Origin of the sequence: Pseudomonas sp. BN515 (assembly GCF_029873155.1) — a bacterium.
Taxonomy (GTDB): domain Bacteria; phylum Pseudomonadota; class Gammaproteobacteria; order Pseudomonadales; family Pseudomonadaceae; genus Metapseudomonas.
In genome coordinates this window covers 10,170-119,913 of sequence record NZ_SSOH01000085.1, presented here as the reverse complement: position 1 = coordinate 119,913, position 109,744 = coordinate 10,170, and the positions used below count along the sequence as shown (strand labels likewise).

Annotated in this window: 89 protein-coding genes, 1 other RNA gene and 1 pseudogene; 55 read left to right on the top strand and 36 right to left on the bottom strand. The window is 63.5% G+C overall.

Annotated elements, in window-relative coordinates; translation table 11 throughout:
* The first annotated feature begins 68 nt into the window (after positions 1-68).
* On the top strand, positions 69-7,580 hold the full coding sequence (locus E8E91_RS24145) for a DUF5801 repeats-in-toxin domain-containing protein (RefSeq protein ID WP_280379429.1): 7,512 nt from the start codon (positions 69-71) through the stop codon (positions 7,578-7,580).
* Positions 7,581-7,642: 62 nt separating this feature from the next.
* Complete coding sequence (locus tag E8E91_RS24140; RefSeq protein WP_271471154.1) at positions 7,643-7,981, top strand: tryptophan synthase subunit beta; 339 nt, start codon at positions 7,643-7,645, stop codon at positions 7,979-7,981.
* A gap of 181 nt (positions 7,982-8,162) precedes the next feature.
* On the opposite strand, the gene lapD is transcribed toward E8E91_RS24140, so the two are convergent.
* From lapD to E8E91_RS24120, 4 genes are all read right to left on the bottom strand, one after another.
* Positions 8,163-10,109, bottom strand: a complete 1,947-nt coding sequence (gene lapD, locus E8E91_RS24135; protein WP_280379427.1) for a cyclic di-GMP receptor LapD — start codon at positions 10,107-10,109, stop codon at positions 8,163-8,165.
* A gap of 3 nt (positions 10,110-10,112) precedes the next feature.
* Entirely contained in the window at positions 10,113-10,787 is a 675-nt protein-coding gene (gene lapG / locus E8E91_RS24130; protein WP_223834768.1) for a cysteine protease LapG, read from the bottom strand.
* A gap of 87 nt (positions 10,788-10,874) precedes the next feature.
* Complete coding sequence (locus tag E8E91_RS24125) at positions 10,875-11,276, bottom strand: YbaN family protein (protein ID WP_190828795.1); 402 nt, start codon at positions 11,274-11,276, stop codon at positions 10,875-10,877.
* Between the two features lie 11 nt (positions 11,277-11,287).
* The gene (locus E8E91_RS24120; RefSeq protein ID WP_280364163.1) at positions 11,288-11,875 is read right to left on the bottom strand and encodes a YecA family protein; all 588 of its coding nucleotides are present in this window, start codon (positions 11,873-11,875) and stop codon (positions 11,288-11,290) included.
* Between the two features lie 137 nt (positions 11,876-12,012).
* Between E8E91_RS24120 and recQ the strand changes: the two genes are divergently transcribed.
* From recQ to E8E91_RS24090, 6 genes are all read left to right on the top strand, one after another.
* Positions 12,013-14,142 carry a DNA helicase RecQ gene (recQ, locus tag E8E91_RS24115; protein WP_280379424.1) on the top strand — a complete coding sequence of 710 codons (2,130 nt, stop codon included), beginning with the start codon at positions 12,013-12,015 and terminating at the stop codon, positions 14,140-14,142.
* A gap of 112 nt (positions 14,143-14,254) precedes the next feature.
* Entirely contained in the window at positions 14,255-15,427 is a 1,173-nt protein-coding gene (locus E8E91_RS24110) for a GGDEF domain-containing protein (RefSeq protein ID WP_280364159.1), read from the top strand.
* 227 nt (positions 15,428-15,654) lie between these two features.
* Positions 15,655-16,671 (top strand): DUF2804 domain-containing protein, encoded by a 1,017-nt coding sequence (locus E8E91_RS24105; protein ID WP_280379422.1) that lies wholly within the window; start codon positions 15,655-15,657, stop codon positions 16,669-16,671.
* A 77-nt stretch (positions 16,672-16,748) separates the two neighbouring features.
* Entirely contained in the window at positions 16,749-17,186 is a 438-nt protein-coding gene (locus E8E91_RS24100) for a MarR family transcriptional regulator (RefSeq protein WP_190828785.1), read from the top strand.
* Positions 17,186-18,589 (top strand): DHA2 family efflux MFS transporter permease subunit, encoded by a 1,404-nt coding sequence (locus tag E8E91_RS24095; protein WP_280379420.1) that lies wholly within the window; start codon positions 17,186-17,188, stop codon positions 18,587-18,589. The genes E8E91_RS24100 and E8E91_RS24095 overlap by 1 nt, the downstream gene beginning before the upstream one ends.
* Positions 18,590-18,952: 363 nt before the next feature.
* Complete coding sequence (locus E8E91_RS24090) at positions 18,953-20,980, top strand: FimV/HubP family polar landmark protein (RefSeq protein WP_348532232.1); 2,028 nt, start codon at positions 18,953-18,955, stop codon at positions 20,978-20,980.
* A gap of 132 nt (positions 20,981-21,112) precedes the next feature.
* On the opposite strand, the gene E8E91_RS24085 is transcribed toward E8E91_RS24090, so the two are convergent.
* From E8E91_RS24085 to gcl, 6 genes are all read right to left on the bottom strand, one after another.
* Positions 21,113-22,021: an urea transporter gene (locus tag E8E91_RS24085; RefSeq protein ID WP_280379415.1), complete on the bottom strand. Its 909-nt coding sequence runs from the start codon at positions 22,019-22,021 to the stop codon at positions 21,113-21,115.
* Positions 22,022-22,168: 147 nt separating this feature from the next.
* On the bottom strand, positions 22,169-23,584 hold the full coding sequence (gene pyk, locus E8E91_RS24080) for a pyruvate kinase (protein WP_280364147.1): 1,416 nt from the start codon (positions 23,582-23,584) through the stop codon (positions 22,169-22,171).
* Positions 23,581-24,855 (bottom strand): glycerate kinase, encoded by a 1,275-nt coding sequence (locus E8E91_RS24075; RefSeq protein WP_280379414.1) that lies wholly within the window; start codon positions 24,853-24,855, stop codon positions 23,581-23,583. Before E8E91_RS24075 ends, pyk begins: the two co-directional genes overlap by 4 nt.
* A gap of 260 nt (positions 24,856-25,115) precedes the next feature.
* A complete protein-coding gene (locus E8E91_RS24070; RefSeq protein WP_280364143.1) occupies positions 25,116-26,006 on the bottom strand; it encodes a 2-hydroxy-3-oxopropionate reductase in 891 nt (296 codons plus the stop codon).
* Between the two features lie 16 nt (positions 26,007-26,022).
* Positions 26,023-26,805: a hydroxypyruvate isomerase gene (hyi, locus tag E8E91_RS24065; protein ID WP_179057783.1), complete on the bottom strand. Its 783-nt coding sequence runs from the start codon at positions 26,803-26,805 to the stop codon at positions 26,023-26,025.
* A gap of 91 nt (positions 26,806-26,896) precedes the next feature.
* Complete coding sequence (gene gcl / locus E8E91_RS24060; protein ID WP_280379412.1) at positions 26,897-28,672, bottom strand: glyoxylate carboligase; 1,776 nt, start codon at positions 28,670-28,672, stop codon at positions 26,897-26,899.
* 361 nt (positions 28,673-29,033) lie between these two features.
* On the opposite strand from gcl, the gene E8E91_RS24055 reads away from it, so the two are divergent.
* The gene (locus E8E91_RS24055) at positions 29,034-29,471 is read left to right on the top strand and encodes a heme-binding protein (RefSeq protein ID WP_280379410.1); all 438 of its coding nucleotides are present in this window, start codon (positions 29,034-29,036) and stop codon (positions 29,469-29,471) included.
* Positions 29,472-29,753: 282 nt separating this feature from the next.
* On the opposite strand, the gene E8E91_RS24050 is transcribed toward E8E91_RS24055, so the two are convergent.
* Complete coding sequence (locus E8E91_RS24050; RefSeq protein WP_280364139.1) at positions 29,754-30,383, bottom strand: TetR/AcrR family transcriptional regulator; 630 nt, start codon at positions 30,381-30,383, stop codon at positions 29,754-29,756.
* A 201-nt stretch (positions 30,384-30,584) separates the two neighbouring features.
* Between E8E91_RS24050 and moaA the strand changes: the two genes are divergently transcribed.
* The 5 genes from moaA (at position 30,585) to E8E91_RS24025 (ending at position 35,430) form a co-directional block, all read left to right on the top strand.
* Positions 30,585-31,580, top strand: coding sequence for a GTP 3',8-cyclase MoaA (gene moaA / locus E8E91_RS24045; RefSeq protein WP_280379408.1), 996 nt, complete (start codon positions 30,585-30,587; stop codon positions 31,578-31,580).
* A gap of 119 nt (positions 31,581-31,699) precedes the next feature.
* The gene (locus E8E91_RS24040) at positions 31,700-33,058 is read left to right on the top strand and encodes an 8-oxoguanine deaminase (RefSeq protein WP_280379406.1); all 1,359 of its coding nucleotides are present in this window, start codon (positions 31,700-31,702) and stop codon (positions 33,056-33,058) included.
* Positions 33,059-33,124: 66 nt separating this feature from the next.
* Complete coding sequence (locus E8E91_RS24035; protein ID WP_280379404.1) at positions 33,125-33,943, top strand: transporter substrate-binding domain-containing protein; 819 nt, start codon at positions 33,125-33,127, stop codon at positions 33,941-33,943.
* Positions 33,944-34,309: 366 nt separating this feature from the next.
* A complete protein-coding gene (locus tag E8E91_RS24030; RefSeq protein ID WP_280379402.1) occupies positions 34,310-34,495 on the top strand; it encodes a hypothetical protein in 186 nt (61 codons plus the stop codon).
* Between the two features lie 125 nt (positions 34,496-34,620).
* Positions 34,621-35,430, top strand: a complete 810-nt coding sequence (locus E8E91_RS24025; protein ID WP_280379400.1) for an outer membrane protein OmpK — start codon at positions 34,621-34,623, stop codon at positions 35,428-35,430.
* 252 nt (positions 35,431-35,682) lie between these two features.
* On the opposite strand, the gene E8E91_RS24020 is transcribed toward E8E91_RS24025, so the two are convergent.
* The 6 genes from E8E91_RS24020 to puuE all read right to left on the bottom strand — a co-directional run bounded on the left by E8E91_RS24020 (position 35,683) and on the right by puuE (position 41,755).
* On the bottom strand, positions 35,683-36,534 hold the full coding sequence (locus tag E8E91_RS24020; RefSeq protein WP_280379399.1) for a nucleoside-binding protein: 852 nt from the start codon (positions 36,532-36,534) through the stop codon (positions 35,683-35,685).
* A 173-nt stretch (positions 36,535-36,707) separates the two neighbouring features.
* Entirely contained in the window at positions 36,708-38,054 is a 1,347-nt protein-coding gene (locus E8E91_RS24015; RefSeq protein WP_280379397.1) for a nucleobase:cation symporter-2 family protein, read from the bottom strand.
* Between the two features lie 234 nt (positions 38,055-38,288).
* Positions 38,289-39,596, bottom strand: coding sequence for a urate hydroxylase PuuD (locus tag E8E91_RS24010; RefSeq protein WP_280379395.1), 1,308 nt, complete (start codon positions 39,594-39,596; stop codon positions 38,289-38,291).
* 52 nt (positions 39,597-39,648) lie between these two features.
* Positions 39,649-40,152: an ureidoglycolate lyase gene (locus E8E91_RS24005; RefSeq protein ID WP_280379393.1), complete on the bottom strand. Its 504-nt coding sequence runs from the start codon at positions 40,150-40,152 to the stop codon at positions 39,649-39,651.
* A gap of 161 nt (positions 40,153-40,313) precedes the next feature.
* A complete protein-coding gene (gene uraD, locus E8E91_RS24000) occupies positions 40,314-40,829 on the bottom strand; it encodes a 2-oxo-4-hydroxy-4-carboxy-5-ureidoimidazoline decarboxylase (protein WP_280379391.1) in 516 nt (171 codons plus the stop codon).
* Positions 40,826-41,755 carry an allantoinase PuuE gene (puuE, locus tag E8E91_RS23995; RefSeq protein WP_280379390.1) on the bottom strand — a complete coding sequence of 310 codons (930 nt, stop codon included), beginning with the start codon at positions 41,753-41,755 and terminating at the stop codon, positions 40,826-40,828. The genes uraD and puuE overlap by 4 nt, the downstream gene beginning before the upstream one ends.
* 421 nt (positions 41,756-42,176) lie before the next feature.
* Between puuE and uraH the strand changes: the two genes are divergently transcribed.
* On the top strand, positions 42,177-42,530 hold the full coding sequence (gene uraH, locus E8E91_RS23990) for a hydroxyisourate hydrolase (RefSeq protein WP_151135306.1): 354 nt from the start codon (positions 42,177-42,179) through the stop codon (positions 42,528-42,530).
* A gap of 147 nt (positions 42,531-42,677) precedes the next feature.
* On the opposite strand, the gene dctM is transcribed toward uraH, so the two are convergent.
* From dctM to E8E91_RS23970, 4 genes are all read right to left on the bottom strand, one after another.
* On the bottom strand, positions 42,678-43,961 hold the full coding sequence (gene dctM / locus E8E91_RS23985; protein WP_280379388.1) for a C4-dicarboxylate TRAP transporter large permease protein DctM: 1,284 nt from the start codon (positions 43,959-43,961) through the stop codon (positions 42,678-42,680).
* On the bottom strand, positions 43,958-44,605 hold the full coding sequence (locus E8E91_RS23980; protein WP_280379387.1) for a TRAP transporter small permease: 648 nt from the start codon (positions 44,603-44,605) through the stop codon (positions 43,958-43,960). The genes dctM and E8E91_RS23980 overlap by 4 nt, the downstream gene beginning before the upstream one ends.
* Before the next feature lie 71 nt (positions 44,606-44,676).
* Positions 44,677-45,672 (bottom strand): C4-dicarboxylate TRAP substrate-binding protein DctP, encoded by a 996-nt coding sequence (gene dctP / locus E8E91_RS23975; protein WP_280379384.1) that lies wholly within the window; start codon positions 45,670-45,672, stop codon positions 44,677-44,679.
* Positions 45,673-46,210: 538 nt separating this feature from the next.
* Entirely contained in the window at positions 46,211-47,560 is a 1,350-nt protein-coding gene (locus E8E91_RS23970; RefSeq protein ID WP_151135304.1) for an NCS2 family permease, read from the bottom strand.
* A 617-nt stretch (positions 47,561-48,177) separates the two neighbouring features.
* Between E8E91_RS23970 and E8E91_RS23965 the strand changes: the two genes are divergently transcribed.
* Complete coding sequence (locus E8E91_RS23965) at positions 48,178-48,948, top strand: GntR family transcriptional regulator (RefSeq protein ID WP_190828741.1); 771 nt, start codon at positions 48,178-48,180, stop codon at positions 48,946-48,948.
* Positions 48,949-49,245: 297 nt separating this feature from the next.
* Here the strand turns inward: E8E91_RS23965 and guaD are convergent, their stop codons facing one another.
* From guaD to xdhA, 4 genes are all read right to left on the bottom strand, one after another.
* Positions 49,246-50,553, bottom strand: a complete 1,308-nt coding sequence (gene guaD, locus E8E91_RS23960) for a guanine deaminase (RefSeq protein WP_280379380.1) — start codon at positions 50,551-50,553, stop codon at positions 49,246-49,248.
* A 131-nt stretch (positions 50,554-50,684) separates the two neighbouring features.
* On the bottom strand, positions 50,685-51,518 hold the full coding sequence (gene xdhC / locus E8E91_RS23955; protein ID WP_280379379.1) for a xanthine dehydrogenase accessory protein XdhC: 834 nt from the start codon (positions 51,516-51,518) through the stop codon (positions 50,685-50,687).
* A gap of 242 nt (positions 51,519-51,760) precedes the next feature.
* The gene (gene xdhB / locus E8E91_RS23950) at positions 51,761-54,157 is read right to left on the bottom strand and encodes a xanthine dehydrogenase molybdopterin binding subunit (RefSeq protein WP_280379377.1); all 2,397 of its coding nucleotides are present in this window, start codon (positions 54,155-54,157) and stop codon (positions 51,761-51,763) included.
* Complete coding sequence (gene xdhA / locus E8E91_RS23945) at positions 54,150-55,589, bottom strand: xanthine dehydrogenase small subunit (RefSeq protein WP_280379374.1); 1,440 nt, start codon at positions 55,587-55,589, stop codon at positions 54,150-54,152. Before xdhA ends, xdhB begins: the two co-directional genes overlap by 8 nt.
* Positions 55,590-56,011: 422 nt before the next feature.
* Between xdhA and E8E91_RS23940 the strand changes: the two genes are divergently transcribed.
* The 4 genes from E8E91_RS23940 to ligA all read left to right on the top strand — a co-directional run bounded on the left by E8E91_RS23940 (position 56,012) and on the right by ligA (position 63,668).
* On the top strand, positions 56,012-56,671 hold the full coding sequence (locus E8E91_RS23940) for a GntR family transcriptional regulator (protein WP_280379372.1): 660 nt from the start codon (positions 56,012-56,014) through the stop codon (positions 56,669-56,671).
* 13 nt (positions 56,672-56,684) lie between these two features.
* Positions 56,685-60,173 carry a chromosome segregation protein SMC gene (smc, locus tag E8E91_RS23935; protein WP_280379370.1) on the top strand — a complete coding sequence of 1,163 codons (3,489 nt, stop codon included), beginning with the start codon at positions 56,685-56,687 and terminating at the stop codon, positions 60,171-60,173.
* Between the two features lie 235 nt (positions 60,174-60,408).
* Complete coding sequence (gene zipA, locus E8E91_RS23930; protein ID WP_280379367.1) at positions 60,409-61,224, top strand: cell division protein ZipA; 816 nt, start codon at positions 60,409-60,411, stop codon at positions 61,222-61,224.
* A gap of 68 nt (positions 61,225-61,292) precedes the next feature.
* A complete protein-coding gene (gene ligA / locus E8E91_RS23925; protein WP_280379365.1) occupies positions 61,293-63,668 on the top strand; it encodes an NAD-dependent DNA ligase LigA in 2,376 nt (791 codons plus the stop codon).
* A gap of 3 nt (positions 63,669-63,671) precedes the next feature.
* Here ligA and E8E91_RS23920 read toward each other — a convergent pair whose 3' ends face one another.
* Positions 63,672-64,529 carry a response regulator transcription factor gene (locus E8E91_RS23920; RefSeq protein WP_280379363.1) on the bottom strand — a complete coding sequence of 286 codons (858 nt, stop codon included), beginning with the start codon at positions 64,527-64,529 and terminating at the stop codon, positions 63,672-63,674.
* Between the two features lie 370 nt (positions 64,530-64,899).
* Here E8E91_RS23920 and E8E91_RS23915 point away from each other — a divergent pair, with 370 nt between their 5' ends.
* From E8E91_RS23915 to E8E91_RS23845, 15 genes are all read left to right on the top strand, one after another.
* A complete protein-coding gene (locus tag E8E91_RS23915; RefSeq protein WP_190828721.1) occupies positions 64,900-65,091 on the top strand; it encodes a Flp family type IVb pilin in 192 nt (63 codons plus the stop codon).
* Between the two features lie 144 nt (positions 65,092-65,235).
* Positions 65,236-65,427 (top strand): Flp family type IVb pilin, encoded by a 192-nt coding sequence (locus E8E91_RS23910; RefSeq protein WP_280379361.1) that lies wholly within the window; start codon positions 65,236-65,238, stop codon positions 65,425-65,427.
* A gap of 29 nt (positions 65,428-65,456) precedes the next feature.
* Positions 65,457-65,975, top strand: coding sequence for a prepilin peptidase (locus E8E91_RS23905; protein WP_280379360.1), 519 nt, complete (start codon positions 65,457-65,459; stop codon positions 65,973-65,975).
* A 15-nt stretch (positions 65,976-65,990) separates the two neighbouring features.
* Positions 65,991-67,313: an AAA family ATPase gene (locus E8E91_RS23900; protein WP_280379358.1), complete on the top strand. Its 1,323-nt coding sequence runs from the start codon at positions 65,991-65,993 to the stop codon at positions 67,311-67,313.
* Between the two features lie 12 nt (positions 67,314-67,325).
* Complete coding sequence (cpaB, locus tag E8E91_RS23895) at positions 67,326-68,132, top strand: Flp pilus assembly protein CpaB (protein ID WP_280379356.1); 807 nt, start codon at positions 67,326-67,328, stop codon at positions 68,130-68,132.
* 51 nt (positions 68,133-68,183) lie between these two features.
* Positions 68,184-69,686: a type II and III secretion system protein family protein gene (locus E8E91_RS23890; RefSeq protein ID WP_280379355.1), complete on the top strand. Its 1,503-nt coding sequence runs from the start codon at positions 68,184-68,186 to the stop codon at positions 69,684-69,686.
* 15 nt (positions 69,687-69,701) lie between these two features.
* On the top strand, positions 69,702-69,977 hold the full coding sequence (locus tag E8E91_RS23885; protein WP_280379353.1) for a hypothetical protein: 276 nt from the start codon (positions 69,702-69,704) through the stop codon (positions 69,975-69,977).
* Positions 69,978-70,048: 71 nt separating this feature from the next.
* Positions 70,049-71,368, top strand: coding sequence for a Tad domain-containing protein (locus E8E91_RS23880; RefSeq protein WP_280379351.1), 1,320 nt, complete (start codon positions 70,049-70,051; stop codon positions 71,366-71,368).
* Between the two features lie 8 nt (positions 71,369-71,376).
* Positions 71,377-71,853: a TadE/TadG family type IV pilus assembly protein gene (locus E8E91_RS23875; protein WP_280379350.1), complete on the top strand. Its 477-nt coding sequence runs from the start codon at positions 71,377-71,379 to the stop codon at positions 71,851-71,853.
* Complete coding sequence (locus tag E8E91_RS23870) at positions 71,853-72,356, top strand: TadE/TadG family type IV pilus assembly protein (protein WP_280379348.1); 504 nt, start codon at positions 71,853-71,855, stop codon at positions 72,354-72,356. Before E8E91_RS23875 ends, E8E91_RS23870 begins: the two co-directional genes overlap by 1 nt.
* Positions 72,350-73,567: an AAA family ATPase gene (locus E8E91_RS23865; protein WP_280379346.1), complete on the top strand. Its 1,218-nt coding sequence runs from the start codon at positions 72,350-72,352 to the stop codon at positions 73,565-73,567. The genes E8E91_RS23870 and E8E91_RS23865 overlap by 7 nt, the downstream gene beginning before the upstream one ends.
* Before the next feature lie 3 nt (positions 73,568-73,570).
* Complete coding sequence (locus E8E91_RS23860) at positions 73,571-75,001, top strand: CpaF family protein (RefSeq protein WP_280379345.1); 1,431 nt, start codon at positions 73,571-73,573, stop codon at positions 74,999-75,001.
* Between the two features lie 4 nt (positions 75,002-75,005).
* Entirely contained in the window at positions 75,006-75,992 is a 987-nt protein-coding gene (locus E8E91_RS23855) for a type II secretion system F family protein (protein ID WP_280379343.1), read from the top strand.
* A 28-nt stretch (positions 75,993-76,020) separates the two neighbouring features.
* On the top strand, positions 76,021-76,989 hold the full coding sequence (locus E8E91_RS23850; RefSeq protein WP_280379339.1) for a type II secretion system F family protein: 969 nt from the start codon (positions 76,021-76,023) through the stop codon (positions 76,987-76,989).
* Position 76,990: 1 nt separating this feature from the next.
* Positions 76,991-78,037, top strand: coding sequence for a tetratricopeptide repeat protein (locus tag E8E91_RS23845; protein ID WP_280379338.1), 1,047 nt, complete (start codon positions 76,991-76,993; stop codon positions 78,035-78,037).
* Between the two features lie 46 nt (positions 78,038-78,083).
* On the opposite strand, the gene E8E91_RS23840 is transcribed toward E8E91_RS23845, so the two are convergent.
* A complete protein-coding gene (locus E8E91_RS23840) occupies positions 78,084-78,425 on the bottom strand; it encodes an HU family DNA-binding protein (protein WP_280364180.1) in 342 nt (113 codons plus the stop codon).
* Between the two features lie 282 nt (positions 78,426-78,707).
* On the opposite strand from E8E91_RS23840, the gene E8E91_RS23835 reads away from it, so the two are divergent.
* The 3 genes from E8E91_RS23835 to E8E91_RS23825 all read left to right on the top strand — a co-directional run bounded on the left by E8E91_RS23835 (position 78,708) and on the right by E8E91_RS23825 (position 81,145).
* The gene (locus tag E8E91_RS23835) at positions 78,708-80,342 is read left to right on the top strand and encodes a methyl-accepting chemotaxis protein (RefSeq protein WP_280379335.1); all 1,635 of its coding nucleotides are present in this window, start codon (positions 78,708-78,710) and stop codon (positions 80,340-80,342) included.
* A gap of 104 nt (positions 80,343-80,446) precedes the next feature.
* Positions 80,447-80,543: signal recognition particle sRNA small type (ffs, locus tag E8E91_RS23830), an RNA gene on the top strand.
* A 257-nt stretch (positions 80,544-80,800) separates the two neighbouring features.
* Positions 80,801-81,145 (top strand): hypothetical protein, encoded by a 345-nt coding sequence (locus tag E8E91_RS23825; RefSeq protein WP_280379333.1) that lies wholly within the window; start codon positions 80,801-80,803, stop codon positions 81,143-81,145.
* A 30-nt stretch (positions 81,146-81,175) separates the two neighbouring features.
* On the opposite strand, the gene E8E91_RS23820 is transcribed toward E8E91_RS23825, so the two are convergent.
* Complete coding sequence (locus E8E91_RS23820; protein WP_280379330.1) at positions 81,176-81,904, bottom strand: transporter substrate-binding domain-containing protein; 729 nt, start codon at positions 81,902-81,904, stop codon at positions 81,176-81,178.
* A 143-nt stretch (positions 81,905-82,047) separates the two neighbouring features.
* Between E8E91_RS23820 and dnaX the strand changes: the two genes are divergently transcribed.
* The 5 genes from dnaX to E8E91_RS23795 all read left to right on the top strand — a co-directional run bounded on the left by dnaX (position 82,048) and on the right by E8E91_RS23795 (position 87,182).
* Positions 82,048-84,174 (top strand): DNA polymerase III subunit gamma/tau, encoded by a 2,127-nt coding sequence (dnaX, locus tag E8E91_RS23815; protein WP_280379329.1) that lies wholly within the window; start codon positions 82,048-82,050, stop codon positions 84,172-84,174.
* An 11-nt stretch (positions 84,175-84,185) separates the two neighbouring features.
* Positions 84,186-84,512 carry a YbaB/EbfC family nucleoid-associated protein gene (locus E8E91_RS23810; RefSeq protein WP_009619439.1) on the top strand — a complete coding sequence of 109 codons (327 nt, stop codon included), beginning with the start codon at positions 84,186-84,188 and terminating at the stop codon, positions 84,510-84,512.
* 184 nt (positions 84,513-84,696) lie between these two features.
* Positions 84,697-85,296, top strand: coding sequence for a recombination mediator RecR (gene recR / locus E8E91_RS23805; RefSeq protein WP_280379327.1), 600 nt, complete (start codon positions 84,697-84,699; stop codon positions 85,294-85,296).
* A gap of 106 nt (positions 85,297-85,402) precedes the next feature.
* Entirely contained in the window at positions 85,403-86,551 is a 1,149-nt protein-coding gene (locus E8E91_RS23800) for an acyl-CoA dehydrogenase family protein (RefSeq protein WP_280379325.1), read from the top strand.
* Between the two features lie 97 nt (positions 86,552-86,648).
* Entirely contained in the window at positions 86,649-87,182 is a 534-nt protein-coding gene (locus E8E91_RS23795; RefSeq protein WP_280379323.1) for a PaaI family thioesterase, read from the top strand.
* 276 nt (positions 87,183-87,458) lie between these two features.
* On the opposite strand, the gene putA is transcribed toward E8E91_RS23795, so the two are convergent.
* The 3 genes from putA to E8E91_RS23780 form a co-directional block, all read right to left on the bottom strand.
* Positions 87,459-91,436 carry a trifunctional transcriptional regulator/proline dehydrogenase/L-glutamate gamma-semialdehyde dehydrogenase gene (putA, locus tag E8E91_RS23790; RefSeq protein WP_280379320.1) on the bottom strand — a complete coding sequence of 1,326 codons (3,978 nt, stop codon included), beginning with the start codon at positions 91,434-91,436 and terminating at the stop codon, positions 87,459-87,461.
* 309 nt (positions 91,437-91,745) lie between these two features.
* On the bottom strand, positions 91,746-92,315 hold the full coding sequence (locus E8E91_RS23785; RefSeq protein WP_280379319.1) for a TetR/AcrR family transcriptional regulator: 570 nt from the start codon (positions 92,313-92,315) through the stop codon (positions 91,746-91,748).
* Positions 92,316-92,418: 103 nt separating this feature from the next.
* A complete protein-coding gene (locus tag E8E91_RS23780; RefSeq protein ID WP_280379317.1) occupies positions 92,419-93,549 on the bottom strand; it encodes a thiolase family protein in 1,131 nt (376 codons plus the stop codon).
* 515 nt (positions 93,550-94,064) lie between these two features.
* Between E8E91_RS23780 and E8E91_RS23775 the strand changes: the two genes are divergently transcribed.
* Positions 94,065-94,946, top strand: coding sequence for a DMT family transporter (locus E8E91_RS23775; RefSeq protein ID WP_280379314.1), 882 nt, complete (start codon positions 94,065-94,067; stop codon positions 94,944-94,946).
* Here E8E91_RS23775 and E8E91_RS23770 read toward each other — a convergent pair.
* Together E8E91_RS23770 and E8E91_RS23765 are read right to left on the bottom strand one after the other, a co-directional pair.
* Complete coding sequence (locus E8E91_RS23770) at positions 94,943-95,254, bottom strand: transcriptional regulator (RefSeq protein ID WP_151135230.1); 312 nt, start codon at positions 95,252-95,254, stop codon at positions 94,943-94,945. The genes E8E91_RS23775 and E8E91_RS23770 overlap by 4 nt on opposite strands.
* Before the next feature lie 20 nt (positions 95,255-95,274).
* Entirely contained in the window at positions 95,275-95,415 is a 141-nt protein-coding gene (locus E8E91_RS23765; RefSeq protein ID WP_280364043.1) for a hypothetical protein, read from the bottom strand.
* 127 nt (positions 95,416-95,542) lie between these two features.
* Here E8E91_RS23765 and E8E91_RS23760 point away from each other — a divergent pair, with 127 nt between their 5' ends.
* Positions 95,543-96,235 carry an endonuclease I family protein gene (locus E8E91_RS23760; protein ID WP_280379434.1) on the top strand — a complete coding sequence of 231 codons (693 nt, stop codon included), beginning with the start codon at positions 95,543-95,545 and terminating at the stop codon, positions 96,233-96,235.
* A gap of 73 nt (positions 96,236-96,308) precedes the next feature.
* Here the strand turns inward: E8E91_RS23760 and E8E91_RS23755 are convergent, their stop codons facing one another.
* From E8E91_RS23755 to E8E91_RS23745, 3 genes are all read right to left on the bottom strand, one after another.
* Complete coding sequence (locus E8E91_RS23755; RefSeq protein WP_280379311.1) at positions 96,309-98,558, bottom strand: ATP-dependent DNA helicase; 2,250 nt, start codon at positions 98,556-98,558, stop codon at positions 96,309-96,311.
* Positions 98,559-98,560: 2 nt separating this feature from the next.
* Positions 98,561-100,192: a VRR-NUC domain-containing protein gene (locus E8E91_RS23750; protein WP_280379310.1), complete on the bottom strand. Its 1,632-nt coding sequence runs from the start codon at positions 100,190-100,192 to the stop codon at positions 98,561-98,563.
* A gap of 87 nt (positions 100,193-100,279) precedes the next feature.
* A complete protein-coding gene (locus E8E91_RS23745) occupies positions 100,280-101,182 on the bottom strand; it encodes a LysR family transcriptional regulator (protein WP_280379308.1) in 903 nt (300 codons plus the stop codon).
* 79 nt (positions 101,183-101,261) lie between these two features.
* Here E8E91_RS23745 and E8E91_RS23740 point away from each other — a divergent pair, with 79 nt between their 5' ends.
* The 10 genes and pseudogenes from E8E91_RS23740 (at position 101,262) to E8E91_RS23695 (ending at position 109,418) form a co-directional block, all read left to right on the top strand.
* On the top strand, positions 101,262-101,756 hold the full coding sequence (locus E8E91_RS23740) for a DMT family transporter (RefSeq protein ID WP_280379305.1): 495 nt from the start codon (positions 101,262-101,264) through the stop codon (positions 101,754-101,756).
* Positions 101,757-102,013: 257 nt separating this feature from the next.
* Positions 102,014-103,333: an NAD(P)/FAD-dependent oxidoreductase gene (locus E8E91_RS23735; RefSeq protein WP_280379302.1), complete on the top strand. Its 1,320-nt coding sequence runs from the start codon at positions 102,014-102,016 to the stop codon at positions 103,331-103,333.
* Positions 103,334-103,402: 69 nt separating this feature from the next.
* Positions 103,403-103,834, top strand: a complete 432-nt coding sequence (locus E8E91_RS23730; protein ID WP_280364031.1) for a RidA family protein — start codon at positions 103,403-103,405, stop codon at positions 103,832-103,834.
* Between the two features lie 11 nt (positions 103,835-103,845).
* Positions 103,846-104,523, top strand: coding sequence for a DUF1028 domain-containing protein (locus E8E91_RS23725; protein WP_280379299.1), 678 nt, complete (start codon positions 103,846-103,848; stop codon positions 104,521-104,523).
* Complete coding sequence (gene argE / locus E8E91_RS23720) at positions 104,516-105,688, top strand: acetylornithine deacetylase (protein ID WP_280379297.1); 1,173 nt, start codon at positions 104,516-104,518, stop codon at positions 105,686-105,688. Before E8E91_RS23725 ends, argE begins: the two co-directional genes overlap by 8 nt.
* Before the next feature lie 279 nt (positions 105,689-105,967).
* Positions 105,968-107,647 (top strand): 30S ribosomal protein S1, encoded by a 1,680-nt coding sequence (gene rpsA, locus E8E91_RS23715; RefSeq protein ID WP_077525291.1) that lies wholly within the window; start codon positions 105,968-105,970, stop codon positions 107,645-107,647.
* Positions 107,648-107,796: 149 nt separating this feature from the next.
* Positions 107,797-108,075, top strand: a complete 279-nt coding sequence (gene ihfB, locus E8E91_RS23710) for an integration host factor subunit beta (protein WP_077525274.1) — start codon at positions 107,797-107,799, stop codon at positions 108,073-108,075.
* A 149-nt stretch (positions 108,076-108,224) separates the two neighbouring features.
* Complete coding sequence (locus tag E8E91_RS23705) at positions 108,225-108,548, top strand: hypothetical protein (RefSeq protein ID WP_280379295.1); 324 nt, start codon at positions 108,225-108,227, stop codon at positions 108,546-108,548.
* 222 nt (positions 108,549-108,770) lie between these two features.
* Positions 108,771-109,032: pseudogene (locus E8E91_RS23700) on the top strand (polysaccharide biosynthesis protein); the annotation flags it as partial.
* A gap of 62 nt (positions 109,033-109,094) precedes the next feature.
* A complete protein-coding gene (locus E8E91_RS23695; RefSeq protein ID WP_280379431.1) occupies positions 109,095-109,418 on the top strand; it encodes a ComEA family DNA-binding protein in 324 nt (107 codons plus the stop codon).
* The last annotated feature ends 326 nt before the right edge of the window (positions 109,419-109,744 follow it).

Below are 109,744 nucleotides of genomic sequence, written 5' to 3'. Positions count from 1 at the left end.
TCGTCGGCAGCAACGACATTCCCACCGTCGAAGTCAGCAGTCCGGGAGCCGGCGGTGGCCTGGACCAAGTGTTCGAGAAGGGCCTGGCGGATGGCAGCAGCGCCGGTGACGGCAGCAACGTGACCACCGGCAGCTTCACCGTCGCCGACTCCGATGGGCTGGCCAACCTGAAGACCCTGAGCGTCGGCAGCCTCAGCGTCGACCTCACCACCAGCGGCTTCGCCAGCCTGGTGGGGCAGAGCTTCACTACCGCCCACGGCACAGTGCAAATCACTGGTTACAGCAATGGCACCTACAGCTTCAGCTACACCCTGACCTCGGCCACGACCGATGCCACCGGCCCCGAGACGGACGGATTCCAGGTATCGGTAAGCGACGGCCTGGCCAGCGCCTCGGCCAATGTCAGCATCGAGATCATCGACGATGTGCCGCTGGCGAAAGCGGATGGTGCATCGGTCAGCGAAGGCAGCAGTGTGACCGGCAACGTGGTCACAGGCGCCGGGTTGGGCTCCGTGGCGGATGTGTTCGGTGCCGATGGCCGCCCGTCGCCGACTACCGGCGTCGTGGGTGTGCGCGTCGGTGGGGATACCTCGACCCATGTTTCCGGCGGTGTGGATGTGCCCATCGATACCGGCCTGGGCATCCTGGTGCTGCATGCCGACGGCAGCTACAGCTACACCAGCCATGCCAACAGCCTGGGCCAGGCCGGTGGGGTCGATACCTTCACCTACACCATCGTCGATGGCGACGGCGACCTCAGCACCACGACCCTGACCATCGACCTGTCCAACATCACGGTGGTGGGCAGCGTGCAGGCGGGCTCCGATAACGATGTGCGCGAAGCCGCGCTCGGCATCGGTTCCGAGCCGGCCAGCAACGACGAGTTCGCCAGCGGCACCCTGGTGGCCAACGGCGGCAACGGGCCCTACAGCTTCAGCCTGAGTGCTGGCGCGGGCGTCGGCCAATACGGCCAGCTAGTGGTCAACGGCAATGGCTCCTACACCTACACGCTGCTGTCCGCGCCCAAGGTCAATCCGGGTAACAACGGCAACAACCTGCAATTCACCGAGACCTTCACCTTCACGGTGACCGACGCCAACGGCAACACCGGCGTGGGCACCCTGACCATCGACATCATCGACGATGTGCCGGACGTCAGCGTGAAGGGCCTGCAAGGGCTCGACCTGCAGGTGGATGAAACCACCCTGGGCGCCACCGACAGCACCAGTTTCGCCGGTGCCTTCACCAAGGTGTTCGGTGCCGACGGCGCGGCTGCCAGCAATGCCACCACCTACGCCCTGGATGTGAAATTGCCAGGGGCGGACAGCGGCCTGCGGGACACCGCGACGGGCAACAGCATCCTGCTGTTCAAGGAGGGCTCGGACATCGTCGGGCGTGTGGTTGGCGGCGGACAACTGGCCTTCCGCCTGAGTGTCGCGGCTGACGGTACGGTAACCCTGGAGCAGTCGCGGGCGATCTTCCACACCCCGAACTCCGGGCCGGACCAGGCGTCCGGCCTGGCCAGCGCCGACCTCGTCACCCTGACCGCCACCATCACCGATGGTGATGGCGACAAGGACAGCGCCTCCCTCAACCTGGGCGACGCCATCAGCTTCAGGGATGACGCGCCCAGCATCGATCCTTACGTGAAAGTCGGTCTCGACGACGATGCCTTGCCCCATGGCAACCCAGGCGGCGTGGGCGATGTCACGCCCGATACCCAGAACACCAGCGGCGTCATCGGCCACAGCTTCGGCGCCGACGGTGCGGGCACGATCGAGCTGCAGAGCAGTGGCGCACCCGCCGGCTTCACCTATGTGGAAACCCAGGGTGGCCTGCTGATCAAGCAGGGCGACGTGACGGTCATCACCGTCACCCTGGACGCGCTCACCGGTGCCTACACCGTCACCCAGAATGCGCCGGTCATGCATCCCTATGGGGATGACGAAAACGACCTGAGCTTCGAGGTCGAGTACAAGATCACCGACCGCGACGGCGACTTCGCCACCGGATCGCTCTACATCAAGGTGGATGACGATTCGCCGGAAGTTCGCGTCAATGCCGCCGTGCAGCTGGACGACGACGCGCTGGCCTTCGGCAATGCCGGAGGTACGGGCGACGTGCAGCCGGATACCGCCAATCTCACCGGTACCCTGGGGCACAGCTTTGGTGCTGATGGGGCAGGCTCCATCAGCCTGCTCACCACTGGGGCGCCCAGCGGCTTCAGCTACGAGAAGGATGGCGACAACCTGCTGATCAAGCAGGGCGGACTCACGGTCATCACCCTGACGCTGAACTGGGCGACCGGCGCCTACAGCGTCGTCCAGAACGGGCCGATCCTGCATTCGGCTGGCATGGACGAAAACGATGTGAGTTTCAGCATCGCCTACAAGGTGACGGATGCCGACGGCGACACCGCCACGGGTAGCCTGACCATCAATGTCGATGACGACACCCCGGAAGCCGTCGCAGACAGCGCCAGCATCGTCGAGGGCGGTGACACTGGCAGCCTGTTCGGCAATGTGCTGACCAATGATGCGGGTGGCGCCGACCAGCCCACGGCCTTCACCAGCTGGAACGGCGTCGCCGGTGCGATTCCTGGCGACAATGGCAGCCTTTTGGTGAACACCCCCTATGGCCTGGTGACCCTGAACGCCGATGGCAGCTACAGCTTTGTCCTGGCCAATGGTTCGGCGGCCGTGGAAGCGTTGGCCCCGGGTCAACAGGTGAGCCTGAATTACGCCTATTCCATGCAGGATGCTGACGGCGATCCGAGCAGTTCGACCCTGACCCTCACCATCATTGGCAGCAACGACGCTCCTACGGTGGAAGTCAGCACACCGGATGCCCAGGGCAATCTGGCCAAGGTCTACGAGCAAGGCCTGCCGAACGGCTCCAGCTTCGGCGATGGCAGCCATGTCACGACCGGCAGTTTCACGGTGGCCGACTCGGACGGTCTGTCCAATCTGAAGACTCTCAACGTTGGCAGCCTGAGTGTGGACCTCACCACCAATGGCTTCGCCAGCCTGGTGGGGCAGAGCTTTGCCGCTGACCACGGCACGGTGAAGATCACCGGCTACAGCAACGGCACCTACAGCTTCAGTTACACCCTCACCGAAGCCACCACCGATGGCCTGGGTGTGGAAACCGATGGTTTCCTCATCACCGTCAACGATGGCGTGGCCAGTGCGTCGGACAATGTCCGCATCGAGATCGTCGACGACGAGCCCGAAGCGAAGGCCGATAGCGCTTCGGTTGGTGAGGGCGCCACGGTGAACGGCAGCGTGACCAGCGCCGACGGGCTGGGCTCGGTCGCCGATGTGTTCGGTGCCGACGGTCGCCCGTCCCTGACTACCGGCGTCGTGGGTGTGCGCACCGGCGGGGATACCACTACCCATGTTTCCGGTGGCGTGGATACGCCGATCGATACCGGCCTCGGCACCCTGGTGCTGCATGCCGATGGCAGCTACAGCTACACCAGCCATCCGAACAGCGTGGGCCAGGCAGGGGCGGTCGACACCTTCACCTACACCATCGTCGATGGCGACGGCGACCTCAGCACCACGACCCTGACCATCAACGTCTCCAACTACACCGTAGTGGGCAGCGTGCAGGCCGGCTCGGATGGGGATGTGCGTGAAGCGGCCCTGAGCTTCGGCAGCTCGCCGTCGAGCACTGACGAGTTCGCCAGCGGCACCCTGCTGGGCAGCGGTGGCAACGGGCCCTACACCTTCAGCCTGCAAGCGGGGGCGGGTAACGGCCAGTACGGCCAGCTGGTGGTCAACAGCAACGGCTCCTACACCTACACCCTGCAGTCCGCGTCCAAGGTCGACCCGGGCAACAACGGCAACAACCTGCAGTTCACCGAGACGTTCACCTTCACGGTGACCGACGCCAACGGCAACACCGGCACGGGCTCCTTGACCATCGACATCATCGACGATGTGCCCGATGTCAGCGTGAAAGGGCTTGGCGCATTGGGTGTGGAGGTGGACGAAACCACCCTGGGCGCCACCGCCAGCACCAGCTTTGCCGGTGCCTTCACTCCGGTATTCGGCGCCGATGGCGCGGCTGCCAGCAACTCCATCACCTACAGCCTGGGTGTGAAGTCGCCGGCTGTGAACAGCGGTCTGCAGGACACCGCGACGGGCAACAGCATCCTGTTGTCCAAGGAGGGCTCGGACATCGTCGGGCGTGTGAGCGGAGGCGGTCAGTTGGCCTTCCGCCTGAGTGTCGCATCCGACGGCAGCGTGACCCTGGAACAGACACGCGCCATCGTGCACTCGCCCGATATCGGTCCCGACCAGGTGGCTGGCCTGTCCGCCGCCGACCTCATCACCCTGACCGCCACCATCACCGACGGCGATGGCGACAAGGACAGCGCGACCCTAGACCTCGGCAACGCCATCAGCTTCCGCGATGACGCGCCGAACGTGACCAGCAATGCCCTGGTGCAACTGGACGACGACGCACTGCCTGGCGGTATCGCGGGTGGTTCGGGCGATGACGTGGATTCGCTGAACACCTCCGGCAATGTCGGCTTCATCTTTGGCGCGGACGGCGCCGGCAGCGTTCAGTGGCTGACCACGGGTAGCCCCAGCGGCTTTGTCTACGAGAAGTCCGGCAGCGACCTGTTGATCAAGCAGGGCACCACGTCGGTCCTCAAGGTGACCCTCGACGGTACCAGTGGCGCCTACACCGTCACCCAGCTCGCGCCCATCCAGCATGACGCGGGCGGACAGGAGAACGACCAGCAGTTCGCCCTGACCTACCAGGTCACCGACAAGGATGGCGACCGCGCAAACGGCGTGCTGAACATCAAGGTCGACGACGATACGCCGCAGGCGATGAATGACAGTGCCGACGTTGCAGAGGGCAGTGGCCAGGCCGTCAATGTGGTGTCGGGCAATGTCCTGCTGGGCAGTGACAATGCCGTGGGTGGCGGTGATGACGATGCCTTCGGTGCCGACGGAGCAGGCCGCGTCCTGTCCATCCAGCTCGGTAGCACCACCTACACCTGGGACGGTGCCACTGCTATCAGCGTGAGCGGCGGCACCACCATCACCGGCAGCCAGCTGAGCAACATTGCCACTGCCAGTGGCGGCAACCTGAGCCTCAACTTCGCCAGTGGCGCCTGGACCTACGCAGCGCCGACAAGCATTGCGGCGGATACCAGTGAGAGCTTCACCTACACCATCGTCGACAAAGATGGCGACCCATCCAGCGCGACCCTGACGGTCCGGATCGAGGATGCTTCGCCCGTGGTCGGCAAGGTGGACGAGGACGAACTTCCCGGCGGCATCACCGACGGCGACGCCCAGACCACCGTGGTCACCGGCAACCTCGGCGAACTGCTGATGGGCACGCCGGCCGGTGCGCAGTTCAGCATTGCTGCAGTGCAGCAGGCAATGCCGTCGCTGACGTCCGACGGTGTGACGATCGCCTACTCGCGGGTCGGCAACACCCTGGTCGCCAAGGCGGGTACCGATACCGTCTTCACCCTGCAGGTGGAAAGCAACGGCAACTACACCTTCACCCTGCTGGGCGCGCTGGATCATCCCAGTGGCGCTGGCGGCGACGACCAACTCCTCACCCTGAACCTGACGGGAGCGCTGCAGGCCAGCAATGGCAGCGGCAACCTGCCCCTGGCGGGCGACCTGCTGATCCAGGTGGAGGACGATGTGCCGGTGATCCTCGCGGCCTCCAACCTCGTCTACTCCAACGGCAACAATCCGGCAGGCGGGTCGGGGATCTTCGTCTACGCCACCGGGGCCGATACCCGTGGCGCCGGGCCGTTCTCGGCTTCCGATTCGGACTTTTCCGGCATTAGCCTCAGCGGCAATGTCGGTGGCACGGCCATTTCCTCGACTGCGGTGACCTGGCAGTCCGAGTCGGACACCAGTGCGACCTTCGACATCAGCTTCAAGTACGCGCCCAACCCCGCGAGCCCCAGCTCCCTGGTCGAGGCCAACGGCACCCTGGTGTTCGACAAGGCCAATGGCACCTACACGGTGTCGCTGGACGAGCCCATCCAGGGGTTCAACATCTTCAAGACCAGCACCTCGCTCAGCATCAACGGCTACGAGCTGAACAGCACGCAACTGGACAACACGCAGCCGGCGGTGTCGGTGGTCGAGTTGGCCAACAACTTCTATGTGCAGTACACCGCCTACGCCGAACCCGGTAGCGGCACTGGCAGCGACAACCTGTGGGCAGGCACCAACAATCCCACGGTCTTCTCCAATGGCGAGTTGTTCAGCCAGAACGCTTCGTGGGTCAGCGTGAGCAATGCGGCCAATGGCGTGGGTGGCGACACCCTGGGCAAGGGCGAGGTCCTGGACCTGAACTTCTACACCTCCAATCCCAAGGGCAATGTCGGCGTCGAGCCGAGCGCCCGCGCGGCCGGGATGTTCCTGAAGTTCGACGGGGTCGGTAATGAAGACATCGTTGTGGTGCTCAAGCTGATCGGCACGGGCGGGGTCAAGACCACGCGGGCGCTGGTGGTGAGCACCAACGACATCTTGACCACCAACAGCGTGGCGCTGGCCGCCTATGGCATCACGCTGGACCAGAACGACGGCGCCATCGTCATCGAGAACAACGACTTCAATGCGCCCGGGGAGAACTGGCAGATCTACGGCGCCCAGATTCTCACCAGTGTCGAAGGCATCACTACCACCACAGCCATCAACTTCAACTCGGTGATTGGCAATGGCGGCGCCACCAATGTGAACGATGTATCCGACTTCGGCTCCTCGGCGACCGACAACGACGTCCTGAAGGTTTCGGATGTCGGCTTCATCACCAGCGAGAAGAACACCCTGGATACCGACCTGGACTTCCAGGTGGGCGTGAAGGATGCCGACGGCGATACCACGGCCACCCAGAACCTGCACGTGACCATGGAGGCGAGCACCACCTTCGTTGGCACCGCGAGCGCTGATGTGATCCATGGCACCACCGGCAATGACAATCTGTCAGGCATGGGCGGGGACGATGTGCTGGTGGGCGGGCTGGGCAACGATGTGCTGAACGGCGGGGCCGGGATCGACACGGCTTCCTACGACAACGCCACCTCCGGGGTTGCGGTGAACCTCGCGCTGGTTGGCCAGCAGAACACCGGTGGCGGCGGGCTGGATACCCTGATCGACATGGAGAACCTGCTCGGCTCGCACTTCAACGACGTACTGACCGGCAACAGCGGCAACAACGTGCTGGCGGGTAACGGCGGCAATGACCAGCTCACGGGGAGCGGCGGCGCCGACACCTTCAAGTGGCTGGCCGGTGAAACCGGTACCACCACCATCACTGACTTCACTCCAGGGCAGGACAAGCTGGACCTGTCGCAACTGTTGACTGGCGAACACAGCAACGCGGGAAGCCTGGACGACTTCCTGACCATGGCTTTCGGCACCAACACCACCATCACCGTGGATTCCAATACGGCGGCCAATCCGGGTGGCACCGGACAGACTATCGTGTTGGAGGGGGTGAACCTGCAGGCAGCCTACGGTGCGGCCGACACAGCGTCGGTGATCACCCATATGCTCGATGACGGTTCATTGAAGGCCGATGCCTGACCTGCATCGCGGGCCCGCCCTCGCGGCGGGCCCGGCATTGGAACGGGAGTGAGGAAGGAACCATGGTTTATGTGCAGAGAGACGAGAAGGGCAGGGTTCTGCGGGTGGAGCACGAACCCTTCGACAACATGACCCAGAGCATGCCGGCCAGCGATCCGGAAGTCCGGACCTGGTTCGCCAGCCGCAGCCTGCATGATCACCTGATGTCCCTACAGTATTCAGACCTGGAGCTGGTGCGGGTCATCGAGGACTTGGTGCAGGTACTGGTGAGTCGGGGCGTGATGAATTACACCGACCTGCCGGCCCCCGCCCGCCACAAACTTCAGCACCGCGCCAACACCCGCTCCCAGGTGGGCGATCTGGGGGAGTTGGTTTCCGAGGATTACCGCTTGCCGTATTGAGCGGCCAGGCATTTCTTGCGAATGAATTCTCTGCCACAAGCACGTTTTTCGTAGGTTGTGGCTGAGCCACGCGAAGCCCAATGTTCGGAGTCGGTGCATGCACCGTTGGGCTTCGCTCCGCTCTGCGCCAACCTACGGTGGGGCCGCGCGGGTATCGCAGGCTCGCAAACCGCTGCCCGCTTCATCCATGCCATGGCGCCGGTGCGCCGATCAGGCGGCCCATGGCGCCCTGGATGCCCAGTTCCCGTAGCACATCCAGTTCGCCCTGGGATTCCACCATCTCCGCGATCAGCGGCAGGTCGATGCTGTTGGTGGCGCGGAACAGGGCTTCGATGAACAGGCGCTTGTCGCTTTCCAGGTCGATGGCGCGGATGTAGGTGCCGTCGATCTTCAGGTAGGCAAGGCCAAGGTGGGCGAGGTTGCCGATCAGGCTGAAGCGTCCGCCGAAGTGCTGCAGGCCGACGCCGTAACCGGTTTCACGGATCGCCTGGCAGAGCTGCCCGAGTTCGCTGGCCGGTGGCAGGTGGCGCTCGTCCAGCTCCAGGGTGAGTAGCTCCGCCTGCTGGGGATGAGACTTGAGCAATGCGAGCAGGCGCTCACGGTGTTCGCCCGGGTGCAGGCTGGCGGCGGACAGGCTGAGGGCGATGCGCGATGGTGTCTGCTGCAGGTGTGCCAGGCAGTGTTCGAGCATTGCCAGGTCGAAGCGTGCGGACCAGCCCAGGCGCTCGATCCAGGGCAGGAAACGCCCGGCGGGCACGGCTTCACCCTGGGGATCCAGCAGGCGCGCCAGCACTTTGTGGTGCAGGGTTTCGGCGGTGTTGGTGCAGAGACCCACCGGCTGGAAGTAGAGACGCAGCTTGCCCTTGCTCAGCGCGTCGTCGATCCATGCGCGCCAGTCGTGCAGGCTCTGGCCTGGCGCGGCGTCGAAGTCGTCCAGGCGCACCCAGGGGCGGTCGGTGCCTTGCGCCGCCTGGGCCAGGGCCTGGTCGGCGCGGCTCATCACCCGCTGGATGTCTTCACCCGGCCGGTAGGCGGCGATGCCGAGCAGGGCGACCGGACTGCGGTCGCTGGCACCGGTGGCATGCAGGTTTTCCAGTTGATTGGCGAGGTCGGCTGCCAGTTGTTCGGTGTCTTCCCCGGTGAGGCCGGGGCAGAGCAGGGCGAACTCGCCGCCGCGGCTGCGCGACGCCAGCCAGTCGGGATTGCCTCTTTTCTGCACCAGATTGCCGAGGATTTCCCCGATATCGCGGATCAGCGCGTCGGTGCGCTGGCCGCCGAGGCGCTGGTTGAGCCCGCCGAGGTCGTTGACCCGCAACAGCACGAGGTAGCCGGCGGCGTTCTGGTCGTTGGGCACCAGTTGGTTGGCGAGGCGGATATCGAACTGGCGGCGGTTGGCCAGGCCGGTGAGGCTGTCCTGGTATGCCTCTTCGCGCAGGCGTTCGCTACGCGCGGCTTCTTCCGCGAAGAGGTTGCGCAGCTTGTCCACCATCTGGTTCATGGCCAGCACTACGCGGCGCAGTTCTGGGGTGCGCGGTACCTTGGGCAGGGCAAGGAACTCACGGCGGCTGATGGCTTCGGCCTGCTGCACCATGTTGTCCAGCGGGCGCAGTTGCGTGCGCAGCAGCCAGGCACCGACCAGGGCGCTGACCAGGCCGCAAAGCAGCAGCCAGGCGAGGCTGCCGATGGCGCTGTCCCAGAGCTTGGCCAGGGCGAATTGCGGATGGCTGAGCACCTCCACGCGCGCGGCCTGCTGCCAGCCACGCATGATCAGCGCGTCGCCGCCCTGGGGCCGCAGGTTGACCAGATGGGCGAACCAGCTCGGCACCTGGTCGCTGGTGGTGGTCGTGCGGCGTTCGGCGATCACTCCGCCATCGGGGATGCGAACCACGCGGATGCTGGCGAAGTAGCCGCTGTCGAAGATGGAGCTGACCATCAGCTCGATCATTGCCGGGTCGTCAACGTGAGGTGTCATGGACAGGCCGAGGGCGGTGGCGGCGTCCTGGGCGTGTGAGCGCAACTGGCTGAGCAACTGCTCGCGGGAGCTCTCCACGCCCGCGAGGAAGCTGCCGGCGAAGGCCAGCGCGAGCAGCAGGCAGATGGCCAGGAACAGTTGCTTGAGTAACGACATGGGCTAACCCTCTCCAATGGCGAAGCCTTCGGCTCTCATTTTTTTCAGCAGGTCCTGCCAGCGCGACAGTTTCTTGGTATCCCCGGCACGCTTGGCGCCGGTGTAGAGGCCTTCGGCGTTGAAGGCGTACACGGGCAAGAGGTCGGTGCGCTGCGACGCCGGACGTATCTCGCCGATCAGGTTGTCCAGCACCAGGGGATCGGCGGTGGGCGTCTTGTAATAGGTGAGGACCATGTGCGCCTGGTTCTGGCGCAGGGCCTTGACGTAGGTGATGCGCAGCTTCTCGGCGGGGATGCCGAGGCGGCGCAGGGTGAAGTACTTGGCGATGGAGTAGTCCTCGCAATCGCCGGCACCCTTGATCAGGGCCTCGACGGGGGTGGCCCAGTAGTCGTTCTGGCGCCATGTGCGGATGTCGTCGGTGAAACGGAACTGGCGGTTGAAGAAGCGGTTGACTGCTGTGAGCTTCTCGCCTTCTGGCAGGTCGATGCTGGCCTGGATCAGTTCGCTCCAGGCGAGGATGCGTCCCTTGGCGGGGCCGAGGTCGCCATAGCGCTTGGTGGCGTTCTGCAGGATCAGGTCGAAATCCCAGTTGGCCAGCACGCTGGCCAGGCAGAGCAGCAGCCCGGCGAGCAGGCAGCCGCCTTGCCAAGCCAGCCACGAGGGTTTCCGCAGTCCCATTGCCGCCCATCGCCGCCGCATTCGCCATCTCTCCGCCCAGGATGCTCAGAGTCTAGGCGGGAATCGAGGTTTTGCCGCTGGCCGGTTTCAGTGGCTGCGCAGGGTCTTCTGGCGAAGGATGTAGATGCTGACCAGTACGGCGCTGGTGAGCATGAAACCACGGGCCCAGGGCAGGGGCACGAGGAAGCAGGAGAGGGTGATGCTGGCCCACATCAGTACCAGGGCGTAGACCTTGCCCTTGAGGGGAATGCCCTGGCCCTCCAGATAATCGCGAATCCAGGGGCCGAGCTTCGGGTGTTCCACCAGCCAGAGGTAGAAACGCCGCGAGCTGCGTACGAAGCAGGCCGCGGCGAGCAGCAGGAAAGGCGTGGTGGGCAGGACCGGCACGAAGATGCCGATCACGCCCAGGGCGACACTGAGCCAGCCGATGATCAGGAGAACCATGCGCAGCGCCGGGTGGCGCTGCTGCTGGATATCGCTGTGCGCCATGCGCGCCGGCCTTAGTGGTGGCGGGGCTTGAGCAGCGCGGGTTTTTCTTCTGGTGCGTTGCAGAGCAGGAAGAGGGCGGTCAGCAGTTCGGGGATCTGCTCGACCATTTCGTCCACCAGGTTGCGGTCCTTGGCGATTTCGGCGAATTCGGGCTGCTCGTCGAACAGGCCCGAGCCCACCATGATCGGCAGCAGCAGTTCGCTGACTTCCTCTTCGGCGTTCTCGAACCAGGTTTCCTCGCGCAGGAACACGCCTTCCATGAAACCGATGCACCAGCCGCGCAGGTCGGAATCGTCCGGATCCTCGCCCAGGTCCAGGTCGCAGGGCATTTCGGGGTCTTCGTCGCTGGCCAGTTGGCGGGCGATGTGGGCCTTGAGGGCCAGCAGAGTGGATTCGATCTCTTCGCGCTCGGCGTCGCTGCGATAGTGCGGCGGCTCGGAGAAGAGGGCGTCGATCCATTCGCGCTCGGGCACCTGGTCCGGGCAGATCGACAGGGCACTCAGGTAGCCATGGGTGGCCACATAGTCCAGAGCCTCTTCGTGCAGATCATCGGCGTCGAGAAAAGCTTGCAGGCGGGACAGTTGCTCAGCGAAGGACATCGTGGGACTACCTTGAGGAATAAACGACGCTGAATTCTAGTCGAGTGCGAGGTTCGCGGCAAAAGGCGCGGGCGATAGGCGTGGCCAAATTGCCGGTGCGGCTGACGTATAATGCGCGGCTTGTTCCGGAGACCCCCATGCTCGACCAGGCACTGCGCATCCTCAAAGACGTATTCGGCTACGACGCTTTCCGCGGCAACCAGGCCTCGATCATCGAACGTGTAGCCACCGGTGGCGATGCCCTGGTGCTGATGCCCACCGGTGGTGGCAAGTCGCTCTGCTACCAGGTGCCGGCGTTGCTGCGCGAGGGCCTGACGGTGGTGGTTTCGCCGCTGATCGCGCTGATGGAAGACCAGGTCGCCACCCTGGACGAACTGGGCGTGCCGGCCGTGGCGCTGAATTCCACGCTGTCCGCGGAAGCCCAGCGGGAAATTGCCGATCGTCTGCGCCAGGGCGAGATCAAGCTGCTCTATCTCGCTCCGGAACGCCTGGTGCAACCCCGCATGCTGGCCTTCCTCCAGCGGCTGCAGATCGGCCTCTTCGCCATCGATGAAGCCCACTGCGTGTCCCAATGGGGCCATGATTTCCGCCCCGAGTACCTGCAGCTGGGCCAACTGGCTGAACTCTTCCCGAACGTGCCGCGCATGGCGCTGACCGCCACCGCCGACATGCGGACCCGCGAAGAGATGGTGCAGCGCCTGCACTTGCAGAACGCCGAGCGTTTCCTCTCCAGCTTCGACCGCCCGAACATCTTCTATCGCATCGTCGCGAAGGATCAGCCGCGCAAGCAGCTGCTGGGCTTCCTCGCTGAGCGACGCGGCGATGCGGGCATCGTCTACTGCATGTCGCGCAAGAAGGTGGAGGAGGTGGCGGCCTTCCTTTCCGAGCAGGGGTTCCCGGCGCTGCCGTATCACGCGGGCCTGTCCAACGACCTGCGAGCCTTCCACCAGAAGCGTTTCCTCAATGAGGAAGGGCTGATCATGGTCGCCACCATTGCCTTCGGCATGGGCATCGACAAGCCCAACGTGCGCTTCGTGGCCCACCTGGACCTGCCCAAGTCCCTCGAAGCCTATTACCAGGAAACGGGCCGTGCCGGCCGGGACAGCCTGCCTGCGGATGCCTGGATGGCCTATGGGCTGCAGGACGTGTTGCTGCTCAAGCAGATGCTGAGCAACTCGGAGGGTGACGAGCGGCACAAGCGCATCGAACAGCACAAGCTGGACGCGATGCTGTCGCTCTGCGAGGAAACCCGCTGCCGCCGGCAAGCACTGTTGGCCTACTTCGACGAAGAACTGCCGCAGCCCTGTGGCCACTGCGATATCTGCACCGACGGCGTGCAGACCTGGGACGCCACAGAGCCCGCGCGTCTGGCGCTCTCGACCATCCACCGCAGCGGCCAGCGCTACGGCGTCGGCCATCTGGTGGATCTGTTGCTCGGACGAGACAACGAGAAGGTGCGGTCCTCCGGCCACCAGCACCTCTCGGTGTTCGGCATGGGCAAGAACCTTTCCGAAGGCGATTGGCGCACCCTGTACCGCCAGTTGGTGGCCCGCGGCCTGGCGGACGTCGACCTGGAAGGCTTCGGCGGCCTGCGCCTGACCGAGGCCTGCCGCCCGCTGCTGCGTGGCGAGGTGCAACTGGAGCTGCGTCGGGACCTGTCGACCAAGGCACCCAAACCCACCGCCAGCGCCGCCAGCCAACTGGTGCGTGGCGAAGAGCGCGAGCAGTGGGAAGCCCTGCGTACGCTGCGTCGCAAGCTGGCGGAAGAGCACAGCGTGCCGCCCTACGTCATCTTCCCTGACGCGACCCTGCTGGAAATGCTCCGCAGCAAGCCGCGCAGCCTCTCTGAAATGGCCCAGGTCAGCGGTGTGGGCGCGCGCAAGCTGGAGCGTTACGGCGAGGCCTTCCTCGAAGTGCTCAACGGCAATGGCGCCGGTGAGGCACCGCGTGCCGTCACCGACCTGCGCCATGAACTGGTGAGCCTGGCTCGTGCGGGCATGACACCGGCGCAGATTGCCCGTCAGCTCAATTGCAGCGAGAAGAACGTCTACAGCCTGCTGGCCGAGACCATCGGCAATCAGCAATTGAGTCTGGAACAGGCGCTGGACCTGCCGGAAGATCTGCTGGGCGAGATTCAGGACGCCTTCCTTGACGGCGAAGGCGAACTGCCTCCCGTGGCCGAGGTGGCCGAGCTGTTCGCTGGCCGCGTGCCCGACGGCGTGTTGCATTGCGTGCGCGCGGCCCTGCAGGCGGAGTTCGAGGCTTGATTCGACGCCGGTCATTCCGGCGTCGATAAAATGACGGGGCAAAACGACGAACTTGTGACGCAGCGCACGACCGGCTAATGTGCGTCAGAGGCCTCCGACAGAAGGGGTGGACGTGTCCTACAACAATACTGCCTGGCTTAACGACGTTCGTCCCAATCCCTATGCCGACCAACTGGCCCTGGGATTCCGGCATCTCCGCTTCACGCGCTCGCTGGAGCGCGAGTATCGCGATTATTTCCTCGAAGAGAACTTCGACCTCAAACGCATCGCCCTGAGTGCTGGCCTGCTGATCTGGCTGGCATTTGCCGTGCTCGATTTCTACCTGATCAGCAGTGAGACCCGCTGGTGGATGCTGGCCGTTCGGCTCGGCGTGCTGGGACTGCTGCTGGGCTGCGGCGTGCTGATGCTCCAACGCCGCCATCGGCACCTGCTGGCCCCCCTGAGCCTGGTCTGCATCGGTTCTCTGGGCGTGGGCGCCGGGGCGGTGGTGGCCATCGCCCATCGCAGCGATCCGTCCTTCCCCTACGAGGGTCTGTTGCTGGTCTGCATGGCCGCCTACTTCCTGGTGGGGTTGCGGCTGGTGGAGGCGCTGGGCGTTTCCCTGGTGATCCTGCTGGCCTATGTGGGGCTGGAGCTCTGGGCCGGACTGCCCTGGCCAAGGTTGATCAACAACCTGCTGTTCCTGCTGTTTGGCAACATCGCCGGTGCAGTCGGCTGCTACCTGCTGGAGTTCAAATCCCGCGAGCATTTCCTCATCAGCCGCCTGATGCGGGTACTGGCGGATCACGACAGCCTGACCGGCCTGTACAACCGCCGCAGTTTCAATCGGCAGCTGGAGCGTCTATGGCGCCAGGCCCAGCGTGAACGGCACGGCCTGGCCCTGTTGCTCTGTGACGTCGACCACTTCAAGGCCTATAACGACCGCTACGGCCATCAGGCCGGCGACCTGGTGTTGCAGCAAGTCGCCCGTGTGCTCGAAGGCACCGCGCGTCGGCCCCTGGATATGGCGGTTCGCCTGGGGGGAGAGGAGTTCGCCGTGCTGCTCTATGACATCGGGGAGCAGGAGGCGCGCCGCTGCGCCGAGAAGCTGCGGGCGACGCTGGAAGAGCAGTCTATCCGCCATGAGGCTTCACCCACGGCACCAGTGCTGACCATGTCCATTGGCGTTGCCTGCGTCCATCCGCAGCCGGGCATGCCCTTGGGCAAGCTCTATGAGCTGTATGAGCATGCGGATCGCGCCCTGTACGAAGGCAAGGCTTTCGGCCGCAATCGGGTGGTGGCTTGAGTCGGACGAAAACTGCCTGCGCTCGGCCATGCGTCGTTAAAACTTGGTTCGGAATGCTCATTAACAGTCGTTAACTCCGCTTCCTCACCAACTTTTGCCTTGCCTGGCCTTCGCTCGGCGACTTTTCGTGCAGAACTCAATTCGTCGCTCCGGATGGCGCGAGCCGTGACTGTCCGGGGCCTTGGCCGGTGATAGCATCGCCGCTCCTCCCGCATCGAGCGATCCGCATGGACAAGCTGATCCAGGCTGACGGCCAGCCGCACTACGGCATATTTCCCGCCGCCCCCGGCCTCATCAACTACCGCGACTTCGACTTCCGCTCGCCCATGGGGCGCCGCCTGGGGGCATTGGCCAAGTGGCGGCGCTTCCACCAGTTCCAGTACTTCGGCCTGCTCGGCAACGAGCTGATTGGCGGGTGCGCCCTGGCCAACCTCAGTCTGGTGGGGGTTGGTTTCGTCTACCTCTTCCATCCCGCCAGCGGGCGCATGATCGAGCGTCAATTCAAGTTGCCGTTGGGCCTGGGCACTTCGTTCTCGCAATCGCCGGACGAGGGCATTTGCGAGCTGCGCCAGGGCCGCAACCTGCTGCGCCTGGAAAACCGCTCCGAAACCGGTGAAAAGCGCCTGCTGGTAGAGCTGGATGACGGTACCCGCATCGATGCGTCGTTCAGCGAGCGGGAGCCGGCGTTCCAGCCCATGTGCATCTGCACGCCGACGGCGGTGAATGGCTGGGTGTATGCGCAGAAGGTGGCGGGGGTCGCCTGTCGTGGCCAGGTGAGCAGCGTGCTGGGGAATTTCGATCTCGCGGAAATCGGCGCCTTCGCCCATAACGACTGGTCCGCGGGCTACATGCGCCCGGAAACCAACTGGAACTGGGCCTGCCTGTCCGGCCTGGCTGACGGGTTGCGAGTCGGGTTGAACCTGTCCTGCGGGGTGAACGAGACCAGCTTCACCGAAAACTGCTTCTGGCTGGATGGGGAGCTGATCAAGGTCGATACGGTCCGTTTTGCCTTCGACCGCGACCAGCCTCTGAAGACCTGGAGCGTCGCTTCCCATGATGGTCAGGTCGAGCTGACGTTCGTTGGCGAGGGCTTGCATGAGGAGCGCCTGAACCTCGGTTTCATTGCGAGTAATTTCAAGCAGGTGTTCGGCCGATTCAGCGGCACCCTGCGACCGGCGGGGCGTGAACCGGTGCAGATCGACAGGATGTGGGGCTTTGTCGAGGACCAGTACGTCAAGTGGTAGGGCGGGGGGACTTGCTCGCGGCTTGCGGCTATGATTAGCTGGCTAATTATTAGTATAAGAAGTCCGAGTCAATTTCGATGTCCTACCCCGATCAACACCGTTTCGCCATGCAGCTCGCACAGATGTCCCGCGCGTGGCGCGCCGAACTCGACCGCCGTCTGGCCGGCATGGGGCTGTCCCAGGCCCGCTGGCTGGTATTGCTGCACCTGTCCCGTTTCGAGGACGACTTGCCCACCCAGCGCGAGCTGGCCAAGAGCGTCGGCGTCGAAGGCCCGACCCTGGCCCGTCTGCTGGATAGCCTTGAGGCACAGGGGCTGATCCAGCGCATGGCCGTAGCCGAAGATCGCCGGGCGAAGAAGATCGCCCTGTGCCCGCCGGCCCGTCCCCTCATCGAAAAGATCGAAGCCATCTCCAGCCAGCTGCGCCAGGAACTCTTCGCCGGTATCGAGGATGAAGAGCTGCGCCGCTGCCAGCAGGTTCACGCGCGGATTCTGACGAACCTGGACCGCCTCTGATGGGGCAGGACCTCGAGGCGCTTCACGAGCGCTTCGGCGCCCGCTATCCGCAATGGCTGCTAGGCCTGCTGATGCTCGGCAGCATGGCGATGATCCTCGCCTCCACCAGTATCAACGTTGCCTTGCCGGCGATCATGGCCGACTTCGGCATTGGCCGGCCGCTGGCGCAATGGCTTTCCACCGGATTCCTCGCTGCCATGACGGCTGGCCTGTTGCTGGCAGCCTGGTGCCAGGCGCGGCTGGGTGCGCGGCGCACGGTGCAGTTCGGGCTTGGCCTGTTCTGCCTGGCATCGCTCCTGGCCCTGGTGGCCACATCGGCCTGGCAGTTGATCGCCCTGCGCATCGTCATGGGGGCTTGCGCCGGCATCATCCAGCCGCTGGCGATGGTGCTGATCTTTCGCGTCTATTCCGAAGGCGGTCGTGGCATGGCCCTGGGCATCTACGGGCTGGGCATCATGGTGGCGCCGACCCTCGGGCCGACCATCGGTGGCTACCTGATCGACCATTTCGGCTGGGGTGCGGTGTTCTGGTTGCCGCTGCCGCTCTGTCTCCTCGCGCTGATCGGTGCCCAATGGCTGATGCCCAGCGTGCGCGACCGCAACACGCCAGGCGTCGACCTGCCAGCTTTCACTCTCCTGAGCGTCGCGCTGTTCGCCTTGCTTGGTTCCCTGGCCGAAGCCCAGCGTTTCGGCTGGCTGGCCCCCAGTGCATGGCTGCCGGGATTACTTGGCGTGGCATGCACCGTGGCCTTCCTGCGCCGCAGTCGCACCTGCGAACGCCCCCTGCTGCCGCTGCAACTCTGGCGCCACGCCGCGTTTCGCAAGGCGAGCTGGGTCGCCCTGGTGCTTGGCCTTGGGCTGTACGGCTCCACCTACCTGATTCCGCTCTACCTGCAGACGGTAGAGGGTTATAGCGCCGGGCGGGCCGGTCTTCTGATGTTGCCGACTGGTGTGGTGCTGGGGCTGGCGTCCTTTATTGGTGGCTGGGCGAGCGACCGCCTGTCGGCTGCCTCCATGCTGGTGTTCGGCCTCCTGGTGTTCGCGTTGTCGTCGGCGGGCCTCGGGTTGGCGGGGCACGGGGCTTCGTTTCTGGCGCTCTGCGGCTGGGCCTGCGTCGGCCGGCTGGGGCTCGGTTTGCTCCTGCCAGCGATGAGTACGGGGGCGCTGGACGTCCTCAGCTCGGAAGAGCTGGCGCTGGGAGCGGGTGCCATCACATTCGTTCGTCAGCTGGGTGGCGCCTTTGGAGTCAATCTGCTGACCTTCTTTATCGAGTGGCGCCACGCCGCAGGTGGCGGCAATGCTGCAGCCGAAGTGCTGGCATTCGAGCAGAGCTTCTGGCTGGTTGCGCTACTCTTCCTGATGGCCGTTGTGCCGGCCTGGGGCGTGCGTCCTGCAAGGCGTTGAGCGTGCAAATCGCACGATGAAATTTTTGTCAAGCCCCTAGCGAAATCTTTCCTATAGTGGAGTAAGCTACAGCCCAGGTTTGTGGCCAGCTGCCATTATTCCGGGCGAGGGAGCGGAGAGCCCGAAGCTGTAGGTCTCGAGTGGAATGGATAAGGAGCTCCACCCACTATCACTGTTGTTTTGAGGTCAACGTATTTCACGTCGCTTCGAGGATGCCCGGGTGGGATATCAGGAGCCAGTTGCGTGGTTACGGATGATCGGGGAGGACATATGGCAAGGGTTCACAAGCTCCTTTTGACGCTTGCGTCCGGCTCTGCACTGTACTCGGGTCTGGTACCTGCGTTGGGGCTAGGCGAAATTACCTTGCACTCCGCCCTCAACCAGCCGCTGGACGCCGAGATCGAGCTGCTGGAGGTCGGTGACCTCAATGACAGCGAAATCAAGATCCGCCTCGCATCCGCTGATGATTTCGAGCGTGCCGGCGTCGACCGCTTTATCTTTCTCAACGACCTGCGCTTCAGCCCGGTGATCCGTGGCTCCGGCAGCCGCATCCGCGTGGCGTCCAGCAAGCCGGTCCGCGAGCCTTACCTGAATTTCATCGTCGAAGTCGCTCGCCCCAACGGTAAGCTGCTGCGCGAATACACCCTGCTGCTGGATCCACCCGGTTCGGCATTTACCGCAAGCGCCGCGCCGGTCAGCCCGGCTCACGAGACGTCGGTCGCAACCGCGAGCATTGCACCGGTACAACCCAAGCCGGCGCCTGCTGCGACCCAGGGTAATCACTACCAGGTTGTACGAGGTGACAGCCTCTGGCTGATTGCCAAGCGCTTGAGCGCCGGGAGTGGCATGAGCCAGCAGCAGATGCTGGATGGTATCTACGCTCTCAATCCCAAGGCTTTCCCGGGTGGGGACATCAACCGCCTCCATGTTGGGCAATCCCTGTTGTTGCCCGACGCCGCCGTCCAGGCCACTGCTCCAGCGGCACCTGTGGTCGCACAAGACCCAGCGCCGACGCCGGCTCCGGTTGTCGCAACGCCCGCTGGTCCGACCCTGGATGAGCTGACCCAGGCCCAGCAGCGGGTGGATTCCAGCATCGCCCAGGGTGAAGCCGAGCGCGCGGAGCTGCGGCAGCATATCGCCGAGCTCCAGACCAAGCTGGACGCCATGCAGCAGCAATTGAGCGGCAGTGACCAGGAAGTGACTGCGTTGCGCAACCAGATCCAGCAGATGGCCACTGCGCCGGTTGTCGAACCAGCGCAGGCCCAGCCTGTAGCCGCCGTTCCTGCGGTGATCCCCGCCGCCCAGGCTGCCGAACAGCGGGCTCCGGTACAGCAGGGCAACTCCGGCATCAGCCCGTTCTGGTGGGCGATCATGGTTTCCGGCCTGGTGTTGCTGTTCCTGCTCGATTGGGTGCTGCTGCGCCGCTCCCGTCGCGATGCCCAGGAACAGGAACTCGAAGAGGCCCAGACCACCGGCAAGGCCAAGGTGGCCTTGCAGCACCGCCACGAGGAGGTACGGCCCGCTGCCCCGGTCATGCCGAAACCGGCGCCTGTCGCTGCCGTAGTCCCGCTAAAGGTCGTCGCGACTCCCTCCATCAAGATTGCGTCCGATGCGCTGGAAGGCGCCAACATCTACATTGCCTACGGCCGCTGGCGTGAGGCCCTGGCTGTGCTGCAGCCGGCCGTTGACAAGGAGCCTCAGCGCCTCGACCTGCGTTTCCGTCTGCTGGAAGTGCTGGGTGAGCTGCGTGATCCGGTTGCCTTCACCCTTGAAGAAGCCGCCCTGCGCGAACTCCACGCTGACGAAGGGCGCCTTGCCGCCATCGTCGCCCGCTATACGGATATCGGTTCGGCAGCAGCGCCGGGCGAGCCTGTGTTCGTGCTGGACGAAACGAGCCCAGCCATGGCCGAGGTGAGCAACGAACCCATCGACGATCTGCAATCCGACTTCGACGGCTATCCGCTGGACGCTGACTGGGAACAGGTCAGTCCCTTCAAGACCGCCGAGCCCAAGCGCAAGGCCGCTGTGATCCAGGCCTTCCCGACGGTGGAGGACGACCTGGGCTTCCCCACCAATCTGCAGGAACTGCCGGAAGTCTTCGAACTGACCCTGGATGCCGACACCCTGAGCCCATTTGGCGACCTGCCGGAACTGCCCCAGGCCGAGAGCCTGGACGAGCTTACCGCGGAGTTCGTGGATCCGATGGTCAGCCTGGAAGAGCTGGACAAGCTGGATGCCCGCCAGGAGAACATCACCAAGCTCAACCTGGCTCTGGCCTATATCGAGCAAGGTAATATCGAGGCGGCCTGCAGCATCCTCAACGAAGTCATCAGTGACGGTGACGATGAGCAGAAACAGGAAGCGCGTGACCTCCTGGCGAAGATCGCCTGAAGCGTATCAAGCTCCATGAAAAAGCCCGGACCTGGTCCGGGCTTTTTCTTTTTTGGGCGCATGCAGTTGAACGGGTAGGAGCGAGCTTGCTCGCGAACAGTCCATGCAAAGCCTTCGCGAGCAAGCTCGCTCCTACAGCGTCCGTGACGGTGCAGGCTGAACCAGTCCCATCATCCGCTTGGCCGCCAGCACCAGCCAGCAGGCAAGAATGAACGGTGCGGTCATGGCGGGCAGGCCGATGGCGCCAAAGCCGGGCTGTAGGACCACGCCCAGGAGGACACCTGCCAGGGCGCACCAGGGACGGCGCAGGTCCTTGCCCAGGGCCAGGGCGATCAGCGCACCGTTGAGGCTGAACAGTCCACCCAGCACCGCTTGCATCGGCATGCCGTGGAGCAGCGCCAGGATCAGCGCGGTGGCCGAACCCAACAGTGCCCAGAGCGCCACCCTCCAGCCGGCCAGGAACAGCGCGGCCAGCACCAGGCCACCGGCGAAGGGCTGGTCAAGGAAGATCACCTGGCCGATGCCGCGCACCAGCGCCAGTGGCGTGTCGACCCAGCCGGGTTGCAGCGTAGCGGCGGCAGTGGGGGAGGGCGTCAGCTCCAGTGGCCCACCCAGGGCCAGCAACAGCCAGCCGAGACCGACGAAGGGCGAGGTGTAGGCCGGCAGCCAGTTGCGCTGGCGGACGGCTTTGAGCAGGGCGTTGAGCAGCAGGCTGGAAAGCCCGGCGGCGCAGAAGATCAGCAGCGCCAGGTAGAGCGAAGGCTCGAAACGGACGCTCAGCAGCAGGCCAAGCAGGACGCCGTTGTAGCCGTAGAGGCCGGCTTCGATATCTTCGGGGGCGTAGCGGCGGCGCACGGCGGTGAGCCAGGCGGTGGCACCGCCAAGCAGGGCGCCGCCCAGCAGGCTCGGGGCCCCCACAGCGATGGCGAGCAGGATCAGCGCACCGCAACCGGGGTGGCGCTGGAGGAATATCTGGCTGAAGCCGTTCAACTGGGCGGATGCCCAGCTACGGACTTCGGGTCGTAGTGGCAGTCGGTACATGGCAGCTTGAAAAAAAGGAGGCGCCCCGGTGAGAGGGCGCCCGCATAACTGGCAATGGCCAGATGGGATTTCTGTTGCCGCCCGGCATCGAGGCCGGTGCGGGGAGCGCGGGTTCTCTTTGGACCCCGTCGCTCCGGGCGTGTCACATCAATGCAGGGTTTCGATCCGCAGGCTGTTGGTGCTACCCGGCTGGCCGAACGGCACGCCGGCGGTGATCACCACGGTATCGCCACGCTTGGCCATACCCTGGGCCTGGGCAATCTCCAGCGCGGTGCTGGTGACTTCCTCGACCTTGTGCAGGCGTTCATTGACGACCGAATAGATACCCCAGGCCACAGTCAGGCGACGCGCGGTGTTGAGGTTCGGCGTCAGGCTGAGGATCGGTGCCTTCGGGCGCTCACGGGAGGCGCGCAGGCTGGAGCTCCCCGACTCGGTGTAGTTCACCAGTGCGGCTACCGGCAGGATGCTGCTGATGCGGCGGATTGCGCAGCTGATGGCATCTGACGAGGTGGCCTCGGCCTGCGGACGGCTGACGTCGAGCTGGCTCTGGAAGTCCGGGCCGTTTTCCACCTGACGGATGATTTTGCTCATCATCTGCACGGTTTCCAGCGGATAGTCGCCGGAAGCGGTTTCAGCGGACAGCATCACGGCGTCGGTGCCCTCGGCCACGGCGTTGGCAACGTCGGTCACCTCGGCGCGGGTCGGGGCAGGGGAGAAGCGCATGGATTCCAGCATCTGCGTGGCCACCACGACCGGACGGCCCAGTTGGCGGCAGGTGCGGATGATGTCCTTCTGGATGCGCGGCACATTCTCCGCCGGCACTTCGACGCCCAGGTCGCCACGGGCAACCATGATGGCGTCGCAGAGGCGGGCGATCTCTTCCAAATGCACCACGGCCGAGGGCTTCTCTATCTTGGCCATGAGGAAGGCGCGGCCCTTGATCAGCTCGCGGGCTTCGACGATATCTTCAGGGCGCTGCACGAACGACAGGGCGACCCAGTCCACGCCCAGGTCCAGGCCGAAATCCAGGTCACGGCGGTCCTTGGCGGTCAGCGGCGAGAGTTGCAGCACCGCTTCCGGCACGTTGACGCCCTTGCGGTCGGACAGTTCGCCGCCGGCAATCACGGTGGTTTCCACTGCATCGGCGTGGCTCGCAGTTACCTGCAGGCGCAGACGACCGTCGTCCAGCAGCAGGTTCATGCCCGGTTCCAGGGCCTCGATGATTTCCGGGTGCGGCAGGTTGACCCGGCGCGCATCGCCAGGGGTGTTGTCCAGGTCCAGGCGGAAGGCCTGGCCTCGCTCCAGGTTCACCTTGCCATCGGCAAAGCGGCCCACGCGCAGCTTCGGTCCCTGCAGGTCCATGAGGATGCCGATGGGGTAGTTGAGCTGGCGCTCCACTTCGCGCACCCACTGGTAGCGCTGGGCGTGATCGGCGTGTTCGCCATGGCTGAAGTTCAGGCGGAACAGGTTGACGCCGGCTTCCACCAGTTGGCGGATGTCGTCGATGCCTTTGATCGCCGGACCGAGGGTGGCGAGGATTTTTACTTTCTTGTCAGGCGTCATTTTTCAGGGCTCTCGAGGATCAGGATGGCGCGGAAGTCGTTCACGTTGGTACGGGTCGGTTCGGTGACGATCAGGTCGCCGAGGGCGGCGAAATACCCGTATCCGTTGTTGTTGTCCAGCTCATCGCTGGAAGAAAGCCCCTGCTTGATCGCACGGCTGTAGCTGCAGGGGGTCATGATGGCGCCGGCGTTGTCTTCCGAACCGTCGATGCCGTCGGTGTCGCCGGCCAGTGCGTAAACGCCCGGCAGGCCCTTCAGGGTGTTGGTCAGGCTCAGCAGGAACTCTGCGTTACGCCCGCCACGGCCTTCGCCACGCACGGTCACGGTGGTTTCGCCGCCGGAGAGGATCACGCACGGCGCCTTGATCGGCTGGCCATGCAGGATCACCTGGCGGGCGATGCCGGCGTGGACCTTGGCCACCTCGCGGGATTCGCCTTCGAGGTCGCCGAGGATCAGCGGGGTGAGGCCGGCGGCGCGGACTTTCTCGGCGGCGGCATCGAGGGACTGCTGCGGGGTGGCGATGAGCTGGAAATGGCTGCGGGAAAGGCAGGGATCACCCGGCTTGACGGTTTCCGAACGAGGGTCCTGCAGCCAGGCACGTACATGTGCGGGCACCTCGATCTCGTAGCGGGCGAGGATGGCCAGTGCTTCGGCGGAGGTGGTCGGGTCGGCCACGGTCGGGCCGGAGGCGATCACGGTGGCCTCGTCGCCGGGCACGTCGGAGATCGCATAGGTGTAGACGGTGGCGGGCCAGCAGGCCTTGGCCAGGCGGCCGCCCTTGATCGCCGAGAGGTGCTTGCGCACGCAGTTCATCTCGGAGATGGACGCGCCGGATTTCAGCAGCGCCTTGTTGATCGCCTGCTTGTCCTTGAGGGTCAGGCCTTCGGCAGGCAGGGCGAGCAGGGAGGAGCCGCCACCGGAGAGCAGGAAGATCACCCGGTCGGATTCGTTCAGGCCGCTCACCAGCTTGAGCACGCGCTGGGCGGTTTCCAGGCCGGCGGCATCGGGCACGGGATGTGCGGCCTCGACCACTTCGATCTTCTTGCAGTCGGCGCCGTGGTCATAGCGGGTCACCACCAGGCCGGAGATCTCACCCTGCCATTCGCGTTCGATTACTTCAGCCATGGCGGCGGCAGCCTTGCCGGCGCCAATGACGATGACGCGGCCGGAGCGGTCGGCGGGCAGGTGGTCAGCCAGTACCTGGCGTGGGTGGGCGGCGGCGATGGCGGTGGCGAACAGGTCGCGCAGGAAGGCTTTGGGATCGAGGGACATGGCAGGCTCCAGGTGGCCGAATGCTTCTTGTGGGGCGGCATGCCGGCGAGTGGAATCGCCGGGCGTTCAAGGCCGATTTCAGTCCCGAACCGCCGCACGCAGCGGCTCGGGACTGGAATCGACCTTCCTGGTCGTTGGCGCCGTGTCACCTCGGACCAGGAGGGTCGAAAGGGATCGTAGGACGGGGGGAGCGGGCGCTGGCCATCGCGGGAGCTGCCGGCTCGATGGGCAGCGACTTGCTCAACCCGTCCTACGAAACATTACTCCTCGCGAATCGAGAAGTTGGCCATGTGCTCCAGGCCCTTGATCAGGCCGGAGTGGTCCCAGTTGCTGCCGCCGAGCGCCGCGCAGGTGCTGAACACTTGCTGGGCATTGGCGGTGTTCGGCAGGTTCAGGCCCAGTTCGCGGGCGCCGGACAGTGCCAGGTTCAGGTCCTTCTGGTGCAGGCTGATGCGGAAGCCCGGGTCGAAGGTGCCCTTGATCATACGCTCGCCGTGGACTTCAAGGATCTTGGAGCCGGCGAAGCCACCCATCAGGGCCTCACGTACCTTGGCCGGATCGGCGCCGTTCTTGGCGGCGAACAGCAGGGCTTCGGCAACGGCCTGGATGTTCAGGGCAACGATGATCTGGTTGGCTACCTTGGCGGTCTGGCCGTCACCGTTTGCACCCACGCGGGTGATGTTCTTGCCCATGGCCTGGAACAGCGGCAGCGCGCGTTCGAAGGCGTTCGGGCAGCCACCGACCATGATGCTCAGGGTCGCAGCCTTGGCACCTACTTCACCACCGGATACCGGGGCGTCCAGGTAGGCAGCGCCGGTCGCCTTGATCTTCTCGGCGAAGACCTTGGTGGCGGTGGGGGAGATGGAGCTCATGTCGATCACGACTTTGCCGGCACCAACGCCTTCGGCAATGCCGTCCTTGCGGAACAGGACGTCGTCGACCTGGGGGGTGTCCGGAACCATGACGATGATGAACTCGGCTTCCTGGGCAACCTCTTTCGGGTTGGCCAGGGCGACGCCGTTCTCGCCCAGCAGGTCGGCCGGAGCCTTGTCGAAGTGTTCGGAGAAGAACAGGGTGTGGCCGGCTTTCTGCAGGTTCTGAGCCATGGGCTTGCCCATGATGCCGGTGCCGATGAATCCGATCTTGGCCATGTTGAATACCTCGTTCTTAGATGGCGTTATGGGTTTTCAGCCAGCCCAGGCCGGCAGCGGTGGTGGTTGCCGGCTTGTATTCACAGCCGATCCAGCCCTGGTAGCCGATACGGTCCAGGTGCGCGAAGAGGAAGCGGTAGTTGATCTCGCCAGTGCCCGGCTCGTTGCGGCCCGGGTTGTCGGCAAGCTGCACATGGTTGATCGCGGCGAGGTTGGACTCGACGGTGCGCGCCAGGTCTCCTTCCATGATTTGCATGTGGTAGATGTCGTACTGCAGGAACAGGTTGGCGCTGCCCACTTTTTCGCGGATGGCCAGGGCCTGCTTGGTGTTGTTCAGGTAGAAGCCGGGGATGTCGCGGGTGTTGATGGCTTCCATCACCAGCTTGATGCCGGCGGCCTGGAGCTTCTCGGCGGCGAACTTGAGGTTCTCCACGAAGGTGCTCTCGATGGTCGCGCAGTCGTAACCCTGCGGGCGGATGCCGGCCAGGCAGTTGATCTGGGTATTGCCCAGTACCTTGGCGTAGGCGATGGCCTTGTCCACACCGGCGCGGAACTCTTCCACGCGGTCCGGGTGGCAGGCGATGCCACGCTCACCCTTGCCCCAGTCACCGGCCGGCAGGTTGAACAGCACCTGCTCCAGCTTGTTGGCGTCCAGGCGTGCGCGGATTTCCTCTACGGGAAAGTCGTAGGGGAAGAGGTATTCGACACCACTGAAGCCGGCTTCGGCGGCAGCGGCGAAACGGTCCAGGAAGTCCACTTCGGTGAACAGCATGGACAGGTTGGCAGCAAAACGGGGCATGAGTGTCTCCTTCTGATTCCCCTCTCCCGCGAACGGGAGAGGGGAGGTGAAAGCCCCTCTCCCACCACGAATAGGAGAGGGGAGACGGCAATCAATCCAGCAGCGAGATGGCGGTCGGAGCGTCGGCGCCAGACTGGGCCAGTTCCTCGAACTCGTTGATGGCGTTGATCTCGGTACCCATGGAGATGTTGGTGACACGCTCCAGGATGACCTCGACCACAACCGGTACGCGGAACTCTTCCATCAGCTGCTTGGCCTTGGCGAAGGCGGCTTGCAGGTCGTTGGCGTCATGCACGCGGATCGCCTTGCAGCCCAGGCCCTCGACCACTGCGACGTGGTCCACGCCGTAGCCGTTGAGTTCCGGTGCGTTGACGTTCTCGAAGGACAGCTGCACGCAGTAGTCGATTTCGAAGCCGCGCTGTGCCTGACGGATCAGACCCAGGTAGGAGTTGTTCACCAGTACGTGGATGTAGGGCAGGTTGAACTGCGCACCCACGGCCAGCTCTTCGATCATGAACTGGAAGTCATAGTCGCCGGACAGTGCAACGACCGGACGGGTCGGGTCGGCCTTGACCACGCCGAGCGCTGCCGGAACGGTCCAGCCCAGCGGGCCCGCCTGGCCACAGTTGATCCAGTGGCGCGGCTTGTAGACGTGCAGGAACTGGGCGCCAGCGATCTGCGACAGACCGATGGTGCTGACGTAGCAGGTGTCCTTGCCGAAGAACTCGTTCATCTCTTCGTATACGCGCTGCGGCTTGACCGGCACGTTGTCGAAGTGGGTCTTGCGCTGCATGGTGCGCTTGCGCTCGCGGCAGGATTCGACCCAGGCGCTGCGGTCTTTCAGCTTGCCTGCAGCTTTCCACTCGCGGGCGACTTCCAGGAACGCGTCCAGGGCGGAACCGGCGTCGGAAACGATGCCCAGGTCCGGGGTGAATACGCGGCCGATCTGGGTGGGTTCGATGTCCACGTGAATGAAGCGGCGGCCCTGGGTGTAGACGTCAACGGAACCGGTGTGGCGGTTGGCCCAGCGGTTGCCGATACCGAACACCAGGTCGGACTCCAGCACGGTGGCGTTGCCGTAGCGGTGCGAGGTCTGCAGACCGCACATGCCAGCCATCAGCGGGTGGTCATCGGGGATGGTGCCCCAGCCCATCAGGGTCGGGATGACCGGTACGCCGGTCAGCTCAGCGAATTCAACCAGCTTGGCGGAAGCGTCGGCATTGATGATGCCGCCACCGGCGACGAGCAGCGGGCGCTCGGCGTCGTTCAGCATGGCCAGCGCCTTCTCGGCCTGGATGCGGCTGGCGGACGGCTTCACTACCTGCAGCGGCTGGTAGGCGTCGATGTCGAATTCGATCTCGGCCATCTGCACGTCGAACGGCAGGTCGATCAGCACGGGACCCGGACGGCCGCTGCGCATTTCATAGAAGGCCTTCTGGAAGGCGTAGGGCACCTGGCCCGGTTCCAGAACGGTGGTTGCCCACTTGGTGACGGGCTTGACGATGCTGGTGATATCGACGGCCTGGAAGTCTTCCTTGTGCAGGCGGGCACGCGGAGCCTGGCCGGTGATGCAGAGGATCGGGATGGAGTCGGCGGATGCCGAGTACAGGCCGGTGACCATGTCGGTGCCGGCGGGGCCGGAGGTGCCGATGCAGACGCCGATGTTGCCTGCGTTGGTGCGGGTGTAACCCTCAGCCATGTGCGAGGCGCCTTCGACGTGACGGGCCAGTACATGGTCAATGCCGCCGATCTTGTTCAGGGCTGCGTACAGCGGGTTGATGGCGGCGCCGGGGATGCCGAACGCGGTGTCGATGCCTTCGCGACGCATCACCAGGACGGCAGCCTCGATTGCTCTCATTTTGGCCATGTTTTGTGCCTCTTTCTTGTGAAAATTGTATACAAGCTACGTGGCTGGATTCTATTCATCGTCTGACTGAAGGGTCAAGGCCATTTGTGAGGCTAAAGGTCGCAGGGTGTCGACTCTTTTAAAACGCCTGTTTCACGGGGCTCTCCAGCGATAGTCAGAACGCTGACGGAAATACTGTATACAAAAAATAATGTGATTGTATCTATCTGTTGATTTTTTTGTGTTCGGTGGGATAGTGAGCTACAGCTTTCGGATGCGTCGCAGGACGGGCTGGAAAACGCCCGCGTGGATTCAGGAATGCGCCAGCCCTGGCCCAGACGACGCCGCACAAGGTTCAACCACTCACGAGGAACGCTTGAAAATGACCACCCTGACCCTGGAAACCGCTGTGAGCATTTCCAACCATGCCCTGACCGTTGGTCGCGAGCTGCGCACGGCACCGCTGACCATCGCCGTGCTGGATGCCGGCGGCCACCTGATCACCCTGCAGCGCCAGGACGGCGCCAGCATGCTTCGTCCGCAGATCGCCATCGGCAAGGCGTGGGGCGCCGTGGCCCTGGGCAAGGGGTCGCGCCTGATCGCTGCCGACGCGCAGCAGCGTCCGGCCTTCATCGGTGCGGTGAACAACCTGGCCGACGGCAACCTGGTCCCGGCACCGGGCGGTGTGCTGATCCGTGATGGTCAGGGAGTCGTGATCGGCGCCATTGGCATTAGCGGCGATACGTCCGATATCGACGAGCAGTGCGCAGTCAGCGCGGTAGAAGCGGCCGGCCTGAAGGCGGACGCTGGCGCGGCCTGACGCCTGATAGGGGCTGCTGCGCAGCCCTTAGCGAATGAATTCGCCCCCACAGGGTGGTGTCGATTGGCGCCAGTTCTGTGGGGGCGAAGTTTTCTGGACTCCCGCTATCGCGAATGAATTCGCTCCCACAGGATTCAATCAGTTGCTGGAAGGGGCTGCACTTCTGTAGGGGCAAATTCACTTGCCAAGCAGCCCGAAGGGGGGGCTAGGGGGCGCGGTTACGGTGGGAGCGAATTTATTCGCGAAAGCAACCCGCAGGGTTGCCTTCATCGGTGTCAGGTCTCAAGCACTCTTCGCCGAAACCTTTTCTTCCACTTCGCAGCCCTTGATCACCAGACGGATGATGGTTTCCGCGGCGGCGTCGTAGTCGGCCTCGCTGAGGCTGGGCTTGCCGGTGACGGTGGAAATCTGCCAGTCGAAATCAGCGTAGGTCTGGGTTGCGGCCCAGATGCTGAAGAGCAGGTGATGGGGGTCGACCTTGGCCATCAGGCCCTGATCGATCCAGCCCTGGATGCACTCGATGTTGTGCTTGGCTTGCAGGTTGAGGTGCTCGGTCTGTTCCTGCGAGAGGTGTGGGGCGCCGTGCATGATCTCGCTGGCGAACACCTTGGAGGCGTAGGGCAGGTCACGGGAGATGCGGATCTTCGAGCGGATATAGGCCGTGAGCACTTCATGGGGGTGGCCGGCCTGATTGAAGGGCGCGGACGCCTGCAGCAGAGGCTCGACGATGCTCTCGAGGACCTCGCGGTAGAGGTTCTCTTTCGACTTGAAGTAGTAGTAGACGTTGGGCTTGGGCAGGCCGGCCTTGGCCGCGATGTCGCTCGTCTTGGTGGCGGCGAACCCTTTTTCGGCGAATTCCTCGCTGGCCGCGCGCAGGATGAGGTCTCTGTTGCGCTCGCGAATGCTACTCACATCGGCTCCTTGTCTGACTCGCCCGGGCGCCAGAAAGGCCGGCCGGCGAGAGGTCGGGCATGTTATCACCCGCTTTGCAGGGCTCTCAAGCGAGCCACTGGATGAATTTCCTGTATACAAAAAGTTTTGATTCTGTTTCCATTCGGCATCCGTCCATGTCATCGGAGTCCTGTCCGGTGCGTGTTGCGGCAGACGTCACCCATGCAAGACAACCACTTGCTCGATCCCTTCGGGCGTCGAATTTCCTACCTGCGCCTCTCGGTCACTGACCGCTGCGACTTCCGTTGCACCTACTGCATGAGCGAAGACATGGTCTTCGCACCCCGGGCGCAGATCCTCAGTCTTGAAGAACTCTACGCAGTCGCTGATGCCTTCATCGGCCTGGGTGTGAAGCGCATCCGCATCACTGGCGGTGAGCCGTTGGTACGCAAGGGACTGAACTCGCTGCTGACGCGTCTGGGCGCCCGCCAGGAGTTGGAAGACCTGGCCATCACCAGCAACGGTTCCCAGCTCGGTCACATGGCCGCCGACCTGCGCAAGGCCGGGGTCACCCGTCTGAACATCAGCCTCGATTCCCTGCAACGCGAGCGTTTCGCCGCATTCACCCGTCGCGATCGTCTCGACCAGGTGCTGGCCGGCATCGACGCCGCGCGTGCTGCCGGATTTCGTCGGATCAAGCTGAACACCGTGGTACAGAAAGGCCGCAACGATGACGAAGTTCAGGACCTCGTCGCCTTCGCGGTGGACCGTGGGCTGGATATCAGCTTCATCGAGGAAATGCCCCTCGGCAGCGTCTCCAGCCACGAGCGCAAGGTCACCCTCTGCACCTCGGAAGAAGTGCGCGAGCGAGTGGAACAGCGTTTCCAGCTACTGCCCAGCAGCTACCGCACGGGAGGGCCGTCGCGCTACTACCAGGTGGTTGGCAGTGAGACCCAGGTCGGCTTCATCTCGCCTCATAGCCGCAACTTCTGCGGCGACTGCAACCGTGTGCGCGTCACCGCCGAAGGCAAGCTGGTGCTCTGCCTCGGCCATGAAGGTGCGCTGGACCTCAAGGCGCTGATCCGTCGTCACCCCGGCGATGGCGAGCGACTCCGTGCGGCGCTGATCGATGCCCTCAGGCTGAAGCCCGAGCGGCACCATTTCGAAGCGGATTCCCAGGTCCAGGTGGTGCGCTTCATGAGCATGACCGGCGGCTGACCGCCCTCGTAATCCGAATTCCAAGCAGTACATACGCTTTTGCGTAGGGTGCGCCGTGCGCACCAATAACTTCCTGTCCGCCCACCGGTGCGCACGGCGCACCCTACAAGGAGCCCTGTATGGCCAAGACACTCTTGATCAAGAACGCCGACCTGCTGGTGACCATGGATGGCCAGCGCCGGGAGATCCGGCAGGGCGGGATGTTCATCGAGGACAACCGCATCGTGCAGGTCGGACCGACCAGCGAGCTGCCGCAGAGTGCCGACGAAGTGCTGGATATGAAGGGCAAGATCGTCATTCCCGGCCTGGTCAACACCCACCACCACATGTACCAGAGCCTTACCCGCGTGGTGCCTGCGGCCCAGGATGGCGAGCTGTTCAACTGGCTCACCAACCTGTACCCGATCTGGGCGCGCCTGACTCCGGAGATGATCGGCGTTTCAACCCAGACCGCGATGGCCGAGTTGATCCTTTCCGGCTGCACCACCTCCAGCGACCACCTCTACATCTACCCCAATGGCTGCAAGCTGGATGACAGCATCCACGCCGCTGGTGAGATCGGCATGCGCTTCCATGCCGCTCGCGGCAGCATGAGCGTCGGCCGCAGCCAGGGCGGTCTGCCGCCGGACTCCGTGGTGGAGAAGGAAGCCGACATCCTCAAGGAATCCCAGCGCCTGATCGAGGATTACCACGACGCCTCCCACGGCTCGATGCTGCGGGTGGTGGTAGCACCGTGCTCGCCGTTCTCGGTGAGCCGCGACCTGATGCGCGAAGCCGCGGTACTGGCCCGTCAATACGGGGTTTCCCTGCACACGCACCTGGCCGAGAACGTCAACGACATCGCCTACAGCCGCGAGAAATTCGGCATGACGCCGGCCGAATATGCCGAAGACCTGGGCTGGGTCGGCCACGACGTCTGGCACGCCCACTGCGTGCAGCTGGACGAACACGGCATCGAGCTGTTCGCCCGTACCGGCACCGGCGTTGCCCATTGCCCCTGCTCGAACATGCGCCTGGCTTCCGGCATCGCCCCGGTACGCCGCATGCGCGACGCCGGCGTGCCGGTAGGCCTGGGTGTGGACGGCTCCGCCTCCAACGACGGTGCCAGCATGATTGGCGAGGTGCGCCAGGCATTGCTGCTGCAGCGTGTGGGCTTCGGTCCGGATGCCATGACGGCTCGCGAGGCCCTGGAAATCGCCACCCTGGGCGGAGCCAAGGTACTCAACCGCGACGACATCGGAGCCCTGGCACCGGGCATGGCTGCGGACTTCGTGGCCTTCGAACTCAATCACGTCGCCTATGCCGGCGCCCTGCATGACCCGCTGGCAGCGCTGGTGTTCTGCACCCCGACCCACGTTTCCACCAGCGTGATCAACGGCAAGGTAGTGGTGCGCGATGGCCATCTGGTCACCGTGGATCTGCCGCGCGTGTTGGAGCGCCACAACCAACTGGCGCGTCAACTGGTGTCCGGCGAGTAACTCGCCACCGGGAGCGGGGTGATCCCGCTCCTGTCTATCCCGCCCAAGAAGAACAAGGAGGATGTCATGAAACCTCGGGTTTTCGGCTGGCTGGCTGCCGGCCTTCTGTCCGCCAATGGTGCCCTGGCGCAGACCTATGTGATCGGTGTGGAGAAGCAGGCATTCCAGCCTCATTACTGGGTAAGCGACCAGGGGGAATATCAGGGCTTCGCCCGCGATCTGCTGGACCTGTTCGCCCGTGACGCCGGTCTGGATATCCAGTACCAGACGTTGCCGGTCAATCAGCTCACGCAGCATTTGCTCAACGGCAGCATCGACTTCAAGTACCCGGACAATCCCAACTGGGCGGGCGACCTGAAGGGCGGCAAGGACATTACCTATAGCCTGCCGGTAGTGGATTACGTAGACGGGGTGTTGGTAGCGCCCAAGCGGCAGGGGCAGGGCGTTGACAGCCTGGCCAGGCTGGCGGTGGTGGACGGCTGGACGCCCTGGAGTTACCAGGAGCGCATCGATGCCGGCCAGACCGAGGTGGTCCGCAGCGCCGACCTCGGCCAGATGATCAAGCAGGCGATGAAGCAGCAAGCTGACGGCGCCTACTACAACGTGGTGGTCGCTACTTACTACCTCGACAACATCCGTGCCCGCCCCGGTGCGCTGGTGTTCGATCCGAAGCTCCCGCATACCCGCGGCACATTCAATCTCTCCAGCCTCAAACACCCGGAGCTGATCGCACGCTTCGACCGTTTCCTCGCCGAGCATCGCCAGGAGGTGGAAGCACTCAAGGCGCGCTACCAGGTCGAGGCCAACCTGGACTCCGAATACCTCGGGATGGAGCAGTGGAAGGTCGACTTCCTCAAGCGCCAGAAGGAGAAGGCCAAGCCCTGACCTGCATCGTCTACGAGCCCGTGCCAGAGCCGTTAGGCCGTAATCAGGCGAAGATCCAATCTACTGTTTGTACACAATTATGAAAGAAATTGTTGTTTGTGATGTTCACAGCGTGTATATAATTCGGAAAACCTGACCGCCAGATCAGCTTTTCTGATGAGTAACTACATGGGGTGTTCATCGCCACCCTGTAAGCCCACGACCGACAAAAACAATAGGCAGGCTTTACCCATGAGTTCATCCGACACCTTCGGGGTTCGCTCCGAACTCCGCCACGGCCGGCAAGGCCGTCGACGGCCGAGGCACCGCCTCATTGCCTTTCACCCGTTCCTATCCATGTGCACATCCGGTATCGCCACTGTGACGATGCCTGCAGCAGGTCTGCCCGGACGTTCCGACCAGCCGCTGAACGATGCATGTGCAGAACAATTCGTCTTCCTGGCCTCGGTGAACGAGGTTCAGCAGAACCCCCTGGATGCAGCCGAACAGCGCAACGCTGAAGACAGCCCGTCCGGTATCGCCCGCCACTGCAGCCTCGGCCTCACCGGCTGACGCTGGCGCGCGTAACTCCCTCCAATCCCGAACCCGCCTGCAGCCTGCCCTGATCAAGGGCGGGTCTCGGGCGGGTGCGGGGTGGAAAAACTGAAGCCCACTACCACTACAACAAGGGAAAAACCATGAATGCCAAGTATCTGCCGCACTGCCTCGCCCTCACGACCGGATTGCTCGGAGGCGGCCAGGCCATCGCCGGTGACCTGCTGTTCTGGCAGAACAACAGCCTGACCTATCTCTACGGCCAGAACTTCAAGGTCAATCCGGAGATCCAGCAGACCGTGACCTTCGAGCACGCGGATGGTTGGAAGTACGGCGATAACTTCTTCTTCGTGGACAAGATCTTCTACAACGGTGACAAGGACGCGCAGGTCGGTGACAACACCTACTACGGCGAATTCCAGCCACGCCTGTCCCTCGGCAAGATCTTCGACCAGAAGATCCAGTTCGGTCCGGTGACCGACGTGCTGCTGGCCATGACCTACGAGTTCGGTGAAGGCGACGTCGAGTCCTACCTGATCGGCCCGGGCTTCGACCTGGCCGTTCCCGGCTTCGACTACTTCCAGGTCAACTTCTACAACCGCCAGACCGACGGCAGCCGTCCGGGCGACGACGTGTGGCAGATCACTCCGGTGTGGAGCTACACCATTCCGGTGGGCAACTCCGACATCCTGATCGACGGCTTCATGGACTGGGTGGTGGACAACGACGAGAACGATCGCGGCACCTACCACGCCAACCTGCACTTCAACCCGCAGGTGAAGTACGACCTGGGCAAGGCCATGGGTTGGGGCGAGAAGCAGCTCTACGTTGGTTTCGAGTACGACTACTGGAAGGACAAGTACGGTATCGACAGCGAGAGCTTCCTGGGTGACGAGATCCTCGATGGTACCGACCAGAACACCGCCAGCCTGCTGGTCAAGGTGCACTTCTGATCCATCGGGAAAAAAGACCGGGGGAAGGCGCACCACGCCTTCCCCTCGGTTAAAAGGGGAGGAGAGCCATCCATGGCACCAGCTGGTCGCTGCGGTTTGGGAGCGAATTCATTCGCGATGCGGGCTTGCGGATTTCCCGGTGTACCAGACCGGGCGCCGCTGCACGGCCACTGGCGAATCAATTCGCCCTCACGGCGACTGGCCTCCCTCCGGGTCGCAAAGGGGATTGAACGCCTTTCGGCGGGACTCGGTTCAGAAGGTGAATTCCAGGTTCACCGTCGGCGTCGAGGTGCGGCTGCCACGGCCGCCGTCGACGCCGAACTTGTTGTGCCAGTACTCATAGCCGACACCGAGCCACAGGTTTGGCTTGCGCTTGGCGCCGGGCATTGCGGCGACCATCAAGGAAGTTCGCATCAGGGTTTCCGGCGCGGTGTCCTTGTCGAAGTAGTCCTCGCCCTTTTCCCCCACGTAGTTGACGAAGCCCTGGAACTTGGCGTCGCGATCGCCCAGCTGGAAGGGTTTCAGCCAGGTCAGGTTGACCATGTAGGTTGCGTCGAAGGTGTGGTCCGGGTGCTTGGCGCTGGGGATACCCGAGTGGTTCTTCTCGCGGTAGTACATCAGGCTCAGGTCGAGCACGGCTGCACCGTTGAACTTGAGTGTCGGGCCGAAAACCACGGCGCGCTTCTTGGCCGAGGCCAGGTTGTTGTTGCGGTTGGCGTCGAAGCCGAGGGTGAAGGCGTAGTCCTTGATCAGGCCTGTGCCCAGGGGCTGGTCGAATACCCGCGAGGCGAACAACTGGTGCCTGTAGACCGCGTAGACCTCGCTACCGCCATGGTCGGTACCCTTGCGCGGGTCACGGCTGTCGGAGAGGAATACGTCCAGGTTGAAGAAGTTGCTGCCGTACCGGTAGCCGTCTGCGTGGGTGAAGCTGTAGATCCGCTTGGCAAACTTGTCCGGATTGTTCGGGTTGGTGAACTGCTGGCCGTAACGGAAGCCGACGCTGTTGCTCGTCCACTCGAAGAACTTGCCGTTTTCAGCGGCAAAGCTGGTCGGGGTGGTGGCGATCAGGACGGCGCCAAGCGCCAGGGCGGGATAGCGAAGCATTCAGTGACTCCTTCTTGTTGTTGTACTGCCGAAATCGTGGGTGAACGCCTCCTGAACGGCCTTGCGCAGATGCGGGCCGGTACCAGGAAAGTGTTTAAAAGAGCCCGCCGGGTAGACGGGCTGTGGAGTTCCATCCGCGCCTGATGGGCTCGGACGGATGGGAGCAAATAGGGTTAGTGGGCGGCGCAGTGCCGGCTGCGCTCCTTCTCGCCCAGGATGTTGAACAGCAGGTTCAGGGTGAGGGCGCTGACAGTGGCCATGGCGATGCCGCTATGGGTGATCGGCTCCATCCAGTGGGGCAGCTGGGCGAAAAGTTCGGGGCGAACCACCGGCGCCATGCCCATTCCCATGCTGACGGCTACCAGCAACTGATTACGACGGTCGCTGATGTCCGCTTCGTGGAGGATCTTGATGCCGGTGGCGGCCACCATGCCGAACATCGCCAGACCTGCGCCACCGAGCACTGCCGGCGGAATCGAAGCGACCAGGAAGGCGGCTTTGGGCAGCAGGCTCAGACCGATCAGGAAGCCACCTGCGGCGACCGTCACATAGCGGCTGCGGACACCGGTCATCTGTACCAGCCCGATGTTCTGGGCGAAGGACGAATGGGTGAAGGTGTTGAAGAAGCCCGCCAGGAAGGAGGCGCCCGCATCGCACATCAAGCCGCGGCGCAGTGCGTTGGGACAGACTTCGCGACCGGTGATCTTGCCCAGAGCAAGGAACATGCCGGTGGACTCGACGAAGATGATCACCACCACCAGACACATCGACAGCACCGAGGCCAGCTCGAACTTCGGCATGCCGAAGTGAAGAGGCTCCACCACCTGGAACCAGGGGGTCTCGTCCAGTCCGTTGAGGTCGACCATTCCGCAGGCGCCGGCCAGGGCGTAACCCAGGGCCATGCCGATCAGTACCGAGACGTTCACCCAGAAACCCTTGAGGAAGCGGTTCACCAGCAGGATGGTGCCCAGTACCAGGGCGGCGATGGACAGGTATTCCAGGGCACCGAAGTGGCTGGCCTGGCTACCACCGCCGGCCCAGTTGACCGCAACCGGGAAGAGGGTGAGGCCGATGGAGGTGATCACGGTACCGGTCACCAGCGGCGGGAAGAAGCGCACGATGCGCGACATGAAGGGGGCGAGCAGCAGGCCGAAGAAGCCGGCGGCGATGGTGGCGCCGAATATGCCCTGGATACCGACGCCAGGCATTCCGGCCATCACCACCATGCTGCCCACAGCGGCGAAGCTCGCGCCCATCATCACCGGCATGCGGATGCCTACCGGACCGATGCCGATGGACTGGATGATGGTGGCGATACCGGCGACCAGCAGGTCGGCGTTGATCAGGAAGGCGATTTCTTCTCGGGACAGACCGGCGGCCTGGCCGACGATCAGGGGTACGGCAACGGCGCCACCGTACATCAGCAGGACATGCTGGAAACCGACAAGCAGCAATTGCATCAGGGGCAGGCGCTGGTCAGCGGGCGAAAGGGCGATTTCTCGCTGTGTCGTTGGGGTCATGCAACACCTCGGGCGCTTTTGTTCTTGTAAGTCGCTTGGCAATGCCGCACCTCGTGGGTGCGGCTTGCCGGGTATTCATGTTGCTGGCCGGGTGGGTGGCACCCGGCGGGGGACTGCGGGTACTACTGGAAGAAAAAGAAGCCCGCCTGGGGGCAGGCTTTAAAGCAGGCGGTGCTTGGGGTCACCGCCTGCCGTGGTCATTGGGGGAGCCGATGTTGCAGGTCCCCTTGATGCTCACTTGGTCTTGGCGCCTTGGGCGATCCAACGGCCAATCAGGTCACGCTCTTCCTGGGTCATCTGGGTGATGTTGCCCAGCGGCATGATCTGGCTGGCGACTGCCTGGGCCTGGATCTTCGGTGCGAGCATCTGGATCTGCTGCGGGGTGTCGAACATCACGCCGCCCGGAGCCGAGGTGAACATCGGACTGGTGGGCTTGGCGGAATGGCAGACGGCGCAGCGCTCCTGGATCACGCTGTGGACCTTGCCGAAGTCAGTGCCGGTGGCGCTGGCCTGGGCCGGGGCGGCGGATTCAGCCGGTGCGGCAGCCTGGGGCTTGCTCTCGCTGGCCGGAGCAGCTGCGCTGCTGGCGGCGGGAGCGGCTTGCTCCTGGTGGGCGGGCTCCACGGCAACGCTCGGTTCGGCGGCCTTGTAGTTCGGCGCGGTGACGAACGCCAGGCAGATCATGCCCAGGGCGCCGGCCGGCAGGGTCCAGGCGAACTTGTTGCTGTCGTGGCGGGTGTTGAAGTAGTGGCGCACCAGTACCGCGATCACCGCGATCCCGGCCAGGATCAGCCAGTTGTACTGGCTGCCGTAGGTGCTCGGGAAGTGGTTGCTGATCATGATGAACAGCACCGGCAGGGTGAAGTAGTTGTTGTGGCGCGAACGCAGCAGGCCCTTGGCCGGCAGGACCGGGTCCGGGGTGCGGTTCTCTTCGATGGCCTTAACCAGCGCGCGCTGGGCCGGCATGATGATGCGGAACACGTTGCCGACCATGATGGTGCCGATCAGGGCGCCGACATGGATATAGGAACCACGGCCGCTGAACACATGGGTGAAGCCCCAGGCAGCGCCGATCACCAGCACGAACAGGACGAGGCCGAGCAGGGCAGGGGTCTTGCCCAGCGGCGAGTCGCAGAGGAAGTCATAGATGAACCAGCCTGCGATCAGCGAGCCGATGCCGATGGCGACGGCGGCAGCCGGAGCGATGTCCACGCCGGGTGCGATCAGGTACAGGGTCGGGTTCATGTAGAACACCACGGTCAGCAGGGCGACGCCCGACAACCAGGTGAAATAGGCTTCCCATTTGAACCAGTGCAGGTTGTCCGGCATTTTCGGCGGAGCGAGCTTGTATTTCTCCAGGTGGTAGATGCCACCACCGTGGATGGCCCAGAGGTCACCCGACAGACCGTCGCGCGGGTTGGCGCGGTTCAGGTTGTTCTCCAGCCAGACGAAATAGAAGGATGCGCCGATCCAGGCGATACCGGTGATCATGTGAACCCAGCGAATGCTCAGGTTCAGCCATTCGGTCAGATGTGCTTCCACAGTTGTTACCTCTTTCCCGCCGACCGGCACGCCGATCGTTGGGCTTCTCTTATTAGTGGTGGGGGTCGAGGAGCAGTTGCTCGTCCTCAGTGAAGTAATGCTCGTCGCAGTTGTTGCCAGAACCACTGCGATCAACCACCAGGAAGTCATCCCGCTTTTCGATCGTCAGCACCGGGTGGTGCCAGACGCCGCGATGGTAATTAACGCCCTGCCTGCCATTGGAGAGGAAGGCACGGACCAAACCCGGTACAGGTACATCGCCAATTGGCGCGACCACGACCAGAAAGGAGTTGCCGAGCAGCGGAATGAAAGCCTGGCTGCCCTGCGGATGTCGTTCCAGCATGCGGATGCGCAGCGGCATCTCAAGAGATTCGGCGCTGAAGATGCTGATGATCGCCTTGTCCTCGGGCTGGGCGGTCTCGACCGTGGCCAGCTTGTGATAACGGCGGGTGGAGCCGTTGTTGATCATGAAGTACTCGCTGCCGTCGGTTTCGATCACATCTCCGAAGGGGGCGAAGGCTTCTTTGGTCAGGGGCTCGATCTTCAGGGTTCGCATGGCTGTTCTACTTGTTCGTTGCTGGTTCCCATCCCGCGAGGGGGAGGGGCCGGTGGGGAGGGCGGTATTTCCATCCTCCCCCGTGGCTCTCCTGTGTGGCGGAGAGCCGATGGGCGGGCCGTGGCCCACCCGGTCCTGAATAGGGGCGGTGCGACTGCGGCTTACATTTGCTGCAGGCGGAACAGCGCGATCTTGTTGATCTCGGCCAGCGCCCTGGAGAACTCGGCTTCAGGGGAGTTGTGGATCCGCTCCTCGAAGGCCGCCAGGATCTGGTGCCGGTTGCTGCCTTTCACCGCCATGATGAAAGGAAACCCGAACTTGGCCTTGTAGGCGTCGTTCAGCTCGGTGAAGCGTGCGAACTCTTCAGCCGTGCATTCGTGAATGCCGGCACCGGCTTGTTCGCTGGTGCTGGCTTCGGTCAGCTCGCCACGGACGGCTGCCTTGCCGGCCAGGTCCGGGTGAGCGTTGATCAGCGCCAGCTGGGCTTCATGGCTGGCACTGAGCAACAGGTCGGCCATGCGTTGGTGCAGGCCGTCGATTTCGTTGACGCGGTCGTCCTGGCCCAGGTCGAAGGCCTTCTCGGCAACCCAGGGCGAGTGTTCGTAGATGTCGGCGAACGCTTCGACGAAGGCTTCGCGGGACAGGGTGGACGGAGTCAGGGTCTGGAAGCGGCTCATTCGGCTTGCTCTTTGAACGGGTGGGTGGCGTGCCAGTGGCGGGCGATGTCGGCGCGGCGAGCGAACCAGACTTGATCAAAGCCTTTAACGTACTCGATGAAGCGCGCCAGGGAAGCGAGGCGAGCGGGGCGGCCCAGCAGGCGGCAGTGCATGCCGATGGACAGCATCTTCGGCGCGCCGGCGGCACCTTCGGCGTAGAGCACGTCGAAGGCGTCCTTGAGGTATTCGAAGAAGTCGTCGCCCTTGTTGAAGCCCTGCACCTGGGTGAAACGCATGTCGTTGGTGTCCAGGGTGTAGGGGATGACCAGGTGCGGCTTCTCAGCGGTGCTGGCCGGGTCCCAGTAGGGCAGGTCGTCGTCGTAGGTGTCGGAGTCGTAGAGGAAGCCGCCTTCCTCCATCACCAGGCGACGGGTGTTCGGGCCGGTACGGCCGGTGTACCAGCCCACCGGACGCTCGCCGGTCAGTTCGGTGAGGATGCGGATGGCTTCGAGCATGTGCTCGCGCTCCTGGGCCTCGTCCATGTACTGGTAGTCGATCCAGCGGTAGCCGTGGCTGCAGATCTCGTGACCGGCTTCGACCATGGCGCGGATCGCGTCCGGGTGGCGCTGGGCGGCCATGGCGACGGCGAAGATAGTCAGGGGGATGTCGTGCTGCTTGAACAGATTCAGCAGGCGCCAGACACCAGCACGGCTGCCGTACTCGTAGAGGGATTCCATGCTCATGTTGCGCACGCCCTGCAGCGGCTGGGCGGCCACCATCTCGGACAGGAAGGCTTCGGATTCCTTGTCACCATGGAGCACATTGCGCTCGCCGCCTTCCTCGTAATTGAGGACAAAGGACAGGGCGATGCGGGACTCACCCGGCCAGTGCGGGTGGGGAGGATTGTTGCCGTAACCGATCAGGTCGCGTGGGTACTCGGCGCTCACTGCAGTCTTCCTTCTTGTCTGTTGGGCGATCAGCGACAGCCTGGAAAGTGGTGCGCGACCGGGGATGGGGTGATTGTATACAAACTGTCATGCGTTTTGTAAATCAAATCTTTGTCTGATTCGATAGTCTGCGTTCGGTCAACGAACCTGCCCATCTGGTCAGGTCTGCATGGCATAAGCCCCGAGGGCTGGCCGATGCATGCAAATCCTGATGGGGCCAGTCATCGCAAAGGCTTGGCGGGATATGGTGCTGAGATTGTGTACAATTTTTTGTGTTTATGTCTTACATTTCATCGGCCGCATGTTATTCTGCGCCTCGTACCGGGGCTTCGACCCCACTCACACACCGATATGAACAAGCAGAGGAGGTGTGGCGTTCCTGCCTTGGCCGCGTAATGGCCTGGTAGACGCCCAGCGAGCAATGGGACGTTTGACTACGCATGTACTGGATGCCGCCCACGGCTGCCCTGGCCGTGATATCAAGATCGAGCTCTATCGCGTAGAAGGCGCGGGCCTGGAGCTGGTCGCCACCGCCACCACCAACGACGACGGCCGTTGCGATGCGCCCGTACTGCAGGGTGCCGACTACCAGAGCGGCGTCTACCAGATCCACTTCCATGCCGGCGATTACTACCGCGCCCGTGGCGTGAAGCTCGCCGAACCCGCTTTCCTCGATGTGGTTGTGCTGCGCTTCGGCATCTCCGCCGAGCAGGATCACTACCACGTGCCGCTGCTGATCTCCCCCTACAGCTATTCCACCTATCGCGGCAGCTAGTTTCCGAATACTCGTTACCCTCGACTCACTGGAGTCTTTACGGCCCGTCCACACTGCGGGCCTTTTTTTCGCCTGTAGAAAAGTGGCGGGCCGAAAAGCCTGGCGCAACGCCAGGCGGAAGCGCTTCGCGCGCAGCAGCACAACGGATCAGCTCATGCCGAGCCAGTTCGGCAGGACCAGGGAAATCCAGGGCACATAAGTGACCAGGAAGAGGAAGGCCAACAGGATCATCAACCAGGGCATGGCTGCGCGTATGGTGGCGGTGACGGGCATTCCGCTAATCGCCGAGGTGACGAACAGGTTGAGCCCGACCGGCGGCGTCACCAGGCCGATTTCCATGTTCACCACCATGATGATGCCCAGGTGGATCGGGTCGATACCCAGCCTGATCGCGATTGGGAAGAGAATGGGCGCCAGGATCAGGATGATCGCTGATGGCTCCATGAACGCTCCTGCCACCAGCAGCACCAGATTCACCATCAGCAGGAACATCATTGGCGACAGGCCTGCGTCTATCACCCAGGCGGTGATCTGCTGCGGCAGTTGCTCGGTCGTCAGCACATGGGCGAAGAGCATGGCGTTGGCGATGATGAACATCAGCATGATCGAGAGCTTGCCGGACTCCAGCAGCACCTTGGGCGTCTCGCGCAGCTTCATGTCCTTGTAGACGAACAGCGCGATGAAGGCTGCGTAGACAGCTGCTACTGCCGCGGCCTCGGTGGGTGTGAACATCCCGGCATAGATGCCGCCCAGGATGATCAGCATCAGCAGCAGCCCCCAGAGCGCCTTGCGCCCGGCGTTCAGCCATTCGTGCAGGCTCGCGCGGGGCAAGGCGGGCAGGTTCTTGCGGATGGCGACTATGTAGATCGCAATCATCAGCGTGGTGCCGAGCATGATGCCTGGCACCACACCGGCAACGAACAGCTTGCCGACTGAGGTTTCGGTGGCGGCGGCATAGACCACCATGACGATCGACGGCGGGATCAGTATGCCCAGCGTGCCGGCGTTGCAGATGATGCCGGCACCAAAGGCCGGTGGGTATCCCGAACGCACCATGCCGGCGATGGCGATGGAACCCACCGCTGCAACGGTGGCTGGCGAAGACCCGGAAAGCGCGGCAAACAGCATGCAGGCCAATACCGCGGCTATCGCCAGACCGCCGCGAATGTGGCCGACGCAGGCATTGGCGAAGTCGATCAGGCGCCGCGCGACACCACCGGATGTCATGAAGGCTCCCGCCAGGAGGAAGAATGGAATCGCCAGCAGGGTGTAGTGCTCGGACGTCTCGAACAGCTTGATGGCCAGGGAGCGCACGGAGTCCGGACTGAACAGGATGATGGTCAGTGCACCGGACAGACCCAGCGAGATCGCTATGGGAACGCCGATGAAGAGCAGCAGAAACAGCAGGAAAAAGAGGAAGAGGATGGTCATGGCCGTTCATCCTCAGGCGCACGTCTGTCGTGCTCGGCCAATCTGAGGGCTTCGGCGGTCTCGTCGGCGAGGTTCAGGCCTATCTGGCGGCGCCGCAGGATTCGCACGAAGATCCCCGCATAGCGGAGGAACACGAGTGTGAAGCCCAGCGGAACGATCAGGCCGATGTGCCATTGCTGGAGGCCGTAGTGGCCCAGGTCCTCCGCCCCTATGCCGGCGACGATCAGCGTCTGCATCCACTCGTAGCTGGCGCCGGCCATCAATCCGGCATAACCCAGGCAGCAGCCGCAGGCAATGATGCCGAGGACTCGCTGCGCAGGGCGGGGGGTTAGCCGGACCAGGGTGTCCACGCCTATGTGCCCCGCGACGCGCACGCCGTAGGCGAGTCCGAAGAATATCAGCCAGGCGAACAAGGCTTTAGTGAGCGCGGTGCTCCAGGTCATGGCCTGGGCTGCACCCATGATGCTGTCGCCGATAGCGAAGAGGGGGGCACTGGCGCTCGGCCAGCGATCTGCAAGGTCGTAAAAGACCGTGTAGAGGTTATTGACGACGACGTAGGCGAACGTCACCAGGGTCATCGCGGCAAGGAGGAACGCGATGAAGCCTTCCTCGAAATGATTCCAGGCATGCCGCAGGGCGTTCATGGGGGCACCTCCCGATGGCCGATGCGCTGGGCCGGGTGGCAAGGGCAGGTCCCGCACCGGTGGCGTGTGAATTAGCGAGGCTGGTTGGCGGCATCGGCGGCTTTGATCAGGTCGGGACCTATCTCGGCCTCGAACTTCTGCCACACCGGTTTCATGGCGTCGCGCCATTCGGAGCGCTGCTCTGGGGTGAGTTCGATGACCTCGCTCGTCTTGGCCTCGATGATGCGTTGCTTGTCACCCTGGTTGAGCGAATCGGCCTGTTTGTTCACCTCGCGGCTGACTTCCTGGACGATCTTGTCCAGTTCACTGCGCACATCCGGCGGCAGGCCGTCCCAGAACCTGGTGTTGGTGATCAGCATGTAATCCAGGACGCCGTGATTGGACTCGGTGATGTACCGCTGCACCTCGTGCATCTTCTGCGAATAGATGTTCGACCAGGGGTTCTCGGCGCCGTTGACCACGCCGGTCTGCAAGCCCTGGTAAACCTCGGCGAAGGCCATCTTGCGCGGGTTGGCGTGTACGGCCTTGAACTGATCTTCCAACACCGCCGAAGCCTGGACGCGAAACTTCAGGCCCCGTGCATCCCGGGGCGTGCGAAGCGGCTTGTTGGCTGAGAGTTGCTTCATTCCGTTGTGCCAATAACCGAGGCCGGTTATGCCCTTGCTTTCCATTGACTTCAACAACGCCTGGCCCTCGGGGCTGCGCTGGAATCGGTCCACTGCCTGGATGTCGTTGAACAGGAATGGGAGATCGAACAACTGCAACTGCTTGGTGTATTGCTCGAACTTGGCCAGGGATGGCGCGATCAGCTGCACGTCGCCGAGCAGCAGGGCTTCCATTTCCTTGCCGTCGCCGAACAGCGACGAGTTGGGATAGACCTCGACTCTCACCTTGCCGGGCAGGCGTTCTTCCGCGAGCTTCTTGAAGAGCAGTGCACCCTGGCCCTTGGGTGTGTGCTCGGCCACGACGTGGGAGAACTTGATGACGATGGGGTCGGCGGCTTGGAGTGTGCCGGTGACGCTCAGGGCTAGCGCGCAGGCAAGTGCTTTCAGGACTGTGTTGCTCATGGCCACGTCCTCTTGTTGCGATGGGCGGATCAGGAAGCGGAGGGCAATCTGAACGGGGCGATAATTAGAGTCTATGCGCCCAGCGGGATGTTTGACGGCAATTTGCTACTGTCGGGCGTAGTGCGGCATCTCGGTGGCTCGCCTGAGCGCAATCGGCCGGTTCGTCCGACCAAAAAGAAGCCCGGCACAAGGCCGGGCTGAAACGCATCACGGGGAGATGCGCAAGGGAAGTGCGGAAATCGACAACACAAAGCCTGTGCGCCAGCCCAAGGGGCTGCGCTGATGCATGGGGAATGTCGGTTTAGGGGAGAGTCTAGGCGGCATTTGCCATTTCGCCGGCCGACGGTCGGAAATCGTCTCGGTCTGTCGTTGTCGGGTAACGGGGCGGCATTGCGGCGGGAGACGAATCAAGCGTAGGGGTGAGGAGCGGAGGGCGCCGATCAACGTCAGTCCGGATCGGATGCTCTCGAAAGCCTCTCGGTGCAAATGAAAAGGCCCTGGCGCAAAGCGACAGGGCCCGGTGAAGCGCTACCTGCGATTACAGGAAGATGAACTTGGCCACGAAGATGGCGCACAGGGCATACAGGCTTACCGACACATCCTTGTATTTGCCGGTGAAGGCCTTCATGGCGACGTAGGTCACGAAGCCCAGGGCGATACCGTCGGCGACCGAGAAGGTCAGCGGCATCATGATGACGGTGACGATGGCCGGGATGGTTTCGGTGTGTTCCTTCCAGTCGATGTGGGCCATGCCGCCCATCATCAGCATCGCAACGTAGATCAGCGCGCCAGCGGTGGCGTAGGCGGGGATCATGCCGGCCAGCGGGGCGAAGAACATCGCGGCGATGAACAGGATGCCCACGGTTACTGCGGTCAGGCCGGTGCGGCCGCCAGCAGCAACGCCCGCAGCACTTTCCACATAGCTGGTGACCGGCGGTACGCCGAGCACGCCACCGAACACGCTGGAGGCGCTGTCCGCTTTCATGGCGCGGGACAGGTTCTCGATACGACCGTCTTCCTGCACCAGGTTGGCACGCTGGGCCACGCCCATCAGGGTGCCGGCGGTGTCGAACATGTGCACGAAGAGGAACGCAAGGATCACGCTCACCATGGTCACGTTGAATGCGCCGGTGATATCCATGGCCATGAAGGTCGGAGCCAGGCTCGGGGGCATGGAGAACACGCCGCCGAACTTGACGATGCCCAGGCCAACACCGATCAGGGTCACGGTGAGGATGCTGATCAGGATGCCGCCGAAGATGCGGCGGTATTCCAGTACCGCGATCATCAGGAAGCAGATGGCGGCCAGCAGCGGGCCGGGGGAGGTCAGGTCACCGATGTGCACCAGGGTGGCCGGATGGGCAACCACGATGCCAGCGGTCTTCAGGCCGATCAGCCCGAGGAACAGGCCGACACCCGCGCCCATGGCAAAGCGCAGACTGCTCGGGATGCTGTTGAGCAGCCACTCACGGATGCGCGAGAAGGTCAGGATCATGAACAGCACGCCGGAGAGGAACACCGCGCCAAGCGCGATCTGCCAGCTGTAGCCCATGGTGTTGACCACGGTGTAGGTGAAGAAGGCGTTCAGGCCCATGCCCGGAGCGAGGCCGACTGGCCAGTTGGCGTAGAGGCCCATGAGGAGACAGCCGAAGGCTGCGGCAAGGCAGGTGGCAACGAAGGCTGCGCCATGATCGATCCCGGCATCGGCCATGATGTTCGGGTTGACGAAAATGATGTAGGCCATGGTGATGAAGGTGGTCAGGCCTGCAGCCAGTTCAGTCTTCACGGTGGTGCCGTGCAGGCTGAGCTTGAAGAGACGTTCAAGCAGACCCTTGGCGGGCGGTGTAGCGACGTACGTTCCTTGTTCTTGTTGTTTGATGCTTTCCACAGCGTGGTACTCCTCATCTCTTTTGTTTTGTTCACCCAGAGCCGGGAGCTGGCTCCGGACTGACTGAGGCGGATGGCGTGAGTGGTGCACTTCCTCCAATACTTGACCGCAGGGTCAGGAAGTCACGGCGCGATTATGCCTTTGTATACAAAAAAAACAAATAATGTTTTCAATGTTCGAAAAAACGATCCAATCAACAAAAGTTGACCGTACGGTTAGGTTATGTCGCGACAATTTGCAGGCTAACGAATTAATCAAGTCGTTAAAAAACAATGACTTATGGAGTCATGCCAAAAGAGCGCTGGAGTGGAGGGAGGGGCGCGAAAGCACGAAATGGCACTGCGCTAGCCGCGCTTATGACAAAAAAATGTAGGGAAATCCGCAGGTTTGTCGCTTCAACCCTCAATGAAAAAAGAGGTGGCTGGATCCTGCTGGAAAACCTGTGCAACCGGTCAGGAATGGGGTTGGAGCTGCTGCGAAACTGTTCAAGGGGGGATGATTGTGTACAATATCACTCGATTTTTCCCTGATTTCCCCCGCTGACCCACCTGCTCAGCCCGGCGAAAAGGGGCAAAAAGGGCCCTGGAATACCGCCGACCCCCTTTACGCGAGCACCCATGAACGAACAGTTGCAGCCACTCAAGAAGCAGCCGCGCACCGCCAAAAGCACCCGCAGCGGCACTCAGGACGACGTCGTCTACGCGCACATTTTCGATGCGATTCTCGAGCAGCGCCTCGCTCCCGGTACCAAGCTGAGCGAAGAGGCCCTGGGTGAGATTTTCGGCGTCAGCCGCACCATCATCCGTCGTGCCCTGTCGCGCCTTGCCCATGAGGGCGTCGTGCTGTTGCGACCTAATCGTGGCGCCGTAGTGGCCAGCCCCAGCGTCGAGGAAGCCCGGCAGATCTTTTACGCGCGCCGACTGGTGGAGCGCGCCATTACCGAGCTGGCGGTCGAGCACGCCACCGCCGAGCAGCTGCAGGAACTGCGGCAGATGGTCCTTGAAGAGCAGGCCTGCTTCTCCCGTGGCGACCGTGGCGCCGGCATCCGCCTTTCCGGCGAGTTCCACCTGAAGCTGGCTGAAGCGGCGAAGAACGCCCCCCTGGTGAGCTTCCAGCGCAGCCTGGTATCGCAGACCTCCCTCATCATCGCCCAGTACGAGAGCGGCAGCCGCTCCCACTGTTCTTTCGATGAGCACAATCGCCTGATCGACGCCATCGAGTCCCGCGATGCCGAGCGCGCGGTGATGCTGATGATGCACCACATGGATCACATCGACGACAAGCTGAACCTGGACGAAGGCGGTGCCTCGGACGACCTGCACGCGGTGTTCTCGCACCTGCTGCAGACCAAGAAGAAGCCCGGCCGCGCAACGCCGCGTAACGTCTGATTCAGACCCAGGTAAAGAGCCCCGCGAATGCGGGGTTTTTTGTTTGAGCGTGAAGGCACGGCCAGAACGTAGGATGGGTCGGGCGGCGTTCCGCGAGCTTGCGATACCCATCAATTGGAATTTGCATGGGTATCGTTCCGCTCCACCCATCCTACGGGTTGCATTGCCCGTAGGAGCTGGCTTGCCAGCGAATGGCCCCTTTTCGCTAGCAAGCTAGCTCCTACAAGGCTGCTGAACCCACCGGAATTCCAAAAGAAAAGCCCCGCCGAAGCGGGGCATTTCTGTTTGCGCGTTCGATCAGCCGCGCTTGTGCACGCTGCGACCGGCAGCGAAGGTCTCTTTCACGGTGCGGTCGTCGCCGAGGATGGTCAGGGCGAACAGGCGTTCCGGAAGGCTCTTGGCCTGCTGCATGCGGTAGTCCAGCAGCGGGGTGGCCTTGTAGTCCAGGACCACGAAGTCCGCGTCCTTGCCGGCCTGGAAGTTGCCGATCTTGTCGTCCAGGTAGAGCGAGCGGGCGCCGCCCAGGGTGGCCAGGTACAGTGACTTGAAGGGGTCGAGCTTCTTGCCCTGCAGTTGCATCACCTTGTACGCCTCGTTCAGCGATTGCAGTTGGGAGAAGCTGGTGCCAGCGCCCACGTCGGTGCCCAGGCCCACGCGCACGCCGTGCTCTTCCAGCTTCTCCAGGTCGAACAGGCCGCTGCCCAGGAACAGGTTGGAGGTGGGGCAGAAGGCTACGGCCGAGCCGGTTTCCGCCAGGCGCTTGCACTCGTCGTCGCAGAGGTGCACGCCATGGGCGAAGACCGAGCGCTCGCCGATCAGCTTGTAGTGGTCATAGACGTCCAGGTAGCCCTTGCGCTCCGGGAACAGCTCTTTCACCCATTCGATTTCCTTGCGGTTTTCGGACAGGTGGGTGTGCATGTACAGGCCCGGGTACTCGGCATACAGCTTGCCCGCCAGCTCCAGTTGCTCGGGGGTGCTGGTGGGGGCGAAGCGCGGGGTCACCGCATAGTGCAGGCGGCCCTTGCCGTGCCAGCGCTCGATCAGCTCCTTGCTGTCCGCATAGCCGGACTCGGCGGTATCGGTCAGGTAGTCCGGGGCATTGCGGTCCATCAGCACCTTGCCGGCGATCATCCGCAGATCGAGCGACTGGGCGGCTTCGAAGAAGGCTTCCACCGACTCCTTGTGCACGGTGCCGAACACCAGGGCGGTGGTGGTGCCGTTGCGCAGCAGTTCCTTGATGAAGATGCCCGCGACGTCAGCAGCGTGGGCCTTGTCTGCGAACTGCTTCTCGGTGGGGAAGGTGTAGGTGTTCAGCCAGTCCAGCAGCTGCTCGCCGTAGGAGGCGATCATGCCGGTCTGCGGGAAGTGGATATGGGTGTCGATGAAGCCGGGGGTGATCAGGGCATCGCGATACTCATGCACCTCGACGCCGGCATCCAGGCCCGGCAGCAGGGACTTGGCTTCACCCAGGGCCTTGATGCGACCGTCTTCCACCACCAGCAGGCCGTCCTCGAAATACTGATAGGACTGCTCGACGCCCACCAGGGCGGGGTCGGCGATGCTGTGCAGGATGGCGGAGCGGTAGGCGGTTACGTGGCTGGTCATGTCAGTCTCGTTCATTGGCGTTGCGATTCTTGCGTCCCGCGAGGGGAGGGGCCGGAGTGGGGAGCTCCCTGTCACGCGGCTCTCCCCACCCGGCACTTACGCGTCGCCTTCCCCGTGGGGGAAGGAATAATTCAGGCCTGTTCGCGGCGCGAGGAAGGAATCAGCTTGGCGACGGTTTCGCCCTTCTTCACTTCCTGGCCGAAATTGGCGTTGTAGGTGGCGACCACTTCGCCGGCGATGGAAATGGCGATCTCCACCGGCAGCTTGCCCTTGACCTCCTGAATGCCCATCGGGCAGCGCATGCGTTGCACGGTTTCGCTTGCGAAGCCGCGTTCGCGCAGGCGGTGCTCGAACTTGACACGCTTGGTCTTCGAGCCGATCAGGCCGAAGTAGGCGAAGTCGTTGCGCTTGAGGATCTCGGCGGTGAGTTCCAGATCCAGCTGGTGGTTGTGGGTCATGACGATGAAATAGCTGCCCTTGGGCATCGCTGCGATCTCGTCGATCACTTCCTCGTTGACCACCTTGTCCACGCCAGACGGAATCTGCTCGGGGAATTCGTTTTCCCGCGAGTCGATCCAGCGCACCTTGCACGGCAGGCTGGCGAGCAGCGGAATCAATGCACGGCCGACGTGGCCGGCACCGAACACGGCGATATGCGCCTGGGGCTGGCCCATGGGTTCGAACAGCAACACGGTCGCGCCGCCGCAGCACTGGCCGAGGCTGGCGCCCAGGCTGAAGCGCTCCAGACGGGTGTCCTGTGTGCGACTTTCGAGCATCTCGCGAGCGATCTCCATCGCCTTGAACTCGAGATGACCGCCACCGATGGTCTCGAAGATGCGCTCGGCGGTGACGACCATCTTCGAACCGGAATTGCGTGGGGTCGAGCCACGCTCTTCGATGATGGTCACCAGCACGCAGGGTTCACCACGGTGCTGAAGGTCGGCGAGGGCGCTGATCCAGCTCATTTGCTCAATCTCCAGCTACGCAGTGGCCTGGTGGTCCGCGACAGCCGCCAGTCATCCTTGGGACGGACCGGTGCCGGCAGCGTTTCCAGCAGCACGGCGTCATTGTCCGGCTGCATCGTCTTCGTTCTATCGGTGGATGTTGTCATTGTTCTGCACCGTTTTATCTATGTAGGAGCCAGCTTGCTGGCGAATCGCGTGTCGTTGGAGGCAACGCTTTCGCCAGCAAGCTGGCTCCTACCGGGTCATGCCGGCTCGGTCTCCGCCTGGGCGGGGGCCTGGGCCAGCTGTTGCAGTTTGCGCATCTGCTCGACGCCCCAGAGCACGCGCTCAGGGGTGGCCGGCGCGTCGATCTGCGGCTGCGCCTTGTAGTCGCCCAGGCTTGCCACGGCATCCTTGATGGCGCACCAGGCGGCAATGCCGAGCATGAAGGGCGGCTCGCCCACGGCCTTGGAGTGGAACACCGTCTGCTCGGGGTTCTTGCGGTTCTCAACCAGCTTCACCCGCAGGTCGATGGGCATGTCGGCGATGGCCGGGATCTTGTAGCTCGCCGGACCGTTGGTCATCAGCTTGCCCTTGGCGTTCCACACCAGTTCCTCGGTGGTCAGCCAGCCCATGCCCTGGACGAAGGCACCCTCGACCTGGCCGATGTCGATGGCCGGGTTCAGGGAGGCGCCCACGTCATGCAGGATGTCGGTGCGCAGCATCTTGTACTCGCCGGTCAGGGTGTCGACCAGCACTTCGCAGCAGGCGATGCCGTAGGCGAAGTAGTAGAAGGGGCGGCCGGCGGCTTTGTCGCGGTCGTAGAAGATCTTCGGCGTGCGATAGAAGCCGGTGCTGGAGAGCGAAATCTGGTTGAAGTAGGCGAGCTGGATCATTTCCTCGAAGGAGAGGAAGTGGTCGCGCACGCGCACCTGGTCGTTCTTGAACTCCACGTCCTCGGTGGTCGCCTTGAAGTGATTGGCGAGGAACTCCACCAGCCGGCCCTTGATGGTTTCGGCGGCGTTCTGCGCAGCCTTGCCGTTCAGGTCGGTGCCGCTGGAGGCGGCGGTCGGCGAGGTGTTGGGCACCTTGTCGGTATTGGTGGCGGTGATCTGGATACGCGAGATGTCCACCTGGAAGACTTCGGCCACCACCTGGGCGACCTTGGTGTTCAGGCCCTGGCCCATCTCGGTGCCGCCGTGGTTCAAGTGGATGCTGCCGTCGGTGTAGATGTGCACCAGCGCGCCGGCCTGGTTGAGGAAGGTGGCGGTGAAGCTGATGCCGAATTTCACCGGCGTCATCGACAGGCCTTTCTTCAGCACCGGGCTCTTCGCGTTGAATTCGCGGATTTCCTCACGGCGCTTGGCGTACTCGGCGCTTTCTTCCAGTTCCGCAGTCATCTCGGCGAGCATGTTGTGCTCGACGGTCTGGTAGTAGTGGGTGACGTTGCGCTCGTCCTTGCCGTAGTAGTTCAGCTTGCGGACATCCAGCGGGTCCTTGCCCAGGTGGCGCGCGATGGCATCCATGATTTCTTCGATCGCGACCATCCCCTGCGGGCCGCCGAAACCACGGTAAGCGGTGTTCGAGGCGGTGTTGGTCTTGCAACGGTGACCATTGATGGTGGCGTTTTCGAGGAAGTAGGCGTTGTCCGAGTGGAACATCGCGCGGTCGACGATGGAGCCGGACAGGTCGGGCGAGTAGCCGCAGTTGCCCGCCAGTTCCAGTTCGATGCCGGTGAGCAGGCCGTTCTCATCGAAGCCCACGTCGTACTCGACATAGAAGGGGTGACGCTTGCCGGTGACGGTCATGTCTTCCATGCGCGGCAGGCGCATCTTGGTTGGACGACGGGTCAGGTGCGCGATCACCGCGCACAGGCAGGCCGGGCCGGCCGCCTGGGTTTCCTTGCCGCCGAAGCCGCCACCCATGCGACGCATGTCGATGACGATCTTGTTCATCGGCACGCCCAGCACCTCGGCCACCAGCTTCTGCACTTCGGTGGCGTTCTGGGTGGAGGTGTAGACGATCATGCCGCCGTCTTCGGTGGGCATGACGGAGGAGATCTGGGTCTCCAGGTAGAAGTGCTCCTGGCCGCCGATATGCAGGGTGCCCTGGATGCGGTTCTTCGAATTGGCCAGCGCGGTGCTGGAATCACCACGCTTGTGCTGGTGGCTGTCCAGTACGAAGTGCTTCTTGCGCAGCGCTTCCACCACGTCCAGCACGGGCTCCAGGTCTTCGTATTCGACGATGGCGGCCATGGCGGCCTTGCGTGCGGTTTCCAGGCTGTCGGCGCCTACGGCCAGGACCACCTGACCGACGTACTCGACCTTGCCGTCCGCCAGCAGCGGGTCACCGGCAACCACCGGACCGATGTCCAGCTGGCCGGGCACGTCCTTGGCGGTAATGGCGATGGTTACGCCCGGGAACTGGTAGCAGGGCGTGGTATCGATGCGGGTGATGCGCGCATGGGCACGGTCGCTCATGCGGGCATAGACGTGCAGCTGGTTGGGGAACTCCAGGCGGTCGTCGACGTACACGGCCTCGCCGGTCACATGCTTGGGCGCGCTCTCGTGCTTGACGCTCTTGCCGACGCCGGTGGTGATGTCGGCACGGAACAGTTCCGCCAGCTCTTCCTGGGACTTGTGGTGGAAGTGATTAGACATATGCGGTCACCCGGGTTTCGACTTCTGGGGATTGCAGCTCGAGGAAGAACTTGCGCAGCAGGTTCTGGGCGGTCAGCAGGCGATATTCCTTACTGGCGCGGAAGTCCGAGAGCGGAGTGAAGTCCTTGGCCAGTGCTTCGCAGGCGCGCTCGACGGTGCCCGGGTACCAGGCGGCGCCGATCAGGGCCTGTTCGCATGCGCTGGCACGCTTGGGAATGCCGGCCATGCCGCCGAAGGCGACGCGGGCCTTGCGCACCTGGCCGTTCTCGATCACCAGGTTGAACGCGGCGCAGACGGCGGAGATGTCGTCGTCCAGGCGCTTGGAGACTTTGTAGGCGCGGAAAGTCTGGTTATTGCGGGCGCGCGGCACGCGCACCTTCTCGATGAACTCGGACTCCTGGCGGGCAGTGACCTTGTAATCGAGGAAGTATTCGTCCAGCGGCAGGATGCGGGTCTGGTTGCCCTTGCGCAGGACGATCTCGGCGCCGAGGGCAATCAGCAGCGGCGGGGCGTCGCCGATGGGCGAGGCGTTGCCGATGTTACCGCCCAGGGTGCCCTGGTTGCGGATCTGCAGGGAGGCGAAGCGGTGCAGCAGTTCGCCGAAGTCCGGGTACTCCTGGGACAGGGTCTCGTAGCAGTCGGACAGCGGAGTGGCGGCGCCGATTTCGATGTAGTCGCCGTTCTGCTCGATGCGCTTCATGGCGTCGATGTGGCCGACATAGATCATCACCGGCAGTTCACGGTGGAACTGAGTGACTTCCAGGGCCAGGTCGGTGCCGCCAGCCAGCAGGCGGGCCTGCGGGTTGGACACGTAGAAGTCGGCCAGGTCAGCGACGGTCAGCGGAACCAGGCAGCGCTTGTCGCCGCTGTTCAGCTCGGCGGTCTCGCGCGGGGCGATGGCTTTCAGCTGAGCGACGGTCTGGGCTTCGGCAACGTCGAACTGGTCGGGCTGCTTCTGGCAGCAGGCCTGCTCGGCGGCGTCGATGATCGGGCGGTAGCCGGTGCAGCGGCACAGGTTGCCGGCCAGGGCTTCCATGGTCTGGGCCTTGTCGTAGCCGTTGCTGTTCTTCTGCAGGGCGAACAGGGACATGACGAAGCCGGGGGTGCAGAAGCCGCACTGGGAACCGTGGCAGTCGACCATGGCCTGCTGCACGGAATGCAGTTGGCCCTGGTGCTTGAGGTCTTCCACGGTGATCAGTTGCTTGCCGTGCAGCGACGACACGAAGGTCAGGCAGGAGTTGAGGGTGCGGTAGCGGATGCGGTCCCCGTCCAGCTCGCCGACAACCACGGTGCAGGCACCGCAATCGCCCGAGGCACAGCCTTCTTTGGTACCGGGTTTGCCGACATGCTCACGCAGGTAGTTGAGCACCGTGACATTGGGATCGAGGGCTTGCTCGGTGCGCAGCTCCCGATTGAGTAAAAACTGGATCAAGGACGACCTCCAGGCACTTTATTGTTTTTACGAGGGCTCGTATGGCGGCAAATTTAGTGGGGTCTGACCTGTGGGTCAATAAATATTTGACTCAAAAGTCAGGAAATATTCATATCTTTCAGTTATTAGCCACCGCAAGCGCTCTGTCTCAAGGTTCAGGCGTGTTTCGCGCCTCCTGTCCTAATTGTAGAAAAGGCAGGGGAGGGTGCCTGTCCTCGACCGTTTCCATTCGCGGAGCCGCCCGTGGCGCCCATTGCCTTGTGGTAGAATCCGCTCCCTGCCCGCGTCCTGCGGCAGAGTCGGAAATTTCCCCTTTTTGCTCTTGCGCCCACTGCCCGTACCCGTAGTACTGTCAGCGCCGGAGCTTTGGCGTGGGAAAGCTCCGGCGCAGCGCACAATGTTCCCCAGTTCGAAGGAAAACCATGACGTTCAAGGCACCGGACAGCCTCTCCGAGCAGATTGCCCAGCACCTCGCCGAGCGCATCATTCGCGGCGAGTTGAAAGAGCGTGAGCGCATCCAGGAACAGAAAGTCACCCAGGCCATGAATGTCAGCCGGGGCTCGGTGCGCGAAGCGCTGCTGATTCTCGAACGACGCCACCTGATCACCATCCTGCCGCGCCGCGGCGCCCAGGTATCCGAGCTGACGCAGCAGCACGTGCGCAGCCTCTATACCCTGGTGATGGAGCTTTACATCCTGCTCGGCTACGCCGTTGCCGAGCACTGGCGCAGCGAGGACGACCTCCTGCCCTTCCGCGCCATCCAGCAGCGCCTGGCCGAAGCGCGCCAGCGGGAAGACATCCTGGCGTTCGTCGAGGCCAGCTTCGCCATCATGCAGACGGCCTATCCCTTCGCCGACAACCCCTACCTGCAGCAGACCCTGGATAACCTGCAGCCAGCCATCGCTCGCACCTATTACATCGCCCTGGAACGCCGCCGGGGCCAGATGGGCCAGTTCGGCGCAGTGTTCGACGACCTGCTGCACGCGGTGATCGCCCGCGACCAGGCGAGGATTCGCGAAGTGCTGCTGGGTTACGGCAAACAGAACTGCGACCTGGTGCTCGCGGCGCTGGCCGAGCGTTGAACGGAGCACATCGATGCGGCTGAAGTGCATCAAGCTGGCCGGCTTCAAGTCCTTCGTTGACCCGACGACCGTCAGCTTCCCCAGCAACATGGCGGCCGTGGTCGGTCCCAATGGTTGCGGCAAGTCGAACATCATCGACGCCGTTCGCTGGGTAATGGGCGAGAGTTCGGCGAAGAACCTCCGTGGCGAGTCGATGACCGACGTCATCTTCAACGGCTCCAATACCCGCAAACCGGTCGCCCAGGCCAGCATCGAGCTGATCTTCGACAACTCCGATAACACCCTGGTGGGCGAGTACGCCGCGTTCGCCGAGATTTCCATTCGCCGCCGTGTCAGCCGCGACGGCCAGAACACCTATTTCCTCAACGGCACCAAGTGCCGGCGCCGTGATATCACCGATATCTTCCTCGGCACCGGCCTGGGCCCGCGCAGTTACTCGATCATCGAGCAGGGGATGATCTCCAAGCTGATCGAGGCCAAGCCCGAGGATCTGCGCAACTTCATCGAGGAAGCCGCCGGCATCTCCAAGTACAAGGAGCGCCGCCGCGAGACCGAGAGTCGCATCCGCCGCACCCAGGAGAACCTGGCGCGCCTGACCGACCTGCGCGAGGAACTGGAGCGCCAGCTGGAACGCCTGCACCGCCAGGCCCAGTCCGCCGAGAAGTACCAGGAGTACAAAGCCGAGGAGCGTCAGCTCAAGGCCCAGCTCGCCGCCTTGAAGTGGCGCGCGTTGAACGACCAGGTCGGCCAGCGCGAGGCGGTGATCGGCAACCAGGAAGTCAGCTTCGAGGCCCTGGTGGCCGAGCAGCGCAACGCCGACGCCAGCATCGAGCGCCTGCGTGACGGACACCACGAGCTGTCCGAGCGCTTCAATCAGGTGCAGGGCCGCTTCTATTCAGTGGGCGGCGATATCGCCCGGGTGGAGCAGAGCATCCAGCACGGCCAGCAGCGCCTGCGCCAGTTGCAGGACGACCTGCGCGAGGCCGAACGCGCCCGCCAGGAAACCGAATCCCACCTGGGCCATGACCGCACTCTGCTCGCCACGCTGAGCGAGGAGCTGGAGATGCTCGGCCCCGAGCAGGAAATGAGCGCCGCTTCCGCCGAAGAGGCCGCTGCCCAGCTGGAGGAAGCGGAAACCGGCATGCATGCCTGGCAGGAGCAGTGGGACAGCTTCAACCAGCGCAGCGCCGAGCCGCGCCGCCAGGCCGAAGTGCAGCAGGCGCGTATCCAGCAACTGGAGCAGAGCCTGGAGCGCCTGCAGGAGCGCCAGCGTCGCCTCAATGACGAGCGCGCCCAACTGGCCGCAGACCCGGAAGATGCCGCAATCCAGGAAATGCTCGAAGAACTGGCTCTCGGCGACATGCGCCTGGAAGAGCTCCAGGCCGCCGAACAGGGCCTGGCGGAGCGCCTGGACCAACTACGTGAAGAGCTGCAGCAGGCCAACCAGGCCCAGCAGCAGGCTCAGGGCGAACTGCAACGGCTGAACGGCCGCATCGCCTCGCTGGAGGCCTTGCAGCAGGCCGCGCTGAATCCCGGCAAGGGCGCCGCCGAATGGCTGCGGGAGCACAACCTGGCTGATCGCCCCCGCCTGGCTGAGGGCCTGCGCGTGGAGCAGGGCTGGGAGCTGGCGGTGGAAACCGTGCTCGGCGCTGATCTGCAGGCCGTGTTGCTGGACGAATTCAACGGCCTCGACCTGTCCGGTTTCAGCCAGGGCGAACTGCACCTGGCCAGTGCCGGCAAGGGCGGGGCGCGGGTTCCGGGTAGCCTGCTGGACAAGGTCGAGGCGCCAGTGGACCTGGCGCCCTGGCTGGCCAAGGTCCAGCCCGTGGAAAGCCTCGACCATGCCCTGGCCCGCCGTGGCAGCCTGGGTGAGGGCGAAAGCCTTATAAGCCGGGATGGCTACTGGGTAGGGCGCAATTTCCTGCGGGTGCGCCGTGCCAGTGAAGCGGAGAGCGGTCTGCTGGCCCGTGGCCAGGAACTGGAACGCCTGCATGCCGAGCGCGAAGAACGCGAAGCCGCCCTGGAGCAACTGGAAGAAAGCCTGCAGCGGCTGCGTGACGACCAGCGTCAACAGGAAGAATCCCGTGAGCAGCAGCGCCGCCTGTTGCAGGAAGAATCCCGCGCCCTGGGCGAGCTCAAGGCCCGCCTGTCCGCCCAGCAGGCGAAGGTGGAACAGTTAGCCCTGCGCCGCCGTCGCCTGGAAGAAGAACTACGCGAGCTGGATGAGCAGCGCGCCCTGGAGCATGAACAGTTGGGCGAGGCCCGTCTGACCCTGCAGGACGCCCTGGACGCCATGGCCAGCGATACCGAGCAGCGCGAACAGCTCCTCGCCGAGCGCGACAGCCTGCGCGAACGCCTCGACCGGATTCGCCAGGAAGCCCGCCAGCACAAGGACCATGCCCACCAGTTGGCAGTTCGCGTCGGCTCCCTGACGGCGCAGCACGATTCCACCCGCCAGGCCCTGGAGCGCCTGACCCTGCAGTTCGAGCGCCTCAACGAGCGCCGTGAGCAGCTCAGCCTGAACCTGGAGGAGGGCGCAGCGCCGCTGGAAGAGTTGCGCCTGAAGCTGGAAGAACTGCTGGAGAAGCGCCTTGGTGTGGAGGAAGAACTCAAGCAGGCGCGGCTGGCCCTGGAAGACGCCGACCGCGAACTGCGCGACGCCGAAAAACGCCGGACCCAGGCCGAGCAGCAGGCTCAGCTGCTGCGTGGCCAGTTGGAACAGCAACGCCTGGAATGGCAGGCCCTGACGGTCCGCCGCAAGACCCTGCAGGACCAGCTTCACGAGGATGGCTACGACCTGCATGGCGTACTCGCCACCCTTCCCGCCGAGGCCAGCGAAAGCGCCTGGGATGAAGAGCTCGAACGCCTTGCCGCGCGTATCCAGCGCCTCGGACCGATCAACCTTGCGGCCATCGACGAATACCAGCAGCAATCCGAGCGCAAGCGCTACCTGGATGCGCAGAACGACGACCTGGTGGAAGCCCTGGAGACGCTGGAAAACGTCATCCGCAAGATCGACAAGGAAACCCGTAACCGCTTCAAGGAAACCTTCGACCAGATCAACGCCGGTCTCCAGGCGCTGTTCCCGAAGGTATTCGGCGGCGGCCACGCCTATCTGGAACTGACTGGCGAGGACTTGCTGGACACCGGCGTGGCCATCATGGCGCGGCCGCCAGGCAAGAAGAACAGCACCATTCACCTGCTGTCCGGTGGCGAGAAGGCGCTTACCGCGCTGGCCCTGGTATTCGCCATCTTCCAGCTCAATCCGGCGCCGTTCTGCATGCTGGACGAGGTGGACGCGCCGCTGGACGACGCGAACGTCGGTCGTTATGCGCGACTGGTGAAGGAAATGTCCGAGAAAGTGCAGTTCATCTATATCACCCACAACAAGATCGCCATGGAAATGGCCGATCAGCTGATGGGTGTGACCATGCACGAGCCTGGTTGCTCGCGTCTGGTGGCGGTGGATGTGGAGGAGGCGATGTCGATGGTCGAGGCCTAGTGGTCGGCCACTTGTGAACCCTGGAAAGCTCCGGGGATCAAATTCGCGTTGGCTTTGGAGTAAGCCTCTATCAGAGGTTTCTCTGCTGGGCTTGTCGTGCTAGCTTTATGCCCAATTTTGTCGCACGTGGAAAACGCCATTCAGAACATGGAGTTGGGCGCCACGTTTCAGGGGACGGGATGTCCTTTCTTCACCATTGTCAGTTTGCATTTTTCACTAGGGGACACAGGACTACATGGATATCGGTCTGCGCGAGTGGCTGATTGTCATTGGCATCATCGTAATCGCCGGCATTCTGTTCGATGGCTGGCGCCGCATGAGTGGCGGCAAGGGGAAACTCAAGTTCAAGCTGGATCGCAGCTTCTCCAACGTCCCGGATGATGATGAAGATCCAAACCTGCTTGGCCCGTCGCGGGTCAAGGACCGCTCTCACCAGGAGCCGTCACTGGACGAGGAAGACCTGCCATCGCTCAGCGCCCGCGAATCCGGCAAACGCCGTGGCGAGCCGCAGCAGGGCGACCTGAACCTCGACGAGCCGGTGCCGACCCTGCTCAACCCGGTCGATGAAGGCAAGAAGAACGGCAAGGTCCATCCGCAGGTGCAGGCCCCGGAAGTTCCGGTCGAGGAAGTCCTGGTCATCAACGTCGTCGCCCGCGATGAAGACGGCTTCAAAGGCCCGGCCCTGCTGCAGAACATCCTGGAAAGCGGCCTGCGCTTCGGCGCCATGGACATCTTCCACCGCCACGAAAGCATGGCCGGTAACGGTGAAGTGCTGTTCTCCATGGCCAACGGCGTCAAGCCCGGCACCTTCGACCTGGACGATATCGACCACTTCAGCACCCGCGCCGTGAGCTTCTTCCTCGGCCTGCCGGGCCCGCGTCATCCGAAGCAGGCCTTCGATGTGATGGTCGCCGCCGCCCGCAAGCTGTCCCAGGAACTGAACGGCGAGCTGAAGGATGATCAGCGCAGTGTGATGACTGCCCAGACCATCGAGCATTACCGCCAGCGCATCGTCGAATTCGAGCGCAAGCACATGACCCAGAAGCGCTGATCCGGCGCCCAGTCAACTAAAGAGCAGCCCCGGCTGCTCTTTTTGTTTCAAGAGAACGAGCCTGAACCATGACCGATGCCCAAACCGCCGCCGAACGCATTCTCGCGCTGCGCGCCGAGCTGGATGCGCACAACTACCGCTACTACGTGCTGGACGAGCCCAGCGTGCCCGATGCCGAGTACGACCGACTGTTCCGCGAGCTGCAGACCCTGGAGGCCGAACACCCCGAGCTGGTGACCCCGGAATCGCCAACCCAGCGGGTCAGCGGTGCGGCCCTGGCGGCGTTCGGCGAAGTGCGCCACGAAGTACCCATGCTCAGCCTGGGCAACGCCTTCGAAGAGCAGGACCTGCAGGACTTCGATCGCCGTGTGCGCGAGGGCCTGGGCGAGCTGCTGCCCGGCGGCGACCTGTTCGGCAATGGTCCGGAAGTGGAATACACCTGCGAGCCGAAGCTGGACGGCCTGGCGGTGAGCCTGTTGTACGAGAACGGCGTGCTGGTGCGCGGGGCCACCCGTGGCGACGGCACCACAGGCGAGGACATCAGCAGCAACGTGCGCACCATCCGCAACGTGCCGCTGAAGCTGCAGGGCGAAGGCTGGCCGGCCGTGCTGGAAGTGCGTGGCGAGGTGTTCATGTCCAAGGCCGGCTTTGATGCCCTCAACGCCCGCAATCTGGAACTGGGCGCCAAGACCTTCGCCAACCCGCGCAACGCAGCGGCGGGCAGTCTGCGTCAGCTGGATGCGAAGATCACCGCCAGCCGCCCGCTGGAATTCTGCACCTACGGTTTCGGTCGGGTGGAAGGCGAGCTGCCGGACAACCAGTTCGCCATCCTCCAGGCGCTCAAGGGCTGGGGCCTGCCCATCAGCCGCGAGCTGAAGCTGGTCAAGGGAGCCCAGGGCTGCCTGGACTACTACCGCGATATCGGTGAGCGCCGCGACGGCCTCGCCTACGAAATCGACGGTGTGGTCTACAAGCTCAACAACCTGGCCTGGCAACGCGAGCTGGGCTTCCGCGCCCGCGAGCCGCGCTGGGCACTGGCGCACAAGTTCCCGGCGCGGGAAGAGCTCACCGAGCTGCTGGACGTTGAATTCCAGGTGGGTCGGACCGGCGCGGTAACCCCGGTCGCCCGCCTGAAGCCTGTCCAGGTTGCGGGCGTCACCGTGTCCAACGCCACCCTGCACAACATGGATGAGGTGGCGCGCCTTGACCTGAGGGTTGGCGATACGGTGGTCATCCGCCGCGCTGGTGACGTGATCCCGCAAGTGATGCAGGTGGTGCTGGAGCGTCGCCCGGCCGATGCGCGTCCGGTGCACATTCCCGAGCAATGCCCGGTCTGCGGCTCGGCCGTGGAGCGCACCCAGCTGATCAAGCGCGGCAAGGGCAAGGAAACCACAACCGAAGGGGCCATCTATCGCTGTGTCGGGCGACTGGCCTGTGGCGCCCAGCTGAAGCAGGCGATCATCCACTTCGCCTCCCGTCGCGCGCTGGATATCGAAGGCCTGGGCGACAAGATCGTCGAGCAACTGGTGGATACCGGCCTGGTGGCCTCGCCGGCGGATCTCTTCACCCTCAAGTACGAGCAAGTGGTGGAACTGGAAGGCTTCGCCGACCTGTCCACCCGCAATCTGCTGGGCGCCATCGCCGACAGCCGTAAGCCGACGCTGGCGCGTTTCATCTATGCCCTGGGCATTCCCGACGTGGGCGAGGAAACCGCCAAGCTTCTGGCGCGCGCCCTGGGTTCCCTGGAGCGCATCCAGCAGGCCCTGCCGGACGTGCTGACCTACCTGCCGGACGTGGGCCTGGAAGTGGCCCACGAGATCCATGCCTTCTTCGCCGATGGGCACAACCAGAAGGTGATCGGTGACCTCCTGGCACGCGGCGTCGAGCTGCAGGAGGAGAGTGGCCTGAGCCCCGAGTTCGCGGCTTGCGCGACCTTCGCCGGCTTCATCGACAAGCTCAATGTTTCCGGTATTGCCGCCACCGGCGCGAAGAACCTGGCGGAACGGGCCGGTAACCTGGACGGCCTGATTGCCCTCAGTCGCGACTGGCTGGACCTGAGCACCATGAAGGGCTTGAACGAGAAGGCCAAGCAGGCCCTGCGCGAGTTCTTCGTAGTGGAAGAGAACGTCCAGCGCGCCCGGGCCATCGAAACCCAGCTGCGCGCGTTCGGCATGCACTGGGAGAGCGAGAAGCAGGCCGTGGAGGGCCTGCCGCTGGCCGGACAGACCTGGGTACTCACCGGCACCCTGGAAGTCATGAGCCGGGAAGTGGCCAAGGAGAAGCTGGAAGCCCTGGGCGCCAAGGTGGCGGGTTCGGTGTCGGCGCGCACGCACTGCGTGGTGGCTGGCCCGGGTGCGGGTTCCAAGTTGGCCAAGGCCAATGAGCTGGGTGTCCGGGTGCTGGACGAGGAGCAGTTCCTCGCCGAACTGGCTCGACTGGGCTGAGGCCTAGGCGCCGATGCCCAGCGCCGCTTCGTCGGTTTCGACGGCGGATGGCATTGGCGCCGTGTCCGAGCGACAGCCCTGGCGATACTCGCTGGGGCTGCAGCCGACCAGCTGCTTGAAGGCGCGGGCGAAGTAGGACGGGTCCTTGAAACCGGCCTCGTAGCCGATGCTGGTGACCGGCATCTGGCTGTTCTCCAGCAGCTGCTTGGCGAAGTCCATTCGCTTGCCAAGGATGTATTCCATGAAGCCGACGCCGTTCACCTCCTTGAACAGGCGGCTGAAGCGGAAAGGGGTCATGCCGCACTGCTGGGCCAGTTCCTTCTGGTCCACGCTGTCGCGGAAATGCTGCTCGATGTAGGGCATCACCTTGCAAAGCGCCTTGTGCTTCTGGTGGCCGGCGGTCAGGCGGATGCTGTCCGGCATTGGCGGGTTGCGGTCCAGCAGCGGCTTGCGGCCCAGGCTGGTGACGGCGCGGCGCACTTCACTGAGCCGTTGCAGGCTTTCCAGATAGCGACTTTGCTCCTCGGCACCCAGGGGGAGCACCACGAATTCCCAGACCCGTGCGCGCATCGCCCAGATCGCCAGTTCCTCGGAGTGCTGGACCGTGAACATGCTGATGGGAATGGACGGGTAGCTGTGCTTGATATCCAGCAGCAGGCTGAGTCCGCCGACATCGGGGCGGTCGAAATGGATGCAGATCATGTCGATCTGGCGCAGGTTCTCCCTTCCCGGCGCGTCCCGGCCGCTGGCCAGCCGGCATTCACACCGCCCCCGGAATTGCTCCATGAGCTTGACCGTCGACCTGTCACGCGTCAGGTCGAGCCAGAGCAGAACGGGTTCTACGGCGGAGTTCGACTGCATGTTCTAACCCTGCGCCAAATTATTGTGGTTCCCCGAGGTGCAGTATTGTCAGTGTGCCATTACCTCAAAGAACCAATCCCTATAAGCCCGCGCAAACTCCAACAACACCGTTCTACCCAAAAGTGGGTGCCCCATTTTTCGCGGCTTCCAAGCCGTCCCTACCGTTCGTCACCCGACCAGTCACCCCTCTGTAAGCCGCGCCCTTGCTGGGCTTGAGCGATTTGACCGTTGCTTGTCGACGGCGCGCAAGAAAGTCCTAGGGATCCGCAAAAAACTCCTAACCCCCCACTTTTGGGGAAATCTAGGGTGGACTCAGGCGGGGCGAAGAGCGTCGCCGGACTTGTGGAAACAACTGAGTGAGGTGGGCGAAATGACTTTCCAATCGTTCAAGGCTTCGGTGACGAAATTCGCGAAAGACGAAGATGGCCTGACCATCGTCGAGTACGCCGTGGCTGGCGGCCTGATCACCGCTGCGGTGGTGACTGCCTTCACCCTGCTGGGCGGCCAGGTGAACACCAGGATCCGGGACATTTGCGCGGCTATCAAAGGCGCCGCCTGCTAAGCGGTCCCATACGACGGCTGCAGGAAGGTCCTGGCCATCCGCAAGAAATACCTGACTCCCCCCTTCAGGATCGCTGGGGGTGGGTTCAGGCGGGGCGATGAGCATTGCCGGACCCGCGGCCTCAACCTGAGTGAGGTGGGTGAGATGACTTTCCAATCGATCAAGGCTTCGGTGGTGAAGTTCGTGAAGGACGAGGATGGCCTGACCATCGTCGAGTATGCGGTCGCTGGCGGTCTGATCACTGCGCTGGTGGTCGCAGCCTTCACCCTGTTGGGGGGCGAGGTGGATACCAAGATTCGGGCGATCTGCCAGGCCATCAAAGGCGGCGCCTGCTAGTACCTCTTCTTCCTGGGAGCGATGCAGTCATGGCCATAGAGCAGATGCATAACGCTGTCTTACTGCTGGGGCTGCTGGGTATCGCGGTGGTGAGCGACCTGCGAAGCCACCGCATCCCCAATCTGCTGATTCTCATTGGGCTCGGTCTGGGCCTGGCCGGTCAGATGTTTTCGACGGGAATCGCGGGCTTGGGTAATGGACTGTTGGGCATGCTGGTCGGCTTCGCCATTTTCCTGCCCATGTACGCGCTGGGCGGCATGGCGGCGGGTGACGTGAAGTTGATGGCCATGACCGGCGCCTTCCTCACTCCGTATGACGCGACCTGGGCCGCCCTGTACAGCCTGATCGCAGGCGGTTGCTGCGGCATCCTGCTGGTGCTGGTACGAGGCCAACTCCCACTGACCCTGTCGCGTTACCTGATGATGCTCAGGGCGCATGCCTATGTTGCCCCGGTGGCAGGGGAGGTGGCCGGCAAGCCCTTTCCCTTCTCGATCGCGATTCTCCTGGGAACCCTGGCCAGCAGCCTGTGGTTCACCTTGACCGCATAGTTGAGGACGCCTGCCATGTACGCCGTCACCGACAACGGAAGCTACCCCAGTGAACGTGAGGCGGTGCAGCGTCTGGCGCCCTTGCCGCGTAATGTTCGCGAAACCGGCCTGGCGGAGAATTTCCTGGGTGACCTGGTCTGCAAGCACCTGCACGATGCCGGTGTGCTGGACCTGCCGAAGCTGGTGGAACGCCTGGCGCTGACCGGCGCCGTGCTGGAGGAGATCCTCAGCTTCCTGCGCAAGGATGGCCGCATTGAAGTCCTCGGCCAGGCCGGTGGCCAGGCCCTGCGCTATGGCCTCACCGAGCGAGGCCGCAGTGCCGCCCGCGATGCTCTGGCACGTAGCGGCTACATCGGCGCTGCGCCCTTCCCGGTGAGCACCTATCGCTCGCTGCTCAAGCTCCAGACCATCCACCACGGCCGCGTCACCGCGCGCGACATGCGCAGCGCCTTCCAGGGCGTGGTGCTGGCCGACGCCATGCTGGACCAGCTCGGCGTGGCTATGAATTCCGGCCGCGCCATCATGATCTACGGCCCTGCCGGTACCGGAAAGACCTACATCAGCAGCCGCCTGATCCGCCTGTTCGACGAAGCCATCTGGGTGCCCCATGCCATCGCCATCAACGAGGCCGTGGTGGAAATCTACGACCCGCAGGTGCACCACGTCCTGGAGGACAGTGCACAACCCAACAGGCTGCTGCTCGACGAAGGCATCGACCGCCGGTTGGTCTGCTGCAAACGGCCGATCCTGATCACCGGCGGCGAGCTGAGCATGGAGCAGCTGGACATCCGCTACGACGCCTTCAGCCGGTTGTACCAGGCACCGCTGCAACTGAAGGCGAGCAACGGCCTGTTCATCATTGACGACATGGGCCGCCAGCGCATGGCACCCGCCGAGCTGCTGAACCGCTGGATCGTGCCCATGGAAGAGAAGCGCGACTTCCTCAACCTGGGCGGCGGGCGTCACTGCGAGGTGCCGTTCGACCTGATCCTGGTGTTCTCCACCAACCTCAATCCGCTGGAACTGGCCGACGAAGCCTTTCTCCGGCGCATTGGCTACAAGCTGCACTTCAACTACCTGCAACCCCAGGAATACGAGCGCATCTGGCGCCAGGAGACGGAGCGGCTGGGCATTCCTTTCGATCCCATCCTGCTGCGCTACGTGCTCCAGGGGTTCTACGAGCTCCAGGGCATGCCGCTGGTGCCCTGCCACCCGCGGGACCTGCTGGGCATGGCGCTGGACCGCCAGCGTTACCTCGACGGCTCGGGCCCGCTGTCGCCGCAGGACCTGGAATGGGCCTGGCACAACTACTTCGTCCAGCTCGATTTGCTTGGCTGAGGAGAAACCGACATGAGCGCACGAACCCTCACTCTGGTTACCCTGTCCCTGCTGCTGGGGCTGGGTGCTGCCTGGATGGCCAACAACTGGTTGAGCGCCAAGCTCAACGCAAGCCCGGATGACAACCTCCAGGCGGTGGTGGTGGCCACGGTGGAAATTCCCTTCGGGCAGATGATCGAGGCCCAGCAGGTGACCGTGGTACGCATGCCCAGGGGCACCGTGCCGGACGATGCCTTCGACGCTCCGGAGAGGGTCGTTGGCAAGATCGCCACCTTCCCCATGCTGCGAGGCGACATCCTGCGCAGTGCTCGTGTGGCCGAGCACCTGGGCGGCAGCACCCTGGCGTCGCTGATCGAGTCGGACAAGCGCGCGATATCGGTGCGGGTCGATGACGTGGTGGGCGTTGGCGGCTTCCTGCTGCCGGGAAACCGGGTCGACGTGCTGGCCACCCGACAAGTCAATGGCAGCAATGACAGCGAGTCCAAGACCATCCTCCAGGACCTTCGGGTGCTGGCCGTGGACCAGACCGCCAGCACTGACAAGACCCAGCCCGTGGTGGTGCGTGCGGTGACCCTGGAAATGATGCCCAAAGAGGCCGAGGTGCTGGTCAAGGCCATGAGCGAAGGTCGCCTGCAGCTTGCCCTGCGCAACCCCCTGGACGACCGCAAGAAGACCGAGGTCGTGGCAGCGGCCAAACCCGCGCCGGCTGCATCGCCAGTACCGGTCGCCCCCCGTCCTGTCGTGCGCCGGATGGAAGGTCCCAGCGGCGTGATCATCATCCGTGGCACTGAAGTGAAAGTGGCGAAGGCGCAGTTCTAGCCGAGCCCAGCGGGCCGGTGCAGTTGCGGCCAGTCAGAGGAGGAGAGGGTTATGCAAGGCATTCGCAAACTAGGGGCCCTGGCAGCGCTGCTGCTGGCCTGTACGGTACTGCCGGCTCCCGTGCCTGCGGCTCAGCCTTCAGGGGCGGTGGTGGGGATGTCCGCGCAAAACAACGGCCACATCCAGGTTCCCATCTACAAGGCGCGTGTCCTGACCACCCGCACGGCGGTCAAGCGCATCTCGGTGGGCAACCCGGAGATCGCCGACATCCTCATGACCACGCCCAATCAGCTCTACCTGCTGGGGCGTTCACTGGGCAGCACCAACGTGCTGCTGTGGGACAACAGCAACCGCCTGATCGACAGCCTCGAACTGGACGTGGTGCACGATCTTGGCGGCCTCAAGGAAAAGCTCCACCAACTGATGCCCAATGAGCGCATCGAGGTATTCAGCGCCCAGGGTTCGCTGGTGCTGCGCGGCCAGGTCAGCAGCGCTTCGGTGATGGATACGGCGGTGAAGGTGGCCAAGTCCTATTCCGCCCAGACCTCCAGCATCGTGCAGGGGGAAGGTGAGCAGGCGAAGCAGTCCCCGGCCCAGTCGCTGGAGGTGATCAATCTGCTCACAGTCGGCGGAACCCAGCAGGTGATGCTGGAGGTCAAGGTGGCCGAGATGCAACGCAACCTGCTCAAGAGCCTGGACGTCCGTTTCAATGCCTTGAGCCGGAACGGCAACTGGACCACGGGGGGCTTCAACAATGGCCAGCGGCTGGGATTCGACGCGGGCGGTCTGGTCAATCCGACGGCTCTGCTAGGCAATGGCAAGGGCTTCTTCGGCCAATTCCTGTCGGATGACTTCCTTTTCAACGTCGTCCTCGAAGCCGCCAAGGACAATGGCTCGGCCAAGGTACTGGCCGAACCCACCCTGACCACATTGAGCGGGCAGCAGGCCGAGTTCATCTCCGGCGGTGAGTTCCCGATCCCGATCACCGAGGACGAGGGTATTACCATCGAATTCAAGGAATTCGGTGTCGGGGTGAAATTCCTTCCGGTGGTACTGGACGAAGGGCGCATCAACCTGAATCTCAATGTCTCGGTGAGCGAGATTTCCAACGCCAACTCCCTGGTGCTGGATACCGGCCTGGACAGTGTGCTGGGTGACGGCGTCGCCCAGGTCATCCCTTCGCTGACCAAGCGCAGCGCGCAATCCACCGTGGAACTCGGCAATGGCCAGACCATCGCCATCGCCGGCCTTATCAGCGAAAACACCCGCGACTTCGTCAGCCGCTTCCCGGGCCTGGGCGATGTTCCGGTGCTCGGCCACCTGTTCCGTAGCCAGCAGTTCATCAACGGCGAAACCGAGCTGGTGATCCTGGTCACGCCGCACCTGGCCAAGCCGGTGGATGCCAGGAGCGTGCGCCTGCCCACCGAGAAGTTCGTCGAGCCCAGCGACCAGGATTTCTATCTGCTGGGCAAGACCAAGGGGCGCGAGGCCGGTCGGCCGGTGCCCGTCAGCCTTGGCGTCAGCGAAGGCCGTTTCGGCCATGACCTCAAGTAGCCGGAGACTTTGCACATGAAAACGATCATTCCCGTCTGCCTGCTCGCGCTCTGTGGCGGTTGCGTCATGGACTATGAAGAGGGTCGCGTCGGCACCCTCGGGTACAGCGTCTACCAGACCAGCTACCAGCAGATCGCCGATAAGCAGCGCGCGGCCAATCCCGGCACCGAGGCGTCGCCAGCCGGCATGGACGGTGCCCTGACCGAACAGGTCATGGACGGTTATCGCGGCACCAAGGGCAATGCCTCGCAGGTCGGCCAGCCCATCGAGATCAACATCGGAAACGAGTGAGGCCGGCAGTCATGAACCCGAGAATCCCCGGAAGACCATGCGCCATGCCCCGGCGCCAACGGGGTTCGGTCATGGCACTGTTGGCGGTCGCGATGCTTGCCCTGGTGGCCATGGCCGCCCTGGCGCTGGACGGCGGCCACCTGCTGGTGAACAAGACCCGGCTGCAGAACGCGGTGGACGCCGCGGCCCTCAGTGGCGCGAAGACCCTCAGCCAGGTCCAGGGGTCGGCGGAGGCGGCGAGGCTGGCGCGGGAAGCGGCCATGGACACCTTCACACGCAATGCCAACGCTACCGGCAATGGCGAACTGGCGACGGCGCTGGCCGCCGATTCTGGATTCGTCGTGATCACCCAGTCGGCAAGCGTTTACGGCCCCTTCACGGTTGCCGGGCCAGTGGGTAGCAGTCCGCGCTATGTCCGCGTTTCGGTGCCGGATTACCCCCTGACGGGAATCCTCTGGGGCGTGTTGAGCCTCTTCGGCGGTGGCGCCGTGGACAAGGCAGTGGCCGCAATCGCCACTGCCGGGCCCAGCCCCACGAGCCCGTGCGACCTGGCCCCGGTGATGGTCTGCGGCGATACGGGCGCCGGCCAACATGATCCAGCCAACGGCCTCTACTGGGGGTTCCGTCTTGGCGATCTGGAAGTGCTGAAGACGGCCAAGAACAACTCTTCGGGCATCGGTCCGGGCAATTTCCAGTTGCTGGACTTCGGCTCAGGTGGCAGCACGGTACGCGAGCAACTGGCCGGTGGCGGCACCCTGTGCCCGGATATCGGCAACAACGTCGCCACCAAACCCGGCAATACCGCAGGGCCATCGGTCCAGGGACTCAATACCCGCTTCGGCGACTATTCCGGCGGCGGTCTTTCCGAGACCGACTTTCCGCCTGATCTGGTGGTGGACTACAACAAGCTCGGCAACGGTAACCCGGCTCTTGAACCCAACCTGGACACCAACCAGATCAATTACCTGGGCAGCGGCGGTGGGGTGGTGAGCAGTGACGCGCAAGGAAACCTCAGCACCGCAGGCGGTGCCGCACTGTTCGATTACAACGATTGGAAGAGCCGCACCGCGACCTGCGTCGACAACCCTGCCGCAGCCGGCTGCCGCAATGGCGGGGTGTTCGAGCGACGCATGCTGAAGATCGTCATCGGCAGATGCAGTGGTACGGATGGCGGCACCTCTTCGGTTCCCGTACTGGGGTTCGGCTGCTTCTTCGTGCTGCAGCCCATGGACCAGCAGGGCGGCAGCGCCTGGTTGCTCGGCCAGTTCATTCAGGAGTGCGAGGGCGACGACCTGCCAGGGCCTAATCCGTCCACCGAATCCGGGCCGCAGATCATCCAGCTCTACAAGACCTATATCGACGACAGCCGTACACCGAGCAGCGACTCATAGGAGGCGCCATGCGACGTATCCCATGCACAGGCAGGCGCGGACAGCGAGGGTTGGCCATGGTGGAGTTCGCCCTGGCCCTGCCGTTGCTGTTGCTGTTGCTGCTGGCCGTGAGCGAAATCGGACGCATGCTGCTGCAGTACAACAGCCTGTTGCAGGCCAACCGCGACGCGGTCCGCTATGTCGCCGGCAAGGCCTTCGATCGTACGCAGGGACGGGTCGAGGTCAGTGCCACGTTGAGGACGGAAACCCAGAACCTGGCGGTCTACGGTTCGCCCGTTGTGCGTCTGGGCATGCAACCCCTGGTATCCGGATTGAGCACGGCCAATGTGCAGGTTTCCGCCGTGGCTGGCACCACGGACCACGTGCAGGTAAGCATCAGCTACACCTTCCAGCCCCTGTTCGGCAGCGGCTTGCCGGCTCTGGTCGGAAGCTCGATGCGGCTGGATTTCCCGCTGGTGACCACCACCGTAATGAGGGCGCTGTGATGAATGCCAGACGGATGCGCGGGACCTACACGGTGGAGTTCGCCATCACCGGACTGCTGCTCTTCGTGGTGTTGTTCGGCATGTTGGAGATGGGGCGGTTGTTCTTCACCATCAACGCCCTGAACGAGACGGTGCGTCGGGGCGCGCGCCTGGCCTCGGTATGCGATATCAGCGACCCGGTGGTCCTGCGTCGGGCCATCTTCAATGCAGCTACCGACAGTGGCGCGAGCAGCCTGATCAACCAACTCGATACGGCCGACCTGAGCCTGGTGTACCTGGACCAGAGTGGCGCGACGGTCACCAGTCCCACTGATACCGCCAGCGTCAACGGATTTCGCGCCATTCGCTACGTCGAACTGCGCCTGCAGAACTTCACCTTCAACTTCCTGATCCCCGGCTTCGGCGGCAGCATCACGCTCCCGGTGTTCAGGTCGACCATGCCGCGCGAAAGCCTTGGCCGACATGCCGAGGTCGGCGTCGCTCCGGGGATCACGCCATGCTGAAGACCAGAGAAACCGTACCCGTCCAGGCCACTGGAACATCCGGCCAGCGCTTGCTCATCAGCAGTCGTGATGCCGCAGCGCTGCGTCACCTGCAGGGCTACTGCCAGCGTCTTTCGGGGCTGGTGGTCAGCACCCGGCTGGTCACCAACGGTCACACCGATCCTCTCTACGGCCTGGAGCAGAAGCCCGATTTATTGCTGCTGCGGGTCAGCCACCTGTGGCGCGAGGAACTGGCGGCGCTATTGCAGCGTCCCGTCCACGAGCGTCCGCCGTTACTGATCTGCGGCCCGCTGGAGGAACGCGAGGGCATTCGCCTGGCGATGCAGGCCGGCGCCCGTGACTTCCTCCCCGAGCCGGTTACTGAGGACGATCTGCGCGCAGCACTGGGCCGTCTGGTGCAGGAGTCCAGCGCCGGCTCCGCTGGCGGCGGCCAGGTGGTGGCGGTGATCAACGCCAAGGGCGGCTCCGGCGCCACCCTGTTGGCCTGCAACCTGGCACACCAGCTCAGCAGTCGAGGTGCCGGCACCCTGCTGATGGACCTGGACCTGCAGTTCGGCAGCGCCGCCCACTACCTGGACATACACCCCGGGCACAGTCACCTGGACGTGCTGCAGCAGGTGGAGGAACTGGATGGCATGGCACTGCGCGGTTTCTGCAGCCATTTCAGTCCGACATTGCATGTGCTGGGCGGTCGCTCCGATGAACTCTGCCTGACCCAGGACGTGCGCCTGGAACAGCTGGAAGCGCTGCTGCGTCTTTCCCGCAGCACCTATGACTGGGTGGTGGTAGACCTGCCACGGCAGATCGACCACCTCACTGGCGTGACCCTCGAACAGGCCGATCGTGTGGTGATCGTGGTGCAACAGAGCCTCAGTCACCTCAAGGATGCCACTCGCCTGGTACGCATCCTGCGAGACGACCTGGGCATCCAGGGCAATCGCCTGCAGGTGGTGGTCAACCGCTACAACAAGGCTTCACCGGTGACCCTCAAGGACATCGCCGAGGCCTTGCGTTGTTCGGATGTGCAGAAGCTGCCCAACGACTACGCGGTGGTCAGCGAAAGCCAGAACACCGGGGTGCCACTGGCCCAGCATTCGCCAAGGGCGCCGGTGACCCTGGCGCTGCGGGCATTGACTGAAGACCTGGTCGGCGCGGAGAGCGTCAGCCAGGGCCTGTTGAAACGGACATTCGGCCGATTGTTCAGGGGGTAGACCATGTTCAGCGAATTCCGCAATCGGCTGCGCCAACCTGCAGCCAGGAAGGCCGGTGCCGACCAGCCACAGGAGGTGGGGGAGGGCGAACAGGCGACTGGTCTGATGGCCTGGGAGGTCTGTGCGCCGGACCAGCCTTACGAGACCCGCACTCACTTGAGCGCCGTGGAGGCCGAATGGCGCGAGCGCACTTACCAGCAGTTGCTCAAGGTCATGGACCTGTCCCTGCTGGATGCCCTGGAGCCGGCCGAAGCCGCACGGCAGATCCGCGAGATCTGCCTGCGTCTGCTGGATGAGCACCAGGCGCCGGTGAGCTCCGGCTGCCGCCAACTGATCATCAAACAGATTCAGGACGAGGTTCTCGGGCTCGGCCCGCTGGAGCCGCTGCTGGCCGACCACAGCGTGTCCGACATCCTGGTCAACGGCCATGGCTCGGTATACGTCGAGCGCCACGGCAAGTTGCAGCGCACTGACGTGTGCTTCCGCGACGACCAGCACTTGCTGAACATCATCGACCGCATCGTTTCCAGCCTGGGTCGGCGTATCGACGAATCCTCGCCCCTGGTGGACGCCCGCCTGAAGGACGGTTCGCGGGTGAATGCGATCATCCCGCCGCTGGCCATCGATGGCCCCAGCCTGTCGATCCGCCGCTTCGCCGTTGACCTGCTGAGCACCGAGAGCCTGGTCCAGATGGGTACCCTGACTCCGGCGATCGCCCTGGTGCTCAAGGCGATAGTCCGGGGCCGCCTGAACGTGCTGGTCTCGGGTGGTACCGGCACCGGCAAGACCACCATGCTCAACGTGCTGTCCAGCTTCATTCCGCACAACGAACGCATTGTCACCATCGAAGACTCGGCCGAGCTGCAACTGCAGCAACCCCATGTGGTGCGGCTGGAAACCCGGCCCGCGAACATCGAGGGACGCGGCGAGGTGAACCAGCGTGAGTTGGTGCGCAATAGCCTGCGCATGCGTCCGGACCGCATCGTCATCGGCGAAGTCCGCGGCGCCGAGGCGCTGGACATGCTGACGGCGATGAATACCGGCCACGACGGCTCGATCACCACCATTCACGCCAACACCGCGCGGGATGCCCTGGGCCGCATCGAGAACATGGTGTCCATGACCGGCGCCACTTTCCCAATCAAGGCCTTGCGTCAGCAGATCGCCTCGGCCATCGACGTCGTCATCCAGCTGGAGCGCCAGGAGGATGGCAAGCGCCGGCTGGTCAGCGTGCAGGAGATCAACGGCATGGAGGGCGAGATCATCACCATGACCGAGATATTCGGCTTCGAACGACGGGGGCTCGGCGAGCATGGCGAGGTCCTCGGCGACTTCCGTCCCAGCGGCATGGTCCCGCACTTCCGCGATGTACTGGCCAAGCGTGGCATCGAGCTGCCGTTGAACCTGTTCCGCCCCGACTGGATGGAGGGTTAGCGCCATGGACAAGATTCCTGCCGAGTTCATCCTGGCTTTTCTCGGGATGGTCTTCGTTGCGGTCTTCCTGCTCAGCCAGGGCCTCGTGGTGCCGGTATTCGGCGAGGCCGGCAAGGTGCGTCGACGCATCCGCGCGCGCCTGGATGTGCTCGAACACGCCAGCAACCTGCCGAACATGCAGACGGTGCTGAGGCAGAAGTACCTCAAGCGCCTCTCGCCCATGGAGGCCCGGCTGGAACAACTGCCGCTGATGGAGCGTCTGGCGCAGACCATCGAGCAGGCCGGCCATGTCTACCTCGCCTACCGGGTGGTGTTGCTGTGCCTGATTCTTGCTATCGCTGCGGGTGGTGGCGTCTGGCTGATGTTCAAGATCTGGTGGGCGGCGCTGATCCTGGGGGGTGTGGTGTTCTGCGTACCGCTGATGAAGGTCGCCCGGGACCGCAACGCCCGCTTCGCTGCGTTCGAGGAGGGCCTGCCTGATGCGCTGGATGCAATGTGCCGCGCGCTGCGTGCCGGCCACCCCTTCAACGAGACGCTGCGCCTGGTCGCCGAGGAGCACACCGGGCCGGTGGCTGTCGAATTCGGCCTGACGTTCGCCGACATCAACTACGGCAACGATGTGCGCCGGGCCATGCTCGGCCTGCTGGAGCGCATGCCGAGCATGACAGTGATGATGCTGGTGACATCGGTGCTGATCCAGCGGGAGTCCGGGGGCAACCTGACCGAGGTTCTGGAGCGCCTGAGCCGCCTGATTCGCGGGCGCTTCCGCTTCCAGCGCAAGGTCAGGACGCTGTCGGCGGAGGGGCGCGTTTCGGCCTGGGTGCTGGTGTCGGTGCCCTTCGCCCTGTGCGCGGGAATCATGTTTACCACCCCGCAGTACATGCCCGTGCTGATCAACGATCCGCTGGGGCAGAAGATGGTCATGGCCGCCTTCGCGGCGATGATCCTGGGCATTTTCTGGATTCGCCGGATCATCCGGATCCAGGTCTGATGGCGCAGCCGAAGGGGAGGCACATTCCATGGACTACCTGCTCGGATTGATCAGCGGTGTGGTGGGCAACCCGGAGCTGGCGCGCCTGGTGTTCCTGGCTGCGGTGGCCTTGAGTTCGGTGCTGGCAGTCATCACCTTCGGCATGCTGCTCATGGGGTTGCAGAGTCCGGTGCAGCGGCGCCTGGCGATGATCAAACGCGGTCATGAAAGCCTGACCGCCAGTCAGCGCCCGGTGAGCAACCTGCACTTGCTGCTGGAGCAGGTGGGGCGCCACATGGGGTCGGGCGAGGAGCGCAAGACGTCGGCGACCCGCCAGATACTGATCCACGCCGGCTACCGTACGGCTTCAGCGGTGCAAGTCTATTGGGCTGTGCGTTTGCTCTTGCCGTTGTTGATGCTTGCCTTGTCCCTGCTGGCGCTGCCCATGCTGCCAAAGCTTTCGATTGCCCTGGTGCTGTTGATCGGTGCAGCGGCTGCAGGGCTGGGCTGGCTGGCGCCGGCGGTCTTCGTGGAGCGGCGCAAGGAAGCGCGGATCGGTCGTCTGCGTGCAGCCTTTCCTGATGCCCTGGACCTGATGGTGGTGTGCGTGGAGTCGGGGCTGGCGCTGCCCCAGGCGATAGAGCGGGTTGCTGACGAGATGGCTGTGAGCCAGTCGGAACTGGCAGAGGAACTCGCCCTCGTGAATGCCGAGGTGCGTGCGGGCATCCCCAGCGCCCAGGCCCTGAAACACCTGGCCGACCGTACCGGGCTGGAGGATTTGCGCGGACTGGTGAGCCTCCTATCGCAGAGCATCCGCTTCGGTACCAGCGTGGCGGATACCTTGCGTATCTATGCCGAGGAGTTTCGCGACCGGCGTACCCAGGCAGCGGAGGAGCGGGCCGCGAAGATCGGGACCAAGCTGGTGTTCCCGCTAATCTTTTGCCTATGGCCAAGCTTTTTCCTGGTGGCCATCGGCCCCGCAATCATTGGGGTGTTCAAGGCCTTCGGGAAGATGTGACATGAACAGAACCAGTCTGCTGTTGGCCATGATGGCTGTGCTGTCGGGATGCCAGAACATGGGGCCGGAAAATGCCGGTGGTTTCCAGTCCGTCTACCGGGGCGACAATTCCGTCCTCTATCAGGTGCAAAGCCAGATCAACACTCCCGAGCTGGCCATGCAAATGGCCGCCCATTCCTACCAGGCTGGCGATACGGACCAGGCGCTGTACCAGTACCTGCGCGCCATCGAACTCGACCCCAATCGCTATGACGCCCTGGTTTGGGTGGGGCGCATCCATCGGGAGCGGGGCAACACCCAGTTGGCCGAAATGGCGTTCACCGATGTGCTGGGTAACGACCCGGACAATATCGACGCGCTGGCCGAGATGGGCCTGCTCAACCTCGGTATCCGCCGCCATGACCAGGCCGAGGCGTTCCTGCTCCAGGCAATTGGCGAAGATCAGCGCCGGCTGGGAGGTACTCCGAAGGTGGCGCTGGGTGATGTGGCCCGGCTGAAGGTGGACAGCAAGTCCCCCTTGCGGGTCTACAACGGGCTGGGCGTGCTGGCGGACCTGAAGGAGAACTTCTCCATTTCCCAGGCTTACTACCTTCTCGCGATGAAGATCGACCCCCGCTCGACGCTGGTGCAGAACAGCCTCGGCTATTCCTATTACCTGGCCGGCAACTGGGACCAGGCCGAACGCACCTACAAGCAGGGCATCAGCTTCGATCCTGCCTACCACCCGTTGTGGCGCAACTACGGCCTGCTTCTGGCGCGGATGGGGCGTTACGAGGAAGCGATTTCGGCGTTCGAGCAGGTGGAGAAGCCTGCCGAGGCGAGCAACGACGTCGGCTACATCTGTCTGGTGGAAGGCAAGCTGGATGAGGCGGAGCAGTTCTTCCGCAGCGCCATCGACCAGTCGCCGGCGCACTACGAAACAGCCTGGGAAAATCTCAATCGGGTCCAGCAGATTCGCCGCCTGCGCGGCATGGGGGGCGCCACTTCGGTGGGGGAACCGGTGGCAGTGATTCCGGGAGCGGAGGTGCGCCCGGTCGCATTACCGTAGACCGGGATGACGGAAAGGGGCAGGCCTTGGGCCTGCCCCTTTTGCATTACTTGTTGACCGCGTCGGTCAGGGCCTTGGCCGGAACGAACTTGACCACCTTCTTCGCGGCGATCTCGATGGTCTTGCCGGTCTGCGGGTTGCGACCGGTACGGGCGGGACGATCGCCGACCTTCAGCTTGCCGATGCCCGGCAGGGTGATCTCATCACTGTTCTCCAGGGAGTCGCTGACGATCTCGCTGAGCTGCTCGAGCACGGCTCGCACGGCGGCCTTGGTGGTGTCGGTGGCTTCTGCGATGTCAGAGATCAGCTGGTCTTTGGTGAGTGCCATGGTGTTGCTCCATTTAATGAATGTCTGGCTTGTGGCCTGGCCGGACGCGCCGGCCCTGATGTGACAAGCGGCGCGCCTGGAAGTGCGGCGGAAGTTGTAGCAGCGGGCCGCAACCGGTTGGGGAAGCTAGCACAAAAGGTGTGGCGAACCTGTGTAGACGGCCGGGTTTTGCGTCGATATGACGCAACCTGTCGTCGGCCAGGGCGGTCGACGACAGGACGTCACCCGGTGCCGGAATAAGGCGTCTACAGATGCCGATGGCCGTCGCTGCCCATGCAAGGCCTGAATTCCCATGACCGACTACGCTTGGCCTTGTGATGCCAAGCGCTAAGGAGAGCCGCCATGCTACGTGCCTTTGCTGATTTGGGGTTTCGCTGGAAGATCGCCTTGCCCATCCTGGTGCTGGCGTTTCTCATGGTGCTGGTGGGCGGCCTCGGCATGCAGGGGATCGCCCAGGTCGGGGACTCCAGCAAGCAACTGACCAATCGCTACCTGCCCGCCATCAGCCTGCTGCTCAATGCCGACCGTGACCTCTACCAGGCGTTCATCGCTGAACGCAGCCTCCTGGATGAGGCCGCCGGCGAGCACGTCCAGGCGCTCAAGGCGGACCATGCGGAGAACCTGCAACAGGCCTACGACCGCGTGCACAAATACGCCGCCATGGACGCCAGCGCCGAAGCCCAGCAACTGGTGGCGCAATTCGACCGTGGCTATGCCCAGTGGAAGGCCACCTCGCAGCGGGTGGTCGACCTGTCCGCCCAGGACCCGGCAGCGGCCAGCACCCTCAGCTTCGGTGACAGCGAGCGCCAGTTCGGCGAGATGCGCGATGCCATCGACAAGCTCGGCGAACTGGAGGACCTGGCCGCCAACGCCGAAGGGCAGGGCGCTATCGCCTTCGGGGATACACGCGCCTGGCAGCAGGGGTTGGCCATCGCCATTGGTCTGGGCCTGTGCCTCATCCTGGTCATCGGCTTCCCTGCGCTGGTGACCCGTCCCTTGCGGAACCTGCTGGAACGAATCGAGCAGATCGCCGACGGCGACGGGGACCTTCGCGTGCGCCTGGAAGTATTGTCGAAGGACGAACTGGGCAAGCTCAGTCATGCCTTCAATCGCTTTCTCGACAAATTGCAGCCGCTGATCCGGGAGGTCAGCCGGGTGACCGGGGAAGTGGCCGACTCGGCGCGCAGCCTGGCAGGGCTGGCGGCCGCCAATGATCGCCTGATCAATAGCGAACACGCCGCCGTGGACCAGGTGAGCACCGCCGCCACGGAAATGAGTGCGGCCGTGCACGAGGTGGCGCGCAATGCGCAGAACGCGGCCGACGCGGCGCGCTTCGCCGAAGAACAGTCCCGTGAGGGCGCCCAGGTGGTGGGGGCGACCGTCGCTGCCATTCGTCAGTTGGCGATAGAGGTGGAAAGCGCATCCACCACCATCAGCACCCTTGAGCAGGAGACCGCCAATATCGGCGCCGTACTGGCGGTGATCAAGGGCATCGCCGACCAGACCAACCTGCTGGCGCTGAACGCCGCCATCGAAGCCGCACGGGCTGGCGAGCAGGGCAGGGGGTTCGCCGTGGTGGCCGATGAGGTGCGCGCCCTGGCGGCGCGGACCCAGGATTCCACCAAGGACATCCAACTGATGATTGAACGCCTTCAGGCCGGCGTGCAGGAGGCGGTCAAGGCCATGCGTTCGGGCAGCCTGAAGGCAAGGGACAGCGTGGAGCGGGCGGCAGGTGTCGACCAGGCGCTCACTGACACTGGCGACTCGGTGCAGCGGATCAACGACATGGCCGCCCAGATCGCCACCGCCTGCGAAGAGCAGAGCAGTGTCACCGAGGAGATCGCCCGCAACATCAGCGACATCCGCGACCTCTCCAACGAGGCTGCGCAGACCTCGGAGCAAAGCAATCAAGCCAGCCAGCACCTTTCCCAGCTGTCCAGCGGCCTGGCCCAACTGGTGGGGCGCTTCCGGGTCTGACCCGCAAGTGCTTGTAAGGAAAACGGTTTTACCGGTTGTAAGTTGACGAAGAGCCGGTACAATGGCGCGGCTCGCCGATCTGGCGAGCTGCGTGATGGTGGCCCTGCCGGTCCCCCCGCAACGATCAGCCGTGAACCCGGTCAGGCCCGGAAGGGAGCAGCCGCAGCGGTGAAATCGTGTGCCGGGGTGTGGCTGGTGGGGTCACCTCCAATTTCTAAGTCCTTAATTCTAAAGGACTTTTCTCGCCAAAAATCGAAGAGTGGAACAGCGTTGTGGTACGCCAGAGTGGTGCACCGCGCGAGTGACCCTATCCATTCGTCTTGCGTTCGGTTCAATCCCCCGGCTTTTCTCCCTCAGCAACCAGCTGACTTCGTGCGTTCCTCACTGCCGCACCAGCGTCTGTGGACTACCTGGCTGACCTAAACTCATGTATGGCCTGCGCGAGCGGGGCGGTCGATATGAGTGTTTCAAAAACGTTCGTGGTGCTACTTCCGGCCTTGTTTTATCCGGCAGCGACGTACGGTTTGGGCTGCAGCTACACATTCGACCTGGAAATGAGGACACGCATGTGTGCCTTGGAGCTGGAGAACGAATGGAGGGCAAAACTGAAGCCCGATGATGCGTGTGCACGACTCATGGTTGAGGCCAGGAGATTTGTCTCCAGCTTTGAAAGCGGGGAAATACAGGTCAATCAGGGTTGTACGGCAGCGGCGTTGATGAAGGCCGCGGACAACGCGACGAAGGCGATCGCCAAGGCGCGGGAAAAGGGTTGGACGACACTTGAGGACTATCTGCGTTACTAGGGCGGGAATCGATTGTTCAGCGGCCGGTCCTCAGCGGTAGCGCGCCAGAATCTCCTCGATTTCCCCTGATTCCTTCATCTGCACCAGTGTGCGCAGGATGCGTTGCGTCGGCAGGGCTGGGTCGTTACGTACCAGGCAGCCCACGGGTTCTTCTTCCAGCGTGCTGACGCTCACGAGGTGGTCCTGGTCCGGCAGATTGCGATTGAACCAGCCCAGCGCCAGTTCGTTACTCACGGCGTACCGATAGCGTCCGGCCAGCAGTTTCTGTAACACCAGGTCCTGGTTGCGGGCTTCGTCGCGCTGTACAGCTCCGCGCTCGAAGAGCTGCTGCAGGCGCGGATAGGTGTAACCGAGGACGGTGCCCACGCTCTCCCCGGACATGGCGTCCGGGCTGGCAAGTTGCTCGCTGCCATTGCGCGCCACGATCAGGTCGCGCTGATAAAGGAAGGGGATGCTCCAGAGGTATTCGTTGCCGTTGGTGATCCATTTCGGGCTGATGTAGCACCGTACGTCGATTTCGCCCTGTTTCAGGGCCAGTTCCACGCGGTTTCGTGGTAGGACATGCACCTGCGCCGGCATGTCGAGTCGTTGTGCAAGGCGTTCTATCAGGTCGTGGATGATGCCGCCGACCAGGCGGTTGTCCCTGAACTCGGCCACCGGCATGGCCCAGCTGTCCACCGCGGAAAAGCGCAGGGCGGCAGTCGCGGCATGGCCGAATGTGCTCCAGCAGAGGAGAAGGGCGAGGACAAATGAGCGCATCGGGCTCCCTCGTCTCAAGTGGGCGGTGCCTCACAATGCCCGTTGTCGAGCGGATTGAACAGGGCGCCGTTCGCATCGGATGCATTTTGCGCATCGCTCCGCTAGCATTAGCTCCTTCTGCTCCCCAGACGCGATGGTTTTCAATGAGTTATCAGGTTCTTGCACGAAAATGGCGTCCGCGCTCGTTCCGCGAAATGGTCGGCCAGACCCATGTGCTGAAAGCCTTGATCAATGCACTGGACAACCAGCGCCTGCACCACGCCTATCTGTTTACCGGTACCCGGGGGGTGGGCAAGACCACCATCGCGCGTATTCTCGCCAAGTGCCTGAACTGCGAAACCGGCATCAGCTCCACCCCTTGCGGCCAGTGTTCGGTCTGCCGGGAGATCGATGAAGGTCGTTTCGTCGACCTGATCGAAGTGGACGCCGCCAGCCGCACCAAAGTGGAAGACACCCGCGAACTGCTCGACAACGTGCAGTACGCCCCCAGCCGCGGCCGCTACAAGGTCTACCTGATCGACGAAGTGCACATGCTCTCCACGCACTCGTTCAACGCGCTGCTGAAGACCCTCGAAGAGCCGCCGCCCCACGTCAAGTTCCTGCTGGCCACCACCGACCCGCAGAAACTGCCCGTTACCATCCTCTCGCGCTGCCTGCAGTTCTCCCTGAAGAACATGCCGCCGGAGCGTGTGGTGGATCACCTGACCCATGTGCTCACCGCCGAGAACGTGCCCTTCGAGGCCGACGCGCTGTGGCTGCTGGGCCGGGCTGCCGACGGCTCGATGCGAGATGCCATGAGCCTCACCGACCAGGCGATTGCCTTCGGCGAGGGCAAGGTGCTGGCCGCCGATGTACGCGCCATGCTCGGCACCCTCGATCATGGCCAGGTCTATGGCGTGCTCCACGCGCTGCTGCAGGGCGATGCCCGCGCGCTGCTGGAGGCCGTACGCCACTTGGCCGAGCAGGGGCCGGACTGGAACGGCGTGCTCTCCGAAATGCTTAACGTGCTGCACCGTGTGGCCATCGCCCAGGTGCTGCCGGATGCCGTCGACAATGGCCAGGGTGACCGCGAGCGCGTACTGGCGCTGGCGCAGGCCCTGCCGGGCGAAGACGTGCAGTTCTACTACCAGATGGGCCTGATCGGCCGTCGTGACCTGCCGCTGGCACCGGATCCGCGCAGTGGATTCGAGATGGTGCTGCTGCGTATGTTGGCGTTCCGTCCGGCAGATGCCGATGGCGCGCCCAAGGTCCAGCTAAAGGACCCGGGGATCAGTCAGGCCACGACTGATCCCCGGACGAACCCAGTGGCCGGAGCCGCCCCGTCGGCTTCGGTTGCCGTTGCTGCGCCGCAACCCGCTCCCGTACAGACTCCGGCTCCGGTCGTTGCTCCGGCCCCTGAGGCCAGCCAGCCAGTAACGGCTCCGGCTCCTGTCGTAGAAGCGCCTGCGCCCGCTCCAGTGGTAGAGGCTCCGGTTGCCGCTGCGGTCGAAGAAAGCATTCCCCCAACGCCTGCTGCCGAGCCCGTGGCTGAACAGCCCGCGCCCGCGCCAGTGGCAGAGGCTCCTGCCGAAGTGGTCGACCTGCCTTGGGAAGAGCCTGCCGCTCCGGTGGTTGTCGAGTCCTCTGTGGAGGTCCAGGCTGAGCCTGAAGTGCAACCCGAGCCGGAGCCCGTCGCTGAGACTGCTCCGGCTGTGGTCGAGCCTGTTGCCCAGCCCGCAGTGGTTGCTGCCGCCGATGAATCCGACGATGAGCCGCCGCCCGGCGACTACGACGACTATTACGAGGCGGATGCCGACAGCATCGCTTACATGGATGACTTCGGCCCTGCTGAAGAACCCGCTGCCACGGTGCCGGAAGTCCTGCCGGCCGCGCAGCCGGCTACCGGCCTGGCTGCCGAGTGGCTGGACCTGTTCCCGCGCCTTGGGCTGTCGGGGATGACTGGCAACATCGGCGCCAACTGCACCCTGGTGGCCGTGGAAGGCGATGTCTGGCGCCTACACCTGGATCCGGCGCAGAGTGCTCTGTTCAACGCCAACCAGCAGCGTCGTCTGAACGATGCGCTGAACCAGTACCACGGGCGTAACCTTAAACTCGAAGTCGAAGTGCGTCGTCCCGAGCAGGAGACTCCCGCCCAGGCCGCCGCACGTAAACGCGCCGCTCGTCAGCGCCAGGCCGAAGAGGCCATTGCCAGCGATCCGCTGGTGCTGAAAATGATCGAAATGTTCGGCGCCCAGGTGCGTGCCGACACCATTGAACCCCTTGACCGCTGAGGACAATCACCATGATGAAGGGTGGCATGGCGGGCCTGATGAAGCAGGCCCAACAGATGCAGGAAAAAATGCAGAAGATGCAGGAAGAGCTGGCCAATGCCGAAGTTACCGGCCAGTCCGGGGCTGGCCTGGTGAGCGTGGTGATGACCGGTCGTCATGACGTCAAGCGTGTCTCTCTGGACGACAGCCTGATGCAGGAAGACAAGGAAATCCTGGAAGACCTGATCGCCGCTGCGGTGAACGACGCCGTACGCAAGATCGAGCAGAACAACCAGGAGAAAATGGCCGGCATGACGGCCGGGATGCAGTTGCCCCCCGGCTTCAAAATGCCCTTCTGAGTGAGTGACGCCCAGCCGGCACGCATTACTGCGTTGCGCGCGGCCCCGGGCATCCTCATTTACAGACGTAAACTCCGGTGCCCGTGGCCGCTCGCACCTTGTACTGCATACCGTCTGGTTGCCCCAGTCGATGCTGTCGAGAGGCACTGGAGTCCATCCATTCCATCCGCACTTTGAGACGCCCATGAGCTTCAGCCCGCTGATCCGTCAATTGATCGATGCTTTGCGCATTCTGCCCGGTGTGGGTCAGAAGACTGCGCAACGCATGGCGCTGCAGATGCTCGAACGTGATCGCAGCGGCGGCTTGCGCCTGGCCCAGGCGCTGACGGCGGCCATGGAAGGAGTGGGGCATTGCAAGCAGTGCCGCACCCTGAGCGAGGAAGAACTCTGCCCGCAATGCGCCGATCCGCGCCGCGATGATTCGCTGCTCTGCGTGGTGGAAGGCCCGCTGGACGTGTTCGCCGTTGAACAGACCGGCTATCGCGGCCGCTTCTTCGTCCTCAAGGGGCATCTGTCCCCCCTGGATGGCCTCGGTCCGGAGGCAATCGGTATCCCTGAACTGATGGCGCGCATCGAGGCTGGTCAGTTCGCCGAGGTGATCCTCGCCACGAACCCGACCGTGGAGGGCGAAGCCACCGCCCATTACATCGCCCAATTGCTGGCGTCCAGAACCATCATCGTCTCGCGTATCGCCCATGGCGTGCCGCTGGGCGGCGAGCTTGAGCTGGTGGACGGCGGCACCCTGGCCCACGCATTGGCAGGACGTCGCCCCATCGGGCTTTGAGCGAACGGCGGCAAGGCTGATACGGCCTTGTCGATGGCAAAAGTCTCGCCTTGAAAACCAAGCAAGCGCTCGGTAAGTTCATTCGATCTTACCGGGGAGTCTTGCCATGTCTGCCTACCAGGAATACTTCGACGAATCCCATCAGTTGGTCCGCGATTCGGTGCGGCGTTTCGTCGAGCGGGAAATCCTGCCTTACATCGCCGAATGGGAGGAAGCCGAGGAGTTTCCCCGAGAGCTTTATCTCAAGGCTGGCGCCGCCGGCATCCTGGGGATCGGTTATCCGGAGCAGTTTGGCGGTAGCCATGAGGGCGACCTGTTCGCCAAGGTCGCTGCGAGCGAAGAGCTCATGCGCAGTGGTTCCGGTGGCCTGGTGGCTGGGCTAGGGTCCCTGGATATCGGGCTGCCGCCGGTTATCAAGTGGGGGCGCAATGAGCTGCGCGAACGTGTCGTGCCGCAGGTGTTGTCCGGCGAGAAAATCATGGCGCTGGCGGTCACCGAGCCGTCTGGCGGTTCGGATGTGGCGAACCTCAAGACCCGAGCTGTGCGTGATGGCGACTTCTATCGCGTGAGCGGTAGCAAGACCTTCATCACCAGCGGTGTGCGCGCGGACTATTACACCGTGGCGGTGCGCACCGGCGGCGAGGGCTTCGGTGGGGTGAGCCTGCTGCTGGTGGAGAAAGGCACGCCGGGTTTCTCCGTGGGGCGCAAGCTGAAGAAGATGGGCTGGTGGGCCTCGGACACCGCCGAGCTGTTCTTCGATGACTGCAGGGTGCCGGTGGAGAACCTGATCGGCATGGAGAACATGGGCTTCGCTTGCATCATGGCCAACTTCCAGAGCGAGCGCCTGGCGCTGGCCATCATGGCCAACATGACGGCGCAGCTGGCCCTGGAAGAGTCTCTGAACTGGGCTCGCGAGCGGGAAGCCTTCGGCAAGCCCATCGGCCGTTTCCAGGTGCTTCGTCACCGGCTGGCGGAAATGGCCACCCAACTGGAGGTATCTCGCGAATTCACCTATCGCCAGGCGGCGAAGATGGCGGCCGGCAAGAGCGTGATCAAGGAAATCTCCATGGCGAAGAACTTCGCCACTGACATCGCCGACCGGCTGACCTACGACGCTGTGCAGATGCTCGGCGGCATGGGCTACATGCGTGAGAGCCTGGTGGAGCGGCTGTACCGGGACAACCGCATCCTCTCCATTGGTGGCGGCACGCGGGAGATCATGAACGAGATCATCGCCAAGCAGATGAACCTCTGACCTGATCCGGAACTTCCAAACGGGAGTTCCGGTTTTCTTTGATTGATATATATTGCGGTCGACATTCAATTGAGCCGTGTGAATCAGGAGAAGCCCGATGAGCGATCTGTCCCGTGAAGAAAAGCTGCAAGTCTGGCTGGCGGAGGAGGCTGAGATTCGTGCCCGCCTGAAGCCCGGCACCATGAGCATCGCGGACGTGGCCATGCTCAGCCCCCTGGAGTTCTTCGATGGCATCGGCAGGGGCGATCTGCCAGCGCCGCCCATTGGCGAGTTGATGGGCTTCGTCCCTATCGAATGGTCGAAGGAGCGCTTCGTATTCCAGGGCGTGCCGCAGATGCAGCACTACAACCCGATCGGGTCAGTGCATGGGGGATACGCAGCCACGCTGCTGGATTCGTGCATGGGCTGCGCCATCCACGCCAATCTGGAGAAAGGGCAGGGCTATACGACCACCGACCTGCGCATCAGCTACATCCGCGCCCTGACCACCAGGACCGGACCGGTGCGCGCAGAAGGGCGGATCATTCACGTGGGCCGTTCCACCGCTCTCGCCGAAGGGCGGATCTACGATGTGGACGGCAAGCTTTATGCGACAGGCTCGACCACCTGCCTGATTCTGAGTGGGAAGTAGCTGCCAATTTGTAGGGTTTGGGGCAGGTCTGCGACCTGCTTGGCGAATGAATTCGCCCCTACAGTGGGTGGTTATCTCGGGACAAAAAAAGGGGGCACGCTTGTGGCGTGCCCCCATTGCCGTCAGTGAATGACAGCCAACCGTCGAAGAGAAGTGGACGAATTCGCCCGGTAAGGCGGTTCGCCTGGAGGTCGGGCCTCCGGTGTTGCGACCGACGCCCGCCTTGTGGGTGGGCGCCGGGTGAAGCCATGCCGCGCCCGGAAGCGCGGCGAAGTATCAGCCGATGGTCATCAGGCTGGCGTTGCCGCCGGCGGCGGCGGTGTTGACGCTGATGGCGCGCTCGATCAGCAGGCGCTCCAGCGGGATCGCGGTCTCGCCCTTGGACAGGCCCTGTACGCCGATGATCGGCCCCTTGCGGGACGCGACCTGCTGGCACACAGCGCCCAGCTGGTCGGAGTCACCGTGGTGCAGGACGGCATCGAAGGCGACGTCGGACTGGTTCCAGTCCGCCACCAGCTGGATGCGCGCCTGGACAGCCTTCGGCAGGGCGCCGCGCAGCTTGCCGGTCAGCTCGCTGGTAGCCCAGAGCGCGCTGCTGCCTACGGCCAGGGTGGCGGCCAGTTGGGTCAGCAGGTCGGCTTCATCGTCAGCCAGGCAGAGCACGGTCTCGCGCGGCAGCAGCACATAGGTGTTGCGCTCGCCGGTCGGGCCGGGGAGCACGCGACTCAGGCCACTCTGGGACTGCACGGCAAAACTGTCGCAAAGGCTGGCCAGGCTGTCCTTGCCATTCTTGGTCGCCCAGGCCTTGAGGGCTTCCAGCGGCTTGCCCTGGCGTTCCTGCAGGGCGGTGCGCTGCTGGGTGTCGGCAACCATCGAACCGTCCAGGCGCTGGAAGGTGCGGGCAACGCCGTCCACCGGGCGGGTGGCCAGCAGGCGGTACATATACAGAGGGCCGCCAGCCTTCGGGCCGGTGCCGGACAGGCCTTCGCCACCGAAGGGCTGCACGCCGACCACGGCGCCAACCATGTTGCGGTTGACGTACAGGTTGCCGGCATGGGCCTTGTCCACCACCTTGGCGATGGTTTCGTCGATGCGGGTGTGCACGCCCAGCGTCAGGCCGTAGCCAGTAGCGTTGATCTGGTCGAGCAGCGCGTCCATGTCCTCGCGCTTGTAGCGCAGCAGGTGCAGGACCGGGCCGAAGATCTCGCGTTCCAGGTCGGCCAGGCTGTCCAGCTCGATCAGGGTCGGCATCACGAAGGTGCCACGCTGCATCACATCACCCTCGGTACGGGCGATCTGGAACACGCTGCGGCCTTTGCTGCGCATGGCCTGGATGTGCTTGTCGATGTTGGCCTTGGCTTCGGCGTCGATCACCGGGCCGATGTCCACGTTCAGGTGCTCGGGGTTGCCAATGCGGCATTCGCCCATGGCGCCCTTGAGCATTTCCACCACGCGGTCGGCCACGTCTTCCTGTACGCACAGGACGCGCAGGGCGGAGCAGCGTTGGCCGGCGCTGTCGAAGGCGGAGGCGATCACGTCGGTCACCACCTGCTCGGCGAGGGCGGAGGAGTCGACGATCATCGCGTTCTGGCCACCGGTTTCGGCGATCAGCGGGATCGGACGGCCTTGTGCGTCCAGGCGACCTGCGACATTGCGGGCAAGGATGCCGGCCACTTCGGTGGAGCCGGTGAACATCACGCCCTTCACGCGCTCATCGCTCACCAGGGCGGCACCCACGGTGTGGCCGAGGCCCGGCAGCAGCTGCACGACGCCTTCCGGAACGCCGGCCTGGAGCAGGATGCGAACGGCCTGGGCGGCGATCAGCGGAGTCTGCTCGGCGGGCTTGGCCAGCACGGTGTTGCCAGCGGCCAGGGCTGCGGCCACCTGGCCGGCGAAGATCGCCAGGGGGAAGTTCCACGGGCTGATGCACACCACCGGGCCCAGCGGGCGGTGGGTGTCGTTGGCGAAGTCGTGACGGGCCTGAGCGGCGTAGTAGCGCAGGAAGTCCACGGCCTCGCGCACTTCGGCGATGGCGTTGTTGAAGGTCTTGCCGGCTTCGCGGACAAGGATGCCCATCAGCGGCTGCATCTCGGCTTCCATCAGGTCGGCGGCGCGATCCAGGGCGGCGGCACGCTCCACCGGCGGGGTGGATTGCCAGATCGGCGCGGCGGTGATGGAGGCCAGTACGGCGTTACCGACGTCAGCGGTGGTCGCGTTCTGTACGTGGCCGACCACGTCGCGGTGGTCCGCCGGGTTCAGCACGGGCTCAGCCGCGCCTTCGCTGGCCGGGCAGCCGAGCATCGGCTGGGCGCGCCAGTCGGCATGGCCGGAGCTCAGCAGGGCGCTGGACAGGGAGGCCAGGCGGTGTTCGTTGGCCATGTCGATGCCGCTGGAGTTGACGCGGGCATCGCCATACAGGGCCTTGGGCTGGGGGATGCGCGGATGCGGCAGGCCCAGGGAGCCTTCGACGCTGGCCATGGCTTCGGCGCTGGCGACCGGGTCTTCCACCAGTTCCTTGATGGAGATGCTGTGGTCGGCGATGCGGTTGACGAAGCTGGTGTTGGCGCCGTTTTCCAGCAGGCGGCGAACCAGGTAGGCCAGCAGGGTTTCATGGGTGCCGACCGGTGCGTAGATACGGCACGGACGGTTCAGCTTGCCGTCGGCCACCTTGCCTACGACCTGCTCGTACAGCGGTTCACCCATGCCGTGCAGGCACTGGAACTCGTACTGGCCCGGGTAGTAGTTCTGGCCGGCGATCTGGTAGATGGCCGACAGGGTGTGGGCGTTGTGGGTGGCGAACTGCGGGTAGATCGCGTCCGGTACGCCCAGCAGCTTGCGGGCGCAAGCGATGTAGGAAATGTCGGTGTAGACCTTGCGGCTGTAGACCGGGAAGCCTTCCAGGCCGTCGACCTGGGCGCGCTTGATCTCGCTGTCCCAGTAGGCGCCTTTCACCAAGCGGATCATCAGGCGGTGGTTGCTGCGGCGGGCGAGGTCGATCACGTAGTCGATCACGTACGGGCAGCGCTTCTGGTAGGCCTGGATGACGAAGCCAACACCGTTCCAGCCCTTCAGGGATGGCTCGAAGCAGAGGCGTTCGAGCATGTCGAGGGAGATTTCCAGGCGATCGGCTTCTTCGGCGTCGATGTTCAGGCCGATGTCGTACTGCTTGGCCAGCAGGGTCAGGGACAGCAGGCGCGGGTACAGCTCGCCCATCATGCGCTCGTACTGGGCGCGGCTGTAGCGCGGGTGCAGGGCGGAGAGCTTGATGGAGATGCCCGGGCCTTCATAGATGCCACGGCCGTGGGAGGCCTTGCCGATGGCGTGGATCGCCTGCTCGTACGAGGCGTAGTAGCGCTGGGCGTCTTCCTCGGTCAGCGCGGCTTCGCCGAGCATGTCGTAGGAGTAGCGGAAGCCCTTGGCTTCGAAGCTGGTGGCGTTGGCCAGGGCTTCGGCGATGGTTTCGCCGGTGACGAACTGCTCGCCCATCAGGCGCATCGCCATGTCCACGCCCTTGCGGATCACCGGTTCGCCGCTCTTGCCGATGATGCGGTTCAGCGAGCTGGAGAGGCCAGCTTCGTTATGGGTGGACACCAGCTTGCCGGTGATCAGCAGGCCCCAGGAAGCGGCGTTGACGAACATCGATGGGCTCTGACCCAGGTGCTGCTGCCAGTTGCCGGTGCTGATCTTGTCGCGGATCAGGGCGTCACGGGTGCCTTTGTCGGGGATGCGCAGCAGGGCTTCGGCCAGGCACATCAGCGCCACGCCTTCCTGGGAGGACAGGGAGAACTCCTGCAGCAGGCCCTGGACGATACCGGCACGACCGCCGGCGCTCTTCTGGTTGCGCAGCTTCTCGGCGATGCCGTAGGCCAGCTTGTAGGCGGCGTCGGCCATCTCGGCGGGCAGGCGGGCCTGCTCCAGCAGCATGGGTACGGCCTCCTGCTCGGGGCGGCGGTAAGCGGCGGTGATGGCCGCGCGCAGCACGGACTGCGGCAGGATGCTCTCGGCGAATTCGAGGAACGGCTGGTGAGCGGCTTCAGGCAGGGCTTCGAGGGCGTCGTGGTCACCTTCGGCCAGGCGCTGGGCGATGCCCTGGAGTTCGGGCAGGGTCATGCCGCTTTCCAGTGCTTCGAGGTAGCTGAAGATCGCTTGCTTGATCAGCCAATGCGGGGTGCGCTCGATCTTGCGCGCAGCTTCCTTGAGACGATCGCGGGTCGCTTCGTCCAGTTTCACGCCAAGGGTGGTGCTCGTAGCCATTTCTTGTCCTCTTATCAGCCGTGTCCGCACGGCAATAGCGGCGCAAAGAGTAGCGATGTCCTACAAGGGGTGCAACCGGGTGCAACCAAAGGTCGTCGGTCTGGCGGCAATCTCCGGATGAAAGGTCGCCCGGATGCCATGGAAAGGTTGCACCTTGCTCGTGCAGGCACCCCGATTCATGGACGCCAGGCAAGATATGGCCGATTGGAAGGGGGAGGGTGCAACCCAGGTGCAGCCGGCTTCGGACCCACCTGGAAAGCATAGGCGGCCCCCGCTAGCTGCCGGGGGCGGCGACGAATGGTACGGGGGTCAGGCCTTGGCGGCCTTGGCAGCGGCGACCTGGGCGAGCAGGGTCTGGCGGGCGCTGTCGAGGATGCGGTCAGACAGTTCTTCGCTGGCTACGCTGCGGGCCAGGGTCAGGGCGCCCACCAGGGTGGAAAGCATGGTCAGGGCCTGATCGGAACTGCCGACCTCCTTCTCTACCAATACCAGCAGGTTGTTCAGCACGCCGTCCGTGATGGGGCTGGCGTTGCCGCGCTGGCCCAGTTCGGCCGCCATGGTGGGCAGCGGGCAACCCTGCTCGGGATGGGCGCGGTGCTGCGCAGAGAGGTAGCGCTCGAAGAAGGTCTCCAGTGGCTGCTCCTTGGCGAAAGCCTTGACCCACTGGGCGTTGGCGTCGTTCGCCGCAGCCTGTAGAGCCTCTTCCACCAGGGCATCCTTGGATTTGAAGTGTGCATAGAAGCCGCCGTGGGTCAGGCCCAGGGCCTTCATCAGCGGTTGCAGGCCGGTGGCATCGATGCCGTCGGCACGGAATCGGCGGGACGCTTCGGCGACGATGCGTTTGTGGGTTTCGGCTTTGTGGTCTTCGGGGTAGCGCATATCGGTCGCCTCGTTCGCAAGATTGATATGGCGATTGTAATTCACATCCCTTGTTACGTGAGCGGGAATCGACCACGGCGCCGACGGGGCCGTGGCCGTCCGGTCAGGCGCGTTCCAGCAGGGTGGCCACGCCCTGGCCACCGCCGATGCACTGGGTGGCGATGGCGTAACGGCCGCCGGTGCGTTTGAGCAGGCTGGCGGCCTTGCCGGTGATGCGCGCGCCTGTGGCTCCCAGTGGGTGACCGATGGCCATGCCGCCGCCATCCAGGTTCACCTTCGCCGGATCGAGATCCAGCTCGCGGATGCAGGCCAGGGCCTGGCTGGCGAAGGCTTCGTTGATCTCGAACAGGTCGATGTCATTGACCTGCAGGCCGGCGCGTTGCAGCAGCTTGCGGGTGGCGTAGAGCGGCCCCATGCCCATGATTTCCGGCGGGCAGCCGACCACAGCCACGGACTTGATCCGGGCCAGGATGTCCAGCTCCCAGCGCTTGGCGAAGTCTTCGGTGCAAACGAATACCGCGGCGGCGCCATCGGTCAGAGGGGAGGCGGTGCCCGCAGTGACACTGCCGCCGAAGGCTGGCTTGAGCTGTGCCAGGGCTTGCGCATTGGTGTCGGGGCGGATGCAGCCATCCTCGCTCACCTGGCCGTCCGGGGTGTCCACGGCGATGATTTCGTTCCGCAGCAGGCCCTGCGCCCGCGCCTCGGTGGCCTTGCGGTGGGATTCCACAGCCATGGCTTCCTGGTCGGCGCGGGAAATGTCATAGCGCCCGGCGACTACTTCGGCGGTGTGTCCCATGGCCATGTAGGCCTGCGGATAGTCGTTCACCAGCTTCGGATTGGGGGAAATATTGAAGCCGCCCATGGGCACGCGGGTCATGGATTCCACACCGCCGCAGATGAAGGCTTCGCCCGCGCCCAGCTGGATCTGACCGGCCGCGAAGTGGATGGCGCTCATGGACGAACCGCAGAAGCGGTTTACCGTGGCACCGGCCACGGTTTCCGGAAGGCCGGCGAGGAATCCGGTGATGCGCGCCAGGTTCATGCCTTGCTCGGCTTCCGGGTAGGCGCAACCGAGGATCAGGTCCTCGATCTGCCGGGGATCGATATCCAGGCGATCCACCAGTCCCTTCACCACCTGGGCGGCGAGGTCATCCGGGCGGAGATTGATCAGGCCGCCTTTCTTGGCGAAGTGAAAGGGCGAGCGGGCGTAACCGGCGATAACGATGGATTGCATGGAGGGCTCCTTGGTGCAGGGGGTTGGCCTCGATGCTTTGAATGATATTCGTAATTCAATTGCTCGTACATGATGGTCGTCATACAAAATCGCTATAAGCCTTTTGGGTCAGCTTGCAGTCCGGAATTGTTCGGCTTTTGCAGGAGTGAATATGCGCAGGAGCTACACGTGCAGATATAGCCCCCGCGAAGGCCGGGGCTCTTTTCAGGCCAATGACAGGGCCAGGTCGGCCAACACGCGGGTGAGGATTGCTCGGAAACCGATCAGGGCGTTTTGCATTGTTCTTCTCCTGGTGGTTTGTATCGCTTCGATGCTGTCTCGCGGGGTGCTGCCACAGCAGCCTAGTCGAGTCGAGCGGGTTCTGCTGCGGGGCGAAGTGATTCACTAGATCGCTCAATCGTCCCCAGAGCTCCAGGGCCAGGCCCCTTGAGTCGCCCTGGTTAAGCCGATATCTTGAGTCGCCTAATCATTAGTCTGCTACCAAGCCCTTTCCTCGCAGACGACCCGGATCCCTGATGAGCTCCCAAAGCCCCCTGTCGCAACGCGTGGACCAGCCGCTGAAAGGCATCGTTCTGGTTTGCCTGGCTACTTTCCTGTTCTCCAGCCACGACGCGATTTCCAAGTACCTCTCGGCCTTCTATCCCATCGTGATGGTGGTTTGGGTACGTTACCTGGTGCACACCTTGCTGATGGCGGGCTTCCTGCTGCCGCGTGAGGGCACGCGGGTGTTGCGCACCAAGCGGCCGTTGCTGCAGGTGGCGCGGGCGCTTTGCCTGATCGGAGTGAGCCTGCTGTTCACCACGGGCCTGCGGCATATCCCGCTGGCCGAGGCGACCTCGGTGATCTTCCTGGCACCGCTGCTGGTCACCACGCTTTCGGTGCCGTTGCTGAAGGAGCGGGTGTCCCGGGGGCAGTGGGGAGCGGTGCTGGTGGGCTTTGCCGGGGTGCTGCTGGTTGTAAGGCCGGGGAGCGCGCTGTTCACCCCGGCCATTCTCTATCCCTTGGCGGCTGCGGTCTGCTTCGCCTTCTACCAGTTGCTGACCCGCATCCTGGCCCGGACCGACAGCTCAGCCACCAGCAACTTCATCACCGGCCTGACCAACACGCTGATCATGAGCGCCATGGTGCCGTTCTTCTGGCACCTGCCGGATACCCTCGGCCACAGCCTGCTGATGCTGGCGCTGGGCACCTGCGGCATGGGCGGGCACATGCTGTTGACCCAGGCATTCCGCCACGCCTCGCCGCCACTGCTGGCGCCCTTCGGCTACGGGCAGATCGTTTTCGCCGGTCTGCTCGGGCTGCTGCTGTTCAACCATGCGCCGGACCAGATCGGCCTGCTCGGCATCGCTATCATCGTCGGCAGCGGCCTGTTCATGGCATACGCACAAAAGCGCTAGGCGCTCTCCACCTGGCGCGAGTCCACGTAGTCCTTCAGCCACCTGAGCACCTGCACCGGCTCCCAGCGGGCCGGGTCGAACAGAGCATAGGCCTGGCCCTGATAGCCCACCACATCCAGCTGGCGGTGATAGCCGGCGCGCTGGAACAGGGCCTCGATCTCGGCCAGGCAGGTATTGAAATGCAGGCGGCCGAAGGGGGTCTTGCCATCGGTCACCAGGCCTTCCAGGCGTAGTTCTTCCACCGCTTCGCGGACCTCTTCCGGAGCCATGCGGCTGACGGTGTACTTCAACTGGCGCACATCCAGCATCTGGGCGTCCTCGGGTGGATTCAGTGCAGCTGCCGATTGGCGAGCAGGGGCTGCACCTGGCCGCGGGGCGGGAAGGGCAACGGCAGCTGATAGGGCAGGGGGATGTTCGACGGAACAGGTTGTTCGGGTATCGGCAAGTGGATCGGGGCTGATACAGGCATAGGACTTTTCCTGGATTACTGTATATTTATACAGATATCAGTTGCCGCGGTCTGATGGCAACCAAACCAAAGGAAAAATCTGTTGTCAGTCATTTCCCCCTGACGCAGTACCCTGGGAACAAGAAGCCTGATGATTCGCTCTATCCTGCTGTTTTGCCTGCTGTTTTCCGCCGCTACCGAAGCCGCTGCACCACGCACGTTCAATGAAGCTAAGAAGGTCGCCTGGAAGCTCTATGCCACGCACCCAGTGGAGTTCTATTGCGGCTGCCGCTACCAGGGCAACCGGGTGGACCTGAAGAGCTGTGGTTATGTGCCGAGGAAGGCGCCGCAACGGGCCAAGCGCATCGAGTGGGAGCACATCGTGCCGGCCTGGGTGATCGGCCATCAGCGCCAGTGCTGGCAGAAAGGAGGGCGCAAGAACTGCGCGGAGAACGACGCCACTTATCAGCGCGCCGAAGCGGATCTGCACAACCTGGTGCCGAGCATCGGCGAGGTGAATGGCGATCGCAGCAACTACAGCTTTGCCTGGCTTCCGCAGAAGCCCAGTCAGTACGGCGCCTGCCCCATGGTGGTGGACTTCAAGGCGCGCAAGGCGATGCCCCGCCAGCAGATTCGCGGAATGATCGCGCGCACCTATTTCTACATGAGCGATCGCTACGATCTGAAAATCTCCAGTCAGGACCGCAAGCTCTACAACGCCTGGAACCGCCAGTACCCGGTGGAAGCCTGGGAGCGCAATCGCAACCAGCGTGTTGCCTGCGTGATGGGCTACGGCAATCCGTTCGTGGGCAAGGTGGATATGGGTGTTTGCCAGCGATAGTGCCAACAGCTTTCGCGCATGCACTTGCTCCCACAGGGCAGACCTTTGGCCTGCTTGGCGAATGAATTCGCCCCTACAGGGAATCGATGGCCCACCAGGAAGGCAGAAGCCGCTGCACTTCCGGCCGCGCGAAGCGGTCGTCGATCAGGTGCACGACGCCCCGATCCTCGGTGGTGCGGATGACCCGGCCGGCGGCCTGCACCACTTTCTGCATTCCGGGATAGAGGTAGGTGTAGTCGTAACCGGCGCCGTACAGCGCGCCCATGCGCACCTTCAGTTGCTCGTTCACTGCATTCAGCTGCGGCAGGCCGAGGGTGGCGACGAAGGCACCGATAAGGCGCTCCCCGGGCAGGTCGATGCCTTCGCCAAAGGCGCCGCCGAGCACGGCGAAACCGATTCCCCGGCCACCGGCCTCGAAGCGCTGGATGAAGGCTTGGCGCTCGGCTTCGTCCATCTGTCGTCCCTGTAACCAGATGGGCACTTGCGGATGTTCGCGGGCGAAGCGCTCCGCTGCCTGCTGTAAGTAGTCGTAACTGCTGAAGAAGGCCAGGTAGTTGCCGGGGCGTTCCGCGAACTGCCGGGCCATCAGTTCGGCGATGGGGCCGAGCGAGGCGCCGCGGTGCTGATAGCGCGTGGATACGTTGGCCGCGACCCGTACCTGGAGCTGATCGGCGTGAAAGGGCGAGTCCACTTCCAGCCAGGGCGTGTTGTTCGCCAGGCCCAGCAGGTCGCTGTAGTAACGGCTCGGGCTGAGGGTGGCGGAGAACAGCACGGTGGAGCGGCTGGCGGCGAAGCGCGGGGCGAGGAAGGGGGCCGGCACCAGGTTGCGCAGGCACAGGCGCGACAGGCTGCTGCCCGTCTTGCCGGTTCGTTTGCTTATGTCGAACAGCGAATGCCTGTCGAACTGCTCGGCCATGCGACCGAACTGCATGGCCTCTAAGTAGAAGTCCTGCAGTGCTGCATCCACGGCGGTGGGGTGGTCGGTGAGGTGGTCGGTGATGGCCACGACCGCGCCCTGCAATGCGTTCAATAGCTTTGGCGGCGGTTCGTCGTAGGCGCGGTAGTCCTCGACCTGCTCTTTGTTCAGCTCGCTCCAGGCGCGACTGACCCGCTCCAGAGGCTTCTTCAGCCCGATCGGCGCAGCCTTGCGCAGGGCCTTGAGGTTGAGTTGGTCGAGTTCGGCCGAGTACATGCGACGGGCCCGTTCCACCAGGTTGTGGGCTTCGTCTACCAGCACCGCCACGCGCCACTGGTTGGCGCTGGTCAGGCCGTGGAGCAGGGCGCTGGCGTCGAAGTAGTAGTTGTAGTCGCCCACCGCCACGTCGCTCCAGCGTGCCATTTCCTGGGCCAGGTAATACGGGCAGACCTGATGGGCGAGGGCCACGTCGCGAATGGCTTCGCGGTCCAGCCAGCGGCGTTCTGCTGCCTCCTTGCGAGCGTCTGGCAGGCGTTCGTAGAAGCCCCTGGCCAGCGGGCAGGACTCACCGTGACAGGCGTTTTCCGGGTGCTCGCAGGCCTTGTCGCGGGCGACCAGTTCCAGCACCCGCAGCGGCTCAGCCCTGGTTTGCGCCAGAGCATCCAGGGCCAATTGCCGACCGGGCGTTTTCGCGGCGAGGAAGAAGACCTTGTCCAACCCTTGGCGCGGCACGGCCTTGAGCAGGGGGAACAGCGTGCCCAGGGTCTTGCCGATGCCGGTGGGTGCCTGGGTCATCAGGCAGCAGCCGGTGCTGACGGCCTTGTACACCGCTTCGGCGAGCTGGCGCTGGCCGTGGCGGAACTGCGCGTGGGGGAAGCCGAGGGCTTCCAGGGCGGTATTGCGTGCTCCGGCGTGGGCGAGTTCCTGCTCGGCCCAGGCGATGAAGCGCTGGCACTGCTCTTCGAAGAACCGGCGCAAGCCTTCTGCGCGATGACGTTCGGTGAGCAGAGTTTCCTCCTGGCTGCCGATGTCGAAATACACCAGCGCCAATTCGATCTCCGTCAGCTCTTTCTGCTGACAGAGCAGCCAGCCATAGATTTTTACCTGGGCCCAGTGGAGCTGCCGGTGGTTGTCCGGCATGCGCTGGAAGTCGCCACGGTAGGTTTTCACCTCTTCCAGGCGGTTCAGTGCCGGGTCATAGCCGTCGGCACGGCCGCGCACCCGCAGCGCCCCGTACTCGCCGCTCAGTGCGACTTCGGTCTGGTAGCCCTCGCCACGACGAGCGGCTACCAGGGCATGGCCGGCGATGCCTTCCTGTGCGGTGGGGGCTGGGGTGAAGCGCAGGTCGAGGTCGCCGCCCTTGGCGGTGAACTCGCAGAGCGCGCGCACGGCGACGCTGTAGCCCATGGTCAGGCGTCCGCCCACTGCACGTAGCAGACTTCCACGGGAATCCCGTGCTGGGCGCAGAACTCCAGCCAGCGCAGCTGGTTGTCCTGCAGGCGGTCGCCGGGGCCCTTCACTTCGATCAGTCGATAGCGCCGCTCTTTCGGCCAGAACTGGATCAGGTCCGGCAGGCCGGCGCGATTGGACTTGATGTCCGTGAGGATGCGCTGGAAGCAGGCTTTCAACTGTGCCGCCGGCAGGCAGGTCAGGGCCTGCTCAAGCAGGGTTTCGTCCAGGTTGCCCCAGTAGACGAAGGGCGACAGCAGCCCCTGTTTGGCGACGTATGTCCGTCGGATGCTGGCCTGGTAGGCGTCGCCATCCAGTTGCGCCAGGCAGGCGTCGAACAGCTCGGCGCGGCGTGCATGGAAGTCGGGGCTGAGCAGGTCCGCCGGGCCATTGTGGAACGGATGGAAGAAGGCACCGGGTAGCGCGGCGAAGATGGCGTCCCAGCAGAGCAGGCCGAACAGCGAATTGAGCAGGGTGTTCTCCACGTAGTGCACAGGCGCGTCGTCTTCGTGGAAATGCAGCAGCACAGCGTGCTCCACCGAGAGCGGCTCCGGCGGCTGCGGCAGTATCAGGTCGATGCGCTGAACCGGGGTCTTGCCGGCAGGCGACTCCTTGGGCAGGCCCAGCTTGCGTCGCAGGCGCGGCAGGATACGGCGGAGGTGCTGCTCCTCCTCTTCACTTTCGGGCTCTGCGCAGGCGCATTGCGCCAGGTCGAAGGCCTCTGCGTGGGCGTCCAGTCGCTCCAGTGCGCGGATGCGTCGTACCCGCGCGCCGGGGTAGTCGCACAGACCGTACAGACCCAGGGCGGCCTCCAGCAATTCACTGCGTTCGCAGTGCTGGCCGACCTGGAACAGCAACTTGCGCCGACGCGCATCCAGCCAGGGATTCGCGTGGGTTTCCAGGGGCAGTTCGGGGAGCAATTGGTCCAGCGCTTCGCCGGTTTCGAAGCGTTCCCGCCAGCGGTGCAGTTGCAGGTAGTAGTCCAGGTCGGCGCGCTCGCGGAAGCCCCGTGCCGAGGCGTCGATCTCCACCTTTTCATACTGGTAGATACCGAGGTCGGCGAGGACGAATTCGGACCAATCCTGGTAAAGGTTGCCGAAGAACATCAGGCGCAGGCGGTCGCAGACATCCATCTGGTCGAGGGCGTACACGCAGTCGCTGCTGGCCGGGTACCAGGCGGCGAAGGTACGGGGTTCGCCGTGTTCGCTCATCAGGGCTTCCAGGCGCTCCGCCTTGCGTCCCGGTGCCTTGCCGAAGCAGGCGTCTACTTCGCCCAGGGTGAGCAGGCCGAAGAGCTGTGGCAGTTCGAGTTCCGGTGCGTCATCCACCCAACCCAGCGCTACCAGCGGTTCTGCCGCAGCTCGGGTTTCGCCGATTTCGGCGTAGTTCAGCTTGCTGGCGCGAAACAGCGTGCCCTTGCGCATCACCATGCGTACCAGCAGCGCCTGGGACGCGCGGGGCAGGGTGCGGAAATCCTCGATGAATGCCTGCTCCTCGGCATCCAGCAGGTCGCTGTAGCGTTGGCAAATCCAGTCCAGCAGGGTGTGGAAATTGTTCAGGTAGTAGAAGGGATCTTCGAGGGCGGCGGGCATGGGAGGAGGGTGGTTTGGGCTTTTACTGTGGATTTATACAGATATCAGGCGCGGTCGGGCAGCGGCAAATGGATTTCGATCAATGGGTCATGCAGCCGCGATCTGCACCTGGTCACGCAGCCAGTCCAGCGCCGGGTCGCCAAGGGTGCGTTGGTGCCAGACCAGGTCGAAGGTGATCCCCGGAAGCTCGAACGGTGGCGGCACCACGGCCAGATGGGCCGTGTCGATCCGGCGCAGGACGCGGCTGGCGACGGTGAGGATGAGGTCGGTGCCGGCGATCAGTTGCGGGGCTACGCTCCAGTGGGGCAGGCGTACGGCAATGCGGCGCCGCTCGCGAATGCGGGTCAGTGCGCGCTCGATCTCGGCGGCGCCACCGCCGCTCATCTCCACCAGCACATGGGGGCGCGCCAGGTAGCTGGCGAGGTTGAGCCCCTCTGCGGGCAGGCTATTGCGGTCCACCAGGCAGGCGAAGCCTTCCTCGAACAGGCTGGCGCTGCGCAGGTTATCGGGCAGTTCCGGGAAAACTCCGGCGGCCAGGTCGATCTCGCCGTTCTGCAGTTGTTCCAGCATGGTCGCGCGGCTGCCCTGGCTGATTTCCAGGTCGATACCGGGCGCCTGCTCGCGCAGGGCGCGTGTCAGGGCCGGCAGCAGGCTGGCCGCGCCGTAGTCGGACATGGCCAGGCGGAAGCTGCGCTGGGCGGTGCCGGGATCGAAGCCCTGGGGAGCCAGCAGCGCCTGGACCCTGCCCAGGACGTCCGCCAGTGGACGCTGCAGTTCCAGGGCGCGCGGAGTGGGCGTCAGGCCGCCGCCGATGCGCACCAGCAAGGGGTCGTTCAGTAGGTCGCGCAAGCGTCCCAGGGCGTGGCTGACAGCCGGTTGGCTGAGGTGGAGGCGCTCGGCGGCACGGGTTACGTGCTGTTCTGCCAACAGGGCGTCGAGAATGACCAGCAGGTTCAGGTCGATGCGGCGAAGTTCATTCATTTGCTGCATGTTCTGTAGATGAAAACAGAATTTAAATCTGTTCGATGGATTGAATAGAGTCCAGGGAAAGTTTCCTGGAGTACCTGTCATGCCATCGATCCAATCACTTCTTCTGCTGTTGCTGGCCCTGGGCGCCGGCGCTGTGGTGCCGCTTCAAGCCAGCGCCAATGCGCTGTTGGGACGGGGCCTGGGGCATCCGCTCTGGGCGACGCTGGTGTCCTTGCTGGTGAGCATCGCCGTGTTGCTGCCGCTGCTGCTGGCACTGCGCGTGCCGATGCCGACCTTCGCCTTTGCGGCAAAGGCGCCGATCTGGGTGTGGAGCGGCGGCATTTATGGTGTCTGCTTCATTTCCCTGGCGTTGATCCTCGCGCCCAGGCTGGGGGTGAGCGGTTTCGTCGCCGCAGCGGTGGCAGGGCAAATGCTGGCGTCCCTGGCCCTGGATCACTTCGGCCTGATGGGGCTGATGGAGCGGCCTCTGAATCCGGGCAAAGCGCTGGGCGCGCTGTTGCTGGTGGCGGGCGTGGTCGTGTTGCAGGCCTTCAGCACCGAGGCGGCACCGGTGGTGCAGCGCGCCGGGGCCTAATTGAGAGGACCAGGCGAGCCAGCTGGTTCCAGGCGCACGCAGGGCCATCAAATATGTCGTGCCTGACGCTAAAAAACCTATATCCGAAGCCTTGTGCCGCGCGGGGCCTGACGTTTTCCGCGCGTGCAGCTTTTTCCTAGCCAGCGACTACAAAAATCATAATTTCGCGAATCCCTGCCTCTGAACAGAATGCGGCCAACCCCAACAAATAGCCGCATCAGCAGAACAACAAAGATCAGAGTCAGAGGAGGCAAGCCATGACCGACCTGAACCAAGCCGCCTTTCAAAAGCACACGGGCGTGACGGTTGAACAAATGGAAATAGATACGCTTGTTGTCGGTGCCGGTCAGGCCGGCGTGGCCATAAGCGAACACTTGAGCAAGCTCGGAGTGCCCCACCTGGTTCTCGAGCGCAATCGCATTGCCGAAGCCTGGCGCACCGGGCGCTGGGATTCGCTGGTCGCCAATGGCCCGGCGTGGCACGACCGTTTCCCCGGTCTGGAATTCGAAGGCCTCGACCCTGACGCCTTCGCCCCGAAGGAGCAGGTTGCGGCGTATTTCGAGGCTTATGCCAAGAAGTTCGATGCCCCCATTCGCACCGGGGTGGAAGTGAAGAGTGTGGTGCGTAATGCCGATCGCCCGGGATTCACCATCGAAACGTCCGAGGGCGTGATCCAGGCTCGTCGTGTCGTATCTGCGACCGGTCCCTTCCAGCGTCCGGTCATTCCACCGATAGCGCCCAAGGATGATCGGCTCCTGCAGATCCACTCCGCCCAGTACCGCAACCCTGAGCAGATGCCTGAGGGCGCCATTCTGGTGGTCGGCGCGGGTTCGTCGGGGGTGCAGATCGCGGATGAACTGATGCGCGCCGGCCGGAAGGTGTATCTGTCGGTCGGGCCGCATGATCGTCCCCCGCGCGCCTATCGCAACCGTGATTTCTGCTGGTGGTTGGGCGTTCTTGGCGAGTGGGATGCCGAGGCTGCCAGGCCGGGCAAGGAGCACGTCACCATCGCGGTGAGCGGTGCCCGTGGTGGCAAGACTGTCGACTTCCGCGAGCTGGCCCAGCAAGGCATGACGCTGGTCGGCCTGACGAAATCCTTTAATGACGGTGTGGTGACCTTCCAGACCGATCTTGCGGACAACCTCGCTCGCGGCGATGAGAACTACCTGTCGCTGCTCGATGCCGCGGATGCCTACATCGCTCGCAATGGTCTCGACCTTCCGGAGGAACCCGAAGCTCGCAGGACCTTCCCGGAGCCGGAATGCGTGTCCAATCCGATTCTCGAACTCGACCTGGCCGAGGCTGGCGTCACCTCGATCATCTGGGCCACCGGCTACTCCGTCGACTTCAGCTGGCTGCAGGTCAACGCCTTCGACGCGAATGGCAAGCCGAAGCATCAACGTGGCGTATCCAGCGAGCCCGGCGTGTATTTCCTCGGGCTGCCCTGGCTGTCGCGTCGTGGCTCCACCTTCATCTGGGGCGTTTGGCACGACGCCAAGCACATCGCCGACCACATCGCCACACAGCGCAAGTACCTCGACTATCGCGACGCTGCGCAACGCCAGGCTGAGGACTGATCGAAAGATCAGTCCCGCACGCGCGCCCCGATTCGCACGTTCAACACACTATTCAAAGGAAGCCAGTAGATGCCTACCCATACCCGCATCCGCATGTTCAATACCAAAGACACCTACCCGAACCAGACGCTGAACAACGACCTGTGCCAGGCCGTGCGCGCCGGCAATACCGTCTACGTTCGCGGCCAGGTCGGCACCGATTTCGAGGGGCGCCTGGTGGGCCTTGGCGATCCGCAGGCCCAGACCGAGCAGGCGATGAAAAACGTCAAGCAGCTGCTGGAAGAGGCGGGCAGTGACCTGTCCCACATCGTCAAGACCACCACCTACCTGATCGACCCGCGCTATCGCGAACCCGTTTACCAGGAAGTCGGCAAGTGGCTGAAGGGCGTGTTCCCCATCTCCACCGGGCTGGTGGTGTCGGCCCTGGGTCAGCCCCAGTGGCTGATGGAAATCGACGTCATCGCGGTGATCCCGGACGACTGGCAGCCGGCGCAGGTATAAGGAGCAGGATCATGACGTTCTCCATCATCGGTCGCTGCCCTGAAACCGGGCAGCTCGGCATCGCCATCAGTTCTTCCAGCATCGCCGTTGGCGCCCGTTGCCCTTGGGTACGGGCCGGGGTCGGAGCGGTCGCGACCCAGAACGTCACCCTCCCGGCCCTGGGGCCGCAGATCCTCGACCTGCTCGACTCGCAGCAACTGGAACCAGCGGCTGCTCTGGATCGGGCGCTCAGCACTAACGGCTGGAGCCAGTTCCGGCAGGTGACCGTGATCGACGCTCAGGGCCGAACTGCGCTGTTCAGCGGCAGCGAGGCGCTGGGGGTGCACAACGCAGTGGCCGGCGAGCAGTGCGTCGCTGCCGGGAACCTGCTGTCCGGCACTCAGGTGATCGAGGCCATGGTGCAAGCCTTTGAAGCGACGCCGGGTGTGCTGGCCGATCGCCTGCTGGCGGCCATGCACGCAGCGATGGCGGCCGGTGGTGAAGCCGGTCCCGTGCATTCGGCGGCGTTGAAGGTGGTGGGGGATCTCACCTGGCCGATCATCGACCTTCGCGTGGACTGGGCGGACGAAAATCCCATCGGCCAGCTGGATGCCCTCTGGCAGGCATATCGGCCGCAGATGCAGGACTACCTGACCCGGGCGTTGAATCCTACAGCCGCGCCCAGCTATGGGGTGCCGGGCGATGAGTGATTTGTCCAGTCGCGATCTGCTCGAGCGGCTGGTCGGCTTTGCCACGGTCAGTCGTGACTCCAACCTTGAGCTGATTGCGTTCATCCGGGACTACCTGACCGGGTTGGGGGTGGAGTGCGAACTCTTTCATAACCCGGGACGCACCAAGGCCAACCTGTTCGCCACCATCGGTCCTCGCGACCGGGGTGGCGTCGTGCTTTCCGGTCATACGGACGTGGTGCCGGTGGATGGGCAGGCCTGGACGGTGGAGCCCTTCCAACTGACGGAGAGAGAAGGGCGGCTTTACGGGCGCGGTACGGCGGATATGAAGGGCTTTATTGCATCAGTCCTGGCTGCGGTGCCGGTGTTCCTGGAGAGGCCGCTGAAACTGCCGGTTCATCTGGCCTTTTCCTATGACGAGGAGGTGGGTTGCCTCGGCGTGCGCTCGATGCTGGCGGAACTGGAACGGCGTCCCCACAAGCCACGACTGTGCCTGATCGGTGAGCCTACGGAACTGAAGCCTGTGCTGGGCCACAAGGGCAAGCTGGCGATGCGCTGCCAGGTCCAGGGTGCCGCCTGTCATTCCGCCTATGCGCCCTATGGCGTCAATGCCATCGAGTACGCGGCGCGGCTGATCGGCAAGCTGGGGGATATCGGTGCGGCGCTGGCGCGGCCTGAGCGTCATGACGAGCGTTTCGACCCTCCGTTCTCGACAGTCCAGACCGGGACCATCAAGGGTGGGCGTGCCCTGAACATCGTGCCAGCTGAGTGCGAGTTCGATTTCGAGGTGCGTGCACTGCCGGACTTCGATGCCCAGCAGGTGGTGGATGAACTGCAAGCCTACGCGGAGGCCGAATTGGCGCCGCGAATGCGCGCGGTGCAGCCGGAAACGGGTATCAGCCTGAAGCCGCTGAGTGCCTATCCAGGGCTGGCCACTTCGCCGGACAGCGAGGCTGCGCGGCTGCTGGCGCTGCTCAGTGGATCGACGGAGTTCGGCACGGTGGCCTTCGGTACCGAAGGGGGATTGTTCGAACAGGCGGGCATTCCCACTGTCGTATGTGGTCCGGGAAGCATGGATCAGGGGCACAAGCCAGACGAATTCATCAGCTGCGATCAACTGGCCGGATGCGATGCGATGCTGCGCCGTCTGGCGCTTCATCTGCAGGAAGAAGGCGGTTTGGCGTAGACTGCCGACCCTCTGGAATGGGGCAGGATGCGCGATTGACGGGCGTCTACCCCATTGCTACCATTCCAGCCCTTATGTTGGCTCGATTCCTCCGTCCGGAGGTTGAAAATGCCAATGTCAACACCGAGATTCGCGTCGCTTTTCGCATTCGTGGGAGGTGGCGCAACCGAGGTGGCGCAGGATACCAGCTTCGATCCTCGTCGCTTCTATTGATGACTTGACCGCATTGGCTGGAGTGCGGAATAGGGCCTTTCCTGGCCTTTGACTACAGGTATGAACATGAGCGAAAGCTTTGCAGAACTTTTTGAAGAAAGCCTGAAATCCCTCGACATGCAGCCGGGTGCAATCATCACCGGCATCGTGGTTGACATCGATGGTGACTGGGTCACCGTCCATGCTGGCCTGAAATCCGAGGGCGTCATCCCGGTCGAGCAGTTCTATAACGAACAAGGCGAACTGACCATCAAGGTGGGTGACGAGGTCCACGTTGCGCTTGACGCAGTGGAAGATGGCTTCGGTGAAACCAAGCTGTCCCGCGAGAAAGCCAAGCGTGCCGAGTCCTGGCTGGTTCTGGAAGCCGCCTTCAACGCCGAAGAAGTGGTCAAGGGCGTTATCAATGGCAAGGTCAAGGGCGGTTTCACCGTCGACGTCAGCGGCATCCGCGCGTTCCTGCCGGGCTCCCTGGTCGACGTGCGTCCCGTACGCGACACCACCCACCTGGAAGGCAAGGAACTCGAGTTCAAGGTCATCAAGCTGGACCAGAAGCGCAACAACGTTGTCGTTTCCCGTCGCAGCGTCCTGGAAGCCGAGAACAGCGCCGAGCGCGAAGCTCTGCTGGAATCCCTGCAGGAAGGCCAGCAAGTCAAAGGTATCGTCAAGAACCTCACCGACTACGGTGCGTTCGTTGACCTGGGCGGCGTAGACGGCCTGCTGCACATCACCGACATGGCTTGGAAGCGCATCAAGCACCCGTCCGAGATCGTCAACGTTGGTGACGAGATCGACGTGAAGGTCCTGAAGTTCGACCGCGAGCGCAACCGCGTTTCCCTGGGCCTGAAGCAACTGGGCGAAGACCCATGGGTTGCCATCAAGGCTCGTTACCCGGAAGGCACTCGCGTGACTGCCCGTGTAACCAACCTCACCGACTACGGCTGCTTCGCCGAGCTGGAAGAGGGCGTGGAAGGCTTGGTACACGTTTCCGAAATGGACTGGACCAACAAGAACATCCACCCGTCGAAAGTCGTTCAGGTTGGCGACGAAGTGGAAGTTCAGGTTCTGGACATCGACGAAGAGCGTCGTCGTATCTCCCTGGGCATCAAGCAGTGCAAGTCCAACCCGTGGGAAGACTTCTCCAGCCGCTTCAACAAGGGCGACAAGATCTCCGGCACCATCAAGTCGATCACCGATTTCGGTATCTTCATCGGCCTGGAAGGTGGTATCGACGGTCTGGTTCACCTGTCCGACATCTCCTGGAACGAAGTTGGCGAAGAAGCCGTACGCCGCTTCAAGAAGGGCGACGAGCTGGAAACCGTCATCCTCTCCGTTGATCCGGAGCGTGAGCGCATCTCCCTGGGCATCAAGCAACTGGAAGACGATCCGTTCTCCAGCTACGCCTCCATGCACGAGAAGGGCAGCATCGTTCGCGGCACCGTGAAAGAAGTTGACGCCAAGGGCGCTGTAATCAGCCTCGGCGGCGAGATCGAAGGTGTTCTGAAGGCTTCCGAAATCAGCCGTGACCGCGTTGAAGACGCTCGCAACGTGCTGAAGGAAGGCGAAGAAGTCGAAGCCAAGATCATCAGCATCGACCGTAAGAGCCGCGTAATCAGCCTCTCCATCAAGTCCAAGGACGTTGATGACGAGAAGGACGCCATGAAGGAACTGCGTAAGCAGGAAGTCGAGTCCACCGGCCCGACCACCATTGGTGACCTGATCCGTGCTCAGATGGAGAACCAGGGCTAATCCCCCTGCTCCATTAGCAGAAAGGGCGGCCTAGGCCGCCCTTTTTGTTTTCTGCGATTTCCCTTCCCACCCTTGGGCTGTTCAAAGCCTCTCAGGCGTGCTAAAACCTCAGTGAGCTGATCTAGCCGCTTGAATTAGAAGGGAAAACCATGACCAAGTCGGAGTTGATCGAACGAATCGTCACCCACCAGGGCCAGCTATCGTCCAAGGACGTTGAGCTTGCCATCAAGACTATGCTCGAACAGATGTCTCAGGCGCTGGCGACTGGGGACCGGATCGAGATTCGTGGGTTTGGTAGTTTTTCCCTTCATTTCCGTGCGCCGCGCGTCGGTAGGAATCCCAAGACAGGGGAGTCCGTGCGGTTGGATGGCAAGTTCGTACCGCATTTCAAGCCAGGCAAGGAGTTGCGAGATCGGGTCAATGAATGATTCCGACTCGGATGGAGAGCGACAGATGCGCCTAGATGACGCTTGCTAGCCGTCTGCGAGGCAGTCTCGCGTTTTTCCGGGAATAGTCTGCTTCTTCCTGTTGGTTGATAAGTTGGATGTAAATCAATTCACCCTGGATGGTGGGGTGGATGGTTTTTTATTTCCATTTAAAAATATTTTTCTGTGTCGCGTGGTTGTTGTGGGTTGAGTGGTGGTCGTTCGGCGGTGTCACTTGGCGCCCAGCTATTCTTGTTATTTTTCTGTTGGGTTCAAACTGGTTCCGGCTATCGGTTTTTTGCTGGCAGTTTGTATTCTATTTCTCAGGGTTGCTGAAAGTTTCGATGGTTTATCGTCGTCGAGAATTCGGTTTCATCGTTGAATTTTCTGCTTCGCTGAAAGCTCAAGTTGTTCTAGCTATTTCTATTGAGTTTCTCAAATGCGTTCAATTGGCTATTTTGGTGCGAGATCTTTGATCTGAGGGTCTTCCTGCGTAGAAGGTTTTGCTGCTGAGATTAATTGCGGCGCGATTCGATTTGTCTATTCATGCTGCAATACAGTATTCGTACGATTAGGTCATTTTCTGATTGTTGGAAGATTATTAATCTCCCAAATTCAACCGATCCAGGCTCATTGCCTGCGGGGGGGATAATCCTCTTATCTGGCTGGACTTTGCTCTGACAGAAACTCCATGGTGGCGTCGTCATGAGGAGCTCCTCGTTGGCGATAACATTAGTCCGGCCGAGCATTGGATGATCCTGCGGATCAATGAAAGGCACTTACCCTGGGATATCTTCAGGCGGGTGTTTTCGGAGTTGTTCGCGGCGGTGGGAAGCAATGACTACGTCCGTGTGCGCCAACTCCTACGCGAAACCGTCAACGGTTACACCCCCCGAAGAGGAAATTGTTGACTGGATTCATCAGCAACGTCGAATTGAGCCCTTTAACTCCAGGTATTAGTTTGTGTTGGGCGGTTTATGGAGTACCGCCCTTCCTCTTACTGATGACAAGGAGTGTTCATGATGTTTCGCGTTCGACTTGCCCCGTTGCTTCTGGTTCTCTGTTCGCTTTGTTTCGGTTACGCCCAAGTTGCGGTGGCAGCGAAGAGCGAGCCGACTGCGGTAGTCGCAAGTGCTTCCACCGACTCCGGCAAACTGAACATCAACACGGCAGATGAGGCCGCGTTGCAGGATCAGATGATTGGCATTGGCGCAGCAAAGGCCCGGGCGATCGTGCAGTATCGAGAGGAGAATGGAGCATTCTCCTCGGTGGACGACCTGCTCGAAGTCAAGGGCATCGGTGTCAAGACGCTGGAGAAGAGTCGCGACAAACTAACAGCGGAGTGACTAACGAGTGGTATCAGGAAAGCCGGCCTATCAAGGTCGGCTTTTTTGTGGCTGTGTAGTTGGCGCGATGGGGTGTTACGACGCTTGAGAGGGGGCTTGGGCACAAAGAAAAAGCCCCCGGCATGTGCCGAGGGCTTTCAATTTGGCTCCGCGACCTGGACTCGACGGCGAACGCCGAACGCGCTTCAGCGCGGCCCCGAAGGGGTGAGGGACGCAGGACCGAATAACCTGGGACGAAGTCCCTGGTGAGAGTCCGGCGCCCAAAAGAAAAAGCCCCCGGCATGTGCCGAGGGCTTTCAATTTGGCTCCGCGACCTGGACTCGACG

Bases quoted from the DNA above. Each gene is read 5' to 3' on its own strand.
- E8E91_RS24140 (WP_271471154.1), top strand. From the start codon at position 7,643: ATGGTTTATGTGCAGAGAGACGAGAAGGGCAGGGTTCTGCGGGTGGAG.
- lapD (WP_280379427.1), bottom strand. From the start codon at position 10,109: ATGTCGTTACTCAAGCAACTGTTCCTGGCCATCTGCCTGCTGCTCGCG.
- lapG (WP_223834768.1), bottom strand. From the start codon at position 10,787: ATGGGACTGCGGAAACCCTCGTGGCTGGCTTGGCAAGGCGGCTGCCTG.
- E8E91_RS24125 (WP_190828795.1), bottom strand. From the start codon at position 11,276: ATGGCGCACAGCGATATCCAGCAGCAGCGCCACCCGGCGCTGCGCATG.
- E8E91_RS24120 (WP_280364163.1), bottom strand. From the start codon at position 11,875: ATGTCCTTCGCTGAGCAACTGTCCCGCCTGCAAGCTTTTCTCGACGCC.
- recQ (WP_280379424.1), top strand. From the start codon at position 12,013: ATGCTCGACCAGGCACTGCGCATCCTCAAAGACGTATTCGGCTACGAC.
- E8E91_RS24105 (WP_280379422.1), top strand. From the start codon at position 15,655: ATGGACAAGCTGATCCAGGCTGACGGCCAGCCGCACTACGGCATATTT.
- E8E91_RS24100 (WP_190828785.1), top strand. From the start codon at position 16,749: ATGTCCTACCCCGATCAACACCGTTTCGCCATGCAGCTCGCACAGATG.
- E8E91_RS24095 (WP_280379420.1), top strand. From the start codon at position 17,186: ATGGGGCAGGACCTCGAGGCGCTTCACGAGCGCTTCGGCGCCCGCTAT.
- E8E91_RS24085 (WP_280379415.1), bottom strand. From the start codon at position 22,021: ATGTACCGACTGCCACTACGACCCGAAGTCCGTAGCTGGGCATCCGCC.
- pyk (WP_280364147.1), bottom strand. From the start codon at position 23,584: ATGACGCCTGACAAGAAAGTAAAAATCCTCGCCACCCTCGGTCCGGCG.
- E8E91_RS24075 (WP_280379414.1), bottom strand. From the start codon at position 24,855: ATGTCCCTCGATCCCAAAGCCTTCCTGCGCGACCTGTTCGCCACCGCC.
- E8E91_RS24070 (WP_280364143.1), bottom strand. From the start codon at position 26,006: ATGGCCAAGATCGGATTCATCGGCACCGGCATCATGGGCAAGCCCATG.
- hyi (WP_179057783.1), bottom strand. From the start codon at position 26,805: ATGCCCCGTTTTGCTGCCAACCTGTCCATGCTGTTCACCGAAGTGGAC.
- gcl (WP_280379412.1), bottom strand. From the start codon at position 28,672: ATGGCCAAAATGAGAGCAATCGAGGCTGCCGTCCTGGTGATGCGTCGC.
- E8E91_RS24055 (WP_280379410.1), top strand. From the start codon at position 29,034: ATGACCACCCTGACCCTGGAAACCGCTGTGAGCATTTCCAACCATGCC.
- moaA (WP_280379408.1), top strand. From the start codon at position 30,585: ATGCAAGACAACCACTTGCTCGATCCCTTCGGGCGTCGAATTTCCTAC.
- E8E91_RS24040 (WP_280379406.1), top strand. From the start codon at position 31,700: ATGGCCAAGACACTCTTGATCAAGAACGCCGACCTGCTGGTGACCATG.
- E8E91_RS24035 (WP_280379404.1), top strand. From the start codon at position 33,125: ATGAAACCTCGGGTTTTCGGCTGGCTGGCTGCCGGCCTTCTGTCCGCC.
- E8E91_RS24030 (WP_280379402.1), top strand. From the start codon at position 34,310: ATGCCTGCAGCAGGTCTGCCCGGACGTTCCGACCAGCCGCTGAACGAT.
- E8E91_RS24025 (WP_280379400.1), top strand. From the start codon at position 34,621: ATGAATGCCAAGTATCTGCCGCACTGCCTCGCCCTCACGACCGGATTG.
- E8E91_RS24020 (WP_280379399.1), bottom strand. From the start codon at position 36,534: ATGCTTCGCTATCCCGCCCTGGCGCTTGGCGCCGTCCTGATCGCCACC.
- E8E91_RS24015 (WP_280379397.1), bottom strand. From the start codon at position 38,054: ATGACCCCAACGACACAGCGAGAAATCGCCCTTTCGCCCGCTGACCAG.
- E8E91_RS24005 (WP_280379393.1), bottom strand. From the start codon at position 40,152: ATGCGAACCCTGAAGATCGAGCCCCTGACCAAAGAAGCCTTCGCCCCC.
- uraD (WP_280379391.1), bottom strand. From the start codon at position 40,829: ATGAGCCGCTTCCAGACCCTGACTCCGTCCACCCTGTCCCGCGAAGCC.
- uraH (WP_151135306.1), top strand. From the start codon at position 42,177: ATGGGACGTTTGACTACGCATGTACTGGATGCCGCCCACGGCTGCCCT.
- dctM (WP_280379388.1), bottom strand. From the start codon at position 43,961: ATGACCATCCTCTTCCTCTTTTTCCTGCTGTTTCTGCTGCTCTTCATC.
- E8E91_RS23980 (WP_280379387.1), bottom strand. From the start codon at position 44,605: ATGAACGCCCTGCGGCATGCCTGGAATCATTTCGAGGAAGGCTTCATC.
- dctP (WP_280379384.1), bottom strand. From the start codon at position 45,672: ATGAGCAACACAGTCCTGAAAGCACTTGCCTGCGCGCTAGCCCTGAGC.
- E8E91_RS23965 (WP_190828741.1), top strand. From the start codon at position 48,178: ATGAACGAACAGTTGCAGCCACTCAAGAAGCAGCCGCGCACCGCCAAA.
- guaD (WP_280379380.1), bottom strand. From the start codon at position 50,553: ATGACCAGCCACGTAACCGCCTACCGCTCCGCCATCCTGCACAGCATC.
- xdhC (WP_280379379.1), bottom strand. From the start codon at position 51,518: ATGAGCTGGATCAGCGCCCTCGCCGACCTTCAGCACCGTGGTGAACCC.
- xdhB (WP_280379377.1), bottom strand. From the start codon at position 54,157: ATGTCTAATCACTTCCACCACAAGTCCCAGGAAGAGCTGGCGGAACTG.
- E8E91_RS23940 (WP_280379372.1), top strand. From the start codon at position 56,012: ATGACGTTCAAGGCACCGGACAGCCTCTCCGAGCAGATTGCCCAGCAC.
- smc (WP_280379370.1), top strand. From the start codon at position 56,685: ATGCGGCTGAAGTGCATCAAGCTGGCCGGCTTCAAGTCCTTCGTTGAC.
- zipA (WP_280379367.1), top strand. From the start codon at position 60,409: ATGGATATCGGTCTGCGCGAGTGGCTGATTGTCATTGGCATCATCGTA.
- ligA (WP_280379365.1), top strand. From the start codon at position 61,293: ATGACCGATGCCCAAACCGCCGCCGAACGCATTCTCGCGCTGCGCGCC.
- E8E91_RS23920 (WP_280379363.1), bottom strand. From the start codon at position 64,529: ATGCAGTCGAACTCCGCCGTAGAACCCGTTCTGCTCTGGCTCGACCTG.
- E8E91_RS23915 (WP_190828721.1), top strand. From the start codon at position 64,900: ATGACTTTCCAATCGTTCAAGGCTTCGGTGACGAAATTCGCGAAAGAC.
- E8E91_RS23910 (WP_280379361.1), top strand. From the start codon at position 65,236: ATGACTTTCCAATCGATCAAGGCTTCGGTGGTGAAGTTCGTGAAGGAC.
- E8E91_RS23905 (WP_280379360.1), top strand. From the start codon at position 65,457: ATGGCCATAGAGCAGATGCATAACGCTGTCTTACTGCTGGGGCTGCTG.
- E8E91_RS23900 (WP_280379358.1), top strand. From the start codon at position 65,991: ATGTACGCCGTCACCGACAACGGAAGCTACCCCAGTGAACGTGAGGCG.
- cpaB (WP_280379356.1), top strand. From the start codon at position 67,326: ATGAGCGCACGAACCCTCACTCTGGTTACCCTGTCCCTGCTGCTGGGG.
- E8E91_RS23890 (WP_280379355.1), top strand. From the start codon at position 68,184: ATGCAAGGCATTCGCAAACTAGGGGCCCTGGCAGCGCTGCTGCTGGCC.
- E8E91_RS23885 (WP_280379353.1), top strand. From the start codon at position 69,702: ATGAAAACGATCATTCCCGTCTGCCTGCTCGCGCTCTGTGGCGGTTGC.
- E8E91_RS23880 (WP_280379351.1), top strand. From the start codon at position 70,049: ATGGCACTGTTGGCGGTCGCGATGCTTGCCCTGGTGGCCATGGCCGCC.
- E8E91_RS23875 (WP_280379350.1), top strand. From the start codon at position 71,377: ATGCGACGTATCCCATGCACAGGCAGGCGCGGACAGCGAGGGTTGGCC.
- E8E91_RS23870 (WP_280379348.1), top strand. From the start codon at position 71,853: ATGAATGCCAGACGGATGCGCGGGACCTACACGGTGGAGTTCGCCATC.
- E8E91_RS23865 (WP_280379346.1), top strand. From the start codon at position 72,350: ATGCTGAAGACCAGAGAAACCGTACCCGTCCAGGCCACTGGAACATCC.
- E8E91_RS23860 (WP_280379345.1), top strand. From the start codon at position 73,571: ATGTTCAGCGAATTCCGCAATCGGCTGCGCCAACCTGCAGCCAGGAAG.
- E8E91_RS23855 (WP_280379343.1), top strand. From the start codon at position 75,006: ATGGACAAGATTCCTGCCGAGTTCATCCTGGCTTTTCTCGGGATGGTC.
- E8E91_RS23850 (WP_280379339.1), top strand. From the start codon at position 76,021: ATGGACTACCTGCTCGGATTGATCAGCGGTGTGGTGGGCAACCCGGAG.
- E8E91_RS23845 (WP_280379338.1), top strand. From the start codon at position 76,991: ATGAACAGAACCAGTCTGCTGTTGGCCATGATGGCTGTGCTGTCGGGA.
- E8E91_RS23835 (WP_280379335.1), top strand. From the start codon at position 78,708: ATGCTACGTGCCTTTGCTGATTTGGGGTTTCGCTGGAAGATCGCCTTG.
- E8E91_RS23825 (WP_280379333.1), top strand. From the start codon at position 80,801: ATGAGTGTTTCAAAAACGTTCGTGGTGCTACTTCCGGCCTTGTTTTAT.
- E8E91_RS23820 (WP_280379330.1), bottom strand. From the start codon at position 81,904: ATGCGCTCATTTGTCCTCGCCCTTCTCCTCTGCTGGAGCACATTCGGC.
- dnaX (WP_280379329.1), top strand. From the start codon at position 82,048: ATGAGTTATCAGGTTCTTGCACGAAAATGGCGTCCGCGCTCGTTCCGC.
- E8E91_RS23810 (WP_009619439.1), top strand. From the start codon at position 84,186: ATGATGAAGGGTGGCATGGCGGGCCTGATGAAGCAGGCCCAACAGATG.
- recR (WP_280379327.1), top strand. From the start codon at position 84,697: ATGAGCTTCAGCCCGCTGATCCGTCAATTGATCGATGCTTTGCGCATT.
- E8E91_RS23800 (WP_280379325.1), top strand. From the start codon at position 85,403: ATGTCTGCCTACCAGGAATACTTCGACGAATCCCATCAGTTGGTCCGC.
- E8E91_RS23795 (WP_280379323.1), top strand. From the start codon at position 86,649: ATGAGCGATCTGTCCCGTGAAGAAAAGCTGCAAGTCTGGCTGGCGGAG.
- putA (WP_280379320.1), bottom strand. From the start codon at position 91,436: ATGGCTACGAGCACCACCCTTGGCGTGAAACTGGACGAAGCGACCCGC.
- E8E91_RS23785 (WP_280379319.1), bottom strand. From the start codon at position 92,315: ATGCGCTACCCCGAAGACCACAAAGCCGAAACCCACAAACGCATCGTC.
- E8E91_RS23780 (WP_280379317.1), bottom strand. From the start codon at position 93,549: ATGCAATCCATCGTTATCGCCGGTTACGCCCGCTCGCCCTTTCACTTC.
- E8E91_RS23775 (WP_280379314.1), top strand. From the start codon at position 94,065: ATGAGCTCCCAAAGCCCCCTGTCGCAACGCGTGGACCAGCCGCTGAAA.
- E8E91_RS23770 (WP_151135230.1), bottom strand. From the start codon at position 95,254: ATGCTGGATGTGCGCCAGTTGAAGTACACCGTCAGCCGCATGGCTCCG.
- E8E91_RS23765 (WP_280364043.1), bottom strand. From the start codon at position 95,415: ATGCCTGTATCAGCCCCGATCCACTTGCCGATACCCGAACAACCTGTT.
- E8E91_RS23755 (WP_280379311.1), bottom strand. From the start codon at position 98,558: ATGGGCTACAGCGTCGCCGTGCGCGCGCTCTGCGAGTTCACCGCCAAG.
- E8E91_RS23750 (WP_280379310.1), bottom strand. From the start codon at position 100,192: ATGCCCGCCGCCCTCGAAGATCCCTTCTACTACCTGAACAATTTCCAC.
- E8E91_RS23745 (WP_280379308.1), bottom strand. From the start codon at position 101,182: ATGCAGCAAATGAATGAACTTCGCCGCATCGACCTGAACCTGCTGGTC.
- E8E91_RS23740 (WP_280379305.1), top strand. From the start codon at position 101,262: ATGCCATCGATCCAATCACTTCTTCTGCTGTTGCTGGCCCTGGGCGCC.
- E8E91_RS23735 (WP_280379302.1), top strand. From the start codon at position 102,014: ATGACCGACCTGAACCAAGCCGCCTTTCAAAAGCACACGGGCGTGACG.
- E8E91_RS23730 (WP_280364031.1), top strand. From the start codon at position 103,403: ATGCCTACCCATACCCGCATCCGCATGTTCAATACCAAAGACACCTAC.
- E8E91_RS23725 (WP_280379299.1), top strand. From the start codon at position 103,846: ATGACGTTCTCCATCATCGGTCGCTGCCCTGAAACCGGGCAGCTCGGC.
- argE (WP_280379297.1), top strand. From the start codon at position 104,516: ATGAGTGATTTGTCCAGTCGCGATCTGCTCGAGCGGCTGGTCGGCTTT.
- rpsA (WP_077525291.1), top strand. From the start codon at position 105,968: ATGAGCGAAAGCTTTGCAGAACTTTTTGAAGAAAGCCTGAAATCCCTC.
- ihfB (WP_077525274.1), top strand. From the start codon at position 107,797: ATGACCAAGTCGGAGTTGATCGAACGAATCGTCACCCACCAGGGCCAG.
- E8E91_RS23705 (WP_280379295.1), top strand. From the start codon at position 108,225: ATGGTTTTTTATTTCCATTTAAAAATATTTTTCTGTGTCGCGTGGTTG.
- E8E91_RS23695 (WP_280379431.1), top strand. From the start codon at position 109,095: ATGTTTCGCGTTCGACTTGCCCCGTTGCTTCTGGTTCTCTGTTCGCTT.